General features: G+C 56.7%; 109 protein-coding genes (2 of these 109 running past the window's edge). 60 read left to right on the plus strand and 49 right to left on the minus strand.

Annotated elements, in window-relative coordinates:
- Positions 1–385, minus strand: partial view of a dUTP diphosphatase gene (gene dut, locus RGW60_RS19665; RefSeq protein WP_322206145.1) — the 5' portion only. The gene continues 71 nt to the left of window position 1, outside the view; 385 of the gene's 456 nt are visible here — the first part of the coding sequence; it begins with the start codon at positions 383–385; the stop codon falls past the left edge of the window.
- Between the two features lie 6 nt (positions 386–391).
- A complete protein-coding gene (gene coaBC, locus RGW60_RS19670) occupies positions 392–1,600 on the minus strand; it encodes a bifunctional phosphopantothenoylcysteine decarboxylase/phosphopantothenate--cysteine ligase CoaBC (protein ID WP_322206146.1) in 1,209 nt (402 codons plus the stop codon).
- Between the two features lie 132 nt (positions 1,601–1,732).
- Between coaBC and radC the strand changes: the two genes are divergently transcribed.
- Positions 1,733–2,407, plus strand: a complete 675-nt coding sequence (radC, locus tag RGW60_RS19675) for a RadC family protein (protein WP_322206147.1) — start codon at positions 1,733–1,735, stop codon at positions 2,405–2,407.
- Between the two features lie 55 nt (positions 2,408–2,462).
- Here the strand turns inward: radC and RGW60_RS19680 are convergent, their stop codons facing one another.
- Positions 2,463–4,052 (minus strand): ABC transporter substrate-binding protein, encoded by a 1,590-nt coding sequence (locus RGW60_RS19680; protein ID WP_322206148.1) that lies wholly within the window; start codon positions 4,050–4,052, stop codon positions 2,463–2,465.
- A 361-nt stretch (positions 4,053–4,413) separates the two neighbouring features.
- On the opposite strand from RGW60_RS19680, the gene rpmB reads away from it, so the two are divergent.
- The 4 genes from rpmB to RGW60_RS19700 all read left to right on the plus strand — a co-directional run bounded on the left by rpmB (position 4,414) and on the right by RGW60_RS19700 (position 7,770).
- The gene (gene rpmB, locus RGW60_RS19685; RefSeq protein WP_219063049.1) at positions 4,414–4,650 is read left to right on the plus strand and encodes a 50S ribosomal protein L28; all 237 of its coding nucleotides are present in this window, start codon (positions 4,414–4,416) and stop codon (positions 4,648–4,650) included.
- A gap of 11 nt (positions 4,651–4,661) precedes the next feature.
- Positions 4,662–4,817, plus strand: coding sequence for a 50S ribosomal protein L33 (gene rpmG / locus RGW60_RS19690; protein ID WP_219063048.1), 156 nt, complete (start codon positions 4,662–4,664; stop codon positions 4,815–4,817).
- Between the two features lie 211 nt (positions 4,818–5,028).
- The gene (locus RGW60_RS19695; RefSeq protein ID WP_322206149.1) at positions 5,029–6,522 is read left to right on the plus strand and encodes an aldehyde dehydrogenase; all 1,494 of its coding nucleotides are present in this window, start codon (positions 5,029–5,031) and stop codon (positions 6,520–6,522) included.
- 102 nt (positions 6,523–6,624) lie between these two features.
- The gene (locus RGW60_RS19700; protein WP_322206150.1) at positions 6,625–7,770 is read left to right on the plus strand and encodes an MFS transporter; all 1,146 of its coding nucleotides are present in this window, start codon (positions 6,625–6,627) and stop codon (positions 7,768–7,770) included.
- A 13-nt stretch (positions 7,771–7,783) separates the two neighbouring features.
- Here RGW60_RS19700 and RGW60_RS19705 read toward each other — a convergent pair whose 3' ends face one another.
- Entirely contained in the window at positions 7,784–9,205 is a 1,422-nt protein-coding gene (locus RGW60_RS19705; protein WP_322206151.1) for a PLP-dependent aminotransferase family protein, read from the minus strand.
- Positions 9,206–9,382: 177 nt separating this feature from the next.
- Here RGW60_RS19705 and RGW60_RS19710 point away from each other — a divergent pair, with 177 nt between their 5' ends.
- A complete protein-coding gene (locus RGW60_RS19710; RefSeq protein WP_322206152.1) occupies positions 9,383–9,616 on the plus strand; it encodes a DUF1127 domain-containing protein in 234 nt (77 codons plus the stop codon).
- 7 nt (positions 9,617–9,623) lie between these two features.
- Here the strand turns inward: RGW60_RS19710 and RGW60_RS19715 are convergent, their stop codons facing one another.
- Positions 9,624–10,937 carry an FAD-binding oxidoreductase gene (locus RGW60_RS19715; RefSeq protein WP_322206153.1) on the minus strand — a complete coding sequence of 438 codons (1,314 nt, stop codon included), beginning with the start codon at positions 10,935–10,937 and terminating at the stop codon, positions 9,624–9,626.
- 148 nt (positions 10,938–11,085) lie between these two features.
- On the opposite strand from RGW60_RS19715, the gene RGW60_RS19720 reads away from it, so the two are divergent.
- The gene (locus tag RGW60_RS19720; RefSeq protein ID WP_322206154.1) at positions 11,086–11,439 is read left to right on the plus strand and encodes a YkgJ family cysteine cluster protein; all 354 of its coding nucleotides are present in this window, start codon (positions 11,086–11,088) and stop codon (positions 11,437–11,439) included.
- 48 nt (positions 11,440–11,487) lie between these two features.
- On the opposite strand, the gene dadR is transcribed toward RGW60_RS19720, so the two are convergent.
- Complete coding sequence (gene dadR / locus RGW60_RS19725) at positions 11,488–11,976, minus strand: transcriptional regulator DadR (protein ID WP_322206155.1); 489 nt, start codon at positions 11,974–11,976, stop codon at positions 11,488–11,490.
- Positions 11,977–12,132: 156 nt separating this feature from the next.
- On the opposite strand from dadR, the gene dadA reads away from it, so the two are divergent.
- The 6 genes from dadA to RGW60_RS19755 all read left to right on the plus strand — a co-directional run bounded on the left by dadA (position 12,133) and on the right by RGW60_RS19755 (position 18,305).
- Complete coding sequence (gene dadA, locus RGW60_RS19730) at positions 12,133–13,434, plus strand: D-amino acid dehydrogenase (protein ID WP_322206156.1); 1,302 nt, start codon at positions 12,133–12,135, stop codon at positions 13,432–13,434.
- Positions 13,406–13,759 (plus strand): RidA family protein, encoded by a 354-nt coding sequence (locus RGW60_RS19735; protein ID WP_322206157.1) that lies wholly within the window; start codon positions 13,406–13,408, stop codon positions 13,757–13,759. Before dadA ends, RGW60_RS19735 begins: the two co-directional genes overlap by 29 nt.
- A 63-nt stretch (positions 13,760–13,822) precedes the next feature.
- Positions 13,823–14,896, plus strand: a complete 1,074-nt coding sequence (gene alr / locus RGW60_RS19740) for an alanine racemase (protein WP_322206158.1) — start codon at positions 13,823–13,825, stop codon at positions 14,894–14,896.
- A gap of 161 nt (positions 14,897–15,057) precedes the next feature.
- A complete protein-coding gene (locus RGW60_RS19745; protein ID WP_322206159.1) occupies positions 15,058–15,606 on the plus strand; it encodes a cupin domain-containing protein in 549 nt (182 codons plus the stop codon).
- Between the two features lie 191 nt (positions 15,607–15,797).
- The gene (locus RGW60_RS19750) at positions 15,798–16,232 is read left to right on the plus strand and encodes a c-type cytochrome (protein ID WP_322206160.1); all 435 of its coding nucleotides are present in this window, start codon (positions 15,798–15,800) and stop codon (positions 16,230–16,232) included.
- Between the two features lie 132 nt (positions 16,233–16,364).
- Positions 16,365–18,305, plus strand: a complete 1,941-nt coding sequence (locus RGW60_RS19755) for an acetyl-CoA hydrolase/transferase C-terminal domain-containing protein (RefSeq protein ID WP_322206161.1) — start codon at positions 16,365–16,367, stop codon at positions 18,303–18,305.
- Positions 18,306–18,308: 3 nt separating this feature from the next.
- Here the strand turns inward: RGW60_RS19755 and RGW60_RS19760 are convergent, their stop codons facing one another.
- Together RGW60_RS19760 and rep are read right to left on the minus strand one after the other, a co-directional pair.
- On the minus strand, positions 18,309–18,881 hold the full coding sequence (locus tag RGW60_RS19760) for a xanthine phosphoribosyltransferase (RefSeq protein WP_322206162.1): 573 nt from the start codon (positions 18,879–18,881) through the stop codon (positions 18,309–18,311).
- Between the two features lie 46 nt (positions 18,882–18,927).
- The gene (gene rep / locus RGW60_RS19765; protein WP_322206163.1) at positions 18,928–20,937 is read right to left on the minus strand and encodes a DNA helicase Rep; all 2,010 of its coding nucleotides are present in this window, start codon (positions 20,935–20,937) and stop codon (positions 18,928–18,930) included.
- Between the two features lie 202 nt (positions 20,938–21,139).
- Between rep and RGW60_RS19770 the strand changes: the two genes are divergently transcribed.
- A complete protein-coding gene (locus RGW60_RS19770) occupies positions 21,140–22,822 on the plus strand; it encodes a bifunctional diguanylate cyclase/phosphodiesterase (RefSeq protein WP_322206164.1) in 1,683 nt (560 codons plus the stop codon).
- 24 nt (positions 22,823–22,846) lie between these two features.
- On the opposite strand, the gene RGW60_RS19775 is transcribed toward RGW60_RS19770, so the two are convergent.
- Complete coding sequence (locus RGW60_RS19775; protein WP_322206165.1) at positions 22,847–24,244, minus strand: NorM family multidrug efflux MATE transporter; 1,398 nt, start codon at positions 24,242–24,244, stop codon at positions 22,847–22,849.
- 151 nt (positions 24,245–24,395) lie between these two features.
- Between RGW60_RS19775 and RGW60_RS19780 the strand changes: the two genes are divergently transcribed.
- From RGW60_RS19780 to RGW60_RS19805, 6 genes are all read left to right on the plus strand, one after another.
- A complete protein-coding gene (locus RGW60_RS19780) occupies positions 24,396–25,316 on the plus strand; it encodes a LysR substrate-binding domain-containing protein (RefSeq protein WP_322206166.1) in 921 nt (306 codons plus the stop codon).
- Between the two features lie 192 nt (positions 25,317–25,508).
- Entirely contained in the window at positions 25,509–27,485 is a 1,977-nt protein-coding gene (locus RGW60_RS19785) for a methyl-accepting chemotaxis protein (RefSeq protein ID WP_322206167.1), read from the plus strand.
- 96 nt (positions 27,486–27,581) lie between these two features.
- The gene (locus RGW60_RS19790) at positions 27,582–28,364 is read left to right on the plus strand and encodes an efflux RND transporter periplasmic adaptor subunit (RefSeq protein ID WP_322206168.1); all 783 of its coding nucleotides are present in this window, start codon (positions 27,582–27,584) and stop codon (positions 28,362–28,364) included.
- The gene (locus tag RGW60_RS19795; RefSeq protein ID WP_322206169.1) at positions 28,361–29,680 is read left to right on the plus strand and encodes an efflux RND transporter periplasmic adaptor subunit; all 1,320 of its coding nucleotides are present in this window, start codon (positions 28,361–28,363) and stop codon (positions 29,678–29,680) included. Before RGW60_RS19790 ends, RGW60_RS19795 begins: the two co-directional genes overlap by 4 nt.
- Entirely contained in the window at positions 29,681–31,777 is a 2,097-nt protein-coding gene (locus tag RGW60_RS19800) for an HlyD family efflux transporter periplasmic adaptor subunit (RefSeq protein WP_322206170.1), read from the plus strand.
- Positions 31,778–31,804: 27 nt separating this feature from the next.
- A complete protein-coding gene (locus RGW60_RS19805; RefSeq protein ID WP_322206171.1) occupies positions 31,805–32,311 on the plus strand; it encodes a GNAT family N-acetyltransferase in 507 nt (168 codons plus the stop codon).
- On the opposite strand, the gene RGW60_RS19810 is transcribed toward RGW60_RS19805, so the two are convergent.
- Together RGW60_RS19810 and RGW60_RS19815 are read right to left on the minus strand one after the other, a co-directional pair.
- A complete protein-coding gene (locus RGW60_RS19810) occupies positions 32,304–32,615 on the minus strand; it encodes a hypothetical protein (protein WP_322206172.1) in 312 nt (103 codons plus the stop codon). The two genes, RGW60_RS19805 and RGW60_RS19810, sit on opposite strands and share 8 nt — an antisense overlap.
- A gap of 56 nt (positions 32,616–32,671) precedes the next feature.
- Positions 32,672–33,262 (minus strand): phage tail protein, encoded by a 591-nt coding sequence (locus RGW60_RS19815; protein WP_322206173.1) that lies wholly within the window; start codon positions 33,260–33,262, stop codon positions 32,672–32,674.
- A gap of 217 nt (positions 33,263–33,479) precedes the next feature.
- Between RGW60_RS19815 and RGW60_RS19820 the strand changes: the two genes are divergently transcribed.
- The 3 genes from RGW60_RS19820 to RGW60_RS19830 all read left to right on the plus strand — a co-directional run bounded on the left by RGW60_RS19820 (position 33,480) and on the right by RGW60_RS19830 (position 42,000).
- Positions 33,480–34,316, plus strand: coding sequence for a sulfotransferase (locus RGW60_RS19820; RefSeq protein WP_322206174.1), 837 nt, complete (start codon positions 33,480–33,482; stop codon positions 34,314–34,316).
- Positions 34,317–34,472: 156 nt separating this feature from the next.
- Entirely contained in the window at positions 34,473–40,439 is a 5,967-nt protein-coding gene (locus RGW60_RS19825; protein ID WP_322206977.1) for an Ig-like domain-containing protein, read from the plus strand.
- Positions 40,440–40,485: 46 nt separating this feature from the next.
- Entirely contained in the window at positions 40,486–42,000 is a 1,515-nt protein-coding gene (locus RGW60_RS19830; protein ID WP_322206175.1) for a TolC family protein, read from the plus strand.
- 102 nt (positions 42,001–42,102) lie between these two features.
- Here the strand turns inward: RGW60_RS19830 and RGW60_RS19835 are convergent, their stop codons facing one another.
- Entirely contained in the window at positions 42,103–43,596 is a 1,494-nt protein-coding gene (locus tag RGW60_RS19835) for a YifB family Mg chelatase-like AAA ATPase (RefSeq protein WP_322206176.1), read from the minus strand.
- A 158-nt stretch (positions 43,597–43,754) separates the two neighbouring features.
- Positions 43,755–44,015: an accessory factor UbiK family protein gene (locus RGW60_RS19840; protein ID WP_322206177.1), complete on the minus strand. Its 261-nt coding sequence runs from the start codon at positions 44,013–44,015 to the stop codon at positions 43,755–43,757.
- Between the two features lie 416 nt (positions 44,016–44,431).
- On the opposite strand from RGW60_RS19840, the gene glnK reads away from it, so the two are divergent.
- From glnK to RGW60_RS19860, 4 genes are all read left to right on the plus strand, one after another.
- On the plus strand, positions 44,432–44,770 hold the full coding sequence (gene glnK / locus RGW60_RS19845) for a P-II family nitrogen regulator (protein WP_002555808.1): 339 nt from the start codon (positions 44,432–44,434) through the stop codon (positions 44,768–44,770).
- Between the two features lie 35 nt (positions 44,771–44,805).
- Positions 44,806–46,149 carry an ammonium transporter gene (locus RGW60_RS19850; RefSeq protein WP_322206178.1) on the plus strand — a complete coding sequence of 448 codons (1,344 nt, stop codon included), beginning with the start codon at positions 44,806–44,808 and terminating at the stop codon, positions 46,147–46,149.
- A 178-nt stretch (positions 46,150–46,327) separates the two neighbouring features.
- Complete coding sequence (locus RGW60_RS19855) at positions 46,328–46,759, plus strand: secondary thiamine-phosphate synthase enzyme YjbQ (protein WP_322206179.1); 432 nt, start codon at positions 46,328–46,330, stop codon at positions 46,757–46,759.
- A gap of 93 nt (positions 46,760–46,852) precedes the next feature.
- The gene (locus RGW60_RS19860; protein WP_322206180.1) at positions 46,853–47,179 is read left to right on the plus strand and encodes a hypothetical protein; all 327 of its coding nucleotides are present in this window, start codon (positions 46,853–46,855) and stop codon (positions 47,177–47,179) included.
- Positions 47,180–47,258: 79 nt separating this feature from the next.
- Here the strand turns inward: RGW60_RS19860 and RGW60_RS19865 are convergent, their stop codons facing one another.
- From RGW60_RS19865 to lptM, 6 genes are read right to left on the minus strand one after another with little or no spacing between them, the layout of a single operon-like run.
- Positions 47,259–47,951, minus strand: a complete 693-nt coding sequence (locus tag RGW60_RS19865; protein ID WP_322206181.1) for an HAD family hydrolase — start codon at positions 47,949–47,951, stop codon at positions 47,259–47,261.
- Entirely contained in the window at positions 47,944–48,846 is a 903-nt protein-coding gene (gene xerC, locus RGW60_RS19870) for a tyrosine recombinase XerC (RefSeq protein WP_322206182.1), read from the minus strand. Before xerC ends, RGW60_RS19865 begins: the two co-directional genes overlap by 8 nt.
- A gap of 2 nt (positions 48,847–48,848) precedes the next feature.
- Positions 48,849–49,586, minus strand: a complete 738-nt coding sequence (locus tag RGW60_RS19875) for a DUF484 family protein (RefSeq protein WP_322206183.1) — start codon at positions 49,584–49,586, stop codon at positions 48,849–48,851.
- 13 nt (positions 49,587–49,599) lie between these two features.
- Positions 49,600–50,430, minus strand: coding sequence for a diaminopimelate epimerase (gene dapF / locus RGW60_RS19880; RefSeq protein ID WP_322206184.1), 831 nt, complete (start codon positions 50,428–50,430; stop codon positions 49,600–49,602).
- A gap of 3 nt (positions 50,431–50,433) precedes the next feature.
- Positions 50,434–51,681 (minus strand): diaminopimelate decarboxylase, encoded by a 1,248-nt coding sequence (gene lysA, locus RGW60_RS19885; RefSeq protein ID WP_322206185.1) that lies wholly within the window; start codon positions 51,679–51,681, stop codon positions 50,434–50,436.
- 9 nt (positions 51,682–51,690) lie between these two features.
- On the minus strand, positions 51,691–51,852 hold the full coding sequence (gene lptM, locus RGW60_RS19890) for an LPS translocon maturation chaperone LptM (protein WP_322206186.1): 162 nt from the start codon (positions 51,850–51,852) through the stop codon (positions 51,691–51,693).
- 236 nt (positions 51,853–52,088) lie between these two features.
- Here lptM and cyaY point away from each other — a divergent pair, with 236 nt between their 5' ends.
- Both cyaY and RGW60_RS19900 read left to right on the plus strand, forming a co-directional pair.
- A complete protein-coding gene (gene cyaY / locus RGW60_RS19895; protein WP_322206187.1) occupies positions 52,089–52,421 on the plus strand; it encodes an iron donor protein CyaY in 333 nt (110 codons plus the stop codon).
- Between the two features lie 2 nt (positions 52,422–52,423).
- Entirely contained in the window at positions 52,424–52,657 is a 234-nt protein-coding gene (locus tag RGW60_RS19900; RefSeq protein WP_322206188.1) for a DUF1289 domain-containing protein, read from the plus strand.
- A 103-nt stretch (positions 52,658–52,760) separates the two neighbouring features.
- On the opposite strand, the gene RGW60_RS19905 is transcribed toward RGW60_RS19900, so the two are convergent.
- The 4 genes from RGW60_RS19905 to argH form a co-directional block, all read right to left on the minus strand.
- A complete protein-coding gene (locus tag RGW60_RS19905; RefSeq protein ID WP_322206189.1) occupies positions 52,761–55,610 on the minus strand; it encodes a class I adenylate cyclase in 2,850 nt (949 codons plus the stop codon).
- A 197-nt stretch (positions 55,611–55,807) separates the two neighbouring features.
- Positions 55,808–56,053: a TIGR02647 family protein gene (locus RGW60_RS19910; RefSeq protein WP_322206190.1), complete on the minus strand. Its 246-nt coding sequence runs from the start codon at positions 56,051–56,053 to the stop codon at positions 55,808–55,810.
- Positions 56,054–56,262: 209 nt separating this feature from the next.
- Positions 56,263–56,550: a hypothetical protein gene (locus RGW60_RS19915; RefSeq protein WP_322206191.1), complete on the minus strand. Its 288-nt coding sequence runs from the start codon at positions 56,548–56,550 to the stop codon at positions 56,263–56,265.
- Between the two features lie 119 nt (positions 56,551–56,669).
- On the minus strand, positions 56,670–58,064 hold the full coding sequence (argH, locus tag RGW60_RS19920) for an argininosuccinate lyase (RefSeq protein ID WP_322206192.1): 1,395 nt from the start codon (positions 58,062–58,064) through the stop codon (positions 56,670–56,672).
- Positions 58,065–58,206: 142 nt separating this feature from the next.
- Between argH and RGW60_RS19925 the strand changes: the two genes are divergently transcribed.
- From RGW60_RS19925 to rsd, 8 genes are all read left to right on the plus strand, one after another.
- A complete protein-coding gene (locus tag RGW60_RS19925; RefSeq protein WP_322206193.1) occupies positions 58,207–59,289 on the plus strand; it encodes a sensor histidine kinase in 1,083 nt (360 codons plus the stop codon).
- Complete coding sequence (locus RGW60_RS19930; RefSeq protein ID WP_322206194.1) at positions 59,286–60,032, plus strand: LytTR family DNA-binding domain-containing protein; 747 nt, start codon at positions 59,286–59,288, stop codon at positions 60,030–60,032. The genes RGW60_RS19925 and RGW60_RS19930 overlap by 4 nt, the downstream gene beginning before the upstream one ends.
- A gap of 181 nt (positions 60,033–60,213) precedes the next feature.
- Positions 60,214–61,155 (plus strand): hydroxymethylbilane synthase, encoded by a 942-nt coding sequence (gene hemC / locus RGW60_RS19935; protein ID WP_322206195.1) that lies wholly within the window; start codon positions 60,214–60,216, stop codon positions 61,153–61,155.
- A complete protein-coding gene (locus RGW60_RS19940) occupies positions 61,152–61,919 on the plus strand; it encodes a uroporphyrinogen-III synthase (protein ID WP_322206196.1) in 768 nt (255 codons plus the stop codon). Before hemC ends, RGW60_RS19940 begins: the two co-directional genes overlap by 4 nt.
- A 75-nt stretch (positions 61,920–61,994) precedes the next feature.
- Complete coding sequence (locus RGW60_RS19945) at positions 61,995–63,116, plus strand: uroporphyrinogen-III C-methyltransferase (RefSeq protein WP_322206197.1); 1,122 nt, start codon at positions 61,995–61,997, stop codon at positions 63,114–63,116.
- Positions 63,113–64,351 (plus strand): heme biosynthesis HemY N-terminal domain-containing protein, encoded by a 1,239-nt coding sequence (locus tag RGW60_RS19950; RefSeq protein ID WP_322206198.1) that lies wholly within the window; start codon positions 63,113–63,115, stop codon positions 64,349–64,351. The genes RGW60_RS19945 and RGW60_RS19950 overlap by 4 nt, the downstream gene beginning before the upstream one ends.
- 279 nt (positions 64,352–64,630) lie before the next feature.
- Entirely contained in the window at positions 64,631–65,110 is a 480-nt protein-coding gene (locus RGW60_RS19955; protein WP_322206199.1) for a disulfide bond formation protein B, read from the plus strand.
- Positions 65,111–65,328: 218 nt separating this feature from the next.
- Entirely contained in the window at positions 65,329–65,802 is a 474-nt protein-coding gene (rsd, locus tag RGW60_RS19960; RefSeq protein ID WP_322206200.1) for a sigma D regulator, read from the plus strand.
- A 53-nt stretch (positions 65,803–65,855) separates the two neighbouring features.
- On the opposite strand, the gene RGW60_RS19965 is transcribed toward rsd, so the two are convergent.
- Entirely contained in the window at positions 65,856–66,545 is a 690-nt protein-coding gene (locus tag RGW60_RS19965) for an FKBP-type peptidyl-prolyl cis-trans isomerase (protein ID WP_322206201.1), read from the minus strand.
- A gap of 215 nt (positions 66,546–66,760) precedes the next feature.
- Here RGW60_RS19965 and RGW60_RS19970 point away from each other — a divergent pair, with 215 nt between their 5' ends.
- Positions 66,761–67,660 (plus strand): AlgP family protein, encoded by a 900-nt coding sequence (locus tag RGW60_RS19970; protein ID WP_322206202.1) that lies wholly within the window; start codon positions 66,761–66,763, stop codon positions 67,658–67,660.
- Here RGW60_RS19970 and RGW60_RS19975 read toward each other — a convergent pair.
- On the minus strand, positions 67,657–68,121 hold the full coding sequence (locus tag RGW60_RS19975) for a TIGR02444 family protein (RefSeq protein ID WP_322206203.1): 465 nt from the start codon (positions 68,119–68,121) through the stop codon (positions 67,657–67,659). The two genes, RGW60_RS19970 and RGW60_RS19975, sit on opposite strands and share 4 nt — an antisense overlap.
- 46 nt (positions 68,122–68,167) lie before the next feature.
- On the opposite strand from RGW60_RS19975, the gene RGW60_RS19980 reads away from it, so the two are divergent.
- The 4 genes from RGW60_RS19980 (at position 68,168) to RGW60_RS19995 (ending at position 72,609) form a co-directional block, all read left to right on the plus strand.
- Positions 68,168–70,081, plus strand: coding sequence for an ATP-binding cassette domain-containing protein (locus RGW60_RS19980; protein ID WP_322206205.1), 1,914 nt, complete (start codon positions 68,168–68,170; stop codon positions 70,079–70,081).
- Between the two features lie 28 nt (positions 70,082–70,109).
- Positions 70,110–70,742, plus strand: coding sequence for a LysE family transporter (locus RGW60_RS19985; protein ID WP_322206206.1), 633 nt, complete (start codon positions 70,110–70,112; stop codon positions 70,740–70,742).
- Between the two features lie 299 nt (positions 70,743–71,041).
- Complete coding sequence (locus RGW60_RS19990; RefSeq protein ID WP_322206207.1) at positions 71,042–71,713, plus strand: TetR/AcrR family transcriptional regulator; 672 nt, start codon at positions 71,042–71,044, stop codon at positions 71,711–71,713.
- Between the two features lie 41 nt (positions 71,714–71,754).
- Positions 71,755–72,609, plus strand: coding sequence for a sulfurtransferase (locus tag RGW60_RS19995; RefSeq protein ID WP_322206208.1), 855 nt, complete (start codon positions 71,755–71,757; stop codon positions 72,607–72,609).
- Between the two features lie 39 nt (positions 72,610–72,648).
- Here RGW60_RS19995 and RGW60_RS20000 read toward each other — a convergent pair whose 3' ends face one another.
- From RGW60_RS20000 to RGW60_RS20025, 6 genes are all read right to left on the minus strand, one after another.
- Entirely contained in the window at positions 72,649–72,972 is a 324-nt protein-coding gene (locus tag RGW60_RS20000; RefSeq protein ID WP_322206210.1) for an AzlD domain-containing protein, read from the minus strand.
- A complete protein-coding gene (locus tag RGW60_RS20005) occupies positions 72,969–73,694 on the minus strand; it encodes an AzlC family ABC transporter permease (protein ID WP_322206211.1) in 726 nt (241 codons plus the stop codon). The genes RGW60_RS20000 and RGW60_RS20005 overlap by 4 nt, the downstream gene beginning before the upstream one ends.
- Positions 73,695–73,763: 69 nt before the next feature.
- Entirely contained in the window at positions 73,764–74,810 is a 1,047-nt protein-coding gene (locus tag RGW60_RS20010) for a hydrolase (protein ID WP_322206212.1), read from the minus strand.
- 187 nt (positions 74,811–74,997) lie between these two features.
- Positions 74,998–75,579 carry a 16S rRNA (guanine(966)-N(2))-methyltransferase RsmD gene (rsmD, locus tag RGW60_RS20015; RefSeq protein WP_322206213.1) on the minus strand — a complete coding sequence of 194 codons (582 nt, stop codon included), beginning with the start codon at positions 75,577–75,579 and terminating at the stop codon, positions 74,998–75,000.
- Positions 75,579–77,042: a pitrilysin family protein gene (locus RGW60_RS20020; RefSeq protein WP_322206215.1), complete on the minus strand. Its 1,464-nt coding sequence runs from the start codon at positions 77,040–77,042 to the stop codon at positions 75,579–75,581. The genes rsmD and RGW60_RS20020 overlap by 1 nt, the downstream gene beginning before the upstream one ends.
- Positions 77,035–78,390, minus strand: a complete 1,356-nt coding sequence (locus RGW60_RS20025) for a pitrilysin family protein (protein WP_322206216.1) — start codon at positions 78,388–78,390, stop codon at positions 77,035–77,037. Before RGW60_RS20025 ends, RGW60_RS20020 begins: the two co-directional genes overlap by 8 nt.
- A 299-nt stretch (positions 78,391–78,689) precedes the next feature.
- On the opposite strand from RGW60_RS20025, the gene ftsY reads away from it, so the two are divergent.
- The 4 genes from ftsY to rpoH all read left to right on the plus strand — a co-directional run bounded on the left by ftsY (position 78,690) and on the right by rpoH (position 82,822).
- Positions 78,690–80,162 carry a signal recognition particle-docking protein FtsY gene (ftsY, locus tag RGW60_RS20030; RefSeq protein WP_322206217.1) on the plus strand — a complete coding sequence of 491 codons (1,473 nt, stop codon included), beginning with the start codon at positions 78,690–78,692 and terminating at the stop codon, positions 80,160–80,162.
- Entirely contained in the window at positions 80,159–80,830 is a 672-nt protein-coding gene (gene ftsE, locus RGW60_RS20035) for a cell division ATP-binding protein FtsE (RefSeq protein ID WP_322206218.1), read from the plus strand. Before ftsY ends, ftsE begins: the two co-directional genes overlap by 4 nt.
- Complete coding sequence (gene ftsX / locus RGW60_RS20040; RefSeq protein ID WP_322206219.1) at positions 80,827–81,855, plus strand: permease-like cell division protein FtsX; 1,029 nt, start codon at positions 80,827–80,829, stop codon at positions 81,853–81,855. Before ftsE ends, ftsX begins: the two co-directional genes overlap by 4 nt.
- Before the next feature lie 112 nt (positions 81,856–81,967).
- Positions 81,968–82,822 (plus strand): RNA polymerase sigma factor RpoH, encoded by an 855-nt coding sequence (gene rpoH, locus RGW60_RS20045; protein ID WP_322206220.1) that lies wholly within the window; start codon positions 81,968–81,970, stop codon positions 82,820–82,822.
- A 98-nt stretch (positions 82,823–82,920) separates the two neighbouring features.
- Here rpoH and mtgA read toward each other — a convergent pair whose 3' ends face one another.
- Entirely contained in the window at positions 82,921–83,631 is a 711-nt protein-coding gene (mtgA, locus tag RGW60_RS20050) for a monofunctional biosynthetic peptidoglycan transglycosylase (RefSeq protein WP_322206978.1), read from the minus strand.
- 79 nt (positions 83,632–83,710) lie between these two features.
- On the opposite strand from mtgA, the gene RGW60_RS20055 reads away from it, so the two are divergent.
- The 4 genes from RGW60_RS20055 to trmB all read left to right on the plus strand — a co-directional run bounded on the left by RGW60_RS20055 (position 83,711) and on the right by trmB (position 86,006).
- Positions 83,711–84,088 carry a DUF423 domain-containing protein gene (locus tag RGW60_RS20055; RefSeq protein WP_322206221.1) on the plus strand — a complete coding sequence of 126 codons (378 nt, stop codon included), beginning with the start codon at positions 83,711–83,713 and terminating at the stop codon, positions 84,086–84,088.
- 99 nt (positions 84,089–84,187) lie between these two features.
- The gene (thiS, locus tag RGW60_RS20060; RefSeq protein ID WP_322206979.1) at positions 84,188–84,403 is read left to right on the plus strand and encodes a sulfur carrier protein ThiS; all 216 of its coding nucleotides are present in this window, start codon (positions 84,188–84,190) and stop codon (positions 84,401–84,403) included.
- Positions 84,404–84,478: 75 nt separating this feature from the next.
- Entirely contained in the window at positions 84,479–85,273 is a 795-nt protein-coding gene (locus RGW60_RS20065) for a thiazole synthase (RefSeq protein WP_322206222.1), read from the plus strand.
- Between the two features lie 10 nt (positions 85,274–85,283).
- Complete coding sequence (gene trmB, locus RGW60_RS20070) at positions 85,284–86,006, plus strand: tRNA (guanosine(46)-N7)-methyltransferase TrmB (protein WP_322206223.1); 723 nt, start codon at positions 85,284–85,286, stop codon at positions 86,004–86,006.
- A 38-nt stretch (positions 86,007–86,044) separates the two neighbouring features.
- Here trmB and RGW60_RS20075 read toward each other — a convergent pair whose 3' ends face one another.
- The 9 genes from RGW60_RS20075 to RGW60_RS20115 all read right to left on the minus strand — a co-directional run bounded on the left by RGW60_RS20075 (position 86,045) and on the right by RGW60_RS20115 (position 92,835).
- Entirely contained in the window at positions 86,045–86,368 is a 324-nt protein-coding gene (locus RGW60_RS20075) for a DUF3392 domain-containing protein (protein WP_322206224.1), read from the minus strand.
- 12 nt (positions 86,369–86,380) lie between these two features.
- Positions 86,381–87,595 (minus strand): radical SAM family heme chaperone HemW, encoded by a 1,215-nt coding sequence (gene hemW, locus RGW60_RS20080; protein ID WP_322206225.1) that lies wholly within the window; start codon positions 87,593–87,595, stop codon positions 86,381–86,383.
- Positions 87,592–88,188 (minus strand): RdgB/HAM1 family non-canonical purine NTP pyrophosphatase, encoded by a 597-nt coding sequence (gene rdgB, locus RGW60_RS20085; protein WP_322206226.1) that lies wholly within the window; start codon positions 88,186–88,188, stop codon positions 87,592–87,594. The genes hemW and rdgB overlap by 4 nt, the downstream gene beginning before the upstream one ends.
- Positions 88,185–88,619 carry a DUF4426 domain-containing protein gene (locus tag RGW60_RS20090; protein WP_322206227.1) on the minus strand — a complete coding sequence of 145 codons (435 nt, stop codon included), beginning with the start codon at positions 88,617–88,619 and terminating at the stop codon, positions 88,185–88,187. The genes rdgB and RGW60_RS20090 overlap by 4 nt, the downstream gene beginning before the upstream one ends.
- Positions 88,620–88,740: 121 nt before the next feature.
- Positions 88,741–89,361, minus strand: coding sequence for a methionine biosynthesis protein MetW (metW, locus tag RGW60_RS20095; protein WP_322206229.1), 621 nt, complete (start codon positions 89,359–89,361; stop codon positions 88,741–88,743).
- A 7-nt stretch (positions 89,362–89,368) separates the two neighbouring features.
- On the minus strand, positions 89,369–90,508 hold the full coding sequence (metX, locus tag RGW60_RS20100) for a homoserine O-succinyltransferase MetX (RefSeq protein ID WP_322206230.1): 1,140 nt from the start codon (positions 90,506–90,508) through the stop codon (positions 89,369–89,371).
- Between the two features lie 194 nt (positions 90,509–90,702).
- Positions 90,703–91,293, minus strand: a complete 591-nt coding sequence (locus RGW60_RS20105; RefSeq protein WP_322206231.1) for a YggT family protein — start codon at positions 91,291–91,293, stop codon at positions 90,703–90,705.
- Between the two features lie 10 nt (positions 91,294–91,303).
- Positions 91,304–92,122 (minus strand): pyrroline-5-carboxylate reductase, encoded by an 819-nt coding sequence (gene proC / locus RGW60_RS20110; protein WP_322206232.1) that lies wholly within the window; start codon positions 92,120–92,122, stop codon positions 91,304–91,306.
- Positions 92,123–92,148: 26 nt separating this feature from the next.
- Entirely contained in the window at positions 92,149–92,835 is a 687-nt protein-coding gene (locus RGW60_RS20115) for a YggS family pyridoxal phosphate-dependent enzyme (RefSeq protein WP_322206233.1), read from the minus strand.
- A 55-nt stretch (positions 92,836–92,890) separates the two neighbouring features.
- Here RGW60_RS20115 and RGW60_RS20120 point away from each other — a divergent pair, with 55 nt between their 5' ends.
- On the plus strand, positions 92,891–93,925 hold the full coding sequence (locus RGW60_RS20120; protein ID WP_322206234.1) for a type IV pilus twitching motility protein PilT: 1,035 nt from the start codon (positions 92,891–92,893) through the stop codon (positions 93,923–93,925).
- 93 nt (positions 93,926–94,018) lie between these two features.
- Here the strand turns inward: RGW60_RS20120 and RGW60_RS20125 are convergent, their stop codons facing one another.
- A complete protein-coding gene (locus tag RGW60_RS20125; RefSeq protein ID WP_322206235.1) occupies positions 94,019–94,783 on the minus strand; it encodes a C40 family peptidase in 765 nt (254 codons plus the stop codon).
- Between the two features lie 250 nt (positions 94,784–95,033).
- On the opposite strand from RGW60_RS20125, the gene RGW60_RS20130 reads away from it, so the two are divergent.
- Positions 95,034–95,453, plus strand: a complete 420-nt coding sequence (locus RGW60_RS20130) for a TM2 domain-containing protein (RefSeq protein ID WP_322206237.1) — start codon at positions 95,034–95,036, stop codon at positions 95,451–95,453.
- A gap of 66 nt (positions 95,454–95,519) precedes the next feature.
- Here the strand turns inward: RGW60_RS20130 and RGW60_RS20135 are convergent, their stop codons facing one another.
- From RGW60_RS20135 to gshB, 7 genes are all read right to left on the minus strand, one after another.
- Complete coding sequence (locus tag RGW60_RS20135; protein ID WP_322206238.1) at positions 95,520–96,791, minus strand: dihydroorotase; 1,272 nt, start codon at positions 96,789–96,791, stop codon at positions 95,520–95,522.
- Positions 96,788–97,792 (minus strand): aspartate carbamoyltransferase catalytic subunit, encoded by a 1,005-nt coding sequence (locus RGW60_RS20140; RefSeq protein ID WP_322206239.1) that lies wholly within the window; start codon positions 97,790–97,792, stop codon positions 96,788–96,790. Before RGW60_RS20140 ends, RGW60_RS20135 begins: the two co-directional genes overlap by 4 nt.
- Before the next feature lie 22 nt (positions 97,793–97,814).
- Positions 97,815–98,327, minus strand: coding sequence for a bifunctional pyr operon transcriptional regulator/uracil phosphoribosyltransferase PyrR (gene pyrR / locus RGW60_RS20145; protein WP_322206241.1), 513 nt, complete (start codon positions 98,325–98,327; stop codon positions 97,815–97,817).
- 89 nt (positions 98,328–98,416) lie between these two features.
- Positions 98,417–98,857, minus strand: coding sequence for a Holliday junction resolvase RuvX (gene ruvX, locus RGW60_RS20150; protein ID WP_299829051.1), 441 nt, complete (start codon positions 98,855–98,857; stop codon positions 98,417–98,419).
- On the minus strand, positions 98,857–99,426 hold the full coding sequence (locus tag RGW60_RS20155; protein ID WP_322206242.1) for a YqgE/AlgH family protein: 570 nt from the start codon (positions 99,424–99,426) through the stop codon (positions 98,857–98,859). Before RGW60_RS20155 ends, ruvX begins: the two co-directional genes overlap by 1 nt.
- A 56-nt stretch (positions 99,427–99,482) precedes the next feature.
- Positions 99,483–100,382, minus strand: a complete 900-nt coding sequence (locus tag RGW60_RS20160; protein ID WP_322206243.1) for an energy transducer TonB — start codon at positions 100,380–100,382, stop codon at positions 99,483–99,485.
- A gap of 181 nt (positions 100,383–100,563) precedes the next feature.
- Positions 100,564–101,517: a glutathione synthase gene (gshB, locus tag RGW60_RS20165; protein WP_322206244.1), complete on the minus strand. Its 954-nt coding sequence runs from the start codon at positions 101,515–101,517 to the stop codon at positions 100,564–100,566.
- A gap of 250 nt (positions 101,518–101,767) precedes the next feature.
- Here gshB and pilG point away from each other — a divergent pair, with 250 nt between their 5' ends.
- From pilG to mdcA, 8 genes are all read left to right on the plus strand, one after another.
- Positions 101,768–102,178, plus strand: a complete 411-nt coding sequence (gene pilG / locus RGW60_RS20170) for a twitching motility response regulator PilG (RefSeq protein ID WP_322206245.1) — start codon at positions 101,768–101,770, stop codon at positions 102,176–102,178.
- A gap of 51 nt (positions 102,179–102,229) precedes the next feature.
- Positions 102,230–102,595, plus strand: coding sequence for a twitching motility response regulator PilH (gene pilH, locus RGW60_RS20175; RefSeq protein WP_322206247.1), 366 nt, complete (start codon positions 102,230–102,232; stop codon positions 102,593–102,595).
- Between the two features lie 10 nt (positions 102,596–102,605).
- Entirely contained in the window at positions 102,606–103,145 is a 540-nt protein-coding gene (locus tag RGW60_RS20180) for a chemotaxis protein CheW (RefSeq protein WP_322206248.1), read from the plus strand.
- 71 nt (positions 103,146–103,216) lie between these two features.
- Positions 103,217–105,259 (plus strand): methyl-accepting chemotaxis protein, encoded by a 2,043-nt coding sequence (locus RGW60_RS20185; RefSeq protein WP_322206249.1) that lies wholly within the window; start codon positions 103,217–103,219, stop codon positions 105,257–105,259.
- Positions 105,260–105,414: 155 nt separating this feature from the next.
- Positions 105,415–111,423 (plus strand): Hpt domain-containing protein, encoded by a 6,009-nt coding sequence (locus RGW60_RS20190; RefSeq protein WP_322206250.1) that lies wholly within the window; start codon positions 105,415–105,417, stop codon positions 111,421–111,423.
- On the plus strand, positions 111,416–111,898 hold the full coding sequence (locus tag RGW60_RS20195) for a chemotaxis protein CheW (RefSeq protein WP_322206251.1): 483 nt from the start codon (positions 111,416–111,418) through the stop codon (positions 111,896–111,898). The genes RGW60_RS20190 and RGW60_RS20195 overlap by 8 nt, the downstream gene beginning before the upstream one ends.
- Positions 111,899–112,024: 126 nt before the next feature.
- The gene (locus RGW60_RS20200) at positions 112,025–113,164 is read left to right on the plus strand and encodes a Fic family protein (RefSeq protein ID WP_322206252.1); all 1,140 of its coding nucleotides are present in this window, start codon (positions 112,025–112,027) and stop codon (positions 113,162–113,164) included.
- A 144-nt stretch (positions 113,165–113,308) separates the two neighbouring features.
- On the plus strand, positions 113,309–114,932 hold the 5' portion of the coding sequence (mdcA, locus tag RGW60_RS20205; protein WP_322206253.1) for a malonate decarboxylase subunit alpha. It continues 53 nt past the right edge of the window; the window shows 1,624 of its 1,677 coding nt (coding positions 1–1,624); its start codon is at positions 113,309–113,311; its stop codon lies beyond the right edge, outside the window.

The following is a 114,932-nucleotide window of genomic DNA, read 5'->3' on the forward strand; positions in this document are numbered from 1 at the left end:
AGTGGGCCTGGACTACAGGCACCAAGACTAACTGAGCAAGACGTTCGCCCACGGACATCTTGAAAGCAGTTTGGCCCCGATTCCAGCACGAAACCATGAGCTCCCCTTGGTAGTCGGAGTCGATCAAGCCGACCAGATTGCCCAGCACAATGCCGTGCTTATGACCCAGTCCGGAGCGGGGCAAAATCAGCGCTGCCAAGCCTGGGTCACCGATGTAGATCGACAGGCCAGTGGGGATCAATAAGGTCTGACCTGGTTCTATGACAGTGTCTTCCTTAAGCATTGCGCGCAGATCAAGACCTGCGGAGCCTGTGGTGGCGTACGCGGGAAGAGGGAAATCACTGCCAATGCGTGGGTCGAGGATTTTGGCTTGTAGGGCATGCATACGTAATTAAACCTGGTTCAGACGGTCGGCGATGAAGGTGATCAGCTGGCGGGCAATCTTGCCTTTACTGGTCTGAGCAAAAATAGTTTCGTGCAGCGCACGGTCGATGACGCTGCACGCATTTTCTTCGCTGTTAAAGCCGATGCTGGGGTTGGCAACATCGTTGGCGACGATCAGATCAAGGTTTTTGTCCTTAAGCTTACGGGCGGCGTAGTCGAGCAAATGTTCGGTTTCGGCAGCAAAGCCGACACTGAAGGGGCGGTCCGGGCGGCCCGCAATGGTCGCGAGAATGTCTGGGTTACGAACCATCTGCAACAGTAAGCCGTCGCCGGTGGCGGGGTCTTTCTTGAGTTTATGCGGCGCGACGACTTCTGGCCTGTAATCCGCCACGGCAGCAGAGGCGATAAACAGGTCGCAGGGGATCGCCGCCTCACAGGCAGCGAGCATGTCGCGGGCACTGACCACGTCGATTCGGGTGACGCGATCAGGCGTTTGCAGGTTCACCGGGCCGGTAATCAACGTTACGCGGGCGCCCGCTTCGACTGCCGCTTCAGCTAAGGCAAAACCCATCTTGCCCGAGCTGTGGTTGGTGATGTAACGCACAGGATCGATGTTTTCCTGAGTCGGGCCGGCGGTGATCAAGACATGTTTGCCGGTCAACGATTCGCGGCGGAAACATTCAGCGGCGCACAGCGCGAGGTCATTGGCTTCGAGCATCCGGCCAAAACCGACATCACCACAGGCTTGGCTGCCTGAGGCCGGGCCGAACATACGCATGCCGCGATCTTCGAGTAGCCGGGTATTGGCCTGGGTGGCCGGGTCGCGCCACATTGCTTGATTCATCGCAGGTGCCAACGCAACCGGGGCGTCAGTTGCCAGCACGACAGTGGTCAAAAGGTCATTGGCCAAACCTTGGGCCAAGCGTGCAATAAGGTCCGCCGTGGCGGGCGCAATCAACACCAGATCGGCCCATTTCGCCAGTTCGATATGACCCATGGCAGCTTCAGCGGCCGGGTCTAGCAAGTCCATGTGCACGGGATTGCCGGACAAAGCTTGCATGGTTAGGGGGGTGATAAATTCACTGCCGCCGCGGGTCATGACAACACGCACTTCCGCGCCCTGATCGAGTAACCGACGGACCAGTTCGGCGCTCTTGTAGGCAGCAATGCCGCCGCCGACGCCTAGAACAATGCGTTTCCGATACAGCCGCTGCATAGGCCTGCCTTTTAGTCGAGTGATCGCAACGGCGATGACGCCTCCCCAGGCCAAGTCGCCGCGCAAAAAAGATGGGCTAAGATAGCACAGCGACCGCACCGGAACAGCGGGGCCCACACACATGGAGGTGTTATGAGTATTCGAGATTGGCCCGTGGCGGAACGCCCACGGGAGAAGCTGCTTGAGCTGGGTTCGGCAAGTCTTTCTGATGCTGAGCTGTTGGCCATATTTTTACGCACCGGCGTGACCGGAAAAAGCGCTGTGGACCTTGCCCGACACTTGTTGAAGCAATTCGGGAGCTTGAGAGCGTTACTGGAAGCGGACCTTAAAACCTTCAGCCAGGAGCTGGGATTGGGGCCCGCCAAGTTCGCGCAGTTACAAGCGGTGATAGAAATGTCCCGGCGGCACATGGCTGAGCGCCTGAAGCGTGACCCAAGCCTGCACAATCCTCGGGACGTGCGCGAATACCTGAAGGCGATGGTGAGGCATGAGCCGCACGAGGTCTTCGGGTGTCTGTTTCTCGACGCCAAGCATCGGGTTTTGGCGTTCGAGGTGTTGTTCCACGGCTCTATTAAGTGTGCCGAAGTTCACCCGCGCCAGGTGGTCAAGCGCTCGCTGGCGAACAACGCGGCGGCAGTCATTCTGTGCCATAACCATCCATCAGGCATCACCGATCCCAGTCAGGCAGATCAAAACCTGACCGTACTGTTGAAAAAGGCGTTGGGATTGATCGACGTTCAAGTGCTCGATCATTTCATCATCGGTGACGGTGAGCCGCTGTCCATGGCGGAAGCCGGTTTGATGTGACGCCCTCAGGCCGCGCTGGCTGGCGCGGCCTGAGCTTCAGAGATGGCCCTGAGAATTACTTCAGCGTGACGTGGGCAAAGTCTTGGCGTCCGAACGGACTGACCTGATAACCCTGTACGTTTTTTCGGGTCAGCACCGCAGCAGTAGGGTGCGCCAAGGGTAGCCAAAGTGCTTGTTGTTGGATGTACGCTTGCGCTTGCTGATACAGAGCACTGCGTTGTGCCTGATCGCTACCGGCTTTGCCGTCGCTGATGAGCTTATCCAGGCCCTTATCGCAATAGCGGGCAAAGTTAGTCCCTGAGATCACCGCGGCGCACGAAAATTGTGGGGTCAAGAAGTTGTCTGGGTCGCCGTTATCGCCCGCCCACCCCATGAATAACAGGTCATGCTCGCCCGCTTTCGCGCGACGAATCAGCTCGCCCCACTCAATGACTTTAATCTCGGCTGTAATCCCGACTTTGGCCAAGTCGTTTTGTAATAACTGCGCGCCCAGGCTCGGGTTCGGGTTCAACAAGCTACCCGATGGTCGCGTCCAGATCGTGGTTTTGAAGCCGTCGTTTAACCCGGCTTTGGCCAGCAGTTGGCGAGCTTTGGCAGGGTCGTAGGCATAGCCGGGCAGGTTTTTGGCGTAGCTCCAGGTATTGGCTGGATAAATACCACTGGCGGCTTTTGCGGTGCCTTGAAATACGGCTTTTAGGTAAGTCTCTTTGTCAAACGCCAAATTGAGCGCCTGACGTACTTCCGGTTTATCCAGCGGCGGGTGTTGAGTGTTGATTGCTACGAAAGCGGTCATGAACGCCGCGTTTTCCTCGACTTTCAATTGGGGGTCAGTTCGGGCGGCTTGAATATCAAGCGGCTTGGGCGATAGAGCGATCTGGCATTCGTTCTGACGAATTTTTTGCAGCCGAACGTTGGCATCCGGGGTAATCGCAAAAACCAGCGCATCAACGCCCGGCTTGCCGCCAAAATAGTCCGGGTTGGCTTCGTAACGCACCACAGCGTCTCGCTGGAAGCGCTTGAAGATGAAAGGGCCGGTGCCGATGGGTTCGCTGTTGAGTTTTTCCGGGGTGCCGGCCTTGAGCAGTTGCGCGGTGTACTCGGAAGAGTAGATCGAAGCAAAGCCCATGCTCAATGTCGCCAGGAAGGTCGAGTCCGGGTGGTCGAGGGTAAAGCGGACCGTGTGCTCATCAGGCGCCTCAATGTTTTTGATCAGCGCTGGCAGCTGCATCGATTGGGCATGTGGGAAGCCGCTTTGAGCGATTTTGTGCCAGGGGTTAGCCGGATCAAGCATACGTTGAAAGCTGAACAGCACGTCGTCGGCCGTCAGATCTCGGGTCGGGCTGAAATAATCGGTGTGGTGGAATTTCACGCCGGAGCGTAATTTAAATGTGTAAGTCAGGCCGTCCGCAGAAATGTCCCAATGCTCGGCTAAGCTGGGTACCACCTTGCCGTTCTGTGCGTCGAACTCCACCAAGCGGTTCATCAGTACATCGGCTGATGCGTTGGTGGTGGTCAGCGAGTTGTATTGCACCACGTCAAAGCCTTCAGGGCTGGCTTCGGTGCAAACGCTGAGCTGAGTCGCAGCCTGAGCCCATAACGGGCATAGCAACGGGGCGAGCAGAAGGGGTAAGGTAGCAAGGCGCATGGCTATATTCCTGTCAGATTTTGCCCCATCTGCGGGCGCAGTCTGGTGAGGGAGTTACCCTAGACTATGCGCGGGGGCAGGACAATCCATCTGGTTCGACGAGCGGTAGATTTGCTTCCATCGCCTGTGCCGACTACCGTTTAAGCCCGTAAAAGGGCAAAACGAAGAAGGTATTCTGCATGTACTGTTGTTGCATTGCAGGGTTTCTGATATAAAGCAGCGCTCTTTTCTAGGGGCCCGGTTCCTTCGTTTGTAGGTGTAGCCGGTAAGACCCCTAAAGAAACGCGGCGCCTGGCGCCAACTGAGAGATTAAGCGGCCAACCCATGCCGGGTTGGGCATGTGGTTTTAGAGGGCTGAGGCATGTCGAGAGTATGTCAAGTTACCGGTAAGGGTCCGGTAACCGGGAATAACATTTCCCACGCAAACAACAAAACCCGTCGTCGTTTCCTGCCGAACCTGCAGCATCACCGCTTCTGGGTCGAGTCCGAGAATCGTTTCGTGCGTCTGCGCGTATCTGCCAAAGGCATGCGTATCATCGACAAGCGTGGCATTGATGTCATTCTTCTCGAAATCCGCGCCAATGGCGCTAAGGTCTAAGGGAGAAAGTCATGCGTGAATTGATCCGTTTGGTGTCGAGCGCTAACACAGGCCACTTCTACACCACCGATAAGAACAAGCGCACTACTCCGGATAAAATCGAAATCAAAAAATTCGATCCGGTAGCTCGCAAGCACGTGATCTACAAAGAAGCCAAAATCAAGTAATTGATTTCTACTTCTTTACGAGAAAGCCCGCCTGAGAAGGCGGGCTTTTTTGTGTCTGAATTTTGGGTTTATGTTGAATAAAATGAACAAGAGCTCACCGTTTGCTCCCAAGTGTCAAATATATTGGAAATAACCGGTTGACTTGGTTTAGGGTGGCAACTGCCTTGGCTGATGCCATCCGTATTCAAAAATACAACAGGAGGACACTCGAATGACCACCCTGACTCGTGCTGACTGGGAACAACGCGCTCGCGATCTGAAGATCGAAGGCCGCGCCTACATCAATGGCGAATACACCGCCGCCGTTTCCAGCGCCACTTTCGAATGCGTCAGCCCGGTCGATGGCCGCCTCTTGGCACACGTCGCCAGCTGTGACGCCGCCGATGCCCAGCGTGCCGTTGATAGCGCCCGTGCAACGTTCAACTCCGGCGTGTGGTCGCGATTGGCGCCGGTCAAACGCAAAGTTGCAATGATCCGTTTTGCTGCCCTATTGAATGAGCACGTTGAAGAGCTGGCGTTGCTTGAAACCCTCGATATGGGCAAGCCGATCAATGACGCGCTGAACATCGATATTCCCGCGGCAGCTCAGGCGCTAAGTTGGAGCGGCGAAGCGATCGATAAGATTTATGACGAAGTCGCTGCAACGCCCCACGATCAATTGGGCTTGGTGACACGCGAGCCGATTGGCGTCGTCGCCGCTATCGTGCCGTGGAACTTCCCGTTATTGATGGCCTGCTGGAAACTCGGCCCGGCGCTGTCCAGCGGTAATTCGGTGATCCTCAAACCGTCCGAAAAATCCCCACTGACGGCCATTCGTGTAGCGCAATTGGCCGTTGAAGCCGGTATCCCTGCGGGTGTGCTCAACGTGGTGCCCGGTTATGGCCACACGGTCGGCAAAGCGTTGGCGTTGCACATGGACGTGGATACGTTGGTGTTCACTGGCTCCACCCGAACCGCCAAGCAACTGCTGATCTATTCGGGCGAGTCGAATATGAAGCGCGTATGGCTGGAAGCGGGCGGTAAAAGCCCGAACATCGTCTTCGCCGACGCGCCGGATTTGAAGGCCGCAGCCGAATCAGCGGCTGGCGCCATCGCATTCAACCAGGGCGAAGTCTGCACGGCGGGTTCGCGACTGCTGGTAGAGCGTTCGATCAAAGACCAGTTTTTGCCGTTGGTGATCGAAGCCCTTAAAGCCTGGAAACCGGGTAATCCGCTGGACCCGGAAACCACCGTCGGGGCACTGGTCGATACGCAGCAGATGAATACCGTGCTGTCGTACATCGAGTCCGGTCATGCCGATGGCGCCAAGCTCGTCGCGGGCGGCAAGCGTATTTTGCAGGAAACAGGCGGTACTTACGTCGAACCGACCATTTTTGACGGCGTGAGCAACGCGATGAAAATTGCTCAGGAAGAAATTTTCGGTCCGGTGCTGTCGGTGATTGCCTTCGACACCGCTGAAGAGGCCATCCAGATTGCCAACGACACGCCGTATGGCCTGGCTGCTGGGGTCTGGACCTCCAACCTGTCGAAAGCCCACCTGATCGCCAAGGCACTGCGAGCCGGCAGTGTGTGGGTCAATCAATACGATGGCGGCGACATGACGGCGCCGTTTGGTGGCTTCAAACAATCGGGCAATGGCCGGGATAAATCCCTGCATGCGTTCGACAAGTACACCGAATTGAAGGCGACCTGGATCAAGTTGTAATTCCGAAATCGAGCTGGGCGCTTCGTCAACAAGCTGGCTTCTACAGGTCAATTCTCTGTAGGAGCCAGCTTGTTGGCGAGAACCTCCTGCGGATCTATAAAAATGCGTTGGGGTACTTATTTCGCTGTTTTGGCTTCGGTCCTCAGCGTCGGATTAGCACTGGGCGTGAGCATGCCGCTGGTGTCCATGCGCCTGGAAAGCTGGGGTTACGGCGCGTTTGCCATCGGCGTCATGGCTGCGATGCCCGCTATCGGTGTTTTGGTTGGCGCCAGTGTCGCCAGCCGCCTGGCTGCGCATTTCGGCACGCCGCTGCTGATGCGATTGTGTTTATGGGGCGGAGCGCTCTCTATCGGGTTGCTGGGTTTACTACCGAGCTATGCCGTTTGGGTCGCGTTGCGGCTATTGATCGGCGTCATCCTGACCATCGTTTTTATTCTGGGCGAAAGCTGGATCAACCAATTGGTGGTCGAGCGGTGGCGCGGTCGGTTGGTCGCGCTTTACGGCAGCAGTTACGCCCTGAGCCAACTCGCTGGCCCGTTGCTGTTGGGTGTGGTCGGTACTGAGGCCGATTACGGCTTTTGGGTCGGCGCTGCGTTGCTAGTTGTCTCTCCGCTGTTGCTGCTGGGGCGAACCGGCGCGCCCAGCACCGAAGCGTGCAGCGTCACCTTTAATGATCTGTTTGGTTTCTGCCGAGGCTTGCCAGCGATTGCGTGGGCGATTGCGCTGTTCGCCGCGTTCGAAGCGATGATCCTGACATTGCTGCCGATCTATTGCCTGCAACAGGGCTTTACGCCGGAAACCTCATTGTTCATGGTCAGTACCGTGGTGGTCGGCGATGCTCTATTGCAACTGCCGATTGGTGCATTGGCCGACCGTGTTTCCCGGCGCACGCTATTTTCCGGCTGTGCACTGCTGTTGATGGTATCGAGCCTGGCCATCCCGTTGCTGCTCGACACCGTATTGATTTGGCCAGTATGGGTGCTGTTCGGTGCCAGTGCAGGCGGGCTATTTACCTTGTCGCTGATATTGATTGGCGAGCGTTACCGTGACGATGCACTGGTGCGGGCGAACGCCCATGTTGCCCAGTTGTGGGGCGTTGGTTGCCTGCTAGGGCCTTTGGCTGCGGGTGCGGGCAGCCAGTGGGTCAGTGGACATGCCTTGCCTCTTTTGATGGCTGCCGGTGCGTTCGGTCTGGTGATTGTTTCCCTGCGCCGCGGTGCGTTCGGCGTGCAACCGGTGATGGCTTAGCGGCGACTTGCCGTCACGCGGACTCGCTTAGCAGGTGCGTGATGGTCGCCCCCACTGTTCGTACCGCATTTTCAATCTCAGCCGTGGGTTTGGACGCGTAATTCATCCGCAAACAATTCCGGTACTTGCCTGCCGCCGAGAAGATACTGCCGCCCGCCACCTGAACGCCTTGCCCCAGTAACGCGCGGTTCAAGCGCAAGGTGTCGAAATCTTCCGGCAGCTCGACCCACAGCATAAAACCACCTTGAGGGCGACTGACCCGCGTGCCCTGTGGGAAGTAGCGCATGACCCAATCAGTCATCTGGTCGCGGCCACGCTGATATTGCCCGCGCATCCGTCGTAAGTGCGGTTCGTAATGCCCGTCCTTGAGAAATTCGGCGATGGCCAACTGAGGTTGGCTGGCGGTGCAGCCGGTGCTGATGTACTTCATGTGCAGCACCTGTTCTAAATACCGACCGGGTGCGACCCAGCCAATCCGCACGCCAGGCGCCAGAGTCTTGGAGAAAGAGCTGCACAGCAGGACACGGCCGTCTTCGTCGAAGGATTTTATCGTGCGAGGACGGGGATAGGTGTAAGCCAGGTCGCCATACACATCGTCTTCGATAATTGCGACGTCAAAACGTTGAGCCAGGGTCAGCAAGGCTTTTTTGTGTGCCTCGGGCATGATGTAGCCCAGCGGGTTGTTGCAGTTGGGGGTCAGTTGAATGGCTTTGATTGGCCACTGTTCAAGGGCTAGCTCCAATGCCTCAAGGCTGATGCCAGTCACTGGGTCAGTGGGAATTTCCAGCGCCTTCAATCCGAAGCCTTTGAGCATTTGCATGACTCCATGAAAGCTTGGCGAATCCACTGCCACGATGTCGCCTGGCTGGCAAATGGCTCGGAGGCTAGTGGACAGCGCTTCGCTACAGCCCGTCGTGATGACTAAATCGTTGGTCGTGAGCTGGCAGCCGGAGTCCAGCATCAGTCGTGCCACTTGCTCACGCAGGCTCAGAGTGCCGTAGATAGTGTCGTAATACAGGCTCGCCATGTCTTGACGTCGACTGATAGTGGCCAGCGAGCGCAGCAAGGGTTTAAGCGTCGGGCTGGTGATGTCCGGCATGCCTCGGCCCAATTGGATCACGTCCTTATTTGGCACGACGCGGATCAACTCCAGGACTTGATCCCACTGAGAAATCTCTACCGGACGCTGCGCGGGCCTCCCCACTGCGGGCAGGGCAGGCGCAGATCTCCCCAATGGAACGAAATAACCCGACTTGGGTTTCGGCGTCGCCAAGCCGTTGTCTTCCAGCACGCGATACGCCTGTTGCACGGTGCTCAGGCTGACCCCGTGTTCCACGCTCAAGGCGCGGACTGAGGGCAATCGGTCTCCGGGACGATAAAAGCCGTTTTCAACGCGAGAACCGAGCAGTTCAGCGAGGTTCACATAGAGCGTCATAGCGTACTCCCGACGGATTTTTTTCCATTAGACCAATACAGATAGTGCCAAAATACAGGATTCAGTGGATTATTTGCACTGTGTGTATTGAAAAAAAACCGGATTTTTGGATCTGTAATGGTTTTTCCACCTCCGCCATGATGAAGCCACACGCAAAGGGTGACGCAGGGGATAAAAATGAACGGGATGAGTGATGTACGGCTAATGCTGCGTGGTCAGGAGTTGCAGGCAGGGCAGAAGCCTTCGATCAATATGTGCTGCTCGCCAGCCTCTAGCCGCTGGGGTGTTTTTCGCCATCGCTGGCTAACCCGTAAAGTGCTGCTGGAACTGGACGCGGACCGGCTTCTGGACATCGGCCTCACCCGGGATCAGGCGCGCGCCGAAGGACTCAAGCCGTTCTGGCGAGCCTGATGAATATTTAGCGCAGTTCTTTCAAGCGGTGCCACAGCATGCCCAACGCCAATAGGGGAGAGCGCAATGCTTTCCCTCCTGGAAAGGTCATGTGAGGGACTTGGGCGAACAAATCGAATCCATTACTGTGCTGGCCACTGATCGCTTCTGCGAGAAGACGTCCAGCCAGGTGGGTGGCGTTCAGGCCATGACCGGAATACGCCTGCGCGTAATACACGTTGGGAAGGCTGCGTAGTCGACCGATCTGAGGCAGCCTATTGGCGCCGATACCGATCATGCCGCCCCATTGAAAATCGATTTTAACGTCAGTCATGTGGGGAAAAACCTGCAGCATCTTGGGCCGCATATAGGCTGCGATGTCTTTTGGATCGCGGCCCGAATAATGACAAGCACCACCGAACAGCAGGCGCCGGTCAGCGGAGAGTCGGTAATAGTCGACGGTCACACGCTGGTCGCAAACCGCCATATTCTGCGGCAACAGCATATGGGCTTGCTCGGGGCTAAGCGGCTCGGTCGCTATGATGTAACTGCCTGCTGCCAGCACTTTGCCGCTCAACTCCGGGTTTAGATCATTCAGGTAAGCATTACAGCCCAGCACCAAGGTCTCGGCGCGCACTACGCCGTGGGCGGTATGGACGCAGACCTGTGGACCGTAGTCGATTCGGATCACTGCCGACTGCTCAAAGAGTTGAACACCTAACTCGCGCGCAACGTGTGCTTCACCCAACGCCAGGTTTAGCGGGTGTAAGTGACCCGAGCCCATGTCGATTAATCCGCCGACATACCTATCCGAGCCCACTACTTTGTGCATGTCGTTGGCTTGCAGTACGTGTATTTCGTGGCGATAACCAAGGCGGCGCAATTCTTCCGCATCTTCGATCAAATGAACCAAATCGTGAGGCTTATTGGCGAGATCGCAGTAGCCCCAGGTCAGATCGCAATTGATTTGATAACGCTCCACTCGCTGGCGCACAATCTCCACCGCTTCGAGCCCCATGAGCTTCAGTTGACGCACGCCATGGCTACCCAGGGTCGGGGAGAATTGTTCCAGGCCATGGCCGACGCCGCGAATCAGTTGTCCACCATTGCGCCCGCTGGCACCCCAACCCATCTTGCGCGCTTCCAGCAACGCCACGCTCAGGCCGCGCTCCGCCAATTCAATCGCGGTGTTTAGTCCGGTAAAGCCGCCGCCGATGACGCATACATCCACCTTCAAGTCGCCCTTCAACATTGGATGGTCCGGTTGTGGATGGCTGCTGGTGGCGTAATACGAAGCGGTGTGCTGGTCGCTGACAGTCGGCTGCTGAACGCGGGCGTTCATGTTGTTTTTCCTGTTTGTTGTGTGTGAAAAATTTTACGCAGCATAGACGTCGATGTTAACGACGGGCAAGGTTTGGCTCGGTGGGGCTGTCGGCTCAGGCACCAGTGAGGCAAAATCTCGGCTGGTCTTTCTTTTGGTAATTGCCACAATGAGCTGCAACAGCCAAAAAATCCGCTTTCTGCGGCAGCAGATTCCTTCATTCGAGTGCGTCCCCGGCTGTCACGACTGCTGTGGGCCGGTGACTACGTCAACGGAAGAAATGTCCCGCTTACCGCGCAAGACCGCAACAGAGCAAGAGGCCGCGATGGACGAGCTGAACTGTGTCCATCTGGGGCCGAATGGTTGCACGGTGTATGAAGAACGTCCTTTGATCTGTCGTTTGTTCGGCACCACGCCGACGCTGCCTTGCCCTAATGGCCGCCGTCCAGTGGAAATGATTCATCCCAAGGTGGAGAAGCAGATTCACGAATACATGGCGACAACTCGCCAAGTGTTGGTGTGAGCAAGCGCGCTCCTACATCGTTGGCGGGGCGTCAAGGCTGGCAAAGCCCTACTCAGGAATCGGCAGATTCAGGCTTTCTTTCACTTCTTCCATCACGATGTAGCTCTTGGATTCGCGCACGTGGGGCAATTTGAGCAGGATGTCGCCAAGTAACTTACGGTACGACGCCATCTCAGAAATCCGTGCTTTGACCAAGTAGTCGAAGTCGCCGGACACCAAGTGACATTCCAGCACATGGGGCAGTTTTAGCACGGCGCGGCGGAACTCTTCGAAGGTGTCGCCCGACTTGTAATCCAGGCTGATTTCAACGAAAACCAGCAGGCTGGCTTTGAGGCTTTGGGGATTAAGCCGGGCGTTGTAGCCCATGATGACCCCTTCACGCTCAAGCCTACGGACCCGTTCAGTACACGGCGTGGTCGACAGTCCGACGCGCTCTCCCAGCTCGGTAAATGAAATCCGGCCGTCCCCTTGAAGGATGCGCAGGATGTTGCGATCTATCTTGTCCAGTTCGCGCTTGGACTGATGCTGGGTCCGCATGGGTCACCCCTCTCTACTAATGCCGTTATTGCCGAGAATTACCGCCGAATATAGGTGTTTATATAGTGAAATGCACTGCCCACTGCTTTTTATACTAGGCATATCTTTGCTCATAAGCACAAACGTCAGCGGATATCCGCGATTGAGGGATTTACTATGCGAGTTCTGGTCCTTGGCAGCGGTGTGATCGGTACGACGACGGCCTATTATCTGGCGCGGGCCGGGTTTCAGGTGACGGTTGTCGACCGCCAGCCAGCGGCCGCCATGGAAACCAGTTTCGCGAATGCCGGCCAAGTCTCGCCAGGATATGCCTCTCCGTGGGCTGCGCCGGGCGTGCCGCTCAAGGCCATCAAATGGCTGCTTCAGCGCCACTCGCCACTGGCGATCAAGGCCACTGGTGACATCGATCAATACCTGTGGATGGCGCAGATGCTGCGCAATTGCACCGCCAGCCGGTATGCGGTGAACAAAGAGCGCATGGTGCGTCTTTCCGAGTACAGCCGCGATTGTCTTGACGAACTACGCATCGAAACAGGCATTGCCTACGAAGGACGTAGCCTGGGCACCACTCAGCTGTTCCGCACCCAAGCACAGCTCGACAACGCCGCCAAGGATATCGCCATTTTGGAGCAGTCCGGCGTGCCCTATGAGTTGCTTGACCGCGCCGGCATCGCTCGGGTTGAGCCCGCTTTAGCGGGGGTCACCAATATTCTTGTCGGTGCGTTGCGCCTGCCTAATGACCAGACCGGTGACTGCCAGTTATTTACGACTCGCCTTGCGGAAATGGCGGTCAAGTTGGGCGTTGAATTCCGTTTCGATCAGAACATCGAGCGGCTGGATTTTGCCGGCGACCGAATCAATGGCGTGTGGATTGATGGCAAGCTGGAAACCGCTGACCGCTATGTGCTGGCGCTGGGCAGTTATTCGCCGCAGTTGCTTAAGCCGTTGGGCATTCGCGCCCCGGTGTATCCGCTCAAGGGTTACTCGCTGACCGTGCCGATCACCAACCCGGCCATGGCGCCAACCTCGACTATTCTCGACGAGACCTACAAGGTCGCGATCACCCGTTTCGACAACCGTATTCGGGTGGGCGGCATGGCCGAAATCGCGGGTTTCGATCTGTCGCTCAACCCGCGTCGGCGCGAAACGCTGGAGATGATCGTCGGCGACCTTTATCCTCAGGGCGGTGATTTGGCAGAGGCCAGTTTTTGGACTGGCTTGCGTCCTACCACGCCGGACGGCACACCGATTGTCGGCGCCACACCGTTTCGCAATCTGTTCCTAAATACCGGCCACGGCACACTTGGCTGGACCATGGCCTGCGGCTCGGGTCGTTTGTTAGCCGATTTGATCGCTCTCAAAGCACCCCAGATCAGCGCCGAAGGCCTCGATATTTCTCGCTACGGTAAAACCCAGGAGATCGTAAAACATGGCAATCCTGCGCCAGCTCACCAATGAACGCATGAGTCAGATCGTCGTCCACAACAGCACCGTGTATTTATCCGGGCAAGTGGCTGACGACATGGCCGGCGGAATTGAGCAGCAAACCCGCGAGACACTGGGTAATATTGAACGCCTGCTGGATTTGGCAGGCACCAATACCTCCCGAATTCTCTCGGTGACCATTTACCTGAAAGACATCGACGCGGACTTCGCCGGCATGAACAGCGTTTGGGACAAGTGGTTGCCAAAGGGCGTCGCCCCGACCCGTGCAACTGTTGAGTCGAAGCTGTGCGAGCCAGAGATTTTAGTTGAACTGTCGGTGATTGCTGCGCTGCCATAAGGATTCCCGCAGTACTACGCAATTTCTACAGCCCTCATTCCCTCACCTCAGAATCCCGCCGCCATGCGTCCTGCTCGCGCTTTAATCGATCTTCAAGCCCTGCGTCACAATTATCAGTTGGCACGTGAAACCAGCGGCGCCAAGGCGCTTGCGGTCATCAAGGCTGATGCCTATGGGCATGGTGCGGTGCGTTGTGCGCAGGCGCTTGAGGCCCAAGCCGATGGTTTTGCCGTGGCCTGCATCGAAGAGGCACTGGAGTTGCGTGATGCGGGTATCCGCGCCCCGATTTTGCTACTCGAGGGGTTCTTTGAAGCTAGCGAATTACCCCTGATTGTCGAGCACGATCTCTGGTGCGTGGTTCACTCGTTGTGGCAGATTGAGGCCATTGAGCAAGCGGGCTTAAGCAAACCGTTGACTGCCTGGCTCAAGCTGGATTCAGGCATGCATCGAGTCGGCTTGCGCCCCGCCGACTATAAAGCCGGTTACCAGCGTTTGTTGAGCAGTGGAAAAGTCGCAAGCATTGTTCTGATGACTCATTTTGCTCGAGCTGACGAACTGGACTGTTCTCGAAGCGACGAACAAGTTGCGGTATTCAAAGCGGCCACCCAAGGTCTCGTGGCGCCGATCAGTTTGCGCAATTCGCCAGCTGTGCTGGGTTGGCCAGCCATCCCTAGCGACTGGGTGCGCCCCGGCATTCTGCTGTATGGCGCGACGCCATTCGACCAGCCGCATAGCCTGGCCGCAGTCCTGCAGCCAGTGATGTCACTGGAATCAAAAGTTATCTGTGTACGCGAGTTATCGGCCGGCGAACCGATCGGTTACGGCGGCGGTTTCGTCACTGATCGTTCCATGCGCATCGGCGTAGTCGCCATGGGTTACGCTGATGGTTATCCACGTCAGGCGCCCACCGGTACACCGGTTTTTATCGATGGGCAACTAAGCCGATTACTGGGCCGTGTGTCCATGGACATGTTGTGCGTTGATTTGACCGATTCGCCACATGCAGGGCTTGGCAGTCAGGTGGAGCTGTGGGGCAAAAACGTACTTGCCAGCGACGTTGCCGCTCACGCTGGGACCATTCCCTACCAGATTTTTTGCAACCTGCGCCGAGTGCCAAGGCTCTATTGCGGCGCTTGAACGCAAGGGCTGGTTAGGCGCTGATCACCTTTCGATTATTCCCCGATAAGCGGCACGTGCTTTTCCGAGCAGGTTTGGGGTCGAAGTGTTGTAAATACTGAACGCTATCGCCATCATAACGTTCATTTCGACCGCACCAGCTCAATAGGAGGACTCCAGTATTGGACGTCGGTGAACGACTGCAATCCATTCGCAAGCTCAAAGGTCTGTCCCAGCGTGAACTCGCCAAGCGAGCGGGCGTGACCAACAGCACCATCTCCATGATCGAGAAGAACAGCGTCAGTCCTTCGATCAGCTCCCTGAGAAAGGTGCTGGGCGGTATACCAATGTCCATGGTTGAGTTTTTTTCAGAAGAGTTGGAGCAGGAAAACCCGACGCAGGTGGTTTACAAAGCCAGCGAGCTGATCGACATTTCGGACGGCGCGGTGACCATGAAGCTGGTCGGTAAGGCCCATCCGAGCCGAGCTATCGCTTTTCTCAGCGAGATCTATCCTCCAGGTGCCGATACTGGGGATGAAATGCTCGTGCATGAAGGTGAAGAAACCGGAATCATGCTTGAAGGTCGTCTGGAGCTAGTAGTTGGTACCGAGACGTTCATTCTTGAGGCGGGTGACAGTTATTACTTCGAAAGCACCAAGCCCCATCGCTTTCGCAACCCGTTCGACGAACCGGCGCGACTAATCAGCGCAGCGACGCCAGCGAATTTTTGAATTAAATTACCCGCTTGAACCAGAGGCGCGCTTCTCGGATAGAAGCACATAGCGTCCAGCGCAATGCCTGATGCTCAGTAATTACCCCTGCGACTATAGGGTTGTTTCGCAGTGGCAGGCTAACCGTTATACTTTCGTCCGCCCGCCAGACCGTGGCCGCGGGCGTGACTAGTCACCATGAGGGTGTAAGCGTGAATTTAATTAACAAAATGCTGGCAGTACCTGCGGTCGTATTGGCCCTTTGGGCCGTTAGCGCTCAGGCGACGACCAATACCAATGACGATATTGCCAAGCGTCTAGAGCCAGTAGGCCAAGTCTGCATACAAGGCAAGGAATGCGCAGGTATGAATGTTGCGGCATCCGCTGCCGGTGGTGGTGGCGCTAAATCACCGGATGACATTATTGCTGGCCATTGCAACGCATGCCACGGCACCGGCCTGCTGGGTTCGCCGAAAATCGGTGACGCCGCCGACTGGGGCAAGCGGGCCAAAGAGCAAGGCGGTCTTGAAGGCCTGCTGGCAAAAGCGATCACCGGTATCAACGCAATGCCGCCAAAAGGCACCTGCGCTGACTGCTCTGATGCAGAGCTCAAAGGCGCCATTTCGAAAATGTCTGGTCTGAAGTAATTCAGCGGGATGACAAGAAGCCGGCCTAGGGTCGGTTTTTTTGTGGGTGAATGAAACCGCAGCCTTGTCCTTTGCAGCAAACACCCGGCAAGCTCTGTCCAACCGTAACCAAGGATGTGCCGGGAGGGTCTAATGCCACAGTCATGCTCCATCCAACACGCCGTCGACCAAGTGCTCGAACAGTTGCCTGCGCATATTCACATGGGGCTGCCGTTGGGCTTGGGCAAACCCAATCTTTTCGTTAACGCTCTGTATGCTCGAGTCAGGCAGTTGCCCGAGCGACGGCTGACGATTTACACCGCGCTTTGCCTTGGGCGGCCTGATTTGGGTGATGGGTTGCAGGAACGCTTTCTTGAGCCCTTCGTGGCGCGGGTGTTTGGTGACTATCCCGAGTTGGATTTTCTCGCTGACCTTCACCGTGACAGGCTGCCGCCGAATATCCGCGTCGAACAATTCTTCATGCTGCCGGGCAGCCTGCTCAATAGTCATTCGGCGCAGCAGGATTACGTCAGTAGCAATTACAGCCATGCGGCCCGCGACATCAATGCCAATGGCTTGAACCTGGTGGCGCAACTGGTTGCTCGCGATCCGGCGCGGTCAGGGCGGTTGAGCTTGAGCTGTAATTCGGATGTGACCCTTGATCTGTTGCCGATGATTGCCAAACGTCGTGCTGCCGGTGAGACCATTTTGTTGCTCGGTCACGTACACGCCGATTTGCCGTACATGCCGGGTGACTCGGAACTCGACGTGGATGATTTCGATCTGCTGATCGAGAACGAAGACCACAGCACCTTGTTTTCCACGCCGAACATGCCGGTGGGTTTTCAGGACCATTTCATCGGCTTGCATACCAGCACCTTAGTGCGCGATGGCGGCACGTTGCAGATCGGCATTGGTTCGATGGGCGATGCGTTGACGGCGGCGTTGCTGGCCCGACAAGCCGATAATGGAGCCTATCGGGCGTTGCTCGACGAGTTGGATGCCACGTCGTGGCAGACCTTGATCCAGCGTGAAGGCGGCTTGCAACCTTTTGCTCAGGGTCTGTACGGGTGCAGCGAAATGTTCGTCAACGGTCTGTTGGTGTTGGTCGATGCAGGCATAGTGCGGCGCAGGGTGTATGCCGATGCCGCCGTGCAAAGACAGGCTATCGCGGGGACGCTGGATGAGTCGTTGCGGTCAGACGGCGTCGTGGTTCACGGTGGTTTTTTCCTCGGGCCGAATAGTTTTTATCAGCGCCTGCGTGAGTTCTCGTTGGAGCAGATGGGGCGCTTCAATATGACCGCCATCAGTTACATCAACGAGCTGTACGGCAACGAGGAACTCAAGCGATTGCAGCGACGCGACGCGCGATTCATTAATAGTGCGTTCAAAGTAACGTTGCTGGGGGCGGCCATTGCCGATCAATTGGAAGACGGGCGCGTGGTCAGCGGGGTTGGCGGCCAATATAACTTTGTCGCGCAGGCACATGCGTTGGAGGGCGCCCGCTCGGTATTGATGCTGCGCAGTTGGCGTGAATCCGGTGGTGATGTCAGCTCCAGCATTGTTTGGACGTATGGGCACGCCACTATTCCCCGGCATCTGCGCGATATCGTCGTCACTGAATATGGCATCGCCGACTTGCGGGGCAAGACAGACGTGAAGGTGATTGAAGCGCTGTTGAACATCAGCGATTCACGCTTTCAGACAAAGCTGATCGAGCAAGCGCAGAAGGTCGGTAAATTGCCCGCAGATTTTCAACTTGATCCACGCTTCACCGAAAATACGCCCGAGCGCTTGCAAGCATTGCAGGCTCGGTATGAGCAGCTCTTCACGGAGTACCCACTGGGGTGTGATTTCAATACAGAAGAAAAGGATTTATTGCGTGCGTTGAACTGGCTGAAGAGCAAGTTCAATCTCACTGAGATTTTACAGTTGGGTAAAGCAACCTTCGATGCGCCTGAGCCAAGCGCTTATCCGGCGCATCTTGAGCGAATGCAGCTGGATAATCCACAGGGCTTGAAGCAAGAGCTGTTTCAGCGGCTGGTGTTGGCCGGGTTGCAGGCCACAGCCCAGCCCTTGAACAAAGGGCCCTAAAGCTCACTCCACAAACGTAACCACACCGCCGGCCAGTGATTTAACCCGGGCCAATGACTCGACGCGGTAACCCTGCGCATCCAGTTCCGCCCGGCCACCTTGGAACGATTTCTCGATCACGATACCGACACCCACTACGCTGGCGCCCGCTTGTTTGATGATTGAAATCAGCGCTTGCGAGGCTTTGCCGTTGGCCAAAAAGTCATCAATGATCAGTACCCGATCACTGCTGGTGAGGTGTCTGGGTGAAATGGCGACGGTGCTTTCGACTTGCTTGGTGAATGAGTACACCGTTGCCGACAGCAGGTTTTCCGTCAGGGTCAGGGACTGATGCTTGCGGGCGAAAATCACCGGCACGCCCAATTTCAGGCCTGTCATGATTGCGGGAGCGATGCCCGACGCCTCGATGGTGACGATTTTGGTGATGCCCGAGTCAGCAAATAGCGTGGCGAATTCATTGCCTATCAGCTGCATCAACGCCGGGTCGATCTGGTGGTTAAGGAACGCATCGACTTTCAACACTTGGTCTGAAAGGACAATGCCTTCTTCGCGAATTTTCTGGTGCAGTGCTTCCACGATGATTCCTCAAGCGGCGCAAATGTGCGCAATAAATGAACAAAAATTAGCGTTTGAGCATGGCGCGAATGTCGGCCAGTGCGGTGTTGCCGCGAACGGCTTTTACTTCGACGGGCGTGTCATCGTTGCCTTCCCAGGCGAGGTCGTCTGGCGGTAACTCATCCAGAAAACGGCTGGGCGCGCAGTCGATAATTTCGCCGTACTGCTTGCGCTTGGCTGCAAAGGTAAACGCCAGCGTTTCACGCGCCCGGGTAATTCCGACATACGCCAAACGCCGCTCTTCCTCGACGGTATCGGCTTCGATACTTGAGCGGTGCGGCAGAATTTCTTCTTCCATGCCCATGATGAATACGTAAGGAAACTCCAGACCCTTGGACGCGTGCAACGTCATCATTTGCACGCCCTCGGCGTTGTCCTCTTCTTCCTGCTGACGTTCGAGCATGTCGCGCAAGACCAGCTTGCCAATGGCTTCCTCGATGGTCATCCCGCCTTCTTCGTCTTTTTCCAGCGTGTTCTTCAGCGCTTCGATCAAGAACCAAACGTTCCCCATTCGGTAATCGGCGGCCTTTTCGCTGGAGCTGTTCTGCCGCAGCCAATTTTCGTAGTCGATGTCCATGACCATGCTGCGTAATGCAGCGATGGGATCGTTTTGTGCGCACTGCTGACGCACGCTGTCCATCCAGCGCTTGAAGCGTTGCAGGCGGTCGGTGTAGCGGCTATCCAAATGCACGCCCAGACCAATCTCATCGGTGGCGGCGTACATCGACACTTTGCGTTCAGTGGCGTAATTGCCGAGCTTTTCCAGGGTAGTTGACCCGATTTCCCTGCGCGGCACATTGATCACGCGCAAGAAGGCGTTGTCGTCATCGGGGTTCACCAGCAATCGAAAATAAGCCATCAGGTCTTTCACTTCCTGACGCCCGAAGAAACTGTTGCCGCCCGAAAGACGATAAGGAATCTGGTGATGCTGCAACTTCAGTTCGATCAGCTTGGCTTGATAGTTACCGCGGTAAAGAATGGCGAAATCGCTGTAAGGACGGTCGGTGCGCAGGTGCAGGGTGAGCAGTTCAACGGCGACGCGTTCGGCTTCGGCGTCTTCGTTGCGGCAGCGGATCACCCGAATCTCGTCGCCATGGCCCATGTCGCTCCACAGCTGCTTTTCAAATGCATGAGGGTTGTTCGAGATCAGCACGTTGGCACACCGTAGGATGCGGCTGGTAGAGCGGTAGTTCTGCTCGAGCATGACCACTTTTAGCGACGGATAATCGTCCTTCAGCAACATCAGGTTTTCTGGCCGGGCGCCACGCCAGGCGTAGATGGACTGGTCATCGTCGCCTACCACAGTGAACTGATGCCGGGTGCCGATCAGCAGTTTTACAAGCAGGTATTGACTGGCGTTGGTGTCCTGGTATTCGTCCACCAGCAGGTAGCGGACCTTGTTCTGCCACTTTTCGAGAATGTCGGCGTGTTCCTGAAACAACTTCACCGGTACCAGAATCAGATCGTCAAAATCCACCGCGTTGTAAGCTTTGAGCGTGCGCTGATAGTGGGTGTAAACGATGGCTGCGGTTTGTTCCTTTGGGTTTCTCGCGTTTTCCAGGGCCTGGGCGGGCATGATCAAGTCGTTTTTCCACGAGCCAATCATATTCTTGATTTCGTCGACGCCATCGTCGCCCGAATATTCCTTTTGCATGATGTCGGTCATCAGCGATTTGACGTCGGTCTCGTCGAAAATCGAGAAGCCGGGTTTATAGCCCAACCGTGCATGTTCCTTGCGGATGATGTTCAAGCCCAAATTGTGGAACGTCGACACCGTCAAGCCGCGACCTTCACCGCCTTTTAGCAGCGTGCCGACCCGCTCTTTCATCTCGCGGGCCGCTTTGTTAGTAAAGGTCATGGCGACGATGTACTGCGCCCGAATGCCGCAATTCTGGATCAAATGGGCGATCTTGCGAGTTATCACACTAGTCTTGCCGGAGCCAGCACCGGCGAGCACCAAAAGAGGGCCGCCGACATAGTTCACGGCTTCTTGTTGCCGGGGATTGAGTCGGGACATGATAGAAAATATTGCTCAAGAAATGGCCGGTCATTTTAGCAGGATCAAGCCTTCGTGCCGTCATCGTCCGACACTGTGACGCAGCACTCGATCTAAATTTGCCCGTTTTGATACTTTCGCGCAGGATGCGCTTTGAATTGAGCTCATCTTCGGACTTTTGAGCCGTATCACCCACGAATTTTGGTGAGTCTAGGGAGCTAGTTTGTCGACGCCTGTCCAACCTTTGCATTTGCTGCTGTTGGCCCAAGAGGCACAATGGCCGAAAATATTGCGCGAATGTCTGGTTCCTTTGGGAAGCACGGTGACGCTGGTCTGCGCGCCGAACTGGGAAGACGTCAGCGGTCTATTCGATGACGAACTCAATGCAGTGCTGCTAACTCCACCTCAATTACAACCTGCACCGGGTCGTTGTAAGTTGCCAGTGGTGATGTTGTTCGAGCACGAGCCGACAGAGCCGCCAATCGATGTCAGTGATTGGTTGGTTCTTGAGGCGCTGAATGCGGACACGGTTCGACGGTGTCTGCGGCATGTACGCGAACGCAGTGTGCTGGAAAATACGTTACAGCGTCTGGCCGAGCAGGACCCGCTAACAGGCATCGCCAATCGACAGGGTTTTCAAACCTTATTGACTGCCCGTCTCGCCGAAAATGACGGACGTGGCTTGGCACTCGGGCACCTCGACTTAGACAACTTTCGCCACGCCAATGACGCCCTGGGCCATCAGGCGGGCGACCGATTGATCCTGCAAGTGGTCTCGCGACTTAAAAGTCAGCTGGAAGCCGGCGATCAACTGGCACGACTGGGCAGCGATGAATTCGCTTTGTTGATCGACACCCGCCGTGCGCCGCAACGCGCTGAATGGATGGCCGAACGCATCACTGACGCTATGTCTGAAGCTTATTGGGTTGACGGCGAAAGCCTATTGATCGGTTGCAGCCTAGGGATTGCGCACGCTCGCGCTCAAGCGGGTGCTGATCCGTTGATGTGGCACGCGCACATCGCGATGCAGCAGGCGAAAAGTACTCAGGGTTGTACCTTTCATATCTTCAATGAACGGATCAATCGCAATGCGCGCAGCCTGGCGGATCTGGAAACAGAGCTGCGCCGTGCCTTACGCCGTGATGAGTTGGAGTTGCACTACCAGCCACGTTTATCCCTGGAAGAAGGTCGCATCGTGGGCCTTGAAGCGTTGGTGCGGTGGCGTCACGCCGAGCGCGGATTGCTCGCACCCAGCGAGTTCGTGCCGTTGGCGGAGCAAAGCGGGCTAATCGTACCTCTCGGATATTGGGTCATTTCCCGCGCGCTGCGCGACATGCAAGACCTTCGTGAGCGCGGGTTGCCGCCGCTGCACATGGCAGTCAATTTGTCGTTCCGCCAATTTCAGGATAGCCAGCTGCTATCGACGTTGAGCCGCTTGATTGCCGAACGTGGCGTCGATGCGCGCTGGTTAGAGTTTGAGCTGACCGAAACGGCGGTCATGCGCCGCAGTGATCTGGTCAAGCAGACCATGGATGCGCTGGGCCGCTTGGGGGTGCGCTTCTCGCTGGACGATTTCGGCACCGGCTTCTCGTCATTCGTGCACCTCAATAGCTTGCCGATTGCGTTGCTCAAGGTCGACAAAAGCTTCGTGGGCGGCATGGAGCTGCGCGAAGAGAACCGAAAACTGGTTCACGCCATGATCAACCTCGCGCACAACCTCAACCTTGAAGTGGTGGCCGAAGGAGTTGAAACCGCCGAGCAATTGGAGTTGCTGCGCGGCTTTGGTTGCGATCAGGTTCAGGGATACCTCATCAGCAAACCGTTGCCGCTGGACTCGCTGGTGGAGTATTTAACGTTTGGTCAACGCGAAGACGTCGGACACGCCAAGCATCTATCTAACAACTAGTGTCCGTTGGCTTCACATTCGGGTTTATGCCAAAACCGTCTTGCCCACCGGCGCTTGCCGCAGCAGGCGTGAGGTTTTCCGTTCGAACGCCACGATCAGCGCCAGTGCTGCGCACGCCAACCCCAGCGCCAACCCCCACCAGACCCCGATGGCGCCGCCGTTGGCGTAAAAGCCAAAGGTCCACGCCGCCGGCGCACCGACCAACCAATAACTGGCGAGGCCGATCAGAAAGGTGGTTTTGGCGTCTTTGAAGCCACGAATTGCGCCCATGGCTAATGTTTGGGCACCGTCGAACAATTCGAACCACGCGGCGATAGCCAATAACCTCACGGCGAGTTCGATTACGTCATGGTTAGCTGGAGCGTCGGAATCCAGAAAAAGGCCCACCACAAAGCGCGGTGCCAGCCAGAACAGCAGCCCGAAGCCAAGCATCATCAGCGAGCCGAACGCAATGCCCACACGCCCCGCTAACCGCGCTTGCTGAAGATTTCCCGCGCCATAATGGGAACCGATTCGCATGGTCATCGCGTAAGAAATTCCGACCGGGATCATGAAGGCCATCGACACTGATTGCAGGGCGATCTGGTGCGCGGCCATTTGTGAGCGGCCCATGGCGCCCATGCAAAATGCAGCAAAAGTGAACAGACCGATCTCAACGGCATACGTACCGCCGATGGGTAAGCCAAGACGCCACAGCTCTTTCAAATAGTGAAGAGACGGGCGCATCAAGCCTTGGCGAAGGGGGTAGCGGGCGTAGGCCGGGTGCCGGCGAATATGCAGCGCCAACAGTAACGCCATGCCATTCGCAACCAGCGCCGTCACTAAACCAATACCCATCAGCCCCAAATGCGGCAAACCAAACAGCCCGTGGATCAGAGCATAGTTAAGGCCAAAATTGACCACCACCCCACCGATGCTAATGACCATGACTGAACCCGCACTGCCCAGCGCACTGGTGAACCCACGCAAGACCATAAAGCTCAACAGACCGGGTAGCGCGAACGGTAGGGTGACCATAAATTCACCGGCCGTGTGCACGTTCGCCTCGTTCTGGCCGAGCCTGAGCAGGATCGGCTGGAGGTTCCACAGCAGCGTTGCCGCGATCAATGCCATGCCCCATGCCAGCCATAATCCGTTCTGAGTCAGGCGGGTGACGCCCTCAATATCGCCAGCCCCGTGACGTATTGCGACCAACGTGCCGACGGCGGCAATTACGCCGACACAGAAGAATGCGATCAGGTTATAGCTGGCTACCCCCAGTCCACCGCCCGCCAGCGCGTCTGGCCCCAGATGGCCCATCATTACGGTGTCGGTAAAGACCATCAGCATGTGCGCCATCTGCGACGCGATCAGCGGCCCGGCCAGCCGCAGGATGATCCTGAGCTCGTTTATCCAGGGGGCTTTGTTGGCGACGGGTTGCATGGGGGCTCAGTTTTCGGGGGATCTTTGAGCGACTGATTCTCGACAGTTATGCACGCTGGCACAAAGGGATAAATCCGATGCGTTGCATGAGTAAAACTCATCTGAATCGAGTTCAGGTAGAGTGGTCGGACATCGCAACAGGAAGCGCTGTATGCCGCGTATTTTGCCCCCGCTTTATGCACTTCGTGCCTTTGAGGTCGCTGCCCGACACAGTTCGTTTACGAGGGCGGCTGAAGAATTGTCGATCACCCAAAGCGCGGTGAGCCGTCATATCCGCACTCTTGAAGAGCATTTTGCCTGCCGCTTGTTTCAGCGCAATGGCCGTAACGTGCAATTGACCGAAGCGGCGCGCCTATTATTACCGGGTGTACGTGAAGGTTTTTCCGCATTGGAGCGGGCGTGCAGCACTTTGCGTGCAGAGGATGGCGTGCTACGCATGAAAGCACCCTCCACCTTGACAATGCGCTGGTTGCTGGCGCGCTTGAGCCGTTTTCGTCACCTGCAGGTCGGCAATGAAGTGCAGCTGACCAGTGCCTGGATGGACATCGAGAGTGTCGACTTCACTCAAGAGCCATTCGACTGCGCGGTGTTACTCAGCCGCGGAAACTTTCCACCGGACTGGGAAGCCACCTATCTTTTTCCCGAATTGCTGATTCCCGTTGGCGCCCCGACATTGCTTGAGGATCAACCGTGGGATGTCGACCGTTTAGCCGCCGCAGAGCTGCTGCACCCAACGCCGGACCGTCGGGATTGGCGAAGCTGGCTTGAGCGAATGGACTTGTTGGATAAGGTTTCACTTAAGGGTGGCCAACTCTTCGACACCCTTGAGTTGGGCATGATTGCCGCCGCTCGTGGCTATGGTGTGTCCATGGGCGATTTGCTGATGGTTGCCGAGGACGTCGCGCAGGGTCGTCTCAGTTTGCCGTGGCGCACCGCGGTGGTCAGCGGTGAAAACTATTATCTGGTGTGGCCAAAGACGCGGCCGGGCGCAGAGCGCTTGCGTCGGCTCAGCGACTTTCTTCAGGGTGAAGTGCGGGCAATGGATCTGCCTACGGTAGAAATATTGAATTAAACCGCCGTCATTGCCCTAGGGGGCTGTGCCACTGCGGCTTTGTGACCTAGCGCTGTATTCAAGTATTCTTTGCAGCGGCCGAATCGCTGTATTCAGGGCAATTCGTTAAAAAAAGATCAAGTGCCCTTCATCGAAATTTTGCTGGGTAGCCGTTTGGAATTAAAACGCTGCCGTTGCCAGCCAGGAGCTTCCATGTCCGAACCTCGTGCCCGTATCGCCACGCAGTTGGGCGTCGCCTTGGCGGTAATTTTGGCTGTGGTCATTACCGGTAGTACGGTATTTGCTCTGCGCTCACTGCACAAAGCTAACTTGGTAATTCGTGAAGAGCACATGGCCAGCGAAGCTCGCTTGCTTGCTGATCAGCTGAATACATTTCATAGCAGCCTGCGCGAAAGCACGCTTCGATTGAGCGGGCTTTTTGAGAAACGTTTCGCCGGTGGATTAAGCCTGCACCCAGAAAACTCAGTGGCCGTTGCCGGCATACAAACGCCGGGTTTGGTGTCGGGTGATAGGGTACTGAACAATGACTTCACCGAAGTTGATAACTTCAAGCAAATGACCGCCGGTGTAGCGACCATTTTTGTGCGCAGCGGCGACGATTTTATTCGCATTAGCACGTCGCTGAGCAAGCAGGACGGCACGCGAGCTATTGGCACATTGCTTGACCACAAAAGCTCCGCGTATGAGCGTTTGATGGCGGGCCAGGGTTACGTGGGTCGAGCTTTATTGTTCGACCGCTATTACGTGACGCAGTACACCCCGGTGCGCGACAGCAGCGGCAAGATCATCGCCGCCCTGTTCGTCGGTTTTGACTACACCGACGCGCAAAACACTCAATTTGAAAACCTGAAAAATTTCCGCATTGGAAACACCGGTTCGCTGGCGCTGCTTGATGAGCAAAGTCACTGGCTGGTTGCTCCAGCTGGGGTCAAAGATTTGAATCAGGCGATGAAGAGTTTGGCCGACATTATCAACCATCCTGGTTTGGGCCAGTTTTGGGTGAACAATGATCAGGAGTTTTATACCGTTGCTGCGCCGTTTGCCGGGGGGCCGTGGACGGTGTTTGCAAGCATGCCAGAAGCGGAAATCAACGCCGTGACGTGGAACGTTGGTACGCAGTTGGCCATTGGCAGTCTGCTGGCCATGTTGATCGCAGTCTGTGCGGCCATTTGGTTGTTGCGCCGTAAACTGCAGCCGCTGTCGGACCTCGTTCGCCAGGCTGAGGCCTTGGGTGCAGGTGACCTGAGCGCTCGACTAAACGTATCCAGCCACGACGAAATTGGTCAATTGGCTAGCAGCTTCAACCAAATGGGTGAAGCGTTATCAAACATGGTCTCGCACATTCGCATTGCTGCTCAGGAGGTCAGTGGCCGCGCTCAAGCGCTGTCTGGTTTGTCGGGTGGCGCCTACGAAGGGATGGAGCAGCAGTCCGGCGAGATCACCAGCATGGCAGGTGCGGTTGAAGAGTTTAGCGCCACTTCGTTGAACATCGCCGACAACATGGGTAACACCGAGCGCCTGGCGCAGGAAAACGCCCAACAGACGCGCATTGGCCGAACCTCCATGGACGAGGCTTCGACGGCGCTGCAGCAGATTGCAACGTCGCTGGAAGGCACCGCCACCGTGATCAATACCCTAGGCCAGCGCTCGCAGGAGATTGGTGGCATTGTTGGTGTAATTACCTCGATTGCCGAGCAGACCAATTTGCTGGCGCTCAACGCTGCGATTGAGGCTGCCCGCGCGGGTGAGCAGGGCCGTGGTTTTGCGGTGGTCGCTGATGAGGTACGCAACTTGGCGTCGCGCACCCGTAAAGCCACCGACGAAATCACGGGCATGATCGCCAGCATCCAACTCGAAACCGGCAACGCCATTAGCACCATGCAGCAGGGTAATGCACTGATGCAGGAAGGCCTGTCACGTAACGCCAACGTTGCCGCCGCACTGGCGCGGATTGATGAGCAAAGTCGTTCTGCCGGTGAGCAATTTGCCGCCATCACCACTGCCACTCAAGAACAAAGCAGCACGGCGACCCTGCTCAGTAGCAACTTGCAAAGCATCGCTCTTGCCAACAGTGAGCAACGCCAAGTGGTATCGAACCTTGCAGTTACAGCCAAGGAGCTGGATCAGCTAGCGGCGGAGTTGCGTAAGGAAGTGAATCGGTTTCGGTGAGTTGAAATCATGCATTTTTAGCACCCGGTTTAGATGATGGCTCTTTGATTTTCCCTTCTGTCGTAGAATGCCGCGAATCGTCGAGGAGTTATGGTAATGCAGCGTTTTCGTGGATGGGCTTATGGACTGACCTGTTTCGCGTTCCTGGCTCAGGCTCAAACGCCTTTTCCAGACGATCCGCTTGCGGAACCCGTAAACCCCGAGGTTGCGTCTGCGAGCGCGAGTGAAGCCCGTGGCATGTTGCGAGCCCGTGACCAAGCGATGCTGGCCAGTGAGCTTTCCGGGCGAATCGTCGACTTGCCGTTCAGTGACGGTGAGTCCTTCAATAAAGGCGACACGCTGGCGCGCTTCGATTGCTCGGCCTATCAGGCGCAGCTGAATGCCGCGCAGGCGGCGATCCGCGGTGCCGGCGAAGAGCTGGCTCATAACAAGCAACTGGCCGCACTCAACTCTGTGGGGCATTTCGAAGTCTCTCGTGCCGAAGCCAAGCTGGCGGAAACCCAGGCCCAGGCCCAGGTGTATCAAGTTCAGGTCAAGCGTTGCAGCGTGGTCGCGCCCTATGACGGCCAAGTGGTCCAGCGCAAGGTCCAGCGTTACGAAAGCGTATCCGCCGGCTCGCCGATGCTGGAGATCGTCGATAATCGTACCCTGGAAATTCAGTTGCTGGTGCCTTCGCGTTGGATGGGCAAGCTTAAGCCAGGGCAAACGTTTGAATTTGTTCCCGATGAAACCGGCAAGCGGTTGACCGCTACCATCAAGCGCCTCGGCGCGCGCATCGACGAAGGCAGCCAGACCTTGCTGCTGGTGGCGACGTTGCCCAATGTCACGGGTTTGCTTGCGGGGATGAGTGGCACTGCGCATTTTGCGGAGCTCAAGTGAACGTCCCGGTAGCCGGCATGGTCGAGCGGGTTTTTGCCCAATTTCTTGATCTGGAGCGACAGACTCGGGCGGCCCGTACCGTTGAGCAGTTAGAGTACAGCCTAGTAAATGACGGGCAGGCATTGTTCGGCTTTCGTCATGCCGCTTTGTTAATTGCCGGCAGGGTCCGCGCCGTGACCAGTGTCAGCAGCGTCGAGCCCAACTCTCCATTTGTCGCGTTCGTCGAACAGGCAGTGGCGCTGTTGTTCAAGCGCGAGCTCCTGAATATGGCACGGGTCGTCCCTGCCGACGTCCTGAGTGGCTCATTGCAGGCCGATTGGCAGGCTCTGTCGGCGGCCCATCTGTTTTGGTTGCCTCTGCTTGATCATAAGGGCCAAGTCTTTGGCGGCTTATGGTTGGCGCGGGATACGCTTTGGAGTCCTTCCGCACAGGTATTGCTGTCGCAACTGGGTGACACATACAGCCACGCGTGGCTCGCCTTGCAGCCGCGTCAACATTGGCGGTTGCGTTGGACCGGCCAGCGTCAAGCGGCACTGGTCGGCATAGCGTTGCTGGCACTGTTGATTCCGGTGCGTCAGTCCGTGCTAGCCCCGGCCGAAGTGGTGCCATTGGGTGGGCAGGTGGTGGCCGCGCCGTTGGATGGTGTTATCGCCGAGTTTCTGGTGAAGCCAAATCAGAGCGTCAAGGCGGGGGACCTGCTGCTGCGTTTTGAAAGCACCACGCTCAAGGCCCAGGCCGATGTGGCTGGTCGCGCTTTGGGCGTGGCCGAAGCCGAACTCAAGGCCAACTCCCAGCGTGCTTTTACCGATGCTGAGTCCAACTCCAAGCTGGACTTGTTGGCGGCGCGAGTTGAACAGAAACGGGCCGAGCGCGATTACGCCCGCGAGCTGCTCAAGCGTAGCGAAGTGCGCGCCGAGCGCGACGGCATTGCGGTGTTTGCCGACGCTGAGCGCTGGACTGGCAAACCGGTGCAGACGGGTGAGCGCTTACTGGAAATCGCTGACCCGACCCAGGCCGAGTTACGAATTGAGCTGGCGGTAGGCGACGGCATCGCTCTGGAGTCGGGCGCCGAAGTAGCGCTGTTTCTCGACAGCGATCCACTGCAGCGACACTTGGCCACGCTCGAACGCGAGGCCTACGAGGCGCAACCGACGCCGGGTGGACAATTGGCATATCGCCTGGACGCTAGCTTTAACGACACACCGCCGCGTATCGGTCTGCGCGGCACTGCCAAATTGTTCGGTGACCGTGCACCGCTGGCGCTGTATTTGCTCCGTCGACCACTGGCCGGATTGCGCCAAAGCGTGGGTCTGTAGATGAGCTTGCCCAGCCTGCGGGCCGATTTACAGCTGTCCCAGGCATCGGCCTCGCTGGACGGTTCCCCACGCTGGACCTTGGCCGATCCGGTGCGCGGGCGCTATTTCAAGCTGAGCATCGCGGCCATTCGCCTGCTGCGTCATTGGTCGCTGGGGGATGCCGAGCAGGTGCTGCAAGCGGCCAACCGTGAACCGGGTTTGCCGTTGGGTGCTACCGAACTGGATGAACTGCTGGTATTCCTGCGCGCCCATGATCTGATTGGAGCCCTCGATCCGCAGCAACGCGCCAGCTATGCCTATAAAGCTGCGGCCCAGCGGCGGGGGATGTGGCAGATGTTGTTGCATCAGTATTTGTTTTTTCGCATTCCATTGTGGCGCCCGGATGCGTTCCTCAATTGGGCATGGCCTTGGCTTGAGCGATTCGGCCCCAGACTGCTGCGTTATGGCTCGCCGGCGACGTTGGGCCTAGGGGTGTTTCTGGTCTCGCGAGATTGGCAGCGCTTTATCTCGACCTTCCCGCACCTGTTCAGCCTCGGCGGCGCCCTGTCTTTTGGCACAGCACTGTTTTTCGCCAAACTGTTCCATGAGTTCGGCCATGCGTTCATGGCCAAGCGAGCGGGTTGCCGGGTGCAGAGCATGGGCGTGGCCTTTATGGTCATGCTGCCGATGTTTTATACTGATGTCAGCGATGCCTGGCGGGTCAATGACCGGCGCGCGCGGCTGTTGATCGGTGCTGGTGGGGTAATGGCAGAAATGCTGCTGGCCTGTATCGCCTTGCTCGCTTGGTCGCTATTGCCCGATGGGCCGGCGCGCACGGCAGCGTTCATGCTCGCCAGCGCCACTTGGTTGACGACGTTGGCAGTCAACCTCAATCCGTTCATGCGTTTTGATGGTTATTTTTTGCTCAGCGATTTGTGGGAAGTAGACAACCTGCAAGGGCGTGCCTTCGCCCTGTGCCGTTGGCGCCTGGGCGAAGTCTTGTTCGGTTATGGCCAGCAGGCGCCTGAGCCATGGTCACCAACCATGCAACGGCGCTTGCTGTGGTGGGGTTATCTGTCTTGGTTATGGCGGGCGGCGTTGTTTTTCGGCATTGCGCTGGCGGTGTATCACCTGTTCTTCAAGCTGTTGGGGATTTTCCTGATGCAGGTGGAACTGGTGTGGTTCATCTTTCTGCCCATTTTCAAGGAAGGACGAGAGTGGTGGTCCCGTCGCGAACAGGCTCAATTCTTGCGAGCAGTACTCAGCGCATTGGTGCTGCTAGGGTTGGTGTTGTTGCTGATTGTCCCGTGGCGTAGTGCCGTGGAACTGCCGGTGATGCTAGAAGCAGGGCGGGTTACGGCCTTGCATGCGCCGGTGGCGGCGCGCGTCAAACAAGTGAATGTACAGGACGGTCAGACGGTGGCCCAAGGGATGGTGCTGATCGAGCTGGAATCACCTGACGTGGAATCCCGTCAGACGATCGTGCGTCAGGAAATCGATATCCTGCAATTGCAGATGCGCCGCCAAGCGTCCCACAGCGAGACCGCAGCAGATGTCGGCATCCTTGAACAGCGTCTTGCCGAGTCCGTGGCGGAATATCGCGGGTTGACCGCTCGACGTGAACGGCTGTTGTTGCGTGCACCGCAGGCCGGTCAAGTCCGCGATCTGATGCCGCAACTGACGGTGGGTCGCTGGGTTTCAACCAAGGAACCGCTGGCCCGGGTAGTCGAGAGTGGCGCACGACTGCGCGGCTATTTGGCCGAAGACGACCTGTGGCGTGTTGCCCCCGGTGCCACCGGACGGTTTATCGCCGATGACCCAATGCGCCCTGCGTTGGCGGTAGAGCTGGTGGACGTGGACGCCAATGGCGTGGCGTTTATTGATCAAGAAGCGCTGACCTCCGATCACCACGGGCCGATTGCCGTGCGCCGGGACGAGAACCATCGCCCGGAACCGGTGCAGGCGCAATACGGTGTGCATCTTAAGCTGATCGAAGCGTCGATTGACCCAAGCCAGCCGTTGCGGGGCGTGGTGGTGTTGCAGGGTCTGCGCGAAAGTTTATTGGGTACAGTCTGGCGTCGAATGGCGGCCTTGGGTGTGCGTGAAAGTGGTTTTTGACGATAAGTATGTCGAGCGAGAATGTCCATGTTGAAGAGTCCGGCGTCATCCGATGGTTTGGTCGTGCGACCGTCTCGGGCCACTGACGCGCCGTTTCTGCAGATACTGTACACCTCGGCTCGACCCGAGCTGCAATGGATCGACGCCGAGCCGGAGAAGGTGGAGCAGATCGTCGCCCAGCAGTTCCAGGTGCAGGAACAGGGGGTCGGCGAGAACTTTCCTAATGCGATGCACTACGTGGTGGAGAAGCTTGATACGCCCATCGGGGCGCTAAGCGCCGACTTCGGCCCGAATGAAATCCGCGTGTTGTACTTGGCGTTCATTCCGGCCGCGCGCGGTAAGGGTTTTGGGCGCACGGTACTGCAAGGGGTGCAAAAGGCCGCCGAGCAAGTCCGATGCCCGGTCGCGACGGTGGTGTGGGCCAGCAATCCCCAAGCGCGCCAGCATTACCTGGCACTGGGGTTTCGAGTCGAGGAGTCCAGCCCGGGCGCTGAGCGATTGGTGTGGTACCCCGGCAGCCCCGTCGTCAGTTGAATACGATATTGAAATAGCCCAGCGAGGCGTCCCGTCCCATGGCGGGTTCCCGGGACACAAAGATCTCTTCCATCCGGCCCAACGGCGCCAAGTCAAGCGCGCACAGGCCACTGGCAAAAGTCGTCGGTTCCACGCTGTGCAGCATCACGGTGAACGGGATGCGCGGGCTCTCCGGTAAACGTGATTGTGGTTTAAGGGTCACGGCTTCGATCATTACTATCAGGCTGTTGCCATTCGGCAGGTGCAGGGTGCTCGGTGTGGTCAGCAGGTTAGTGAAGTGCTCGCTGGTAATCTCGTGCAGCATGAGTCGTCTCCGCTCTGTGCATAAAGGCCGGGGCGACAGGCCCCGGCTTAGGGAGCTCAGTTGCGTGTAGGGAAAAGCCCCTCCAGCGCAATGCTGAAATTCACTGCCAGAAAGGGATTCATGGTTGCCATGGGGAGACCTTTGCCAGCAGGGTCAGTGATACCCGTGATGCCCGTAGTTACCCCTGACAGAGTGACCGGTGCATTGCCTTGTTGGTCGGAGTAAATAGCTGCACTGGTCGGGCCACCGCTGATGGACGCGCCCAGATAGGAGTTGGTGGCCGTGGGTACGGTCGCGGGATTGCTGGGGGCATTGGCCAACTTGACCGCAGTAACAGCGTGCAGCGCAGTGGTGCCGTGGCTATGCGTAGGCAGGTTGTCGAGAGTCGCCACAACGCTTTCTGTGCCACTGTGGTCGCCGACGGTGCGTGGGGTCAGGTTCGGGCCGGCGCCTTGGCCGATTGGCAACCGGCTGCGCAGGTCGGGCAGGCTAAAATTGACGGAGCCATTCCCTCCATAGGTCGTGCCGAGCAGTGTAAACAGTGCTTGGAATTGCTGGACCTGCAAGAGGCTTCCATCGCAGAGGGCCCAGCCACGGGGCGCAAAGTTGAAGCCAAACATCTGGATATTGCCGATAAATACGTCCATATATTTCTCTTTTTAGTAGGTCAATAGGCGGTGTCATGACCCCGAAGCAAGGGCTGAATTGCTTCAGACATCAGTCCGAAGTCTTCACCGGCCAACAGAGTAGCCGTCCTCGACTTAATTTTGAGAAAAATGATGTCAAAATAATACTAGTTCGTTACATCTGGTTACTGTTAGGCTTTATTCTACAAAAGGACTATTACCATCAATAGGTGAAGGGATGCACAGCTTCCACTTTATCTCGGGTTTACCGCGCTCAGGTTCAACCTTACTGTCCGCCATTCTTCTGCAAAACCCTCGTTTTCATGCCGGGATGACAAGTCCCGTAGGCTCGCTGTTTACCAGCGTGCTGGACCAGTGCAGCGCCGGCAGTGAGTTCGGTTCGGTCATCAATATCGACATGCGCCGTCGCTTGCTCACGGGATTGTTTGATTCCTATTACGCCGACAAGGCTAATCAACCGGTCATCTTCGATACCAATCGCCAGTGGTGCTCCCGGCTGCCGGCGTTGATGGACCTGTTTCCCCAATCCAAAGTCATCGCCTGTGTGCGCAACGTCGCCTGGGTCATGGACAGCCTTGAGTGTTTGTATCGGGCCAATCCGTTCGAGAACACCAAGCTGTTCAACGACGAAATCGAGCGCAATACCGTGTACAGCCGTTGCGAAACCCTGGCCCAGCGCAACCGGTTGGTCGGGTTTGCCTGGACAGCGCTCAAAGAAGCCTATTACGGCGAGCACGCCGATTCGCTGTTGGTGGTCGATTACGACTTGCTGTCCCAGGCCCCGGAGCGGGTCCTGCGGCTGGTCTACGACTTCGTTGGCGAACCATGGTTTGAGCACGATTTTGACAACTTGGTGTACGACGCGCCGGAGTTCGACCAAGCGTTGGGTGTGGCAGGTCTGCACAAGGTCAAGCCAAAGGTGGCGGCGCAATCGCGACGTACGATTTTGCCGCCTGACCTGTTCGAAAAGTATTCAGAATTGTCTTTCTGGCACGATGGGTCCTCCAGCGCGGCCAACGTCATTCGTATGAAAACCAACTCCGCAATCAGTTGATTGCGTTTTTTTTCTATAAGCCATTCAGCGGGCAAAACGCTTGAGTGCAGGGTGAGCAGCATGTGGTGGAGCAAACAAAAATCGCGGACAGTACCGCGGGCATCCGAGGGCGCAAAAACCTTGGTTTCACCAATGATCATGTCGCTGGAGCCGCGCATGCTGTTCGACGGCGCCGTGGCGGCTACCGTTGTTGATGCCGCTCACCCAGCGACTGTTGCAGCGAAAGCGCCGGCCACCGACGCCACCACTCACCCGCAATCCGATGCCACGCTGACCCCGACACCAGTTGCCGTGCCCGGCCAGGCGGTGGTGTTTGTCGACTCACGAGTCAAGGATTTCGACAGCCTGCTCAAGGGCGTCGCGCCCGGCACCCAAGTGGTCGAATTGCAGGCCGACAAGGACGGTTTGCAGCAGATCGCCGATTATCTGGACACCCACCAAAACATCAGCACCGTGGAAATTATCGCTCACGGTAATTCGGGCGATCTGTGGCTGGGTGGCACGTACCTGTCGGCCGACAACGTCGCCGCGCGCAGCGACGTGTTGGCGCAAATCGGCAAGGACATAAATGTCGGCGGCGACATTCTAATCTACGCCTGCAACACCGCCGAAGGCGCAACCGGCGTCAGCTTTGTCGATTCCCTGGCTCAGTACACCGGGCGTGACATCGCCGCGTCGACTAACCGAACTGGCCTGGGTGGCGACTGGACCCTGGAAATGACCACAGGCAGCATCGAAAGCCAGAACGTACTGTCGACGCAGTCGATGGCGGATTATCAGTACGGCCTAGCGACCTTCACGGTTACCAGTAACTCCGACACGGGTGCTGGCACCCTGCGTCAGGCTCTGCTCAGTTCGGTGGCGGGCGATATCGTGTTGTTCCAAAACAGCATGACGATCGCCCTGAACTCGACGTTGGAGATCACCAAGAACCTGACCATTGATGGCGACGTGAACAGCGACGGTATTGCCGATGTCACCATCAGCGGTCAGAACAAGCTCCGGGTGCTCAAGGTCGATGCCGGGGTCACTGCGACGCTGGATGGCTTGATCATCACCAAAGGAATGCTAGCGGGCACGGGTGGTAACGTTGACCTAAGCGCTCCTTCGCAGTTGGGCGGCGGCATTTACAACATGGGCATCCTGACGCTGGATAACGTCACCGTGACTGGCAACGCTGCTACGGGCGGCGGCGGTGGGGGCGGGGCGGCTAACGGTGGTGGCGGTGGCGGTGGCGGTGGCGCCGCAATGTACACGCAGGGCATGGCGGGGATCGGTGGCCATGGTGGCTCCTCCGGAAACTACGCGGGTAACGCTGGCGGCATAAGCACGGGTGGTAACGGCGGTGCCTACAGTGGTACTTATCTGGGCGGTCGTGGCGGCACCCTTAGCGCAGGGGGCATCGGCGGCCCCACTTCTGTCTCTGGCGGCCCGACAAACGGGCCCTACTCCGACTACAGTACCGGCGGCCACGGCGGCCTTGCCTCAAATGGCACGACGTCCATTGGCGCTGGCGGCGGTGGCTCTGGTTTTGACTCCACCGGCGGGGCGGGTGGTTCGGCGACCGGTGGTATCTACAACGCAAGCAGCGGCACGCTGAAAATTATAGGGACCTCGGTGATTTCCAATAACCTGGGAGCGGGTGGTGGCGGCGGCGGCGGCGGCGGTGCGGGTCCTCAAAGTGTGAGTTCCAACGGTGGCGCAGCCGGTAAGGGCGTAGGCGGCATCTGGAACGAAGGCGTGTTGCTAATCACGTCGGCCAACTACGCGGCGATGAGCGCAAACGCCGGAGGCAATGGTGCCGGTGGGCCGGCATTAACCGGTGCTACCGGCGCCTCCGTGGCTACGGTGGACAATAATATCTACACCGACACCGCTGGAGGCGCCACTCAAAACCTCACCTATGCCGCGACTCCAAGCGCGACCATTGCGATGGCATCATCCACTTTCCGGATCAGCACCAACTCGACGGTGACCATCACCTTCAACGAAGCGGTGACCGGTTTCACCAACGCGGACTTGACCGTGGGCAACGGCACGCTGAGCACCGTGAGCAGCGTCGACGGTGGCACTACCTGGACCGCAACCTTTACTCCCAATGCAGGCGTCACCAGTTCAACCAACCACATTGTCTTGGACAACACCGGCGTGCAGAGCGGCTCGCCGAGCACGACTGGGATTGGTACCAGCACCTCGGCCAGCTATACCATAGACACCGTCAGGCCGACGGCGACCGTCGTGGTCAGCAACAGCGCGTTGAATATTGGGGGCGCCGCCACGGTAAACTTTACGTTCAGCGAAGCGGTGAGTGGCTTTACGGACACCGACGCAACGGCGTCCAACGGTACTCTGAGCAACTTTGTCAGCACGGATAGCAGCCACTGGAGCGCGACGCTTACCCCGGTCCTGGGTGCCACCCGTGCCAGCAACGTGGTGACCCTGAACAACGCCCTCTACAACGATCTCGCGGGTAATTCGGGCACAGGTCTGACGACGTCCAATAACTACGCCGTCGATACCGTACGGCCGACCGCTCTCATTGCGGTGTTCGACAATGCGCAGAACATTGGCAGCACCTCGGAAGTGAGCATCACCTTCAGCGAAGCGGTCACCGGGTTCACCAACGCCGATCTGACGGCGGCCGATGGCACATTGACCTCTGTGAACAGCGCCGACGGCGGTATCACCTGGACCGCGACCTTTACCCCATCCGCGTCGGTTTCACACACCGGCGACGTGATCACCTTGAATAACTCAGGGATTAGTGACACAGCGAGCAATGCGGGTAGCGGCACCACCACCTCGAATACCTATAGTGTCGATACGGTGCGGCCAACGGAGACTATCGTGTTCGGCAATACCACCCTGGGTATCGGCCAGACGTCTGCGGTGACCATCACCTTTAGCGAAGCGGTGACCGGCTTCACCAACGCCGACCTGACCGTAAGCAACGGCACCCTGAGTGCGGTAACCAGCGCCGACAGAGGCGTGACTTGGACCGCGACTTTTACCCCGACGGCGAACATTGTCAGTACCAGCAACCATATCGTTTTAGCCAATACCGACGTGGCTGACCTGGCGGGTAACGCCGGCAGCGGCACGACCACCTCCAACAACGTGGACATCGACGGCGTGCGCCCGACCGCGTCCATTGTGGTCGCCAATAACAGCATAGCGATCGGCCAGACCTCGCTGGTGACCATCACCTTCAGTGAAGCAGTGACCGGCTTCACCAATGCCGACCTGACCATCAGCAACGGTACGTTAAGCTCGGTAAGCTCCAGCGACGGTGGCCTCACCTATGATGCGACGTTTACGCCGAACGCTAACATTACGAATGCTGCCGCTCACATTACGCTGGACAACACCGGTTGCGCTGACACGGCGGGCAACATCGGGACCGGCACCACCCTTTCCAACAGCTACGCCATCGACACCCAGCGTCCGACCGCGACCATCGCGTTGGCCAATACCAGTATTAACGGCGGTGGCACCTCGTTGGTGACCATCACCTTCTCCGAAGCAGTGAGTGGGTTCACCAATGCCGACTTGACCATTGCCAACGGCACGTTGAGCAACGTGACGTCCAGCGACAGCATTACCTGGACCGCGACTTTCACCCCGACGGCAGGTATTGTCGCGGGCACCAACGCGGTGACCCTGGCCAACACTGGTGTAGCCGACTTGGCCGGCAATGCCGGCAGCGGCACTACCAGTTCGAGCAACTTCACCATCGATACCGTGCTGCCAACGGCGACCATTGTGGTGGCAAGCAACGCGCTGAAAATTGGCGATACCTCGGCCGTGACTATCAGTTTCAGCGAAATGGTGAGCGGCTTCACCAATGCCGACCTGACCATCAGCAACGGTACGTTAAGCTCGGTAAGCTCCAGCGACGGTGGCCTCACCTACGATGCGACGTTTACGCCGACCACCAACATCACCAACGCTGCCAGTCATATCACCTTGGATAACACTGGGGTTCAGGCTGCCAGTTCGGGCAACGCCGGCACCGGCACCACCCTTTCCAACAGTTACGCTATCGATACTCAGCGTCCGACTGCGTCGATTGTGGTCGCCAACAACAACCTGGCGATCGGTCAGAACTCGCTGGTAACTATCACCTTCTCCGAAGCGGTGACCAGTTTTACCAACGCCGATTTGACCATTAACAACGGCACCCTGAGCAGCGTCAGCAGCAGCGACGGCGGTGTTACCTGGACCGCGACGCTTACGCCCACGGCTGGCATCACTCAGGGCAGCAACGCCATTACGCTCGCCAACAGTGGCGTTAACGACTTGGTTGGTAACGCCGGTGCGGGCACTACCCAGTCGAACCTGTACGCCATCGACAGTCAGCGCCCGACCGCAATCATTGTGGTGGCCCATCCAAGCTTGATCGCGGGGCAAACTTCGCTGGTGACTATCACCTTTAGCGAGGCGGTGAACGGTTTTGATAACTCGGACTTAAGCGTGCCCAACGGCACCTTGAGCGCGGTGAGCAGCAGCGACGGTGGCACTACTTGGACGGCCACGTTGACGCCGACCACCCGCATCGCCAACACCAGTAATATCATCAGCCTGAACAATACCGGTGTGACCGATCTGGCGGGCAATGCCGGCAACGGCATTACCAGTTCGGGCAACTTCACCGTCGATACCGTGCTGCCGACGTCGACCATCGTGGTCGCGAACAGCGCACTTAACGTCGGTCATACCTCGACAGTGACCATCACCTTCAGTGAAGCTGTCAGTGATTTCAGCAATGCTGACTTGGCCGTCGCCAATGGTTCGTTGAGCAACGTGACCAGCGGCGACGGCGGTATTACCTGGACCGCGACGTTGACGCCAACCAGCGCTGTTACTCACAGCAGCAACGTCATCGCCCTGAACAACAGCATGGTGCACGGTGCTTCGGGCAATGCGGGCAATGGCACCACCGCCTCCAACAATTACGCCATCGACACGGCCCCGCCGACCTCAAGCATTGTGGTGGCCAACAGTTCGTTAGCGATCGGCCAGACCTCTGCCGTGACCATTACCTTCACCGAAGCAGTGACCGGTTTTAATCTTTCGGATATGACGGTTGCCAATGGCGCGCTGTCCAACCTGGCCACTGCCGACAGCGGCAAGACCTGGACCGCGACCTTGACGCCGACCGCCAGCCTGACTAGCGCCAGCAACCTGATCGGGCTCGACAACAGCCGCGTGACGGATTTGGCCGGCAACGTTGGGGCTGGCATCACGCGATCCAACAACTACGTAGTCGACGGCGACCGGCCAACGGCGTCCATCGTCATTGCCAACCCGGCGCTGACCACCGGGCAGACGACACTGGTGACCTTTACCTTCAGCGAAAAAGTCCGCAATTTCGACTTGTCCGAGCTGAGCGTGACCAACGGCACGTTGTCCAACCTGGTCACGGCTGACGGCGGCAAGACTTGGACCGCGACCCTGACGCCAACGGCGAACATCGTCGACCCGAGTAACGTGGTCACCCTCGACACCGGCAAAGTCTCCGACCTATTGGGTAACGCCGGATCTGGTTTTGCTAACTCCAATAACTATGGCGTTACCACAGTCTCGACTAACGGTAATCCGCTGTTCCGAAGCGGTGAGCCATTAGCGGCGCCAAGCCTGCCAAACGTCCCGCTGCAACCAATCATATTTACCTCGCCTACCGGTAATTTGGGGACGCCGCTGACCTTCGCCCCTTTGTTCGAGCAGCGCACGACAGGTGGGGACCTGCCGCCGGTGGGCAGCATTTTCATCAGCAACGGAGCACCAGCCCCAAGCTTTATAGCTGGGGTGTTTGGCGCTGACAGCATCAATAGCAGCAAAGGGGCGGGTTTTCTCGGCTTTGGCGGGGGCGAAGGTGGCGTGTTTGGCAACAGCACGTTGTCGACCCTGTTCAATCATGAGTCGACCACGGGTTTTTCTCACGATGCATTCGACATCCAGCAGACGAAAGATCAAAAGGACACGGGGAAAGGGGCGAGCAGTTTTTTTGGCGCACCGACCCTAGGCCAGCAATTACAACAGATAAAAGATACCGAGCAACGGCAGATCCATGATCTCGCTTGGGCTTTGCAGCAGGTTGGCATCAGCGAAATGCAGGCCTGACACTTAATTAGATCTAGGGTGCGCTAGCGCCAGGGGCAGTACACGGATGAACAGAAGTCAAAAGTTAGTCAGTGCCGGCTTGCTGGCATTGATGGTCAGCGGCTGCGCGGTCACCAGCGATCCGATTGAGCGCAGTGTCAGTGAGCAGCGGGCAAAAACCGATTTGCAAAACATGTACAAGGATCAGGAACCTCTTAGCGGTCCGCTGACCCTGCACCAAGCGATGGCCCGGGCAGTGAAGTACAACCTCGAAGGTCGGCTGAAGATCATGGAGGAAGCGCTGGCCAATCGTCAGCTGGACCTCGCCAGCTTCGACATGCTGCCGCGCATGGCGGTATCGGCCGGATACGCCGGACGTACCAACACCAGTGCGTCCAGCAGCCAGAGTGTCAGTACGGGCACCCAGTCCCTTGAACCGTCCACCTCCCAAGACCGCGACCGCCGCGTAGCCGACCTGACCATGGTGTGGAACGTGCTCGACTTCGGCGTCAGCTACATTAGCGCCAAGCAGCAAGGCGACCAGAGGCTGATCGTCCAAGAACGTCGTCGCAAAGTCATCAATACCATCGTTCAGGACGTGCGCTCGGCCTATTGGCGTGCGGTGGCGGCTGAGCGTCTGCTCAAGCAGATCGACAGCCTGATGGCCCGAGTCGAGCAAGCTCAGGGCAACAGCCAGAGCATGAGCGAACAACGCATCGGTGATCCGATTCAGGCGTTGGGTTACCAGCGTTCGTTGATTGATGCCATGCGCCAATTGGAAGAGCAACGCAAGGCGTTATCCTTGGCCAAAACCGAGTTGGCGACCTTGATCAACCTGCCGTTGGGCTCAGAGTTGACCTTGGCCGCGCCAGAGGATTACCCGCCGCCGGAATTGAAAGTCAATTTCGCCCGTCTTGAGCAGGAAGCGTTGGCCAGCCGTCCGGAATTGCGTGAGCAGGATTATCAGGCTCGCATCAGCACCGCCGAAACCCGCAAGGCCATGCTGCGTATGCTGCCCGGCCTAGAGTTTTCGGCTGGCGGACATTACGACAGTAACTCGTTCCTGGTTGATCAGCGTTGGGCCGATTTAGGGGTCAAGGTCACGTGGAACCTGTTCAACGTAATTTCTGCTCCGGCGGCTATCGATGTGGCCAAGGCGGGTGAGAAAGTCGCTACGGCACGTCGTCAGGCGATGTCGATCGCGGTATTGGCTCAGCTGTATGTAGCTAACGCCAACTACCGGGAATCCCAGCGCCAGTTCAACACCAGCCAGAAACTGGCGACCATCGACCAGCAGATCCTGACCCAAATGCGCAACCGGTATAAGGCTGCGGGCTTGGGCGAACTAGATTTGATCCAGGGTGAACTGGTCACCTTGCAGGCCGACCTGCGTCGCGATTTGGCATACGCTGACTTGCGTAACGCTTACGGGCAGATCTTCGCCAGCGCCGGGCTTGACCCGTTGCCAGCAGAAATCAATTCGACCAGTGTTCAGTCCATTGCCGACGCGTTGGCCAGTCGTGAATCTGAGTGGGCAATGGGTACGATTGCGCAGCCAGTCGGACACGCTCCGACACCGTAGTCGGCTGTTGGATGTATCTGTAGATACTCTGTTGCCGGTCAAGCTTTTACTAAGCGTTTTTCGCTAGAAAGCTGGTTCCTACAGAGGTTCAGTGCCGGAGCTTCAATAACCCGAAGGCCGGTACTGCAACGCTTCGGCCAGATGATGACGGGCAATCCCATCGACTTGCTCCAAATCAGCCAAGGTCCGCGCCACTTTCAGCAGACGGTGCGCAGCCCTGAGTGAAAGGGTCAGGCGCTCGCAGGCGGTTTCCAGCCACGTCTCATCTTCGGTTGATAAGGGGCAATGTTTGCGCAGTCCCGGTAAGTCTAGAAAGGCGTTGGGGCAACCTTGACGTTGTTGTTGTCGGTGGCGGGCCTGTGCGACAAGCGTTGCAGCTGTAGCCGTGTCGTCGCCGGTTTGCGGGCCTGGGTTGAGCGCGGTAGCTTCACGGGCGACGGTCAGGTGCAAGTCGATCCGATCCAGCAGTGGGCCGGACAATTTGTTGCGGTAACGCTGGATTTGCTCCGTCGAGCACCGGCAGCGACCGCTCGGTTCACCGAGATAGCCACAGGGGCAAGGGTTCATTGCGGCGACCAACTGGAAACGCGCCGGAAAACGCACTCTGTCTCGGGCCCGAGCAATGACGATATGGCCGGACTCCAGCGGTTCACGCAGCACCTCCAGCACTTTGCGGTCGAACTCGGGCAACTCATCGAGAAACAACACTCCATGGTGGGCAAGGGTTATTTCCCCCGGCTGAGGCCGACTGCCGCCGCCCACCAGCGCGGCGCCGGAGGCTGAGTGATGCGGTTGTCGAAAAGGTCGAAGCGGCCAACTGGTTAGAGGCGTCTGACTGGCAACCGACTGAATCGCCGCCACTTCCAACGCTTCATGTTCATCCAGCGGCGGCAGCAAGCCGGGCAAGCGGCTGGCGAGAAGTGTCTTACCGGTGCCAGGCGGCCCGCTGAAAAGAAGATTGTGCGCCCCGGCCGCTGCGACCAGGAGCGCACGTTTGGCGGCAGTTTGGCCCTGTACCTCATCTAAGTCCGGATAAGGTTTGCTCTGGTGCAATAGGCCGCTGGATACATAGGGGATGATCGGTGCCTGGCCGTTGAAATGCGCCACCAACTGACGTAGGTCGTTGACGGCGAGGACTCTTAAGCCGGAAGCCAGACACGCCTCTTCAGCGTTCGCGGTAGGCACGATTAACGTATGGCCTGCCGCCCGTGCTGCCAACGCTGCAGGCAACACGCCTTGAATCGGTCGAATGCACCCTGACAAAGCCAACTCACCCAAACATTCCACGCCCTGCAAGGCGAGCGCGGGTAATTGCGCACTGGCAGCCAACAACCCTAATGCAATAGCAAGATCAAAGCGTCCGCCGTCTTTGGGCAAATCAGCGGGTGCGAGATTCAGCGTGATCCGACGTGCTGGAAATTGAAAACCTGAATTTAAGATGGCACTGCGTACTCGGTCCTTACTTTCTCTGACTGCACCTTCGGGCAGCCCCACTAGCGTTAACGCCGGCAAACCGTTGGCTAAGTGACATTCGACGGTAACGGCAGGTGCTTCCACGCCTACTTGGGCACGACTGAGGACGATGGCTAGAGACATGATCATTCCTTGATGTCCGAATAACCGCATCCTGCGGGATTTAGCGAAGAAGCTGGGGAGGAGAATCACTACAGGGTGTGAACTTATGGACTTCGGCAGCTTTTACATGTCCTTTGTTTACGCTGTGACAGCGCAGGCTCGAAGTTCTTCAGGGCGTGTCACTCGGCCGACGGAGCCAATCGTGCTTCCATCTCGGCCACTTTCGATTCCAGCGCTTCTAGACGAGCGCGAGTTCGGGCAAGTACGGCCATCTGGCTATCAAATTCTTCACGGCTGACCAGGTCCAGTTTGCTAAACCCGCTTTGTATTAGGGTTTTGAACTGACTTTCGAATTCTGTACGTGGAACCGGTGTTTCGCCATTGAACAAACGTGAGGCGTGGCCGCTCAAGGCATCGAGGAAGGCTTTGGGTGCGAGCATGGTCAAGTTTCCATAAACAGATGCGCGGCAGTGTATCACGCAGCGTCTATAGTCAATCCAGCCCTGTTGCACTGCACGATTATTGTGCGTACCGACGGGCACGAACGCACTGTTTGTGTGCGTGTTAGAAGAAGTGCTTATCTGGAGGCGCGGAGATTATCCTTAAAAACATTGATATCAGCGGTTTTACACAAGATGGCAAGCTTTCTGCTTAGTGGCTTATAACCCATGCACTGATGCCGTCACTGTGACGATGAGTGCGGAAGGCGAAGCAGGGAAGAGTTTCGTCGGAAGCAGTTTTTTTGGGAGTCGGGCTCGTATGAGACGACCGACGGGTTACAAAGCCAAGCACTGCGCTTAGACTTGAGTCGGGTTTGTTTTCCTGGGGCAAGTCCACCAATTCGGGAGAAAGTTTCATGAAACTAGTCACTGCAATCATTAAGCCGTTCAAGTTGGACGATGTGCGCGAGTCGCTGTCCGAAATCGGCGTGCAGGGCATCACCGTCACTGAAGTGAAAGGCTTCGGTCGGCAGAAGGGTCACACCGAGTTGTATCGCGGTGCGGAATACGTAGTCGACTTCCTGCCTAAAGTAAAAATCGATGTCGCTATAGATGATAAGGATCTGGACCGGGTTATCGAGGCGATAACCAAAGCAGCCAACACCGGCAAGATTGGTGACGGGAAGATCTTCGTGGTTAATCTGGAACAGGCTATTCGCATCCGTACCGGCGAAACCGATACCGACGCAATCTAAGCCGCCAACCCCCATCGCCCCAGGAGTAAAACAATATGACTCTGCGTCAATTCGCAGGGCTAGGAGCCCTGCTGTCCCTTTTAATACCTGGTCTGGCCCTGGCGGCTGACCCGGTGCCCGTTGTCGCTCCAGTGCTCAATTCCGGCGATACGTCGTGGATGTTGACCTCGACGGCGCTGGTGTTGTTCATGACCATCCCCGGTCTGGCGCTGTTCTACGGTGGCATGGTTCGGTCCAAAAACATTCTCGCAATAATGATGCAGTGCTTCGCCATTACCGGTCTGATCAGCATCCTGTGGGTCATTTATGGCTACAGCATCGCGTTCGACACAACGGGCATGGAAGTAAACGTCGTTAATTACTACTCATTTATAGGCAGCTTCGGCAAAGCGTTCCTCGCAGGTATCACGCCAGCAAGCATCACTGGCCCAACCGCGCTGTTCCCTGAGGCCGTGTTTGTTACCTACCAGATGACTTTCGCCATCATCACCCCGGCGTTGATCGTCGGTGCATTTGCTGATCGCATGAAGTTCTCTTCAATGCTGGTCTTCATGACCCTTTGGTTCACCTTCGTGTATGCGCCGATTGCGCACATGGTCTGGAGTGGTCCGGGCGCACTGTTGGGCGATTGGGGTGTTCTCGACTTCGCTGGTGGCACCGTGGTTCACATCAACGCCGGTGTTGCTGGTCTGGTTGCCTGTCTGGTACTGGGCAAGCGTAAAGGCTACCCAGCTACACCGATGGCCCCGCATAACCTCGGTTACACATTGATGGGTGCCGCCATGTTGTGGGTTGGCTGGTTCGGTTTCAACGCCGGCTCCGCTGCTGCGGCCAACGGTACTGCCGGTATGGCAATGCTCGTTACCCAAATTGCTACCGCTGCTGCTGCGCTGGGCTGGATGTTCGCCGAGTGGATGACTCACGGTAAGCCAAGTGCCTTGGGCATCGCTTCGGGTGTGGTTGCCGGTCTGGTTGCCATTACTCCTGCAGCCGGTACTGTCGGCCCGATGGGCTCGTTGGTTATCGGTTTGGCAGCGGGCGTGGTCTGCTTCTTCTGCGCTACTAGCTTGAAACGCAAACTGGGCTACGATGACTCCCTGGACGCCTTCGGTGTACATGGTATCGGCGGTATCCTCGGCGCGATTTTGACCGGTGTGTTCGCAGCACCTGCCATGGGCGGCTTCGGCACTGTGACTGACATCGCGGCACAAGTCTGGATTCAATGCAAAGGCGTAGGGTTCACGATTATCTACACGGCGATTGCGACATTTATCATTCTCAAGGTGGTTGACGCGGTCATGGGCCTGCGTGTCACCGAAGAAGAAGAGGCTGTCGGCCTTGACCTTGCACTTCACAACGAGCGTGGCTACAACTTGTAAGCGAGCACAAAAATAATGCCCGGGTAACCGGGCATTTTTTTGTCTGAGTTTTGTCGATGTAGGTACGGTCGCGAGCGTAGCTCGCTTCTGGACTATGGCTTACAGCTAACGTGGCTTATAACGCGCTTTGTTTTTTTTGCCAGCGCGTTAGAATGCGCGCCGAAGCGTGGAGAATTGTATGTGGCAACAGACGCTGATTACGTTGCGAGCAAGGCCTCGCGGCTTTCATCTCGTGACCGACGAGATACTGGCAGGTTTGCCTGAACTGCGCAGTTGTCGAGTCGGGCTATTGCATTTGTGGCTGCAGCATACCTCGGCCTCGTTGACCGTTAACGAGAATACCGATCCGGCCGTGCGTCGTGACTTCGAACGTTTTTTCAGCCGTCTGGTGCCTCAGGGAATGGACGGATACGAACATCACGACGAAGGACCCGATGATCTGCCTGCGCACTTCAAGGCCAGCTTGCTTGGCTGCCAATTGAGTTTGCCAATTACGGCAGGGCGTTTGGCGTTGGGCACCTGGCAAGGTGTTTATTTGGGTGAGCATCGTGATGTAGGTGGTGCTCGCAGAGTTCTTGTCACCCTGCAAGGTGATGGGGATGACCGCTGATTGTCAGCGGATGTTGAATTTTTTCTGGCGACCCTCGAAAGTTGGTGTAGCTGGGCTATAACTAATCTGCTTTCGCAAGTCATGAGGTAGAACATGAGCGACGACGACAACGATTTGGTAGACGATCTGGAAGACGAAGAAGGCGGTGAGGAACTGGCCGTTGCTGGTGGTGAAGAGGACGGCCCTGAGGTTGACGATAGCCCAGACGGTGCTCCGGCTCTACCTAAGGGCAAAGCCAAGGCTGCTGCTGCAGTTGATGAGCTGCCCAGCGTAGAAGCCAAGAACAAAGAGCGTGATGCCTTGGCTCGCGCAATGGAAGAGTTCCTGGCCAAAGGCGGCACCGTGCAGGAAGTGGAGGCCAATGTGGTCGCCGATCCGCCGAAGAAGCCTGATAACAAGTACGGTAGCCGGCCTATTTAGGCATTGGTTGCAGTTGCCGTTGAGAAAAAGCCCGCTGTCGTTGCGGGCTTTTTCTTGACGGCGATTCTGCCAAGTTAATCTAATGCCAGCGTTTCAACAGCGCCGGTAATTCGTTCAGGCTTTTGATTTCTGCATCAGGATGCTTGTCGGCTTCCCATGGTTTACCCGTTGGGTTAAACCAGATTGCGCGAAAGCCTGCTTGCTGGGCGCCGGCAATATCGTCCCCCGGATGATCGCCGATATGTACGGCAGCGTTGGCATCGACACGTCCGCGCTTTAACGCTTCCAGAAATGGAGCAGGGTCGGGTTTACCGATGCCAATTTCTTCTGCGCTCAGTGCGAAGGCGAAATAATCCGCAAGCCCCAAACGCCTGACGTCGGCGTTGCCATTAGTCAAAACCCCTAGCGTGTAGGTTTTAGCAAGGATTTCCAAGGTTGGCTGAACCTCAGGAAAGATCTCGATCTGATGCCGCGCGTGCAGAAAAACTTCAAAGCTTTTATCGGCGAGACCCTGTGCTTGATCATGGGGATACCCGGCATCTTCCAATGCATGAAACAACACTTGGCGGCGCAGTGCACTGATCCGGTGCTTGAATGACGGGTCAACCTCGACTAACCGTGTGCGGATTGCCCACAGATGCTCAACCGGAACCGCTCCCAGGTTTGGTGCGTGTTCGGCCAACCAGTCTCGCAGCACAGCTTCGGCGCTAACGATCACCGGGGCGGTGTCCCACAAGGTGTCATCAAGATCGAAAGTAACCAGCTTAATCATGGTCAGAGCCCTTTAAGCGTTTGGCCCGGGGATGGGCACTGTCGTAGACCGTTGCCAGGTGCTGGAAGTCCAAATGTGTGTAGATCTGGGTAGTAGTGATGTCGGCGTGTCCGAGCAACTCCTGAACCGCACGTAGATCCTGCGAAGATTCGAGTAGGTGGCTGGCGAACGAATGGCGAAGCATGTGCGGGTGCAGGTTCTGCCCCAATTCGCGTATGCCTGCAGCTTTCACGCGCACTTGAATAGCTCGCGGACCCAAGCGTCGCCCCTGTTGGCTGATAAACACCGCGTCATCCTGCGGATTAGCCAAAGCGCGTAATGGCAGCCAGATTTCCAAGGCTTCGCGAGCTTTTTTACCCACCGGAAGCACCCGGGTTTTGCTCCCTTTTCCAAGAACTTGAATCAGGCCGTCACTCAAGTCCAATTGCTCCAGATTGAGCCCGGTCAGCTCGGATAGGCGAAGACCCGAAGAATAGAACAGCTCCAGGATGGCTTGATCACGATGGGCCAGAAAATCGTCCTCGACCGCGCCGTCGAGTAATTGCAGCGCGCGGTCGGCGTCAAGGGTCTTCGGCAAGCGGCGCTCACCTTTGGGCGGCGACAAGCCATTGGCGGGGTCGTGATTACACAGCCCTTCGCGATTTAAATAGTGATACAAACCGCGAACCGCCGATAGCAAGCGCGCCAAGCTGCGCGATGATTGACCCTGCTGGTGCAAGCGAGCAATCAAGCTGCGCAGGTGCTGAGTGTCCAGCGCTGACCAGTTGTTCACGTCTTGTTTCTCGCAGAAGGCCAGCACTTTATTCAAGTCTCGACGGTAGGCCTCCAGCGTATGCGGTGACACCTGACGCTCGCTGCGCAGGTGCATGCAATAAGCGTTCAGTTGTCTTTCCACAGTTAGTAAACCGGGCGAGGAGGTTGAGCGAAGCGTGGCAATACTCTGCCCAATACTTCAGCGATGTAGCTGAGGAATAAAGTGCCGACCGAGCTTTTGTAATACTGAGGATCGCGGCTGCCGATCGCCAGTACGCCGTGCAGGCCTTGATGGGTCAGGGCTACGACTGCGCTGGAGCCGACTTGGACGCCTTGATCTGCGCCGTATAAAAACGACAGTTCATGCTCACGCAACGCCCCACAAACGATCTTGTCATCTGAAATCAGTCCGCCGATAGATTTCTGTGCTTCGTCCGCGCTAACCCAGCGTCCGACCGTCATAGGCTTTTCGCTGAACAGGATCAGACTGACGAAAGGCACCTGAAACTCTTGGCGTAAGCTGTCCTCAACGGCGATGACCACCTCCTCCAAGCTGGTAGCGTCTATTAACGCCAGCATAAGGCGACGAGTTTTTTCGAACAGCCGATCGTTGTCCCGCGCAACGTCCATCAATTGCGAAAGGCGGTGGCGCATTTCGATGTTGCGATCACGCAGCAGCTTGAGCTGACGCTCAACCAGTGACACCGTATCGCCACGCTGATGCGGGAGGCGCAGGGTTGTCAGCAGTTCTTCGTGGTCCACGAAAAACTCTGGGTGTTGCTGCAAATACGCGGCTATGGCCTGCGCTTCCAAGGCTGGCACTGCACCTTCGGTAGCGGCTTTACTGGGCTTCCCAGCTGAATTCTGAGGCTGATCGGTCATCGAATTTGCTCACTCATAGACGAACCTGTCCTTCGTAAACCCGCACGGCCGGTCCCGTCATTTTCACGGAGTGGCCTGGGCCTTCCCATTCAATGGACAGGCGCCCGCCAGGCAGGTCGATCAGCAGGGGCGAATCCATCCATCCTTGAGTGATGGCCGCCACCGCTGCTGCGCAAGCGCCAGTTCCACAGGCCTGTGTTTCCCCTGCACCGCGTTCCCAGACACGCAATTGCGCGCGTTGGCGATCAACCACGTGCAAGAAGCCGACGTTGACCCGAGCAGGGAAGCGCGGATGATGTTCCAGCTTTGGTCCCAGCACCTGCACGGGGGCGTTATTGATGTCATCAACACGCAACACCGCATGCGGATTGCCCATCGATACTGCGGCAAGCTCAATGTTTTGACCATCGACTTCAACCGCATAGTTCAGCGCCTGCTCGGCTGCCTGAAACGGGATCTGCTCCGGAATCAACCTGGGTGGGCCCATGTCGACGCTGATCTGTCCGTCGCTGCGGATATCGAGCTCAATGATCCCGCCTTTGGTTTCGACGCGAATCTGCCGTTTGGCGGTTAGGCGTTTGTCCAGCACGAAACGGGCAAAACAGCGTGCGCCGTTGCCACATTGCTCGACCTCGGAGCCGTCGGAATTAAAGATTCTGTAGCGAAAGTCCACGTCGGGATTACTTGGCGCTTCGACCAGCAAAAGCTGATCAAATCCGATCCCGGTGTGACGATCACCCCATTGTTTGGCGTGCTTGGGCAAAATATGCGCGTGCTGACTAACAAGGTCCAAAACCATGAAGTCGTTGCCTAGGCCGTGCATCTTGGTAAAACGCAGCAGCATGGGTTACTCCGGCAGCAGGCTTTCGCCAGCAAACAGCTCTGCCACGGTTTCGCGGCGGCGCACTTCAAATGCTTCGCTGCCATCAACCAATACCTCAGCGGTACGGCCACGGGTGTTGTAGTTGGAGCTCATGACAAAACCATAGGCGCCTGCCGAATGCACCGCCAGCAGATCACCTTCAACCAGCGCTAAATCGCGGCCCTTGGCCAGGAAGTCACCGGTTTCGCAGATCGGTCCGACGATGTCGTAGGTTCGCAACTGTGTATCGCGGGGGCGTACGGCAGTTACGTTCATCCAGGCTTGATACAGCGCCGGGCGAATCAAATCGTTCATCGCCGCATCGACAATGGCGAAATCCTTGTGCTCGGTGTGCTTGAGGTATTCCACTTGTGTCAGCAGCACGCCAGCATTGGCTACGATAAAGCGGCCGGGCTCGAATACGAGCGCCAAGTCGCGACCGTCAAGGCGCTCGCGCACGGCAGCAATATATTCGCTGGCCAATGGGGGCTCTTCGTCACGATAGCGAACACCCAATCCGCCGCCGAGATCAACGTGGTGCAAATGTATCCCGCATTCGCCGAGGCGGTCGATCAGTGCCAGCAAGCGATCCAGCGCATCAATAAAAGGTGGCAGGCTGGTCAATTGCGAACCGATGTGACAATCGACACCGATGATTTCAAGGTTTGGCAGTTGCGCTGCACGTAGATAAACGTCTTCGGCCTCAGCGATGGCGATGCCGAATTTGTTTTCTTTGAGGCCGGTGGAGATATAAGGATGCGTGCCAGCATCGACGTCCGGGTTCACGCGCAGCGATATTGGCGCACGAACACCTAATTCGGCGGCAATAACTTGCAGGCGTTCGAGTTCGTCAGTGGATTCAACGTTGAAGCAGTGAACGCCAACTTCCAAGGCTCGACGCATGTCTTGGCGAGTTTTGCCAACGCCGGAAAATACAACTCTGTCAGGGCTACCGCCAGCGGCTAACACACGCTCCAACTCGCCGATGGACACGATGTCGAAACCAGCGCCAAGGCGCGCCAGGACATTGAGTACACCCAGGTTGGAGTTGGCTTTCACCGCGAAGCACACCAAGTGGGGCAAGCCGCTCAATGCGTCGGTGTACGCGGTGTATTGCGCTTCGATGTGCGCGCGGGAGTAAACGTAAGTCGGCGTGCCGAAGCGTTCGGCAATGGCAGACAACGCTACACCCTCCGCGAACAGCTCACCGTCGCGGTAGTTGAAGGCGTCCATGGGTGTTCCCTAGTAAGAAGAGTGCTTGTGCGAACTTGATTGCGACGATTTGGCTTGGTCATCAGGGTTTTGGCTGTCATCAGGCATATACAACGGCCCTTTTTGACCACAGGCAGAGACCAGACAGGCGACCGCGAGGAGCGCAGCAATGGACGAGATCAGGCGCTTCATGGCGAAATCCTTTGTAAAAGCATTAATTGCGTCCGAGTATACCGACCACCCAGCGCCTTGCCTATGTAGGGGACGCCCCGTCCGACGGGGCTCCAAATGAAAGCAAGGGGCTTGGACTGGCATGGTCGCGCTATCGACGTAGCTGCCTGCTCTTGGCGGGTATGTTTTGCATTTGTCTTAAAGCGACCGTATCTTGCGTCGCTGCGCGTTGGTAGACACTTTTTGAGGTTCCTGTAATGAGTTTGACTGAAGCCCGCTTTCACGACCTGGTCGACGCCACCCAGCAAGCGCTGGAGGATGTTTTCGATGAAAGTGATATGGATCTGGACCTGGAAAACTCGGCCGGCGTGCTGACCGTGAAGTTCGAAAACGGCACTCAGCTCATCTTCAGCCGCCAAGAACCGCTGCGCCAGTTGTGGTTGGCTGCGAAAACAGGTGGTTTCCATTTCGACTACGACGAAGAAGAGAAGCGTTGGGCGTGCGATACCAGTGAAGAGCTGCTCAGTGAAATGCTCCATCGTCTTTGCTTGCAGCAAGGTGGTGTTGAGCTGGATTTCGACGAGATTTAATCGTGAGTAACCCCACACCGGTCAAACCGGCTAAACCGCTTTTTAGCAACGTCAGCCCCGCTGTGCCTTCGCCGTGCATCAGTATTTGTCGGCTTGATGAAAACAAAGTCTGCACCGGTTGCTGGCGGCATGTGGAAGACATCCGCGAATGGCGCTCGGCGGACGACAATCGCCGCCGACACATTCGCGCAACTGCCGAGCAGCGCAAGCTGGATGTTGAGCGACGTTTCGAATAATTCGGATTCAGTGCCCTGTCGGGGGTTCAGATCAGGCTATGGGATCGAATTATTGCTGCTCACCGTTGAGTTGGCGAAGCGCCCTGCCCGAAACACAGCGCTCTCAAACCGCGTCCATTGCGCTGTTTAGCGATCTTTCCAGATCGGCCTTGTAGCGCAGAAATAAAATGCTTTGCCCGCGCGTATCACCCAGCAGTCCGGAAAGGTCGAGGTCGGTGATGTAGCAGCGATAGCGTTCGCCTTCGCTGCGCTGTCGCAGGATTTGCTCTGCGACGACGGCGAATAATTGCTTGCCATATTCCAGCTCCGAGAACTCTCGCTGATTGCAGTACAAGGTGACGCTTACTTGCCCCTGGGTGGCTTCTTCGATGATCGCCTGCACCTCATAAAACGGTTTGTCGGCGGGCGTCGCTGGCGCTAAGCGGGGTTCGATGCGTCGGGCGCGACCTGGACCGCTGGGCATTAATTGGTAGTACAACGTTTCCAGCGCTAAAGGTAACAGCGGATTATCCAGCGATAACAACGCGCCGCGTCGAAAGACTAGCGACTGGAAGAAGCGTTGCAACGGCATTAACAGACTCGGCTCGTCAAAGTACGGCAACCGCTGGTGCCATAGGGCGTTATATTCGTCGAGCACATAAACGTCAGCGTGGGATTCGCTGATTCGGTAGAACACTTGAATACATTCGGGCTGGCCATGAGGCAGAATCATCGCCAAGTCATGGTCGTGCAACGCATACGCGTCTAGATGCAATGGGCTGTAACTGGGCAGCTCTTCACTCAAATAATCCAGTAACGCTGGAAAGCTGGGCAGCGGTACATGGTTGACCTGCCCGGGAATTATTTCCAGTACGTGGTATTGCTGCTGGACCTGAATGAGGTAGCGGTGGTTCAACCGTCGAACCAACAATAATTGTGCGGTTTTCACCAGCTCTTCGACCCGAAGAGCGATGGCGGGTGCGCGGTTATGGCAGAAGCAACGCACGCTTATTCGCGGCTGCTGCACACCCTCCGGCAGGTTGCTTAGTACATTGCTTAGGCAGTCTAGCAAGGCGTGGCGCCCGTCATACCGATTGACCAGTATTTCGTTCCAACTGTTAAGCGTGATTTGGTCGAAGGTCAGTACCAAATTCTCGCGAACCCCGGCGTAACTCAGCGAGTCAGTACGCTCGGTGGTCATCAGAATGTTCAGGTCGCGATGATGCTTGAGCGGATCGACGCCGACATTAACCAATAGCAACACCTCGCTCGGCACGCTGGGTCGCAGCAAATGCTCCTCGCTGATGGCGGTAAGGGGCAGGGGAATAGCCTGTTGCAGGCTGCCGATCAGGTTGAACAGCTCCAATTCGGTTAAATCGCTGGTGCCAGGGTGCAGTGCCAGGCGCGTGGTGGGGTCGATCACGTTGTTGCGGTGACACCACGTCAGCAATTCGAGCAATTCCCGGCTGCGCTTGATCGGTGAAAAGTGCTCACACTCGTGCGCGCCAAGGCTGCCGTTGTAGAGCGCCCACTGAGTTTTGCCGGGTTCACGTTTATTCGGCGATTGCACCAGGGTCAGTGTGTCTTCTGCCAAATCCGGCGCGATTCCTGGATTGATGAACTCAACTTTGCCGGCCTTGCGCTCGAACGCTGCATAAAGGCGTCGCCCGAGCATATTCAGGTCACGTTTGTTGATCAGGCTGACGGCTTTTTGCTTGCGGGCAAACTCGGTGAGGAATCGATAGCTGTGGTTCAGCTCGTTGACCAGCGCTCGGCGTTCGGTGGCGACTTGTCTCACTTTCCACTGGCTGCGGCTGTCGAGCAGCGCGAGCTGTCGTACGTCCCACTTCCATTCCTTGGTCAGACGTTCCAGCAGCAAGCGCTGCCAACTGGTGGTGCGCTGCCGTGGCGAGCCGGTGAGCTTTTTATTGACCTTCAGATAAAGGCTGCGCCGCACCAGTTCCAGACGCTCCGGCTCGCCTCGGGCGTTGAGGTACTCCTCAATGCGCCGGTAAACCATCATGTACGGGTCCAACTCATCGAGATTCAGCGCATCGGCAAACACCGCGTGTTTGAAGCGCAAACTCAGGCATTGCACGTGCGGCTGCTCGCTGGCATATACCTCTGTCAGCAGAAGTTTCAGAACCGACTTGTAGGGCGATTCGATGCCCTTGAACAGTTGCCAGAGTCCTGCGCCGATGAACTCGCCGGGCGGGATATGCGCCAGATGACCGAGATCGAGAATTTCATCCGCACGAATGAAACGCTTGGAGATCAGCGTATGGGTGTATTGACCGTAATGCTGTTCTTCATAGGTAGGTACCAACCACCACAGCGGTGTGCGGCCAGCCAGCCAGATAGCAGTGCGGTAAAACTCATCCAGCAGCAAGTAGTGTTGAGTGGTGCCGCAATCCTCTGAGCTCAATTGTGCATCGCGCTCACCCAGCACAAACCGTTTCGGGTCGATGAGGAAAAAATGCGCTTCAGCGCCTTGGCTAAGGGCCCAGCTTTCCAGCGCTTCGCATTTCTGGCGCAATTGGACGATGGCGCCTGAGCTCAGCAGCGAGTCATGGCAGACCCAAACGTCCATATCGCTCTGCTCGGCCTGGGCTAAGGTGCCGAGACTACCCATTAGATACAGACCGTGAATCGGTTGCGGTGGATTACCGTGGCGTTGCTTGTAGGAGAAGGATCGGGTCAATCGTTGCGCTTCAGCCAGCGCCTGAGCGTTAGGGTCATAGCCAGAAACCCCTGCGGGCGTACTGCCGGAAACATAGCCCGGTAATAGGGGATGATTAACGTGAAAGAACAGCGGCAATAGGGTCAATACCGCTTGTTGGCGTGTTGACAGACCTTCTATGGCACGGCCCAGCCGCCCATCGTTGACGGTCAGAAACCGATTGCGAAGTTGGCTGAGAACCTTGCGGTCGATGCCTTCATTCAGGTCGGGGCGGATTTCAAAGGTACGCGTCATCGCAGCTAACCGGCAGACGAGGTTCAAAAGAGTGTTCAAGGCGGCGAGAGCTTGCAGCTAACGAACGGGTACTTTTTAGCTGACTGAATAGTTGACGCCAAAATAATATCGGCAGCCGGTTTAAAAAGTGAAGGCCTGAAAGAATGGCTCGCGAGACCTGTTTGGAAGGTGAATTCCCGCGAGCCCGGCGAGGTTACTCAGGCGGTTTCGGTGACATTGAGGATGGTCAGAAGTGATTGGACGTGCTCGGCAGCTTCTAGACCCAAACTGGTCAGGTAGCCACCATCGAACTGAGTAATCAGTCCCTTATCAAACAAGCGCTGTGCGGCTGCAATCGCTTTGGGAGCTGCTATGTGGTGGACTTTGAGGCCCTCAAGGGTATTGCCCAGATTGAACAGTGCGAGGATTTCCAGTTCGGCAACCAACTCAGGGGTATACGACATAGACACTCCAGACATTTCCAGTGATGCGCCGCTCTGGTGTTGGGGGTCTGTCTTGAGTCAAGGTACAGGAACGAGCTGTCCTGCGCTTATTGAGCTCTTTAGGACCCAGAATGCCGGCGTGGCGCGACAGCCCCGGAGGTGATACGGCAGCGGGGCTTTTGCAGTGTAGACAGGGTGCGCTATTTTTGCAGCAGAACTTTAACCGCAGGTCATTTGGATTCAGGAGGCAGCGTTGGAAGCGCCCGCAGCGCCTGCTCATACCACTCAGTATTGAACGGGCGATCTTCTTCAAGTAGGGCGTCAATCTCTACTGCGAGCACATGGGCCATCAATTGCAGAATCTCTTCGCGCTCATAGCCGACTAATGTGAGCTTGTTGAAAGTCGCTTTGGCAGCCGGTGGAATATCGCTTTCGATCTGGTTTTCGATGGCCTGGATTAAGGTAGACTCGGCGAACTCTTCTTCATCGTCGTCAATTACGTCGTTTTTGTCGGTCATATTAATTTTCCTGAAAAAATAGCCACATGCGGGCAACAACAATGGTCTATAGCCAACTTATTGGCGAAGTGTGCCCGGCATTTCGGCAGATGCACGCCCCCAACAAGTTGGCCCCAGTCCTAGCGAGTGGCTAACAGCGCTTCGCCGCGCACTACTGCGGCTTTGACTTGAACCGGTGCAGTGCCGCCGATGTGGTTACGCGCACCGACCGAACCTTCGAGAGTCAATACGGCGAACACGTCCTGGTCAATGTGATCGCTGAAAGTACGCAGCTCTTGCAGGCTCATCTCGGCCAGATCCTTACCACTTTCCACGCCATACTTCACAGCATGGCCAACGATTTCGTGGCAGTCGCGAAAAGGCAGGCCACGGCGCACTAAGTAATCAGCAAGGTCTGTGGCGGTGGAGAAGCCACGTAAAGCCGCTTCGCGCATAATCGCGTGCTTGGGTTTGATTGCCGGAATCATGTCGGCAAAAGCACGTAACGAATCGCGCAAAGTGTCGGCGGCGTCGAAAAGCGGTTCTTTGTCTTCTTGATTGTCCTTGTTGTAGGCCAAAGGCTGACCTTTCATCAAAGTCAGCAGGCCCATTAACGCACCAAATACTCGACCGCTTTTGCCGCGTACCAGTTCTGGTACATCAGGATTTTTCTTTTGCGGCATGATCGAGCTGCCGGTACAGAAGCGATCTGGTAGGTCAATGAACTGAAACTGGGCGCTGGTCCACAACACCAACTCTTCGGAGAAGCGCGACAAGTGCATCATTGCAATGCTGGCTGCGGAACAAAATTCGATAGCGAAATCACGATCGGAAACACTGTCTAGTGAATTGCCACCCACGGCGTCAAAACCGAGCAGCTTGCAGACCATTTCGCGATCAATGGGGTAGGTCGTGCCCGCCAATGCAGCGCTTCCCAACGGCAAGCGATTGAGGCGCTTGCGACAGTCAACCAGGCGTTCGTAATCGCGGCTGAGCATCTCGAACCACGCCAACATGTGATGACCAAATGTCACTGGTTGGGCGGTTTGCAAGTGCGTGAAGCCAGGCATGATGGTCTCGGCTTCGCGTTTGGCTTGCCCCAGCAGACCCTGTTGCAGGCGAGTGATCTCAGCCAGGATCAGATCGATTTCATCGCGCAGCCACAGACGAATATCGGTCGCGACCTGATCGTTACGACTGCGTCCGGTGTGCAGTTTCTTGCCAGTGACGCCAATGCGATCGGTCAGGCGCGCTTCGATATTCATGTGCACATCTTCAAGGTCGATGCGCCAGTCGAAATTGCCAGCCTGGATTTCGGTCTGGATATTGTTCAGGCCGTCGATGATCGCATCACGCTCTGCGTCAGTGAGAACGCCAATGTGGGCCAGCATCGTTGCATGGGCGATGGAGCCCATGATGTCGTGGCGATAGAGGCGCTGATCAAAAGTCACGGAGGCGGTGAAGCGGGCGACAAACGCGTCGACGGGTTCACTGAAGCGGCCGCCCCAGGACTGATTGGTCTTGTCGGTGCTCATGGATTCGCTCGTTAGCCTGCTGTTTGGTGTTTAAAAATGGGAGTGGCCGAGGTTGAGGCGGCGCTGGCGATAATAGCAGGGTTGCTGTTTTTTTATTCTTGGGTAGCTTGTCGCTAGGGTCGGCGGCGCAGAGACTGATGCGATGCAAAATAGACAGCTGAAAACGGGGGCGGAGTCAGTGCCCGAAAAAGAATTTTTTCTACCTGAGCTGTGCGAGCCCCAGGCATTGTTGGTGTTGGTGGTTCTGGCTGAGCTATTGGTTATGGTTTTGGTGTTGGTCGAGCCCATGATTCCGGCATTTAACTGGGTGCGATTCGCGCTGATTTCACTGTTTGTACAATGGATCGTTTTGCTTTCAGCCGCTTTGATGTGCGGGTTGCGCCCCTGGCTGGCACGCTTGCCACCAAGTGTCGCGGGTTTGCTGTGTTGCGGGTTGGTAGTGGGATTGACCCTGGCGTGCACGGCAGCGACAGAGTATTTCGAACTGGCGGGAACGGCGACGGTCGGACTGAGGGTAGAGCGGTATTTTCGCTATTCGCTGATTGCGCTGATCATGTCGGCATTGATGTTGCGTTACTTTTATCTGCAAAGTCTGTGGCGCAAGCAGCAGCAAGGTGAATTGCGCGCCAGGATCGAATCGCTGCAAGCGCGGATCCGGCCGCACTTTCTCTTTAACACGCTCAACAGTATTGCCAGTTTGGTCGCTAGCGATCCGATTAAGGCCGAACAAGCGGTATTGGACTTATCCGATTTGTTTCGTGCGAGTCTCGCCAAGCCTGGAAATTTTGTTACATGGAGTGACGAACTTGAATTGGCAAAACGTTATCTTTCGATTGAGCAATATCGTCTCGGCGAGCGTCTACAGTTGGACTGGGTAGTGAGTGCAATTCCAGACGACTTGCCCATTCCACAGCTAACCTTGCAGCCATTACTTGAGAATGCCTTGCTCTACGGCATTGCACCGCGTGTTGAAGGCGGCGTAGTCAGGGTCGAAGCAACCTATAAAGAGGGGGAGTTTATATTGTGCGTCAGCAATCCCTATGACGAAGTCGCCAAAACGCAGACTTCCAACGGCACCCATCAGGCACTCGTGAACATTGGTGCGCGAATTACGGCACTTTTTGGCCCGCGCGCCAGTCTGAGCGTGGAACGTCGTGATGGTCGTCACTTCACCTGTCTACGCTATCCTTGTGCGAGACTCACGCAGGAAGCCAAAGCAATATGAATGTCCTGATCGTTGATGACGAACCCCTGGCCCGTGAGCGACTGAGTCGCTTGGTCAGTGAAATCGAGGGTTACAGAGTCCTCGAACCCAGCGCTACGAATGGCGAAGAAGCCTTGGCGCTGATCGATAGCCTTAAACCGGATGTAGTGCTGCTCGATATCCGTATGCCAGGTCTGGACGGTCTTCAGGTGGCCGCCAAATTGTGCGAGCGCGAGACGCCGCCCGCAGTTGTTTTCTGCACCGCTCACGACGAATTTGCCCTAGAGGCTTTTCAGGTAAGCGCTGTGGGGTACTTGGTTAAACCGGTACGAGCGGAGCATTTGCTTGAGGCGTTGAAAAAAGCCGAGCGGCCCAATCGTGTCCAGCTTGCAGCCATGACCCGACCTGCTGCTGAAACGGGTAGCGGTCCGCGTAGCCATATCAGTGCCCGAACCCGTAAGGGGATTGAGCTGATACCACTGGATCAGGTAGTTTTTTTCATTGCTGATCATAAGTACGTGACCCTGCGCCACGAAGGCGGCGAGGTGTTACTGGATGAGCCGCTCAAGGCGTTGGAAGATGAGTTCGGCGACCGGTTTGTACGCATCCACCGCAATGCGCTGGTCGCGCGGGATCGCATTGAGCGCTTGCAACGTACGCCGCTGGGACATTTCCAGCTGTTCCTGCGTGGTCTTAACGGCGACGCGCTGATCGTCAGCCGACGCCACGTAGCGGGTGTGCGGAAAATGATGCAGCAGCTTTAAGTGGCGCGACGTGTCACGTAACCGCGATTTCCCTTCGCGATTGGATACGCTCTGGCAGGGTTTTTACTGCTTCGCAGGAGCAGATATCAATCTGCCTGACGTGCCGCTTCAAGCTGACGCACGCCGGTGGGGCCTTGCAGCTGTTATTATCCGGAGCATCTACTCAAGTACGGATTGATCCATGTTCACTCGCGAAATTCGCATCGCTACCCGAAAAAGTGCGTTGGCCTTATGGCAGGCCGAATATGTCAAAGCCCGCCTTGAAGATTTTCATCCTGGATTGATCGTGACTTTGGTGCCCATGGTCAGCCGTGCTGACAAGTTGCTCGACTCACCCTTGTCCAAGATTGGTGGCAAGGGTTTGTTCGTCAAAGAGCTGGAAACAGCCATGCTTGAGGGTAATGCCGACATCGCGGTGCACTCGATGAAAGACGTTCCGATGGACTTCCCTGAAGGTCTTGGTCTGTTCTGTATCTGCGAGCGCGAAGACGCCCGCGACGCGTTTGTCTCCAACACTTTTGCTAGCCTGGATCAACTGCCTGCGGGCAGCATTGTCGGAACATCGAGCTTGCGTCGTCAGGCGCAACTGCTGTCGCGACGGCCGGATCTGCAGATTCGTTTCCTGCGCGGCAATGTAAACACCCGCTTGGCCAAACTGGATGCGGGTGAGTACGACGCGATTATTCTTGCGGCGGCTGGTTTGATTCGATTGGGCTTTGAAGGGCGTATCACCGCGCCAATCAGCATCGAAGACGGATTACCGTCAGGTGGTCAAGGCGCGGTGGCAATCGAATGCCGCACGGCTGATAGCGAAATTCAAGCCTTGCTCGTGCCTCTCAATCACGCTGATACCTCGGTGCGGGTGACCGCAGAACGAGCTTTGAACAAGCACCTCAATGGGGGCTGCCAAGTGCCCATCGCTTGTTACGCGGTGCTGGAAGGTGAGCAGATCTGGCTACGCGGAATGGTCGGCGATCCAGAAGGCGGCCTTCTTCTAAACGCGGATGCCCGGGGCCCTCGAGCTAACCCTGACGCACTGGGTGTCCAGGTTGCCGAAGCGTTGTTGGCCCAAGGTGCACAAGCTATTTTGCAAAAAGTATACGGCGAGGCGGGCGCAGAGTGACGGCTTGGCGACTGCTGCTGACGCGTCCCGCGCAGGAGTCAGCCGCGCTGGCGACCTTGCTGGGTGACGTTGGCGTCTATAGCAGCAGCCTGCCATTGCTGGACATCGAACCGCTACCAATCACCGGTGCGCAGCGCTCGATGATTTTCGATCTGGACCTTTACTCCGTTGTCATCGTCGTCAGCAAGCCGGCTGCACGCCTGGCTTTGTTGTTGATTGATGAGATCTGGCCGCAGCCGCCCATTCAACGGTGGTTCACGGTCGGCGCTGCGACCGCGCAGATTCTCGAAGAATATGGCCTGGACGTCGCCTATCCCCAAGGCGGTGAAGACAGCGAAGCCTTGCTCGAATTGGCACCCCTGAAAGAAACTTTGGCATCGCCTGGCGCGCGGGTACTAATTCTTCGTGGTGAAGGTGGTAGGGAACTGTTGGCCGAGCGCTTGCGTGGACTGGGCGCAAGTGTCGATTATCTCCCGTTGTACCGCCGCACCTTGCCCAGCTACGCTGCGTCTGAGCTGCCACGCCGTATTGAAGCGGAACGCCTGAACGGTGTGGTGGTCAGCAGTGGACAGGGTTTTGAACACTTGCGCATATTAGCAGGCGATGCCTGGCCGGATGTGGCACGGTTACCTTTATTTGTACCGAGCCCTCGGGTCGCCGAACTGGCGTATGCGGCGGGGGCCCAGACAGTTGTGGATTGTCGTGGCGCTAATGCCACGGCTTTGCTGGCGGCGTTACGGGCACAGCCGGAACCTGCCCTCTAGGCGTAGCGATGATGGCCTCATTCAGAGCAGCGTTGTCTTCGAAGTGATGTGCGCCCTAATGCAAAGGATGAATACGTGAGCGAAACAGTTTTGCCCAAAGAACAACTTGAACCGGTGATTGAGGTGCCTGCGCCAAACCCGAATACTCCTTCGAAGAACCGTGGCAGCGGCCTTGTGATCTTGGCTTTGTTGCTGGGCGTTGCGGGTATCGCGGTTGGCGGTTGGGGGGTGTGGCAGGTGCGTAGCCTCCAAGCAGGTCATCAACAGCAGTTGTCCCAATTACAGGACATTGGCACGCAGACGCAGACGCTCAAGCAGGGTGAGCAGCAATTGTCCGCACGACTGGCGCAAATGCCACCCCCAGCGGAGTTGGAAGACCGCCGGCGTCTGGTGGCTCAACTTCAAAGCGATCAGCAGCGGTTGAGTCAACGCTTGGAGACTGTGCTGGGTGCCAGTCGCCAAGATTGGCGATTGGCCGAGGCCGAGCACTTGCTGCGGTTGGCCAGCCTGCGTTTATCGGCGTTGCAGGATATCAACAGCGCGTTGGCCTTGGTTCAAGGTGCCGATCAGATTCTGCAAGAGCAGGATGATCCAGGTTCGTTCGGCGCCCGCGAGCAATTGGCCAAAAGCCTGGCCGCATTGCGTAGCGTCGAACAGCCGGATCGTACCGGACTGTTCTTGCAACTTGGGGCCTTGCGTAATCAGGTTCTTCAGCTCAACACCTTGGCGCCCGAGTATCAGGACAAAGGTGAATCACTGCTGGGTCTAACTGCTGCCGGCGATGCCACCCAAAGCCGTTGGGCGCAATGGTGGGATCAGATCTCGCATTACATCCGTATTGACTTCAACGCCGACAAAGACATCCGTCCGTTACTGGCTGGGCAGAGTCTGACTCAGGTTCGACTGGCCTTGAGTCTGACGCTGGAACAGGCGCAATGGGCAGCGCTCAATGGCGAGCCCAAGGTCTACGCCCAAGCGCTGGCGGAAGCGCGCAACGTCCTGCAAAACAACTTCAACAAAGACAATCCGCAGAACAAGGTGCTTGATGACCAACTGCAAGCGCTGACAACGCAGCCTGTGGCAGTAATTACACCTGATTTGGCGCGAAGCCTGAGTTCGGTGCAGGCCTACCTTGAGCAACGTCATGTCGCCGCAAATAAGCCTGACGCACAAGCCAAGCAGGAGACCAGCCCATGAAACGTGTGTACCTGATTCTGTTTGCGGTAATCGCCGTCGCGGCATTGATTGGCGTGGCCATTTCCCAACAGTCGGGCTATGTGTTGATTTCGTATCAAAACTTTCGCTACGAATCGAGCCTGTGGGCAACGTTAGGGCTACTGCTGCTTATTTGGCTGGTGGTATTTGTGGTGCGGGTTTTATTGAACCTGGTCACAACTTCCAGTGGGGTGGTCAATCCATGGTCGCGGCGTAACCGCAGTCGTCGAGTGCAGCAGGCGATCGAGCAAGGTCAACTGGACCTCGCCGAAGGCCGTTGGGCTAGCGCGCAAGGTCATCTTCAGCGCGCGGCTGAGGCTGACCGTCAGCCGCTGCTGTACTACCTTGGCGCAGCGCGAGCGGCGAATGAGCTCGGTCGCTACGAAGACAGTGACAGCCTGCTAGAGCGTGCCCTGGAGCGGCAACCGCATGCAGAACTGGCTATCGCGTTAAGTCACGCGCAGTTGCAGTTGGATCGCGGCGATAACGACGGTGCACGGGCCACTCTGGAGGCCATGCATGAACGCCACCCACGCAACCCACAAGTACTGCGCCAATTGCAACGTCTTTATCAGCAGCAACAGGATTGGGCTGCGCTGATTCGGCTGATGCCCGAGCTGCGAAAGGACAAGGTACTGCCTTCGGCGGAACTGCTTGAGCTAGAGCGCCGGGCTTGGGGTGAAAATCTGACGCTCGCGGCGCACCGCGAACTGGAAGGCGAGGCTGGACTCCAGTCGCTCAACAACGCTTGGAAACAACTTTCCTCCGCGCAACGGCAGGAACCGCCTCTGGTTCTGGCCTATGCCGAGCAATTACGTCAATTAGGCGCCGACGGAGAAGCAGAGGAGGTGCTGCGAGGGGCGCTCAAGCGTGATTACAACAGTCATTTGGCGCGTTTCTACGGACTCTTGCGCGGCAATGATCCCGCCCGGCAGTTGCAAATGGCCGAAGGCTGGCTCAAACAACATCCCGCCGATCCAAGCCTGCTGTTGACACTTGGACGTCTGTGCCTTCAAAGCAGTTTATGGGGTAAAGCGCGTGACTATCTGGAAGACAGTTTGCGCTTGCAGCGTAATCCGGAGGCATGCGCGGAATTGGCGCGACTCTTAGCGCAACTGGGCGAAACGGACCGAAGTAACCAACTGTTTCAGGAAGGTCTTGGGTTACTTGACGAGCGTTTGCTGGCGAGGCCGCTTCCCGCGTTAGCGAGGGCGTAACCCTTGAGGGGGGGCGTCGTGAGCGCGGGCTCCTACGTCCTTGCTGGAACAGTTTGACAGCTAGCTTGTAGGACGTTTCCAGTCTGTTGGTAGCCGAACGGGGATATTTTTCATAGCCGGTATAAAGTCCTACAGACCACGTCATTAGGGGCTTACGGCATTGCAGACGTATCCGTACGCTGATGCCTTGAAACGTTCAGATGCTTTCTCTACCGTAGGTGCCCTCGCATTCTGTAACGGATCCGCCATGCAATTGGCTCGCTCGCGTCCCCTGTTTTTTTGGCGTTCATAGCCTGTGCGCTTGTTATCGGCATTGCGCTGTTTCTTGAGTATGAGGCGGGGCTGACACCCTGTGCTTTGTGCATTCTTCAACGCACCTGTGTGGTTACGTTCGGCGTCATTTCGTTGATCGCTTACCTGCATGCGCCTGGCAAGCTTGCTTGGCAGATTTATTCTTCAATGCTGCTGCTTATTGCCTTGGCTGGTGCAATGATTGCGGGGCGACAGGTTTGGTTGCAGACGATACCGGCTCAAGATTCAATGTCATGCTTGCCAGGTTTCGAGTATTTGTTTGAAATAATGTCTATTAGCCAAGCCTTATCGCGCCTTTTCGAGAGTGGGGTAAATTGCGATGAGGTCACTTGGACACTGTTTGAAATGAGTGTTCCTGAATGGAGTCTGCTGGCCTTCGTAGGTTTGATTGTGTTCGCAACCTATCAGTTGTTTCAACGTGAGCCTGCTAGCGTAGACCACGAATAGTCGAATTCCCAAGCCCTTCAAGATTAAACACTTGTATGAACTTTCTCTCCTGCGTACCTTGATGGGGTTGGTGTGCGGGCATAATCTGGTCCGTACGCGTTATTGGAAATATGGCGTTTATGTGGCTTCATCAGACCCGTCTCTAACCCAGAGACGTACTAGAAGTCTGGGGAGGCGGTACACAGCCGCATGACCCTGAAGGGAAGAGAGAAACCATCATGCTGGAAAGTTGCAAGAATGCTCAGGAGCGTTGGGGCGGAGTTCATAAGCTGATTGATCGCTGGCTTGACGACCGCCAACAGCTTGTACGCGACTACGATGCACTCGGCGATACGCCGGAAGCATTGGCTGCAGACCGCGAAGCCCTCCAGGATTTCTGTAGAGTTTTGGTCGACTATGTTTCGGCCGGGCATTTCGAAGTCTACGAACAGTTGACCAGTGAGGCGAAGGCCTTCAACGACGAGCGTGGCCTGGATCTGGCCAAACAAATCTATCCTCGAATCGACGTCATTACAGAGTTTGCGTTAGCATTTAACGACCGCTGTGACAAAGGTGATTGCTCTGACGCGAACCTCGTTGCTGCAGAGTTTAAAAAGCTTGGCAATCTGTTGCACGAACGCTTCGAACTCGAAGACTGCCTGATCGAAGTGCTGCACAACTCCCACAAGACGCCTGACGCTATTGAGGTCTGACGTCTGCGATTGCCCCGGGTGCGCTCCCGGCGCCCCGGTTGTTGCTGGTCCTGTTATTGAGCAACGGCCATCAATTCGATCTCAAATACCAGCGGTGTGTACGGGTCGATAAGATCGCCCGCACCTTCGGCGCCATATGCTTGTGCGGAAGGTATCACTAGCCGCCATTTCGCACCCACCGGCATTCCCTGCAGAGCACTGGTCCATCCAGCTATTACGCTGTCCAGGCGAAACCATTGTGGTTGGGTGTTTTGATCGAAGATGGTTCCGTCAGGCAATCGACCCACGTAACGCACTTGCACCCTATCCGACGCAGTTGGTTTCGGCCCGGTGCCGGGCTTCAGCTCCGTCATCAACACGCCATCCGCCAGTACCTGCACCCCTGGCTTCGCTTTTTCGGCAGATAGAAAACGTTGTTCTGTACTCATTGCCGCTTCGCTTTGCGGCTCAGGCGCAGATGCGGGTGCGGGTGCATCTTCGGACTGCGTTACCGTGGCATCGTGATCCCTGAGAATCTGTTCGATTCGCTCCTCTTTGAGCGCCAGCGTTTTGCCTTGGTAGGCTTGCTGCAGGCCATCGATCAGCGCCTGGATCTGCAAGTCAGGAACTTCCTGGCGCAATCGCTGGCCAAGGCTCGCTCCGAGGCTATACGCAAGATCATGATCGCTCGCAGGAGCGGCAGTTTCGGCGGCTTGAGCAAGTGGTAGCAGTAGAAACAAAGACATTAATAGGTAGCGCGACATAGTCCACTCCAGCCTGGGAAGCGGCAATTATGCCAGCGCAAACGTCACCACGCTGCCTCGTGTGAAAGGGAATTTCATTGAACTGTTATGCGTAGTGCCCTCAATCAGTCGGGCACCCTGCAAACGTTGCCCCGTTGTAGCTGTCAACATGACCTAGCGGCGCTTCATGCAGAGGTCTAGTATGAGCCGCAACCAAGCCAGCCAGGAGGTCAGTCATGTCGGCGAAAAAGAAGCCAGTTAATACGAAGTCAGTACATACACCGTTGCATTTGCTCCAACAGCTTTCAAGCAGCCTGCTCGAACATTTGGAAAATGCCTGCTCGCAGGCAATGACCGACGCTGAAAAAATGCTCGCGAAATTGGAAAAGCAGCGCGGTAAAGCCCAAGAAAAGCTACACAATTCGCGCATCAAGCTACAGGATGCTGCTACCGCAGGAAAAGCCAAGGCACAAGCTAAAGCGAAGCAGGGTGTGTCCGAACTCGAAGAGTTACTCGACGCTCTCAAGTCGCGTCAGACTGAAACGCGCACCTACATCCTTCAGCTCAAGCGCGATGCTCAAGAGAGCCTGAAACTGGCCCAAGGCATCGGTCGTGTCAAAGACGCAGTGGGCAAAACGTTGACTCTGCGTGCAGCCAAGCCTGTGGCAGTTAAAGCTCCCGCGCCGGTTGCCACCGCCAAACCGGTTAAAGCTCCTGCGGCCAAACCCGCGACAAAAGCTGCTGCCGTTAAGCCTGCTGCGAAAACTGCTGCGAAGGCACCAGCGGTGGCAAGTGCTGCAAAACCCCTTGCTGCCAAAGCTGCGGTGGCTAAATCACCTCCTAAAGTAGCGGGTGCCAAAGCTGTCGTTAAACCGGTAGCTAAAGGGGCTGCTGTAAAAGCACCTGCCGTAAAAGCGCCTGCAAAAGCCCCCGTTAAAGTCGTTGCCGCTAAAGCCCCGGTCAAAGCCGCTGCTAAACCAGCCGCTAAACCCGCACCAGTAAAAGCCGCTGCGAAACCTGCTGCCGCCAAGCCAGCGGTTAAATCGGCAACATCGTCAGCGTCTACCGTCTCGACTGCAACCGCACCTGCGGCGTCGACTCCAGCGGTAACGGCAACGCCTGCCAGCGCTTCCTAAGGCTGGTCCACCGCGACGCGCAGCACTTGCAGCGCGTCGCGGTTTTCTTGGGCTGCATCCGCGGCAAGCCCCTCCAGCCACGCGACTAAATCCCCTGTAATTCCCGTTGACCAGTCCTGTGTCAGTGTTTCCAGACGCGACAGCAACGTGCGCTCGGCGCTCAACTCCAATCCCTTTACGTGCTCACGCAAGTCTCGCCATTCGATATCATCGACTGCCGCACGTCGCCAATGCGCGCGCAATGCCCTAAGCGGTTGCACCACCTCGTTGTACCACGGCGTGGCCAATTGTCTGATTTCGCACAAACGCTCAGCCGAGCAAACGACGCCCCGTTGCCCTAACCAGGCGCCACATAAGAGCGTGCAAACATTGGCTCCGCTGGCTTGCAGGCGCAGACAAGCCTGCTCAACGCCCGGTCGGGCATAGAGATTAACGGTGAAACTCCAAAGATCAGAAGGCATAGTCATCTACTTGTTTGGAACGAAGCTGGTAGACTCCGCCGCCATTATGATTCGACTTCAAAACCTGACTTTACAGCGTGGCCCGCAACGTCTGCTAGAAGACGCCGAGTTAACGCTGCACGCCGGTCACAAAGCCGGCCTGATCGGTGCCAATGGCGCCGGAAAATCCAGCCTCTTCGCTTTGATGCGGGGTGAGCTTACTCCCGATTCTGGTGACTGCCTGCTGCCCGCCGATTGGCGCATCGCACACATGCGCCAGGAGATCGAGACTCTTGATCGCCTGGCCGTGGATTATGTCCTCGACGGAGACATACGCCTTCGTCAGGCCCAGAGCGATTTGGCGGCTGCCGAGCTGGCTCAAGATGGCTCCGCTCAAGCACGGTTTCACGCGGAGCTGGACGGTGCCGACGGCTACACGGCCGACGCCCGAGCCCGTAAGTTGCTCGCCGGTCTGGGCTTTACCAACGAACAGATGGATCGACAGGTCGGAGATTTTTCCGGTGGCTGGCGTATGCGTTTGAACCTGGCCCAGGCACTGATGTGTCCCTCGGACCTGTTGTTGCTCGATGAGCCCACCAATCACTTGGACCTTGATGCCATTCTATGGCTTGAAGACTGGCTCAAGAGCTACAGCGGCACTTTGCTGCTGATCTCCCACGATCGCGACTTTCTCGATGCAGTGGTTGATCACATCGCCCATGTCGAACAGAAAAAGATCATCCTCTATCGTGGTGGCTACAGCGCCTTCGAGCGCGCTCGCGCCGAGCGTCTGGCCCAGCAGCAGCAGGCGTACGACAAGCAGCAAGTAGCACGCGCGCACATGGAAAAATTCATTGCGCGCTTTAGGGCTCAGGCCACTAAGGCTCGTCAGGCTCAAAGCCGAATGAAAGCCCTTGAGCGTATGGAGGAGCTGTCAGCCGCACATGTCGATTCACCGTTCGACTTCACCTTTCGTGAGTCCGATAAAATATCCAGCCCGCTGCTGGATATGTCCGATGCTCGCTTGGGTTACGGCGAAAGGGCTGTACTGGAAAAGGTCAAATTGCAGCTCACACCGGGTGCTCGAATCGGCTTGCTCGGCCCTAACGGTGCGGGTAAATCGACCCTGATCAAAAACCTTGCCGGTGAGCTTGAGCCGTTGAGTGGCCGATTGGTCCGTGGCGAGAACCTTATCGTGGGCTATTTCGCTCAGCATCAGTTGGACTCCCTCGATTCCAAAGCCAGCCCGCTTCTGCATTTGCAGCGTATTGCACCGACCGAGCGTGAACAGACCTTACGCGACTTTCTCGGTGGTTTTGACTTCCGTGGCCCGCGTTTGGACGAACCCGTACTGAATTTCTCCGGTGGCGAAAAAGCCCGATTGGCCTTGTCGTTGATTGCCTGGGGCAAGCCGAACCTGCTGTTGCTCGATGAGCCGACCAACCACCTGGACTTGGAAATGCGCCTGGCATTGACTATGGCGCTTCAGGAGTTCAGTGGCGCGGTGTTGGTGGTTTCTCACGATCGACACCTGCTTAAGAGCACCACAGATGACTTCTTGCTGGTGGCCGATGGCTTGGTGCAGACCTTCGACGGCGATCTTGAAGATTACGCTCGCTGGTTGGTGGACTATCGCCTGCGCAACGCACCGGTCAGCAACACGCCGGTCAATCCTGATAAGACCGACAAAAAAGCCCAGCGCCAACAGGCCGCGGCTTTACGTCAACAGCTGGCGCCGCACAAGCGTGAGGCCGATAAGCTCGAACGCGACCTCGGTACACTGCATGAAAAGCTTGCCACGGTAGAAGCGGGGCTGGCCGATAGCACGAATTACGACGCGGCGAACAAAGACAAACTGCGCGACTTGCTGGCCGATCAGGCCAAGTTGAAAATTCGGGAAGCTGAGTTGGAAGAAACCTGGATGGAAGCGCTAGAGCTGCTGGAAAGCATGCAGGCCGAGTTGGAAGCGCTGTCCTCATAGCTGCCTTCATATACTGCTGAGGTGAGAGATGTTACTTGAAACGTGGCTGGCCTTCTTCGCCGCTTGTTGGGTGATCAGCCTGTCTCCGGGTGCCGGCGCTATTGCGTCAATGTCATGCGGTTTGCGCTACGGTTTTTGGCGCGGTTACTGGAACGCCCTCGGCCTGCAAGTTGCTTTGGTACTGCAAATCGCGATTGTTGCCGCTGGGCTGGGCGCAGTTCTCGCAACATCTGCATTGGCGTTCAGTCTGATCAAATGGTTTGGCGTGTTCTATCTGGTCTACCTCGCCGTCAAACAATGGCGTGCCTTGGCGATCGACATGGCCAATGACGATGCGGTCAGTCCGATCGGTCGTCCACTGAGCTTGGTGATGCGCGGATTTCTGGTGAACATCAGTAATCCGAAGGCGCTGGTGTTCATGCTGGCAATCCTGCCGCAGTTCATTGATCCGATTCGGCCTTTGCTAGCCCAATACTTGATTATTTCTGTGACCATGGTTGTTGTGGATCTGACGGTCATGGCGGGATATACCGGTCTGGCATCGCGGGTACTAAGGTTGTTGCGCACACCTAAACAACAGCGCCGCATGAACCGTACCTTCGCTGGGCTGTTCGTAGGCGCTGCTGCCTTTTTAGCAACTATCCACCGCGTCACGATCTGACCCGCAGACCCTCCCAGCGCCGGTACGGCAACGCATATTGCCGCAGACAGCGAGGGATTGGCTCGCTTGCGAACGCCCGTCATTCTCTCGCTGATTTCCAAAGAAAAACGCGGGCGCTTTCATTGCGCTTTCATTGGCAAGCCCAATAGGTGGCTTGGTCCGACTGTAAGTTGAATCGCCGGATCGTTTAACGGCTGCGGTCGAGCGCGCTCCTGCAAGTTCTTCCCAGAATAGGTACGCTCGCAGCGGTTGCGTTAAGATCCTGCTCATTCCATCCCGTCTTCCCGGTCGACCTAAACATGGCTCCCCGCATTAAAACCCGTGAGCGTATCGTGCATATCAGTCTAGAGCTGTTCAATCAGCAGGGTGAGCGAAGCGTCAGCACCAACCATATTGCGGCGCACATGGAGATTTCTCCGGGCAATCTGTATTACCACTTTCCCAATAAGCAGGCGATTATCGCTGAGCTGTTTGCTGCATATGAAACGCTGGTGGACAGTTTTTTGCGCTTGCCTAAAGGCCGTTTGCCTGGTCTTGAAGACAAGCGCTTTTATCTACGAGAGCTGCTCGACGGCATGTGGCGCTATCGTTTTTTGCACCGTGACCTGGAGCATTTTCTGGAAGCCGATCCAGAATTGGCCGCGCGCTACAGGCGGTTTTCCCAGCGCTGCATGGTTCACGGCATGGCGATCTATGGCGGGTTTGTCGAAGCTGGCATTCTGCAGATGGACAAAGTGCAGATTGAATCGCTGACCCTGAACGTCTGGATTATCCTCACCTCGTGGGTGCGCTTTCTATGCACCACAACCGAAAATGCCACGCGGCTCAGTGAAGAAGCCCTGCGGCGAGGCGTTTACCAAGTGTTGATGTTGGAGTTGGGTTATGTCACCCCACACGCACGCGGTGCAGTGAATGCATTGTGCGAAGAATTTTATGTGCCGTTGAACCGGGCGCTGCAAGAAATGAGCTGATGCCTGGGTTTGAATCAACTTTTTCCATAGAGGAGCCTGTCATGTCTATTGCGCAATTGATCAGCTCGGAACAACTGGCTGCCCGTCTGGGGGAACCAGGGTTGGTGATTCTGGATTGCCGCTTCGCCTTGGAAGACCCGGAATATGGCCACAGCAGCTATGCCGAAGGGCATATTGCCGGTGCGCTGTTTGCGGATCTGGAACGTGACTTTAGCGGTCCCGTGACTAAGGGTGTAACCGGCCGGCATCCGTTGCCAAACCCGGTTGATTTGACCCGGCGCTTGCAGGCGTGGGGCGTTAATCAGGACAGCGACATCGTGCTTTACGACGATGCTCCCGGTGCATTCGCCGCGCGGGCCTGGTGGTTGTTGGTGTGGTTGGGCAAGCGCGATGGCTTGTATTTGCTTGATGGCGGATTGAAAGCCTGGCATGCGGCGGGTCAAAAACTCAGTCTGGATGTGCCCGACGTTCAAAAGGGAGCGTTCACCGGGCATGCAGACGAGTCGCTGCTAGTAAGCGCAGAAGCGTTGCAAGCGCGTTTTGGCCAGCCGGAAATGACATTAATCGATGCTCGCGCCGAACCGCGTTTTCGGGGCGAAGTCGAGCCGATCGATCCCGTCGCCGGCCATATTCCCGGCGCAGTGTGTGCCGCATTCAACGAGAACCTTGGGCCGGATGCGCGCTTCTTGCCGGTCGACCAACTCAAGCGGCGTTTCGCGGCAAAACTGGAAGACCGCTCACCCGAGGATTTGGTGGCTTACTGCGGTTCAGGGGTGACGGCATGCCATAACCTCTTCGCACTGAGCTTGGCGGGCTATCCGATGGGCAAGCTGTACGCCGGATCGTGGAGCGAGTGGATAACCGACCCGACCCATAAAATCGCCACGGGTGCTTGATCAGTGCCACTTCACCTTTCTACAGATGTCGGTGTTTTTTTAGATTTGCCCCAGCGCCCAGCGCAGCAGGAAGAACACCAGCAATCCGCCACCAATTGATGCCAGTAAATTACGGCTGAGGGCGGCGATGGCAATGGTGGCTAATCCTGCCAGCAAATATGCGTTGTTCAGGGTCAGTTGCCAATGTTCGCCGTCAGGCAGGAGCATGCCGGGCACAACAATCGCGGTAAGCACGGCGGTTGGCACGTAATGCAGTCCTTGGCGAACCACCGGCGGGAAGCGCAAATTCGGCCAGGCGAACAAGCTGTAACGCATCAAAAAGGTAATCGAGGTCATGCCGAGGATCAGCCACCAATAGCTCACGAATGCACCTCGTTGCTAGACGTGTCGGCTTGCTCGGTGCACCGACGTTCCAGCAGAACGCCTACCGCTATGCCGCAGGAGGCCGCCGCCATCAATCCGAGTTTGTACGGCCAGGCATGTGTGATCAGTGCTACCGCGCCTGCCGCCAGCGCCGCCGCCACTTGCGGTCGGTTGCGCAGCAAGGGCACGACGATGCCGATAAAAGTTGCGAGCATGGCGAACTCCAACCCCCAGCTGGCCATATTCGGAACGGCTTCGCCAAACAAGACGCCCACCAAGGAACTGCCGACCCAGCAGGTGTACAGCGCGCTGGCGACACCGAGCCAATACCAGTGCGCGAGCGTGGAGCGGCCGTGCACCAGGTAATAACGCTGAACCACCGCAAAGGTTTCATCGGTCAGCCAAAACGCCAACACTACGCGCCAGCGCTGGGGTAGCTCATTCACCTGCGGTTGCAGCGTAGCGCTGTACAGGACGTGACGCAGGTTGACGATGAAGGTGGTCAGCAAAATCACCACCGCACTGGCGCCTGCGCCCATAAGGCTGACGACGATGAATTGCGCGGAACCGGCATAGACGAACAGCGACATGCCAACCGCCTGCCACAGCGATAATCCGCCTGCCCCGGCCAGGGTGCCGAAAATAATGCCAAAAGGCGCAATGCCAACCAGCATTGGAGCGCTGTCGCGAAGGCCTCGGGAAAAAAGTTGATAACGGGACATGGGTCGCTCCTTGAGCCCGCAATAGTAGGCGGTCTAGAAAAGCGCGTCTTGAACGATTGTGCGCTTAGATCAATCAGCGACCTGCGAACCCACGCCATGAGCCGTGCTCAACCAGGACGGAATCCGCCGTTCGAGGTAATAGCTGGGGTTTCTCAGCGAACCCTCAACGAACCCGACATGTCCGCCTCGGGCATGAAGCTCGAAGTGTGTGCTCGATGACAGTTCGTTGGGGTCTGGCACGCTGTGAAGAAACACGAAGGGATCATCGGCCGCGTGAATAATCAGCGTGGGCGTGCGGATTTCTCCTAAAAAATAGCGGCTGGAAGCACGGCGGTAATAGTCTTTGGCATCGACAAACCCGTGCAGCGGCGCCGTGACCCGACCATCAAAATCCCAGAACGTACGCATATTCTCCAGCGACCCCAGCGCTGAAAGCTCGGCCAATCCTTCGCTTAGCCCTTCGTGCTGGAAACGCCGCTGTTTGTCTCGGATGTAGGCGACCATCTCGCGCATGAAGTGCGCCTGGTAGACCTTGGAAAAACCTTGGCCGATCCGATCCGCGCTTTGATCCAGACGAAACGGTACTGAAACCGCGACGGCGCCCTGTAACTCGCTGTTTACGCCTTCTTCCCCGAGGTATTTGAGTAAGACGTTGCCACCGAGGGAGTAGCCGACTGCGTACAACAGCGACAATGGTCGCTTGGCACGGATATGAGCGACAACACTGGCAAGATCCTCGCTGGCGCCGGAGTGGTAGCTGCGTGGCAGCAGATTAGGTTCCCCGGAGCAACCGCGCCAGTTCAACGCCACACTGGCCCAGCCTTGCCAGGCCAACACCTGCTGTAAACCCAGTACATATAGCGAATTCGATGACCCGGTCAGGCCGTGCAACACCAGCACCAGCGGGGTATCCGTTTCGTGCGGGCCGTACCAATCGAGGTCAAGAAAGTCACCATCGGCCAACCACATCCGCTCACGTTCACGCTCAATTCGCGCTTTTTTGCGCCACAGCGGCCCCCATAAAGTTTGCAGGTGCGGATTTCCCAAGCCCAAGGCAGGGATAAAGCGTTCGGCGGGCGTTGGCAAAGCAGATCGGATAGGCACGTTATTACTCATGGCGATTCACGGTTACTGCTTAATCGCTACGTTGCCACAACTGTGGAACGGCGTGCGGAGGTTTTTGACCAACTGTAAGAGCCAGTGTATTGAGAGGTATAACGCGGTTTGCCTAACACGAGGTGTCGCCAACAATTTGCTCCTTGAGTATCGCTTTGAAGCGGTGCGCCAGGCACACCGCTGTCAATTACCGCTGCCACAACGCGTAATAAACCTGACCCGCTTTCTTCTCGCGGTGCAAGCGCCAAGTGCCGGGGACGCCAATAGTTGCCGGTGGTATCTCGCTTTCGGTGTAGACCAACGCTTCATCGGCCAACCAGTTGCGCTCTTCCAGCAGCGCGCAGGCTGTCGGCAACAAGCCTTGGTGAAAGGGCGGGTCGAGGAACACTACATCAAATTGCTCGGCAGGCTGGCCTTCCAAATGGCGCAATGCATCGGTATGGACCAACTGCCCAGTCGTGCAGTCGAGGGCGGTTAAATTGTGCCGCAGGCTGGCGATGGCCCCGCCGCTGGAGTCTAGGGCCAAGGCCATGCTCGCGCCACGGGACAGCGCCTCAAGGTACAGCGCCCCGCTGCCTGCGAACAGATCGAGGACACGAGCGCCTTCGATGGTCGGCGCCAGCCAGTTGAACAAGGTTTCACGCACGCGATCTGGCGTAGGGCGCAGACCGGGAGCGTCAGGGAAAGTCAGGCGACGGCTGCGCCATTGGCCGCCGATGATGCGCAGTTGACCCAGGCCGTTGTGGCCCTTAGGTCTTGGATTAGCCATTAATGCTCCGGTACGCCAAGCAGCTGCTTGACGGGGTTATCTGTTGGGGGCGGTAACTCCTTTTGCGCGACGGTCGGACCGGCGGTAACAATTACCATTTTGTCCGCGCTCAGGTGCTTGTTCATCGCCGTTTTGACCTGCTCGACCGTGGTGCTCTGGGCTTTCTGCATGAAGTCTTCAAGGAACGTCAGCGGTAAATCATAGAAACCGATAGCGCCCAATTGGCCAACAATCTCGGCATTGCTCGCCGTGGACAGTGGGAAACTGCCGGCCAATTCGCGCTTGGCGTCGTCCAGTTCTTTCTGGGTCGGACCTGTAGCGAGAAAGTCTCGCACGATGCCCTGAACCAGTTTAAGCGTGTTTTCGCTGAGTTCAGCGCGAGTTTGCAAAGCAATCAAAAACGGACCCTGGGCTTCCATTGGCGTGAAACCTGACGAAACACCATAGGTCAGGCCACGTCTCTCACGCACCTCAGTCATCAGGCGGCTGCCGAAACCTCCGCCGCCCAGTATCGAATTGCCCAATGTCAGCGCGACATAGTCCGGGTCATTACGGTCAATTCCCAGCTGCGCGAGCATCAAGTGGGTTTGTTTGGAGGCGAACTCGATGTGGGTTTCGCCCGCTATTGGTGCCACAGGTTCGGCTATTTTTGGCAATGCAGGGCCTTTAGGCAATGCGGCGGATACCTGAGCCGCTATAGCTTCGGCTTCTGATCGAGACAGGTCGCCTACAAGCGCAATCACCACATTGCCCGTTGAGTAAGCCTTGGCGTGGAACGCTTTGAGTTGCGCAACGGTAATCGGGGTCACGCTTTTAGCCGTACCTTCACTTGGGTGCGCGTAAGGGTGCTCTGCATAAAGACGTTCAAAAAGTTCGTTGCCGGCCAACCTGCCGGGGTTTTGTTTTTGATATTCAAACCCGGCCAGCAATTGGTTTTTGATCCGTACCAACGACTCTTTAGGAAACGTCGGTTTGCCCACTATATCGGCGAACAGCTTTAGCGCAGGCTTGCGTTTATCCAAGGCGCTTAGACTGCGCAACGAAACTACCGCCATGTCGCGATAAGCGCCATTGCCAAAGTTCGCGCCCAAACCGTCAAAGCCTTCAGCGATGGCGCCGACATTTTTTCCTGGCACGCCTTCGTTGAGCATGGCGTTAGTCAAGACAGCAATACCGGGAATGCCCTGATCCTGGCTGCTGCCTGCGGCGAAAATCAGGCGCATGTCGAACATGGGCAGCTCGGGAGCTTCAACAAACATGACCTTGGCGCCCTCAGAGGTTTTCCACGTCTGAATGTTCATCTTGCGGTGGGCTGGCGGCTTGCCGTCGAGTTCTTTCAACGATTGCAGAGTGTAGGCCGGAGCCATTGTGTCGGGCGCAGGGTCATTGGCTTTGGCCGAGAGCGTGATGAACAGACCCAGCACCGTGGCCACAGTCAAATGCATAGCCTTGTGCTCAATCATGTTTTTTCTCCTCAGGCAAAACGTGCGCAACGCTAAGACGTTCGCGGATGAAGTAAGTGCGCGCAGCTTTTTGAATATCGGCTGGGGTGACGTGTTTGATCGCGTCCAGTTCTTGGTCGATGAGTTTCCACGACAAGCCGACGCTTTCAAGTTCGCCAATGGTGCTGGCCTGACTGCTGATCGAGTCCCGCTCGAAGACCAGCGCTGCAACCACCTGGGCTTGGACCCGTTCCAGTTCAGCGGAGGTAGGCGGGGTAGTTTTCAATTCATCCAGCAGGCGCCAGATACCTGCCTCGACATCGGCCAAGGTTTTATTTTTCTGCAGGTTAGGCGTGGCGCTGATCATGAACAGACTATCGCCACGGCTGAAAGCGTCGTAACTCGATGAGGCGCTCGCCACTAATTCCTCGCCACGCTCCAGACGTGAGGGGATACGGGCACTGTAGCCACCGTCGAGCAATGCGGAAATCAGGCGCAAGGCATTGACCAAGCTTTTGTCTTCGGCGGTGGCCATGCTTGGAACATTGAAGCCGTATATAAGGCTTGGCAGTTGAGTCTGTACATGTAGGGTAATGAGCCGTTCACCGGGTTCGGCCAGTTCCAGCGGAATTTTCGAGGGCGGTGTCTCCCGACGGGGGATTGGACCGAAGTAGCGTTGCGCCAAGGCTTTCACTTCATCAGGCTGCACATCGCCAACCACTACCAGCGTGGCGTTGTTCGGTACGTACCAGGATTGATACCAATGGCGCAGTTCGGCGACGTCCATTCGATTGAGGTCGGCCATCCAGCCGATGGTCGGGGTGTGATAACCGCTGGCGGGAAAAGCCATTGCTTTGAAGCGCTCGAAGGCTTTCGAAATGGGCTTATCATCGGTGCGCAGCCGACGCTCCTCTTTGATTACTTCGATTTCGCGGATAAATTGCTCGGGCGGCAATAACAGGCTGGCCATCCGATCTGCTTCCAATTCGAAGGCTACGCCCAGACGATCACGAACCAATACTTGGTAATAGGCGGTGTAGTCGTCACTGGTGAAAGCGTTTTCTTGTGCGCCGAGGTCACGCAGGATCAACGAAGCTTGGCCAGGACCGACGTGCTTACTGCCTTTGAACATCATGTGTTCAAGGGCGTGGGACAAACCGGTCTTGCCGGGAGTTTCATAGCTGGAGCCGACTTTGTACCACACCTGGGAAACCACCACGGGGGCGCGGTGATCTTCGCGAACGATGACTTTAAGGCCATTATCCAAAGTGAATTCGTGGGTAGATTGCGGAACTGCGGCCAGTGCTGAAAAAGGCAGACAAACCGCGCTGAACAGCAGGCCTGCAGCGCGGCGGGAGAAAGCATTCATTCGTGTTTGAACCTGTGAGGCGGCCTGCTTGAACTTAGCGTAGGCGGGCGCGGAGGTGCTAGGATACGGGTCCGTTTGGCTGCCGACCACGGCTAGAGCAGTTCTTGTGTTGTTACTTGTGTTTTAGTAGCTGATTGAGCGCCGACAAATCCGCAGAAATGACGTTTTCAGGCCCGTTTATTCTTTGCTTATCTATAGCTGAGTGTGAACAAGGCGGGTCAAAAGCAGTCTGTTTCGCATTGACAGAACTTCCAGACCCGCCGTTATGGCGCGTCGCTACCTTGAGATAGCCGTCCTCCATGTTTGGTTCCAATGACGACAAGAAGACCTCAGCTCCGGCTGCAGAGAAGAAAGGCCTATTCGGTTGGCTGCGCAAAAAGCCGCAGGAAACCGCTGCCGATCAGCCTCAAGACGAAACTTCAGCAGCGCCCGAGCCGGCCATCGACCAGGCTCAGGTGGCCGTTGATCCGTCATTCGCGTCGCAGTTAGAGCCTGGGACTCTGCTCGATCCTGCGGTACAAGCGCATCCGCCCGAAAGCCTTGCGCCCAAACCCTGGCTGGTGTTGCCGGTTGCAGAAGAGTCCGTTGCTTTGGTTGACGAGCGTGAACCCCACGTAACGCCCGCGATCGCGCCGCAGGATAATTCAACCGTGCAGCCGCTGCCTGGAGTGATCGCTGAACCGCTAGTTGCGGTTGACCCGGTGCCGGTACCCGAGCCGGTCATCGTCTCTGAAGCACCGGTCAAGTCTGAGCCGATTATCGTCGTCGAAGCACTCGCCGTTGCGGCGCCCGTTTCACTTTCCGCACTGGAGGTTGAATCGGCACCCACCGAAGCCAACAAAATAGGATTTTTCGCCCGTCTCAAACAGGGATTGTCGAAAACCAGCGCCAGTCTTGGCGAGGGCATGGCCAGCTTGTTTCTCGGCAAAAAGGCCATTGACGATGACCTGCTCGAAGAAATCGAAACCCGCTTATTGACCGCTGACGTGGGCGTCGAAGCCACGTCCGTGATCATTCAAAGCCTGACCCAAAAAGTCGCGCGCAAGCAGTTGACCGACAGTGACGCCCTTTATAAATCCTTGCAAGACGAGCTGACCGCACTGCTCAAGCCGGTTGAACAGCCGCTGGTAATCACCGGTCAGCAAAAGCCATTTGTGATTTTGGTGGTGGGCGTCAACGGCGCGGGTAAAACCACTACCATTGGCAAGTTGGCGAAGAAACTTCAGCTCGAAGGCAAGAAGGTCATGCTGGCGGCTGGCGACACTTTCCGCGCAGCGGCCGTGGAGCAATTGCAGGTGTGGGGCGAGCGCAACAATATTCCAGTCATCGCCCAGCATACTGGCGCTGACTCGGCTTCGGTTATCTTCGATGCGGTGCAGGCCGCCAAGGCACGGGGTATCGATGTGTTGATCGCCGATACTGCTGGCCGTTTGCATACCAAAGACAACTTGATGGAAGAATTGAAAAAAGTTCGCCGGGTCATGGGCAAGCTTGACATTGAGGCGCCCCATGAGGTTTTGCTTGTGCTGGATGCCGGCACCGGGCAAAACGCGATCAATCAGGCCAAGCAATTCCACCAGACCGTGACCCTGACCGGTTTGGCGCTGACGAAACTCGACGGCACGGCCAAGGGCGGCGTTATTTTTGCGCTGGCCAAGCAATTCGGGTTGCCGATCCGTTATATCGGCGTCGGTGAAGGCATCGACGATTTACGCACTTTTGAAGCCGAACCCTTTGTTCAAGCTCTGTTTGCCGAGCGGGAGCGCACATGATTCGTTTTGAACAAGTCGGAAAACGTTATGCAAATGGTCATGTGGGTCTGCACGAGCTGAGCTTTCGAGTCCGTCGCGGTGAATTCTTATTCGTCACCGGCCACTCGGGGGCGGGTAAAAGTACGTTGTTGCGCCTATTGCTGGCGATGGAGCGGCCCACCACTGGCAAGCTGTTACTTGCAGGCCAGGATCTAGGGAAAATCAGCACCGCTCAGATTCCTTATTTGCGTCGCCAGATAGGGGTGGTCTTTCAGAATCACCAATTGTTGTCTGACCGTACGGTGTTCAATAACATTGCCTTGCCTTTACAAATCCTGGGTTTGTCCAAAGGCGAAGTCACAAAACGCGTCGATTCGGCCTTGGAGCGCGTTGCGCTCTCCGACAAAACCGATCTCTACCCTGGCGACTTATCCACCGGCCAGCAACAGCGCGTCGGTATAGCTCGAGCCATTGTCCACCGCCCAGCCTTACTGCTGGCGGATGAGCCGACCGGTAATCTCGATCCACGACTGGCAGCCGAAATCATGGGCGTGTTCGAAGATATCAACCGTCTCGGCACCAGCGTGTTGATCGCCAGTCACGACTTGGCGCTGATTGCAAGGATGCGTCATCGTATGCTGACCCTGCAACGCGGTCGATTGATCGGTGACGGGGAGGCGGCGGTATGAGTGCTACACGTACCCCAAAAGTATCGGAGCGGGTTTCACCCAAGGCCGCCGAACCGGCGCCGCAGAAAAAGAAAAAGCAGCACGATGACGACGATGGCCCCGATTTCAGCGCACAGTTGAATGCGTGGCTCGAAGCGCATCGCTCAAGCATGGTTGATAGTTTGCGGCGTCTGGGCAAACAGCCAATTGGCAGTTTTTTTACCTGTCTGGTGATGGCCATTGCGCTGAGCTTACCCATGGGATTGTCGCTGCTGCTAAGCAATGTTGAGCGGCTAGGCGGCTCCTGGCAGCGTGCGGCGCAGATCTCACTTTATTTAAAGCTTGATGCTGACGTCAGTGATGGCGAGCAACTGCGTGAACAGATTAAAGGCATGCCCGGCGTTGCCGACGCGGAGTACATCAACAGTGATCAGGCGTTGGCTGAGTTTCAGCAGCAATCAGGATTGGGTGAAGCCCTTAAGGAGCTGCCGCAGAACCCACTTCCGGGTGTGGTGTTAGTCACGCCGCAGGAAGTCGATAAACCAGCGCTCGAAGCGTTGCGCGGTCGCCTTGCGCAACTACCCAAGGTGCAACAGGCTCAGCTCGACCTGGTGTGGGTTGAGCGGTTGGCCGCGATTTTAAAGCTGGGTGATCGTTTTGTTTTCGGCCTAACGGTATTGCTGGTATTGGCGCTGCTTTTGGTAATTGGTAACACAATTCGTTTGCACATCGAAAATCGCCGAACCGAGATCGAAGTTATCAAATTGGTGGGCGGTACAGACAGTTATGTACGTAGACCTTTTTTGTATATGGGCGCGCTGTATGGCTTAGGGGCAGGTTTTCTGTCTTGGGGCGTACTTGCTTATGGGTTGAATTGGTTAAACGATGCTGTAATTGGACTCGCCGGTTTGTACGGAAGTGACTTCTCTCTGGCCGGCGTACCTGCAGCCGATGGTCTGTCTCTCTTGCTTGGAGCCGTGTTGTTAGGGTATATCGGTGCTTGGATTGCGGTAGCCCGTCACTTAAGAGAGCTGGCGCCTCGTTAATTTTTACCTTGTGTTGACACATTCAGCGGTTTCGGGAACTTGTCTACTGGTTCCCCGGTCAATTTCGCAGTGCTGAACTGCACATGTCATGTGAGTCGGAGGTTTTTTTCGTATGACCACTTCTTTACAACCTGTTTATGCATTAGTTCCAGGCGCAAATCTGGAGGCCTACGTGCAGACGGTCAACAGCATTCCATTGCTGACGCCTGAACACGAGCGTGAACTGGCTGAGAGTCTCTATTATGAGCAGGATCTTGGGGCTGCTCGTCAGATGGTCCTCGCCCACCTGCGTTTTGTTGTACACATCGCACGCAGCTATTCTGGATATGGTCTGGCCCAGGCTGACCTGATTCAGGAAGGTAACGTTGGCTTGATGAAGGCCGTCAAACGCTTCAACCCTGAAATGGGTGTGCGTTTGGTGTCGTTTGCCGTGCATTGGATCAAAGCAGAAATTCACGAATTCATCCTGCGCAATTGGCGCATTGTCAAAGTCGCCACAACCAAGGCGCAGCGCAAGTTGTTCTTCAATCTGCGCAGTCAGAAAAAACGTCTGGCTTGGCTGAACAACGAAGAAGTCCATCGTGTGGCGGAGAGCCTCGGTGTAGAGCCCCGCGAAGTGCGTGAGATGGAAAGTCGTTTGACGGGCCATGACATGGCCTTCGACCCGGCTGCTGAAGCGGATGACGACAGTGCTTTTCAGTCGCCTTCCAATTACCTCGAAGACCACCGTTACGACCCGGCCCGCCAGTTGGAAGACTCCGACTGGACCGATACCTCCAACGCCAATTTGCATCAAGCGCTGGAAGTTCTGGACGATCGCAGCCGCGACATTCTTTATCAGCGCTGGTTGGCTGAAGAGAAGGCTACGCTGCACGACTTGGCACAGAAGTACAACGTTTCCGCCGAACGTATTCGTCAGCTGGAAAAAAGCGCTATGAATAAGCTGAAACTGTCGATCGCTGCGTAAACCGCTACTCGACACACAAAAACGCCCCGTTCAGAGATGATCGGGGCGTTTTTTGTGTACGTCGTATCAATATCTGTAGGAGCCCCGGTTTTTGGTATTTAAAACTTGCGGCTATGGTTCAACCCCACCAGATAGTCATCCCCACCCAACTGACGCATCTGCTGGCGAATCCAGCTCGCGCGACGCGACACGTAGCTGCTGGGATGGCTAGCGCTCCATTCGCGGGGGTTGGGCAATACGGCGGCGAGGGCGCTGGCTTGTTGCGTAGACAGCGCAGCTGCGCTCACACCAAAATGATGCCGCGCTGCCGCTTCAGCACCGAACACCCCGTCGTCCCACTCGACGCTATTGAGGTAAACCTCAAGAATCCGTTGCTTGGACCAAAACACTTCGATCAAGCCGGTGAACCACACTTCCAGCCCTTTGCGCAGCCAACTGCGGCCCGACCATAAAAACAGATTTTTCGACACTTGCTGGCTTAACGTACTGGCGCCACGCACCGAGCCACCGAGTTCGTTATGCGCTATAGCCGCTTGAATCGCCTCGACATCGAAGCCCCAATGTTCGGCGAATTTCTGATCCTCTCCCGCAATCACAGCCACTTTGAGGTCGTTGGAGATCTTGTCCCACGGCTGCCAAGTGCGCTGCAACGTGATCGGCTGGGCGTCGGACCAGGATTCTATCTTTCTTTCAACCATGAGCGCGGTGCCAGGCGGAGGCACCCAGCGAAAGATCAATACCAGTACGATACTAGCCGTTGCGAACCAGAACAGGACTTTGACGAGGCGACTAAAGAGGACGCGCAGCATAGAGATGGCTTGGCCGGAGCTGTTGGGCGGGCCATTATACAGACCCTGAGCAAATGACAACCGTTGACTGGAGTTCGACATGTTTCGTGGCTTTTTGATGTTAGCCGCTTTTTTTGGCTTTACCGGTGTTGCCCTCGGCGCGTTCGCGGCACATGGGCTGAAGAACCGGCTCAGCGCCGAGTACTTGGCAATTTTCCATACGGGCGTGCTGTACCAACTTATTCACAGCCTGGCCTTGCTTGCAGTCGCATTAATTGCCATCCAGATTCCCGGCCGCTTGGTGACGTGGGCAGGGATCTCGTTTGCCATCGGCATTCTGCTGTTTTCCGGCAGTCTCTATGCGTTAACGCTGACGGGTGTCAGCAAGCTCGGCATCATCACCCCTTTTGGCGGCTTGGCGTTCTTGGTCGGTTGGGCTTTGCTCGGTCTAACGGCGTGGCGTTTGGGTGGTGTTTAAACCATGCAGTCCTGACTCTCAAGGCCAGCTTGAGACCAATGGCTCGGCTTTGCCTTGGTCATACGTACTGATCGGGCTAGAATGCTTGCCCCTAAAATGATGGCTGCTGCCCGCATGCGCATTCAGTTGAACGGTGAGTCTTTTGAGATGCCCGATGGCGAATCCGTCGCGGCGTTGCTAGTCCTTCTGGACCTGACAGGACGCAGAGTTGCGGTCGAACTCAATATGGATATTGTCCCGCGCAGCCAGCATGTTTCCACGACCCTGCGCGAAGGCGATCAGGTTGAAGTGGTCCACGCTATCGGCGGCGGTTAATCTGCGCCGAGCCACCAGCGGCCGTCTAACCCAGTTTAAAACTTGCACGAACCTCAACCCTGAAGAGGATTTTCGATGAACAACTTTCGCACCGACAAGCCCTTCGTCCTGGCCGGGCGTACATTCCAGTCGCGCCTGTTGGTCGGTACTGGCAAATACCCGGATATGGAGTCCACCCGTCTGGCGATTGAAGCTTCGGGCGCCGAAATTGTGACCGTCGCCGTTCGCCGAACGAATCTTGGGCAGAACCCGGGCGAGCCGAACCTATTGGATATCCTGCCGCCGGATCGTTACACCATCCTGCCCAATACAGCTGGTTGCTATGACGCCGTCGAAGCCGTGCGCACCTGCCGTCTGGCCCGTGAATTGCTCGATGGCAAGAATCTGGTGAAGCTCGAAGTATTGGCCGATCAAAAAACCTTATTCCCCAACGTGATCGAAACCCTCAAGGCCGCAGAGATTCTGGTCAAAGACGGTTTCGACGTCATGGTTTATACCAGCGATGATCCAATCATTGCCCGCCAGTTGGCTGAAATCGGCTGCATCGCGGTCATGCCCCTAGCGGGTCTGATTGGTACCGGCTTGGGTATTTGCAACCCGTACAACCTGCAAATCATCCTCGAAGAAGCCAAAGTACCGGTGCTGGTCGACGCAGGTGTCGGTACGGCATCCGACGCGACCATCGCCATGGAGTTGGGCTGTGAAGCCGTGCTGATGAACTCTGCCATCGCCCACGCGCAAAATCCGGTGATGATGGCTGAAGCCATGAAGCACGCGATTGTCGCCGGTCGCTTGGCGTACCTCGCCGGGCGGATGCCAAAAAAACTTTATGCCAGCGCCTCCTCGCCGCTGGATGGTCTGATCAAGTAAGAGCCCGTTGATGACTGATTCGTTAGAAGCTGCACCGATCCCGGAAGAAGGCGAAGAGCGCCAACACCGCCGCATCAAGAGTTTCGTCATGCGTGCGGGGCGCATGACCGAAGGCCAGCAGCGTGGCCTCGACCAAGGTCGCCCGCTGTTCGTGCTACCGCTGATGGATGCGCCCGTGGATTTCGATCAGGCATTTGGTCGTTCTGCCCCGCGCACGCTGGAGATCGGGTTCGGCATGGGCCATTCGTTGCTGGAAATGGCAGCAGCCTCGCCTGAGCACGACTTTATAGGTGTTGAAGTACATCACCCCGGCGTCGGTGCGCTGCTCAACGGCGTACTCACTCAGGGCCTGACCAACGTGCGGGTTTACGAGTGCGACGCCATTGAGGTGCTCAACCGTTGCATCGCCGATAACAGCCTCGACCGCTTGATGCTGTTTTTCCCGGACCCGTGGCATAAAAGCCGCCATCACAAACGCCGCATCGTGCAGCCCGACTTCGCTGAGCTGGTGCGTAGCAAGCTGAAGGTCGGCGGTATTTTGCACATGGCCACTGATTGGGAGCCGTATGCCGAATACATGCTGGAAGTGATGAACGTCGCGCCGGGTTATCGCAATCAGGCCGAAGACGGTAAATGCGTGCCACGCCCAACCGAACGCCCTATCACCAAGTTTGAACGCCGCGGTGAAAAGCTCGGGCACGGCGTGTGGGATTTGAAGTTCAAAAAGCTTTAATGATCACCCTGTAGGGCGAATCGTTGTAGGCGCCGCACTTAGCGGCGATCTGCAATTACCCCGATCAATACCAACACCACCAACAACACTGGCGCCAAGCTGTAGTTGTTGAACTGGCTCAGGCCACGAATTACCCATGGGGTAGCATAAATCAACGCAGCTCCGCTGCCGATGGTGCACAGCAACGCCATCACCGGTATCCGTAACGCACCAGCCAAGCCGCTGATGCGCCCATCGATCCAGCCTTTTATGTCCGCGCCGAACAACACCAACAGGCAACCGACCAACGCCAACGAAATTTCGGAAAGGTTACTGCGGCTCCAGCGCGAAACGGTGGCCAGCAGGTCGAGTACAAGATCCATGCAAGAAAGTCCTTAGGTCAAAAAATAGTGCAGTAGGTCGTTTAGAAACAATTGGCCTTGCGCGCTTGCGACCAGCCGCGTCGGGTCAGGGTTCATAAGACCACGCTGTTCGGCCTGTTGCCGGGCGCCGGCCAGGGTGCTGAGGCTTAGACCGGTACGTTGGGGAAATAGCTCGGAGGCGACGCCATTTGTCAGGCGCAGCGCGTTCATCAGGAAGTCGAAGGGCATTTCTTCGAGACTGACCAGTTTCTCTCCCGCCTTGAAGGCTTTGTCCGGGTTCAGGTAGTCCTTGGGCAGCCGGGTTTTCCAGGTGCGCACGATACGGCCGTCTGGATGGCTAAGTTTGCCGTGAGCACCCGCGCCTATCCCGATGAAGTCGCCGAAGCTCCAGTAATTCAGGTTATGCCGCGCGGCTTTTTCCGGTTGGGCGTAGGCCGACACTTCGTATTGGGCGTAACCGTGTTCAGCCAGCAGCGCCTGCCCGGCCTCTTGAATGTCCCAGAGAACATCGTCTTCTGGCAGGATCGGTGGTTGATTCCAGAACACCGTGTTGGGCTCAAGCGTCAGTTGGTACCAAGACAGATGAGTAGGTGCCAGTACGATGGCTTGGCGTAAATCGCTTAGCGCGTCGTTTTGCGACTGATCGGGCAAGCCATGCATCAGGTCTAGATTAAAGTTATCAAAACCGGCCTTGCGCGCCATATCGGCGGCGCGAATCGCTTCGTCGCCGTTATGAATACGTCCCAACGCTTTGAGCTTCTCTTCTTGGAAACTCTGAATGCCGATGGACAGTCGATTGATGCCCAAGCCACGATAGGCGCTGAATTTGGCTTGCTCAAACGTGCCGGGATTGGCTTCCAGGGTGATTTCGATTTCGCTGGAGAAACGAACGCGCTGCTCCACGCCTTTGAGGAGGCGGCCCAGGGCGTTAGCACTAAACAGGCTCGGGGTTCCGCCGCCAAAAAAGATCGAACTCAGCTCGCGTCCATGAACCTGTGGCAAGTCTTGGTCAAGGTCCGCCAGCAATGCATCAACGTATTCCTGCTCCGGCAATACCGGGCTGGCCGTGTGCGAGTTGAAGTCGCAATATGGGCATTTGCGCACGCACCAAGGGATATGAACGTAAAGGGCCAAGGGTGGTAGATGCGGCAGGGCGATCCGAGGCGCTTGCGACGAAAATCCGGCTTCGCCCAAAAAAAGCAGCTGTACGGACGGATCCTGAGTCATTGCAAACCCAGGCGCTGACGCAATAGCAACATGGCGCGAGCGCGGTGGCTGAGCTGATTTTTTTCGACGCCGCTGAGTTCGGCGCTGGAACAATCGCGTTCAGGCACCCAAAACAGAGGGTCATAGCCAAAGCCGTGTTCGCCGCTGGCGGCTGTCAAAATTCGCCCATGCCACAGGCCCTCACACAGTATTGGCAACGGGTCGTCGGCGTGGCGAACCAATGCCAGGACGCAAACGAACTGCGCATGGCGCTGGTCTAGGGGCACGTCTTTGAGTGCCTCTAGCAATTTGGCGTTGTTGGCTTCATCGCCTTGGCCATCAGCGTAGCGAGCCGAATAGATCCCCGGCGCGCCACCCAGAAAGTCGACAGCCAGTCCCGAGTCATCGGCCAACGAAGGCAGCCCGGAAATTTTCGCCGCGTTGCGCGCCTTGAGAATCGCGTTTTCGACGAATGACAGACCCGTCTCTTCCGGCTCAATTTCGCTGAATTCACCGATTGAGCGCAGGTGCACGGACCCACCAAGCATGGCCTGGAGCTCTTTGAGTTTGCCAGCGTTGTGGCTAGCCAATACGAGTTGCGTCAAGTTCATCATTCGCCTGGAAAAAGTTCTTGATCGAAGCTGAAGCTGTGGGTGTCTTCACCAGCTTTGACGTTGATAGAAAAGGTCAGCGTTTCCTGCTGTTCAATTGGAAATTGCGCGATGTAATACACTGCATCGTTTTCTGCGAGCTGCTTGAACGTCAGGGTCAGGTTACGCCCAGTCAGGTCTTTCACCGTCCCGGTGATATTCGCGACCACCGTTTTTCCACCCTTAACCGCCGCGATGTTCAGCACGCCTTGATTTTTGCTCCGGATCAAACCGGCTGCGGCGGCCACATCCGGCTGCAAATAACTGGAGGTGATCGCGCTGTAATGTAAGGTCGTATCGCCGAAGACTTCTTTACGTTCAGGTTTGGCGTAATCAGCGGCAATGGCTGGTAAAGCTAGGCATATAGCGCAGATAAACAGGGCTAAGCGGCGCATGAATATTCTCCTTGTTATCGAGGACTCTTTAGGAACCAGCTTGCCGGCTAGAGGGCTGACGGTTGTGTCAGGTCTGGCGCTTTGTCCACAAGCTGGCTCCTGCAGAAAAAGGTTACTCGGGTTATATCGCGATCTGATGGTCTTGCAGACCAGGGCTGCTGACGCGATAAATGCCGATCTCGCCCAATAGATTAGGCCATAGCTTACTGGCCCAGCCGTGACGATGCTGCTGATCGACGGCCAGTCGGTCAATTACTCGTGCGTCGCGGCCACGGCAAAGCGCTTCAAAGTCTTCAAAGGTGCAAAAGTGAATGTTCGGCGTGTTGTACCAAGTGTATGGCAGAAAATCCGAGACCGGCATCCGACCCTTGCTCGCCAGATACCAGCGGCAACGCCAATGACCAAAGTTGGGGAAGGTGATGATGCATTGACGACCTACGCGCAGCATTTCGTCGAGAATTCGGTCTGGGTAACTCACCGCTTGCAGCGCTTGAGTCATGACTACGATGTCGAAACTGTTGCTGGCGAAGTTGCCGAGGCCTTTGTCCAGGTCCTGCTCAATGACGTTGACGCCCTTACCCACGCACAGTGCAATGTTGTCGGCGTCGTTTTCAAGGCCGTAGCCGGTGACTTGTTTGTTATCGCGCAGCCAAGCTAGCAGTTCGCCGTCACCGCAACCGAGGTCAAGCACTCGGCTACCGGCAGGGATCCAGTCTTGGATGATTTCCAGGTCGGCTCTCATGGTTTCCTCAAAGTGCAATTCGGTTCATGTAGCTGGTGAAGGCCTGCAGGTAGCGTGGGATCGGGATCAGGAAGGCGTCGTGGCCTTGGGGTGCGTCGATCTCCAAGTAGCAGACATTCTTTTTGGCGGCCATCAGCGCATCCACCAGTTCCCGAGAACGGGCTGGCGAGAAGCGCCAATCGGTGGTGAAAGAAATTACGCAGAAGTCGGCTTTGGCCCCTGCGAGGGTTACTGCAAGGTTATCGCCGTGGCTCGCTGCCGGATCGAAATAGTCTAGCGCCTTGGTCATCAACAAGTAGGTGTTGGCGTCAAAGCGACCGGAGAACTCTTCTCCCTGATAGCGCAAATAGCTTTCAACCTGAAACTCGACGCTGTGAAAATCGTAGTTAAGCTTTTCGCTTTTCAAGCCCCGGCCGAATTTCTCGCCCATGGAATCATCGGACAAATAAGTGATGTGCCCAACCATTCGCGCCAGCATCAAGCCGCGTTTAGGGATGACGCCATGTTCCTGGAAGTAACCGCCATGAAACTCGGGGTCTGAGAGAATCGCTTGCCGTGCCACTTCGTTGAACGCAATGTTTTGTGCAGATAACTTAGGCGCCGAAGCAATTGCCAGGCAGTGACGAATCCGCTCGGGATAGCTAATGGTCCACTGCAATGCTTGCATGCCGCCCAGGCTGCCGCCGACCACTGCTGCCCATTGCGCAATACCCAGCTTGTCAGCGAGACGTGCCTGGCTGTTGACCCAGTCTTCGACAGTCAGTACTGGGAAGTCGGCGCCGAACGGCTTACCCGTCTTGGGATTAACGCTGCTTGGACCTGTGGAACCGTTACAACCGCCAAGGTTATTCAGGCTGACGACGAAGAACGTGTGCGTGTCGATAGGTTTTCCGGGGCCAATGCAGCTGTCCCACCAGCCTGGCTTGCGCTCATCGACGCTATGGAAACCCGCCGCATGATGGTGACCGGAGAGTGCGTGACACACCAGCACTGCGTTACTGCCTGCAGCATTGAGCTGGCCGTAGGTTTCGTAAATCAAGTCGTATGCAGGCAGCGAGCGACCGCAGGCCAGCGCCAACGGCTCGCTAAAATGCGCCAGTAGCGGCGTGACAAGACCAACCGAATCGGGGGGGAAGACCGTAGGCATCGATCCTGCTCTCGCGTAAATGAGGCGTAAGTCTAAAGACCGCTGCCCCTACCGGCAAGCAAAGCGCCATGCACATTCTTCAATGTGGGGCCAAAGGCGGCGATTGAGGCCGGAACAGCCTTCAGGCGTAAACCGCACCAACCGGTCCTCGGCCGATTACAGCCTTCGGCAGCTCCAGCGCGGTCAATGCAATATCAGATCAGGCGCCACAACACTTCAGGCATCCCTACGTAAGAAGCCAGCGCTGGCATCACGTAGGATTGGATCACTTGAATCGCGATAAAGGCGAATATTGGCGAAATATCCATGCCGCCGAGGTTCGGGACCAGGCGACGGAAGGGCGCCAATACGGGTTCGCTAATTTGGTAGGCCAATTCTGCCGCTGGATTATGGCTGCCGGGTGCGACCCAGGAAACGATCACCATGACGATCATCGCTACCCAAAAGATTTTCAGGAACAGCGACGTAACGCCGATGATCGACCAGATCAACAAGTGTGGGATATCGCCAATAGCACCGTAGGTCATCGCTAGTACCAAGGCCATCAATAGCGCTTGGACAATGATCGCCAGCAAAAGGGATGAAGTGTCCAGCCCGAACACGCTAGGGATAATCCGACGAATAGGCTTGAGTAGCGGCTGCGTAGCACGCACCGCGAACTGGCAGAGCGGGTTGTAGAAGTTGGCTTTGACCAGTTGTAAAACGAAGCGCAACAAGACAATAGCGAGGTAGAGACTGACCAGGGTCTGGATAACGAAAGTCATGGCGCCAGTGAGTGCATTCATACGTAGTTCCTTATTTGCCTAGCTGTTCGGCCATTTCTGCCGAACGATGCGCGGCAGCAGTGAGTGCTGTGTCGACCAAGGCTTCAAAGCCTCCAGCCTGGAATGATTTGATAGCCGCCTCTGTGGTGCCCGCAGGCGAGGTCACACGGCGTCGCAGCTCGGCAGCATCAACATCGCTGCCAGTAACCATCAGCGCGGCACCTAGGGCCGTCTGCTTGGTCAGTTGGACTGCAATGTCCCTGGGTAAGCCAAGTTTTTCGGCTGTCGCCGTCATTGCTTCAATCAACAGGAAAAAATACGCCGGACCGCTTCCTGACACGGCAGTGACGGCATCCAGCTGGCGTTCATCGTTGAGCCATAACGCGATACCGACCGCCGAGAGCAATTGTTCGGCTTGCGCGCGTTGCTCGCTGGTCACTTTGCCGTTAGCGAACAAGCCGCTCACACCCTGGCGCAGGAGCGATGGAGTATTGGGCATGCAGCGCACAATCGGGTGGTCACCCAGCCAGATACTCATACTGGCGCTGGTGATGCCCGCAGCTACCGACACTACCAATTGATGGGGCTTCAAGTTCGGGCGAAGAGCGATACACATCGCTTTCATCATTTGCGGTTTGACCGCTATTAGCACCACGTCCGCGCCTTCGATGGCTTCGGCGTTATCGGCAAAAAGTTCAATGCCGTGCTCGGCAGCGACCTTGGCGCGGGTTTCGGCGCTCGGATCGCTGGCGCGGATTAACGCGGCCTCCACACCTTGGGCGCGCAGTCCGCCGATTAGGCTGGTGGCCATGTTGCCTGCACCGATAAAGGCAATACGAGTCATGCTCATCACTGGCTTCCTGTTAGCAAATAGGGTTATGGCTGCCCGTAGTCACGGGCGCCAAAAAGGGCAGTACCGATGCGAACCCAAGTGGCGCCTTGTCCGATGGCGGCCTCCAGGTCGTGGCTCATGCCCATCGAAAGGGTATCCAGGGGCAGGTTCAGGCTATTTTTCAAGCGGCCCACTGCAGCAAATGCGGCGTTTTGTGCCCCGATGTCGTCGGTGGGTTCAGGGATCGCCATCAGCCCACGCAATTTCAAGCGCGGCAGCGCACTGATCGCCGCGGCCAACTCAGGCAGGTCTTGGGGCGTGCAGCCAGACTTGCTCGCTTCGCCGCTGACATTAATTTGTATACAGATGTTGAGCGGTGGCAGTTCAGCCGGACGTTGCTCGGACAGCCGTTGTGCAATTTTCAAACGATCCACGGAGTGCACCCAAGCGAAGTGCTCAGCAATAGCGCGAGTCTTGTTCGATTGAATGGGGCCGATGAAATGCCAACACAAGGGCAGGTCCGCTAATTCAAGCTGTTTGCTCAGGGCTTCCTGGAGGTAATTTTCGCCAAAATCGCGTAGGCCAGTGGCAAATGCTTCGCGCAGCGCCGCCGCCGGTTTGGTTTTACTTACGGCCAATAGGCCAATTGTGCTCGGATCCCGTTGCGCGACAAGGGCCGCAGCGCGAATTCGCTCATCAACTTGGGAAACGTTGTCTGCTATCGTGGACATTGATTTGCGCCAGCAGGGCTAAAGTCTGCGGCATTCTATGTGATTGGGGAGCTCTATGGATATTACCGAGCTGCTGGCCTTCAGTGCCAAGCAGGGCGCGTCAGATTTGCACTTATCCGCTGGCCTGCCACCGATGATTCGTGTCGACGGTGATGTGCGACGTATAAATTTGCCTGCGCTGGACCAAAAAACAGTCCAGAGCCTGATTTACGACATCATGAACGACAAGCAGCGTAAAGACTTCGAGGAGTTTCTGGAAACGGACTTCTCCTTCGATGTGCCTGGCGTTGCGCGCTTTCGGGTCAACGCCTTCAACCAGAATCGCGGCGCTGGTGCGGTATTTCGGACTATTCCATCCAAGGTCCTGAGCATGGATGATTTAGGCATGGGCGAAGTGTTTCGCAAGATTACCGAAGTCCCTCGCGGGCTGGTATTGGTCACCGGACCGACCGGTTCAGGGAAGTCCACTACGCTTGCGGCGATGATCGATTACCTAAACAGCACCAAGCATCACCATATTCTCACCATCGAAGACCCAATCGAGTTCGTACACGAATCGAAGAAGTGCCTGGTCAACCAGCGTGAAGTGCATCGCGATACATTGGGTTTCGCCGAAGCACTGCGTTCGGCTCTGAGGGAAGATCCGGACGTCATCCTGGTCGGCGAAATGCGTGACCTGGAGACCATTCGACTGGCGTTGACTGCCGCTGAAACGGGGCACTTAGTCTTTGGCACGCTGCACACCACCTCTGCAGCGAAAACCATCGATAGGGTGGTTGATGTGTTTCCGGCGCAAGAAAAGTCCATGGTGCGATCAATGCTGTCTGAGTCGTTGCAGGCTGTAATCTCTCAAACGCTGCTAAAGAAGATCGGCGGTGGGCGGATTGCAGCTCACGAGATCATGATTGGCACGGCGGCCATTCGTAACTTGATTCGCGAAGATAAAGTGGCGCAGATGTATTCGTCGATTCAGACCGGCGGTTCATTGGGCATGCAGACGTTAGACATGTGCTTGAAGGATCTGGTGAACAAAGGGTTGGTGACTCGCGAAAGCGCTCGGGAAAAGGCCAAGACCCCGGACAACTTCTAAAAGCGCCAGATTATACTTTTGGGATTTAAGGGAAAATCGACGCGCCGAAGGGGCCTTCGGCGCGTCCTGCTGCGGCTTGAAGCCGCTAGCCGATCAACGCTGGCTTAGACGCAACGTAGGTTTTGAAGATTGCTTCGGCAACACTCGCTTGGCTAGCACGTAATGGTCGTCCCAGTACGGTTTGCTCAGCGTGTCGATCGTCACGGCCTTGCCCCGGCGTGGCGCATGGATAAAACGATTGTTGCCCAAGTAAATAGCAACGTGATTTACCTGATGGCCTTTGATTTTGAAGAACAGCAAGTCACCGGGTTTCAAATCCTTACGGTCAACCCTCTGTCCATGACCTTCAGCCATGGCGTTGGATGTGCGCGGTAGATCAACGGTGTTTACGTCACGGAAGGCATATTTAACCAACCCACTGCAATCGAAGCCTTTGCTTGGACTACTGCCGCCCCAATGATAAGGAGTTCCGAGGACATTCACCGCGCGGCTCAATACAACGCTGCTCTGCTTGGCGCCCATTTGAGGTGGCGCTATCGAGGCAACAGAGGATTTGCCATGAGCAGAGCGGCGAGAGGCGTGATTCGAGGTTTTGCTATGTTTGGTGGTGGATGCTTGCTTTGATGATTTGGTTTGCTGGGCGTTTTTCTTGTGAGTGGTTTTGCCGTGAGCAACCTTCTCAGACTTGACTGCTTCGCTTGATTCAGGTGTTTTTGAAGCCGTGGTGACGATTGAGGAATGAGATTTTGCAGCGTGGCCGTTGAAGCTCGACGGTAATTGCTGCTCACGGTTGGTGGCGTGGGCGGCCAGCGGCATAAATAGGCAAATGGTTAGCCATGTCTTGAAAATTGGACGCATTCTGCAGGGCTCTTATTGGTCAGCGCGCAACTTTATAACAGCTTTTTTGATGATGCTGACCCCGTTTGTCGAAACTTTTACGCAGGGCTTCATAGGATTGTTGCGGTAGTGTGTCACATGGTTTTGGCCGATAGCCCCTGAAACAAGGACTTACAACGATGGTCTGAGGCCTTTGCTTCTCGTCGGAGCGACGAATTAAAGTCACACAAATTACAGTTATTTTTTTCTATTAGCTTGAAAGAGGTAGTGAATGAACACCTATCGACAAGACCTGCAACCGCGAAATACCCACAGCAAGCTTCTCGGATATCTGTTGTGGATTGTCGGCTTCACCGGATCGCATCGTTTCTATTATGGGAAACCGGTTACTGGCACGATTTGGTTTTTCACCTTCGGCCTGCTGGGTATCGGTTGGTTGATCGACTTGTTTTTGATTCCATCAATGGATCGCGACGCCGATCTACGATTTAACGCCGGTTCGACCGATTACAACGTCGCTTGGGTGCTGCTGACGTTTCTGGGCGTGTTTGGTGTACATCGGATGTATCAGGGGAAATGGATCAGTGGGGTTGTCTATTTTTTGACCGGTGGCTTGTTTCTGTTGGGCGTGCTGTATGACTTCTGGACCCTGAATGAACAGATATCCATGAAGAACGCGCGCGAAGGCTAGGGGCTCTTCAAGTTGGTTCCTGCAGACTATTCGCTGTAGGAACCAACGTTATAGCGATGCGCCCCTTCAAGCGCCGTAGCTAACCCGGCCATCCACCAGCGTGTAACGCACTGCGCCAGGCAGGCAATGTCCAATGAATGGGCAATTCTCACCTTTGGACAGCCAGGTCTCACCCGCTACCGTCGAAGAGGATGGATCGAACAATACGATGTCCGCCGCTCCGCCCACACTCAACTGACCAGCCGGAAGGCGCAACGCTGCTGCCGGGCCTGCGCTAAGGCGTGCGAGCAACGTTGGGAGGTCGAGTAGGCCGTCTTCCACCAACGTCATGGCGAGTGGCAATAGCAATTCTACGCTGCTGATGCCCGGTTCAGTGGCACCGAAAGGTGCCAGCTTGGCGTCGCGCTCGTGGGGTTGGTGATGGCTGGAAATGGCCTGAACCACACCGGTCCTCACCGCTTCACGCAAGCCTTCGCGGTCCGCGCGGGTGCGCAACGGCGGTTGGACGTGATACAGGCTGGAGAAGTCGATCAGCGCTTCGTCGGTGAGTATCAGCTGGTACATCGCCACGTCGGCGGTGACCGGCAGGCCTCGGGCTTGCGCCTGAGCAATCAGCTCTACGCCACGGGCGCTGGTCAATTGGCTGAAGTGTGCGCGGACGCCGCTTTGTTCCACTAATAAAAGATTGCGCGCCAAGGCGACGGTTTCGGCGGTTTCCGGAATGCCCGGCAAACCCAGAAAGCTTGCGGTGGCGCCTTCATGTGCCAGTCCGCCAGCCGCCAAATCATGATCCTGCGAATGAAAAATGACGGTCAGGTCAAACGTCGCGGCGTATTCCATTGCTCGGCATAAGGTCCGGGTGTTCTGGAAGCTGTCCAGACCGTTGCCAAACGCCACGCAACCGGCGTCGCGCAACGCCACCAGTTCAGCCAGTTGCTCGCCTTCCAGGCCCTTGCTAAAGGCGCCAATCGGAAACACTTTGCAGTTGCCGGCTTCCCGGGCGCGGTCGAGGATCAGCTCGGCAACGGCGGAGGTGTCCAGTACCGGTTTGGTCCGTGGTGGGCAGCACAAGCTGGTTACCCCTCCAGCGGCAGCGGCTTGGGTCTCGCTGGCAATCGTGCCTTTGCGGCTATAGCCCGGCTCACGCAGGGCTACGCTGAGGTCGACCAGACCGGGCGCGGCCACCAAGCCCTGCGCATCGATAATCTGGACCGCTGCGAAGTCTGCCGGGGCCGCGCCAATAGCGATGATCTTGCCACCGTGCAGGTGCAGGTCAGTGACTTTGTCGAAACCACTGGTGGGATCAATGACGCGAGCGCCGAGGATGCTGAGCTTCACTGGGCAATCTCCTGCTCGAATTGACGTTGCGCGGTTTGTCCGCTCATGGCCATTGACAGCACGGCCATGCGAATGGCGATGCCGTAAGTGACTTGATTTAGAATGACCGACTGCGCGCCGTCGGCAACCGCTGACTCAATCTCTACCCCACGATTAATCGGGCCTGGGTGCATAACAATTGCATCCGGTTTGGCGCCAGCGAGGCGGGCGGTCGTCAGGCCGAACAGGCGGTAGAATTCGCCTTCGCTCGGCAGCAGGCCACCCTGCATGCGTTCACGTTGTAGGCGCAGCATGATCACCACGTCTACGTCCTTGAGGCCGGTGGCCAAGTCGGTGAAAACCTTGACCCCGTATTGTTCAACGCCCACCGGGAGCAGAGTTTTCGGCGCAATCACTCGGATGTCCGGGCAACCAAGCGCTTTGAGCGCAATCATGTTCGAGCGCGCAACCCGCGAATGCAGAATGTCGCCGACGATGGCCACGGACAAGTTTTCAAAGCCGCCCTTGTGCCGACGAATCGTCAGCATGTCCAGCATGCCCTGGGTCGGGTGCGAGTGACGGCCGTCGCCGCCATTGATAATTGCGACATCGGGGCAAACATGTTCAGCAATAAAGTGTGCTGCGCCCGAATCGCCGTGGCGCACCACAAACATGTCGGCAGCCATAGCCTCGAGGTTGCGCAGCGTATCGAACAGGGTTTCACCCTTGCTCGTCGACGAGGTCGAGACGTTCAGCGTGATCACGTCTGCCGACAGCCGTTGCGCCGCCAATTCGAAGGTGGTGCGGGTGCGGGTCGAGTTCTCGAAGAACACGTTGCACACGGTTTTGCCGCGCAGTAGCGGGACTTTTTTAACCGCACGGGCACCCACTTCAAGAAATGAGTCAGCTGTGTCGAGGATTTCGGTCAGCAACTCACGGGGCAAACCGTCAAGTGAAAGAAAGTGGCGTAACTGGCCCTGATGATTGAGCTGCAGCGGTCGCTTAGCGTCGAAAGGCGTCATCGCAAAAACTCTTTATGAAGGGCTAGAGGGCAGCGGGAAGGTTTTGATATTCAAGCGCGAGCGGCATAGGACCGAGCAATTTGACCCGCTCATCCGAAGCCAGCGACAAGGTCGCCCCTACCACGTCCGGACAAATTGGCAGCTCCCCGGCGTTGAGGTCGAGCAGGCAAACCAAGGTTACGCTGGCCGGGCGCCCATAATCGAACAGCTCGTTGAGCGCGGCGCGAATGGTGCGGCCGCTCATTAGCACGTCATCGATCAACACCAAGTGCTGGCCTTCGATCTCGAACGGCAGCGCCGACGGGCGTACTTGTGGGTGCAAGCCGTTCTGGCTGAAGTCATCGCGATAGAACGAAACGTCTAACGTGCCCAACGGCGATTCGCTACCCAGTTCTCTCAATAACGCCTGAGCCACCCAGATACCGCCGGTGCGAATGCCGATAAAACGCGGTTCACTGATGCTGCGTTGGCTTAGATGGGCCGTGAGATCAATAGCCATTTGGCTGATCAGCGTGGCGGGATTGGGCAGGCTCATGGTTGCTCCTTCTGGGGCCTGAGCGTCGTCGTCGCGAATCGCTTAGGCTCAAACTTGGGTTCGGGTGATTCAATCAAGCGCTGTGGCGATCAAGCGTCGAACAGTGCGCCGTTGGCATCCAGCCAGCCTTGTAGCAGCAGCGCCGCAGCGATGGCGTCTACCGGATTATCGCGATACGTGCCTTTTTGGCCCCCTCGAGCTTGACGCTCACCCTTAGCCTCAAAGGTGGTCAAGCGTTCATCGTGGGTAAACACCGGCAGGTTGTAGCGACCGTTGAGCCTGCGCGAAAACTTTTCGGCACGGGCACTCATGTCGCTCGGCGTGCCGTCCATGTTCAACGGCAAGCCCACTACGATTGCATCGGGCTTCCATTCGCGCACCAGCGCCTCGACTTTGTCCCAATCCGGGATGCCGTTTTGCGCCTTTAAGATGCACAGCTCACGGGCCTGACCGGTGATGGTCTGACCCACTGCCACGCCGATCTGTTTGGTGCCGTAATCGAAACCCAGCAGAAGACGTAATCCAGCCATCAGGCGTGGCCCGCCTGACTGGTCAATAAGCTCAAGTTGACGCCCAGGCGCGCCGCGGCGGCGTTTAGACGTAGCTCCATTGGCATATCGAACAGAATCGCGGGATCGAACGGACAGGTCAGCCAGGCGTTGGCCGAAAGTTCGGCGTCCAATTGCCCGGCATCCCAACCGGCATAACCAAGAGCGATGACGCTTTTTTTCGGGCCGAGGCCGTCCGCGATGGAAAACAACACATCTTGAGACGTCGACAGCGCCAGATCACCCAAGTCCAGCGTGGCTTGGAACACTTGCCCAGGGGGATGAAGCACAAAACCACGGTCGGTCTGTACCGGTCCGCCGGTCAGGATAGGTATGTACTGGCAGCGCGAAGGGGGATCAATTTCCGGGCGCAGCTGCTCAAGCACATCCGCCAGATTCAGGTTCTGCGGACGGTTGATAACAATGCCCATGGCGCCTTCGGCGTTGTGTTCGACAACGTAGGTCAGGGTCTGAACGAAATTCGGATCGGCCATGTGCGGCATGGCGATCAGGAAGTGATGCTTGAGGTAGCTAGCGGAGACGTTTTTCATGAGCCCTAGTGTGGCGCTGGTCGGCAGGCCTGACAACTGGCTAAACGGCTAGGTCGTCAGTTACTGGAAAGCTTGTCGTTGGTGAACTTCCAGGTCCGGATAATCTCCAGTCGGTCGATGTCTGCAAGATCGCCGGTGAACGGCGAAAATGGAGCTGCTAACCGCACAATGCGTTGCGCCGCTTGATCAAGCAACGGTTGGCCAGAAGACTCAAGTACCAGCATTTCGTAAATTGAGCCATCGCGGTTAATCGACACCATCATCCGCAGATTGCCTCGAATCTGTTGACGACGCGCCTCTTCGGGGTAGTTGAGGTTGCCAATACGCTCAATTTTCTTGCGCCAGTCTTCTTTATACCAGGCACCTTTGTCGTGCATGGTCGAGGCGGCGCTGAGGCGATGGATCTTCGGTCGTTTGGCGTACAGCTGTTGTTCGTTGGACAATTCAGCTTCCAGGCTGGAGATCTCGGTTGAGAGCTCTGCACTGTCAAAGGTTGGCGCGGCCTTGGTGACCGGTACCTCTTTGACTTCTTGATGCTTGATGACGGTCTTCTGAGCTTTCTGCGCCTTAGTGGCTACGGCGGTTTTCGGCGCTTCCTGCTGCTCGACAGGTTTAGCCGCGGCGGGCGGCGGCGTCACCTTATTGATTTTGGTGTCCTGAAACGGTGCGATTTCGGTGGTCTTGGGAATCGCTTTATTATCCAGCGTGCCGCTGCCCTGCTGATTGTCCTGAGCAAGGTAATCCGCCTGCTTGGGCGGGGCCTTGCTGACGAACGTGGCGAGGGTGATTTCCAGTGTTCGGCTGATGTCCTGCGGTTTGACGAAGGTAAAGCCCACACCGAGGATCAACGCCACATGAATCAGCGCTGCAATCATCAAGGTAAACCCCAGCCGATCAGCCGGGCGCACGCCGCTGCGGGAGAATTCGGGGGGCATATCGTCAGCCAAAGCGTTCATCGGCAAGTCAGCATCACATTCCGCGTTTCACAGGGCGCGCATGATAGCGCACTGGCTGGTGGGTGAGCCTACAAGCTGTATTTGTGTGGGGCCGAATTCATTCGGGAGGCAGACGAAGTGGTCTGTCTGATACACCGTGTAGCGGCTTTCCCGAATGAATTCGGTCCCACAGTTGGAGGTGTTATTTCGCCTTTAACTTCCCTTCAATCGCATCCATCAACATCGAACCAATATTGGTGCCAAACGCATTGTCGATTTCGCGGATGCAGGTTGGGCTGGTGACGTTGATTTCGGTGAGGTGTTCGCCGATGACGTCGAGGCCTACGAACAACAGGCCTTTTTCGCGCAGGGTGGGGCCGACTTCGGCGGCGATCCAGCGGTCGTGCTCAGTCAGCGGGCGGGCTTCGCCTCGGCCACCGGCTGCGAGGTTGCCACGGGTTTCGCCGGCGGCCGGGATGCGCGCCAGGCAGTACGGCACGGGTTCTCCGTCGATCATCAGGATGCGTTTGTCGCCGTCTTTGATCGCAGGCAGATAACCCTGAGCCATGATTTGCTGGGTGCCGTTGTTGGTCAACGTTTCCAGAATCACCGACAGGTTCGGGTCGCCGACCCGGTGGCGGAAGATTGATGTACCGCCCATGCCGTCCAGCGGTTTCAAAATCACGTCGCCGTGCAAATCAGCGAACCCGCGAAGAATATCCGCACGGCGGCTGACCAATGTCGGCGGCGTGCACTGTGGAAACAGGGTGGCGAAGAGCTTTTCGTTGCAGTCGCGCAGACTTTGCGGACGGTTGACCACCAGCACGCCAGCACGCTCGGCTTGTTCCAGCAGGTAAGTGGCGTAGACGAATTCCATGTCGAACGGCGGATCCTTGCGCATCAGGATCACGTTCAGGTCATCCAGACCGGCGTCGATTTCGGCTTCCAGCTCGAACCAGTGTGCAGGGTCGGCAAACACTTTAAGCGGCTTCATGCGCGCGCGCGCCTGCCCGGCGTTCTGGTACAGGTCTTGCTGTTCCATATAGAACAGTGTCCAACCGCGAGCCTGGGCGGCAAGGAGCATGGCCAGCGAGCTGTCCTTTTTATAGGAAATACGCTCGATGGGGTCCATGACAATTCCGAGACGAACGCTCATGGGCAAAATCCTCTGATGGGTATGGGGCCGCTACGGCCTTAAAATAGGCGTCAGGGTGGCGCTGTGCATGCGCCGGGTCAAGGGGTGTGCTCGCGATAGCGGGCTTTATGGATTGCGTATGGAGAGTGTGCTAAAAAGGCTCGGCACTTGAGCTTGGACCCCACTTATGCGGGGTTTAGCGGCAGATATTGGCTCGCTGACGCTGGGCACATTGCAGTAAATGATTCGCCGCGGCGATGGTAGAGCGCACATGGAACAACACTCCAAAGCTTTGAAAGTGATGGTTATCGACGACTCGAAGACGATCCGCCGAACCGCCGAGACGCTGTTGAAAAACGTCGGTTGTGAAGTTATCACTGCAATTGACGGGTTTGACGCCTTAGCGAAGATCGCGGATAACCACCCCAGAATTATTTTCGTCGACATCATGATGCCGCGTCTGGATGGCTATCAGACTTGCGCTTTGATCAAGAACAACCGGGCGTTCAAGTCAACGCCGGTGATCATGCTGTCTTCTAAGGATGGCTTGTTCGACAAGGCCAAGGGCCGGATCGTCGGTTCCGACCAGTTTCTGACGAAGCCTTTTAGCAAGGAAGAACTGCTGAACGCGATCAAGGCCCACGTGCCTGAATTTGTAGCAGTAGAACAACAAGTATCTTGATGCCCTGTGACCTTGGCCGGTCACGGGCATCCATTGCATTTGGGGAACACCATGGCTCGAGTTCTGATCGTCGACGATTCGCCGACTGAAATGTACAAACTCACCGGCATGCTGGAAAAGCACGGTCACTACGTCCTGAAAGCCGAGAACGGTGCTGATGGCGTTGCTCTGGCGCGCCAGGAAAAGCCTGATGCGGTATTGATGGACATCGTGATGCCCGGCCTCAACGGTTTTCAGGCGACTCGACAGTTGACCAAGGACCCCGACACGGCCTCGATCCCGGTGATCATCATCACCACCAAAGACCAAGAGACCGACAAGGTCTGGGGCACGCGTCAAGGTGCTCGCGATTACCTGACTAAACCGGTAGACGAAGAAACCCTGATTAAAACCCTGAACTCAGTGTTGGCAGGCTGAAGGCGCCGTCATGCCTGCGTCGAAAACTGCCTTTCAGCTGCTGCTTGAAATCGATCAGCGTTGTCGCTCGCTGGCTGCCGGCTTGCCATTGCAGGAGACCCGTCAGCAAGATTGGACCGGGATCGGCTTTCGTATGGGCGAGTACTGTTATGTGGCGCCCATGGGTGAAATTGGCGAGATCCTGCATGAGCCGCGTTATGCCGTATTGCCCGGGGTGAAGCCATGGGTCAAAGGCATTGCCAATTTGCGTGGACGATTACTGCCGATCATGGATTTATGTGCTTTTTTCGGTCAAGACCTGTCGCCGCTGCGTAAACAACGGCGGGTATTAGTGATCGAGCATCAGGAAGTGTTTGCCGGTTTATTGGTAGATGAGGTGCTGGGAATGCAGCACTTCAATCAGCGCAGCCTCATGCCTGAACCGCCGATGGCGTTCGATGCTGGAGTTGCTCCATTTATTCGAGGGCAATTCTTGCGTGAACAGGCCTGGTGGGTTTTTAGCCCGCGTGCACTGGCTCAATCGCCAGGTTTTATGGATATAGCGCTTTAAACGGGAGGGCCTCGCCAGGCTCTTAACTTCAGGGACGCACACATGCAGTTGGTCCAGGCGGGGCCTGATAAATGAGTAAGACAGGTAGGTCATTGGAAGGGATGCGCAGCCGATCGCAGATCGTTGTGCTGTTTGTCGCCCTGATCATTTTCATCATGTTGCTGTTCGCTAACTTCGCCTACCTCAGCACTCAGTCGAATTACGATAAGCAGTACATCGGCCACGCGGGTGAATTACGCGTGTTATCACAACGTATCGCCAAAAACGCAAGCGAAGCGGCGGCGGGCAAGGCCGCGGCGTTCAAGCTACTGGCCGATGCACGTAACGATTTTGATCAGCGTTGGATAGTGTTGAAAAAAGGCGATAAGGCTACCGGCCTGCCCCCGGCACCCCACGAAGTCAAAGACGAAATGCAGTCGGTGCAAAGGGATTGGGAGTCGTTACGCAAAAGCACTGATGTGATCATTTCCAGCGAACAGACAGTACTGTCCCTGCACCAAGTGGCGGCGACTCTGGCCGAAACCATTCCGCAGTTACAGGTCGAGTACGAAAAGGTTGTCGACAGCCTGCTGCAAAATCATGCGCCCGCCACTCAAGTGGTCGTCGCTCAGCGCCAATCATTGCTGGCTGAGCGAATTCTTGGCTCGGTCAATACTGTCTTGTCCGGCGATGACGCAGCGGTTCAAGCCGCCGATGCGTTCGGTCGCGATGCAAGCCTGTTTGGCCGCGTGCTGAATGGCATGCTCGAAGGCAATGCGACGATGAAAATCGCCCAGGTTCAGGACCATGACGCTCGCGCCCGTCTGAGTGAAATCGCCGAGCTGTTTCAGTTTGTGTCCGGATCTGTGGATGAAATACTCGAAACGTCACCCGAGTTGTTTCAAGTCCGAGAGTCGGCCAGCAATATTTTCACCAGCTCACAAACGCTGCTGGAAGAGGCTTCGGTACTGACCAATGGCTTTGAACACCTGGCCAGCGGACGTGCAATGCACAGCATTGTGGGCTATGTGCTGGGCTTGCTGGCGCTGATGTCGATCATTTTGATTGGCATCGTGATGGTGCGGGAAACCAACCGGCAATTACGTGAAACCGCTGAGAAGAATGAGCGTAATCAGACCGCGATCATGCGTCTGCTCGATGAAATCGAAAACCTTGCCGACGGTGACCTGCGCGTTGCGGCCTCGGTAACTGAGGATTTCACAGGTGCCATCGCCGACTCCATCAACTATTCCATCGACCAGTTGCGGGATTTGGTGGGAACCATCAATTTAACCGCTGAGCAAGTGGCGTCTGCCGTCGAGAATACCCAGACCACCGCCATGCAATTGGCCGCTGCATCCGAACATCAAGCGCTGCAAATCGCCGCTGCTTCGACCGCAATCAACAACATGGCACTGTCCATCGACGAAGTGTCAGCCAATGCATCAGAATCTTCAGCCGTGGCTGAGCGTTCGGTGACCATTGCTAATAAAGGCAACGAGGTGGTGCACAACACCATTACCGGTATGGACAATATCCGCGAGCAAATCCAGGACACCTCAAAACGGATCAAGCGCTTGGGCGAGTCCTCTCAGGAGATTGGCGATATCGTTAGCTTGATCGATGACATTGCCGATCAGACTAATATTTTGGCGTTGAACGCGGCCATTCAGGCGTCCATGGCCGGTGATGCCGGGCGCGGTTTTGCGGTGGTAGCGGATGAGGTGCAGCGGCTGGCGGAGCGTTCTTCGTCAGCCACCAAGCAAATTGAAACCTTGGTCCGGGCCATTCAGAACGACACCAACGAAGCGGTGATTTCCATGGAGCAAACCACCAGTGAAGTGGTGCGCGGCGCCCGACTGGCGCAGGATGCCGGAGTGGCCCTCGAAGAAATCGAAGGTGTATCAAAAAACCTCGCGGCGCTGATCGAAAGCATCACCAACGCGGCGCGGCAACAGGCGTCGTCGGCGGGGCAGATTTCCCAGACCATGGCGGTGATTCAACAGACCACCACGCAAACCACATCGGGCACCGCTGCCACTGCGGAGAGCATTGGCAACCTGGCGAAAATGGCCAGCGAAATGCGCCGTTCAGTATCAGGGTTTACCCTGCCGCCGTCGAACGAGGTGGGCTGAATTGAAACTGTAGCCCTAGGGGCGAATTCATTCGCCAATACGGTGCAACAAGCAGACACGATGCTGAATGTATCCACGCCTTCGCGAATGAATTCGCTCCCACGGGGATAGCGGTGAACCCAAGATGAAGCGTTTAAGCAAAGACTGGAGTTGTCATGGTTGATCGGCACGACTATGTGGCCCTGGAGTGGGTCAAAGGCGAAATTGCCGAAACGCTGAAACTGGCCCGCCAGGCTCTGGAAGCGTTTGTTGCTGAGCCTCACGAGCCAGCTATGGTTGAGTGCCTAAGCTACGTGCATCAGGTGCATGGCAGCCTGCAAATGATCGAATTCTACGGTGCAGCCCTGCTCGCCGAAGAAATCGAACAACTGGCGCTGGCGCTGCAGCAAGGTCGCGCCGCGCAACAGACTGAAGCTGTGCAGTTGCTGCTACAAGCGATGACCCAGTTACCCCTTTACCTGGACCGCATCCACTCTGCGCGGCGTGACCTGCCCTTGTTGGTATTGCCACTGCTCAACGACCTGCGCAGCGCTCGGGGCGAAAGCCTATTGTCGGAAACCAGCCTGTTCACCCCGCAGTTGCTCGCGGTCCCCGAACTTGATGCCCAGGCACTGTTCGCTCTCCATACGCCAGATCTAGCGGCGTTGCTGCGCAAATTGCGGCAAATGCTACAAACGGCGTTGGTTGGTTTGCTGCGCGAGCAGGAGGTACAAACCAACCTCGGTTATATGGCCAAAGTGTTCGCCCGCCTTGAGGCGCTGTGTGAAAACGCACCCCTCGGACCGTTGTGGCAAATCGCGTCGGCGCTGGTTGAGACAATGGCGGACGGCCAGTTCACTAACAGCCCGGCGCTGCGCGGGTTGCTTAAAGAGTCCGACAAAGAACTCAAGCGCTTGCTGGAGCAAGGCATCAGCGGGATAAATCAGCCCGCGCCCGATGAGTTGCTCAAGAGCTTACTGTTTTACATCGCTAAATCTGATAGCCATGCGCCGCAGATGCTGCTGCTCAAAGAGCAATACGGACTCGACGAGGCGCTGCCTGATGCGGCAGTGGTTGATGAGGAGCGCGCTCGGTTTGCCGGCCCTGATCGTGACGCCATGCGTTCGGTGGTGGTCGCCTTATGCGAAGAATTGGTGCGGGTCAAAGAACGTCTCGATGGCTTTGTGCGTAGTGATCGCAAGCATGTCGGTGAGCTCACCAGCTTATTGCCGCCATTGCGTCAGATCGCAGATACCCTGGCTGTGCTGGGTTTCGGCCAGCCGCGCAAGGTCATTATTGATCAATTGGCCGTAGTTCAGCGCTTGGCTCAGGGGCAAAGCGAAGCCGATGACTCGGTGCTAATGGATGTGGCCGGTGCGTTGCTGTATGTCGAAGCTACGCTGGCCGGAATGGTCGGTCCGGTGGAACAGACCAGCCCTGAAGAAAGCCATCTGCCCACGACTGACCTGACTCAAATTCATCAGTTGGTGATCAAAGAAGCGCGCATTGGTTTGCAGCAAGCCAAAGACATGATCATCGATTACATCGACGCGTCGTGGGACCGCCAACGCTTGCAACCTTTGCCGGCACTGTTGGTTCAAGTACGCGGGGCGTTGGTGATGATTCCGCTGGCGCGGGCGGCCAGCTTGATCGCTGCTTGCAACGATTACATTCAGTCTGAGTTATTGATGGACAGCGCCCCACCGACCTGGCTCCAGCTCGATGGCTTGGCGGATGCCCTGACCAGCATTGAGTACTACTTGGAGCGCTTAGGTGAGGACCACGAAGCACCTGGCGAACACGTGTTAGACATGGCGCAAGCGAGCCTGACCCAGTTAGGTTATTCGCCAATCCCCAATGCAGCAATGGACGTGCCGCTGCTTGAAGAAATAATCACTCAGGATGAGTTACTGGAAATGAATGCTCGGCAAGCGTTGGTCAGCTCCACACGCACCTTGGCTGAAGTGCTTGCCAGTCCGCTCTCGGCGGTTAACCCGCCGGCGCAGCATGTGCCCACCAGCCTGCTGCCACCCCCAGTCGATGAAGAACGGGTGGATGACGAGTTGCTCTTCGTGTTTCTCGAAGAGACCGACGAAATGTTGGCGGCGCTGCACCTACATTTACCGCAGTGGTTCAAGGACACCAGCAACACTGCCGCGCTTACCGAAGTGCGGCGAGCGTTTCACACCCTCAAAGGCAGCGGGCGCATGGTGCGCGCGCTAATCCTGGCAGAGTTGGCCTGGTCGGTGGAGAACCTGCTAAACCGGGTAGTGGAAAAAAGTGTCCAGCCGGATCGGGACGTTCTGGGGGTGCTCAGTGACGTCTTGATGTTATTGCCAGCAATTATTCGTGAGTTTGCCGACAACGTTCAGCGTCAGCGTGAAGATGTGGACCTCCTGGCAGCGCGTGCCCATGCGATGGCCAAACGGGAACGGGTACCGGAAACTCCCGTCGTTTTGCCCGACCATGAGGACGGTGCTGAAGCGCTGGACCCCCAGTTGTTGGAAATTTTCCGGCAGGAAGCACGTAGCCATCTCGACACGCTCGACTGTTTCCTTCGACGCGCTACCGATACTGAAATACCAGCCATCAGCGATGGCCTGCAACGCGCGCTACACACGTTAAAGGGCAGCGCATACATGGCCGGCGTGGTGCCTGTTGCCGAACTGGCCAGCCCGCTGGACCAGTTAGTCCGTGAGTTTAAAGCCAACATGATCCCGTTTGGGCATGCGGAAATTCAATTGCTGCGCGCTGCCGAACCGCTGTTCAACCAAGGGCTGATGCAGCTCGACAGTGAGCCGCTCGCGGTTATTGCTGGTGCCGAGCACTACATCGCGAATGTCCTTGAACTGCTGCAACAGCGCTTGAAAACTGCGCTCAGCGCACCCAACAGCGGCCTGCGATTGAAGCGAAATCCGCAGCTGATTGCGTCTTTTCTGGCTGAAGGAATGGACATTCTGCTCGACGCTGAGAGCTTATTGCAGCGCTGGCGAGAACACCCTGGCGAGCGTCAGGAGCTCAGCGCGTTACTCGATGAATTAACCACCCTTGGCCACGGAGCACACCTGGCCGATTTACCGCAGGTCGATGCGTTATGCGAAGCGTTGCTCGACCTGTACGGAGCCGTGGAAGAAAGCAGCCTAGCGGTTAGCGAGCTGTTTTTTGAAGAGGCGGCGAGTGGTCATGACGCCTTGATCGATATGCTCGACCAAGTGGCGGCAGGTCAAGAAGTCCACCCCCGTCCTGAGCACATTCAAGCGCTGCGTGACTTGCTCGATCAAGCGCTCGACCCAAGTGCTATGGGTGTGATTAAAAACCATGGCAGCAGTCTCGTGCCAAGCATTACCGAGCTGAATGCGGCCACTGAGCGGCTCACGGCCCAACTGCCCAATGACAGCCTGACGAGTGAGGCTTCTGCGACCCCCAGCGGCATCGACGACGAGATTGTGGAAATCTTCCTCGAAGAAGCCGTGGATATTCTCGACAGTGCCGGAGATGCCTTGCGTCGCTGGTTGGATGATCCTGAAAACCCAATGCCGTTGTCGTCGCTACAGCGCGACTTGCACACCCTGAAGGGTGGGGCGCGCATGGCTGAAATCCGGCCGGTGGGTGATTTGGGTCATGAGCTGGAGACGCTGTATGAAGGGTTGATTGATCGCCGCTTTAGCTATTCGCCAGAAATGGCCAGCCTGCTGCAGCGCAGCCACGACCTGCTTGCCGTTTTGCTGGAGCAATTGCAGGCCAATCAGCCGCTGACATGCCCTGCCCGACTGATCGAATCCATTCGTGCGTTTCGACAGGACAACATCGTCGTGCAAAGCCTGGAGCCCGAGATCAAGTCAGCGAAATCAGCCGTGGAAACCCTTCACGAAAGCGATCCTGAATTGTTGGAGATCTTTCTCGAAGAAGGTTTCGACATCCTTGAAAGCTCTGGTAGCGCGTTAGCTCGCTGGCAAGATGATCCGACCAATACCCTTGAAGTAGAAAACCTGCTGCGGGATTTGCACACGCTCAAGGGCGGTGCGCGGATGGTCGAAATCGCTCCTATTGGCGACCTTGCCCACGAGTTGGAGTTTCTCTATGAGGGATTGGCGGCTGGCTCCTTACACAGCCAGCCGCTGCTGATTAGTTTGCTGCAAAGTGGGCACGACTTTCTCGCCGACATGCTTGATGCAGTACGTGTGAATGAGCCATTGCCCAGCACCACCTTGTTGATCGACAGCATCCACCGGTTCAGCCCTAACGGTGAATTGAGCGAGCGCTCTGCAAGCGTTGAACCAGACGTGGCCATCGAGCCGTTATCGCACGTTGTCCCGCAGATGGACCCCGAAGCCGACCGTACGCCAACGGAAATGGTCAAGATAGCCGCTGAACAGTTGGAAAGCCTGGTCAATCTGGCAGGCGAGACATCGATTTTCCGCGGACGCATCGAGCAGCAAGTCACCGACGTCGAAGTGACTTTGGCCGAAATGGAAACAACCATCGAACGTATGCGTGATCAGCTTCGACGTCTGGACATCGAAACCCAAGGCCGAATCCTCAGCCGCGAACAGGTTCAGGCAGAGCGGTTGGGCTACGAAGAGTTCGATCCGCTGGAAATGGACCGTCATTCGCAATTGCAGCAGTTGTCGCGGGCCTTGTTCGAGTCGGCCTCCGACTTGCTGGACCTCAAAGAAACGCTCCACACCCGCAACCAGGATGCGCAACGGCTGTTGTCCCAGCAAGCTCGGGTTAATACCGAGTTGCAGGAAGGCTTGATGCGTACGCGTATGGTGCCGTTCGAACGCCTATTGCCGCGTTTGCGCCGGATCGTGCGGCAGGTTGCGGGGGAGCTGGATAAACAGGTTAATTTTGACGTCGGCAGTGCCGAAGGCGAGATGGACCGAAGCGTCCTGGAACGTATGGTCGCGCCGCTGGAGCATATGCTCCGTAACGCCATCGATCACGGTCTGGAGAGCGCTGAGGAACGTCGGGCTGCGGGCAAGCCCGAAGAAGGCAGGATCAGTTTGAGCCTGGTCCACGAAGGCGGCGATATCGTTATTGAAATGCGTGATGACGGTGCTGGCGTGGATCTTAATGCGGTGCGAAGCAAGGCTATTAAGCGCGGCTTGATCGATGCAACGGCTGAGCTGAGTGATTATGAGCTGCTGCAATTCATCCTTCAGGCAGGGTTCTCTACTGCGGAAAAAGTCACTCAGATTTCCGGTCGTGGCGTAGGCATGGACGTGGTTCACGCTGAGGTCAAACAGCTCGGCGGCTCAATGATTATTGACTCCAAACCGGGACGGGGCACGCGCTTTCAGATCCGGTTGCCCTTTACGGTGTCGGTCAACCGGGCGCTCATGGTTCAGTGTGGTGAGGAGCAGTACGCCGTACCATTGAACACCGTAGAAGGCATCGTGCGGGTCATGCCTCACGAATTGGAAGCCTGTTATCAATCAGATCCACCACGCTATCAATTTGCCGAACGCAGTTATGAATTGCGTTACCTCGGTGAATTATTGAATAACGGCCTGCCACCAAAGTTGCTCGGGCAGACCCAACCGCTGCCAGTCCTATTGGTGCGTGCGCACGACCATTGGGTCGCGGTGCAAGTCGACGCGCTGGCGGGCTCACGGGAAATCGTGGTCAAAAGCCTGGGCGCACAGTTCGCGGGGTTGCAGGGTATTTCCGGCGCGACAATTCTAGGCGACGGCCGCGTGGTGTTCATTCTGGACTTGCTTGCCCATATTCGTGCATTAAATCTGCGGCTCTTGACCCAGCAAGCGGCGGGCCTTAGCGCACCGAAATACATCGAAGTGGAGCAGGTGCGACCGCTATTGGTCATGGTGGTTGATGATTCTGTAACGGTGCGCAAAGTGACCAGTCGCTTGCTCGAACGCAATGGTATGAACGTTCTCACCGCCAAAGACGGCATCGATGCCATGGCGCTGTTACAAGAAAATACGCCTGACGTACTGCTGCTGGACATCGAGATGCCGCGCATGGACGGCTTTGAAGTCGCCAGTCGAATTCGCGCTGATCAACGCCTCAAAAAACTGCCGATCATCATGATCACCTCACGCTCGGGGCAAAAGCATCGCGACCACGCCATGACCATCGGCGTAAACGATTATCTGAGCAAGCCATATCAGGAGTCGGTGCTGCTGGAGAGCATTGCCCAATGGAGTCAGGTTCATGTCTAGCGTCACCGTTACCTCCCGGAACTTGAGTAGCCATGTCAGCACTTTGACAGGACTGCTGCTGCCATTGAGTGACCGCTGTTTATTGCTGCCCAACATTGCCGTGGCTGAGCTGATCGATTATCAGGACAGCAAGGCCGAACCCGATGCGCCTAACTGGTATCTCGGGCCGATCAGCTGGCGCAATCGTACCTTGCCGCTGCTCAGTTTCGAAGCCGCCTGCGGCGCTCGCACCCGCGTCGGCGGCCGCGCACGCATCGTCGTCCTCAATGCGCTGGGCGGCCGCGACGAGCTGAAATTCATCGCCCTGCTGACCCAAGGCATCCCCCGCTCGTGCAAAGTCGATAGCCAACTCAGTTACGTCGACGTTCAACTGGCCGAGTTGGAACTGGCTGCGGTGCAAGTCGGCGACACCATCGCCAAAATTCCCGATTTGGTGGGGTTGGAAGAGTGGTTGGTTGAGGCTGGGTTGGTTTAGATTCCCGCCGTTCGAACAATGCTTATGTTGCCGCCATACAGCAGTGAGCCGAATAATAGCCTTATTCGGCTCACAAAATGAGCCGAATAAGGCTATTATTCGGCTCATGTACGTAAGGGGAGGCGAATGAGCGTGCTTATTGATTGGATTTGGCAACAACGGGCATGGCCACATTTCACTTGGCAGGCTGAACGTTTGGCTGCGTTGCTGCGCGCCTGCTCTCAAGCACAGGGGCAACTGTTGGGCATGATCGGCGCGGCAGGAGCAGACGCCAGCGCACAGACCGAACTGGATGCATTGCTTCAGAACATCATCACCTCGTCGGCCATCGAAGGGGAGCAACTGAATGCAGGTTCGGTGCGTTCATCCTTGGCTCGGCGTCTTGGGCTGGCGGGAGACCGGCGTGTCAGTCAGCGCAGCGAAGGCTTGGCCGAATTGATGCTTGATGCCACCCAACAACATCAGTCGTCGTTGACCCTTGAGCGACTGCTGCAGTGGCACACACTGCTGTTCCCTATGGAAGACACCTATGCGGCACACAGCATTAGTGTCGGCGCTTTGCGTGGCGACGAACCCATGCAGGTGGTGTCTGGCAGGATGGATCGGCCAACCGTGCATTTCCAGGCCCCACCGCGTGAGGGGCTGGAAACTCAGCTCGCAGATTTTCTCAACTGGTTCGAAAGCAGCAGGACCGACACGAGCATTGATCCTTTCCTGCGAGCAGGCATTGCGCACTTCTGGTTCGTGACCTTACACCCGTTCGACGACGGTAATGGTCGCCTGACCCGCGCTATTACTGACTTGGCGTTGGCTCAGGGCGACAACCAGGCCATCCGTTTTTACGCCATGTCGGCAAACATTCTTGCTGCGCGTCAAGGGTATTACCAGATTTTAGAAAACAGCCAGAAAGCTGCGCTGGATATTACTGCGTGGCTGGAGTGGTTCCTGCAAACGCTGCTGCAAACACTGGAGCAGGCGATAAAGCGCATAGACCGCGTGTTAGCCAAGGCACGTTATTGGCAGCAACACCGCGCCCATGGATTATCGGTCGAGCAGGTCAAAGTGCTTAACCGGTTGCTGGACGGCGACGTGTTGGCAGATAAAAACGGTTTTGAGGCAGGCATCAGCGCCGCTCAATACCAGGCCGTGGCCAAGGTCAGCAAGGCCACCGCCACCCGGCACCTGAGCGACCTAGTGGAAAAAGGTTGCCTGCAGAAACTGCCAGGCGGCGGGCGCAGCACGCGGTATCAGATTGATTGGAGGTAACGCCGCTTACAGGCTGGGTGACATGAACTGCGGCTAAGCGTACTAATCATTACCCTAGCCGTAACGATTACGCTTTTTGCTTGATTGATGCTCAAGGCCATTCGCTTCTAAGGTGCTCCACGACAGCGAATTCGTGGAGCCAGCATGACCATAACAACAACACTCGACCCGCGCTGGTCGCGTCGGCGCAGCGAAAAGCAGCGGCGGCTTGAGCAGGTGCGGTTTCTCGCCGATGGCGTGGTACTGCCGACTGAACACATCGTCGCGGCGCTTGAGGCGCTGATTGCTCCCGGCGACCGTGTGGTTTTAGAAGGTAACAACCAGAAGCAGGCAGATTTTCTCTCCCGCTCGCTGGCCAAAGTCGATCCCGCCAAGCTGCACGATCTGCACATGATCATGCCCAGCGTTGGCCGCTCGGAACACCTGGACCTCTTCGAACTGGGCATCGCCCGCAAGCTCGACTTTTCCTTTGCCGGCACCCAAAGCCTGCGCATCAGCCAGTTGCTGGAAGACGGCCTGCTGGAAATCGGCGCCATCCATACTTATATCGAGCTGTACGCGCGGTTGGTGGTCGACCTGATCCCGAATGTCGTGCTGTCAGCCGGTTTCATGGCCGACCGCGCTGGCAATATCTACACCGGGCCCAGCACCGAAGACACCCCCGCACTGGTGGAACCTGCCGCGTTCAGCGATGGCATCGTGATCTTCCAGGTTAATCAGATCGTCGACGATGTCAGCGATCTACCACGTGTCGACATCCCAGCCTCGTGGGTCGACTTCGTGGTATTGGCCGACCAACCGTTCTACATCGAACCGCTGTTCACCCGCGACCCGCGTCACATCAAACCCGTGCACGTGTTGATGGCGATGATGGCGATCCGTGGCATTTACGAAAAACATAACGTTCAGTCGCTCAACCACGGCATCGGTTTTAACACCGCCGCCATCGAGTTGATTCTGCCCACCTACGGCGAATCCTTGGGGCTCAAAGGCAAGATTTGCCGCAACTGGACGCTCAACCCGCACCCGACCTTGATCCCGGCAATCGAAAGCGGCTGGGTCCAAAGCATCCATTGTTTCGGCACCGAACTGGGCATGGAAAACTACATCGCCGCCCGCCCGGACGTGTTCTTCACCGGTCGGGACGGCTCGCTGCGCTCCAACCGGATGATCTGTCAGCTGGCCGGTCAGTACGCGGTGGATTTGTTTATCGGCGCGACATTGCAGGTCGATGGCGATGGCCATTCCTCAACCGTCACCCGTGGTCGTCTGGCCGGTTTCGGAGGTGCGCCGAACATGGGCCATGATCCTCACGGCCGTCGTCACGCTACCCCCGCGTGGTTAGACATGCGCCAGCAAACCGGTGATGGTCCGGCGGCTTACCTTGAGCGCGGCAAAAAGCTCGTGGTGCAAATGGTCGAGACTTTCCAGGAGGGCGGAAAACCGACCTTCGTCGAAACCCTGGATGCAGTGGACGTCGCGAAAAAAAGCGGCATGGCCCTGGCGCCGATCATGATTTACGGCGATGACGTCACCCACTTGCTCACCGAAGAAGGCATCGCTTACCTGTACAAGGCGCGCTCGCTGGAAGAGCGTCAGGCCATGATCGCGGCCGTCGCCGGTGTCACCGTTATTGGCATGCGGCACAACCCCAAAGACACGGCGCGGATGCGTCGCGAAGGCTTGATTGCCCTGCCGGAAGATTTGGGTATCCGCCGTACCGATGCCAGCCGCGAGCTGCTCGCTGCCAAAAGCGTTGCCGATCTGG

Source organism: Pseudomonas sp. AB6 (assembly GCF_034314105.1).
Lineage (GTDB): Bacteria > Pseudomonadota > Gammaproteobacteria > Pseudomonadales > Pseudomonadaceae > Aquipseudomonas.

Bases quoted from the DNA above. Each gene is read 5' to 3' on its own strand.
- RGW60_RS20020 (WP_322206215.1), bottom strand. From the start codon at position 77,042: ATGATTGAGCACAAGGCTATGCATTTGACTGTGGCCACGGTGCTGGGT.
- RGW60_RS19910 (WP_322206190.1), bottom strand. From the start codon at position 56,053: ATGTCGTATACCCCTGAGTTGGTTGCCGAACTGGAAATCCTCGCACTG.
- RGW60_RS20065 (WP_322206222.1), top strand. From the start codon at position 84,479: ATGAACAACTTTCGCACCGACAAGCCCTTCGTCCTGGCCGGGCGTACA.
- RGW60_RS20160 (WP_322206243.1), bottom strand. From the start codon at position 100,382: ATGAACGCTTTGGCTGACGATATGCCCCCCGAATTCTCCCGCAGCGGC.
- RGW60_RS19785 (WP_322206167.1), top strand. From the start codon at position 25,509: ATGTCCGAACCTCGTGCCCGTATCGCCACGCAGTTGGGCGTCGCCTTG.
- RGW60_RS20140 (WP_322206239.1), bottom strand. From the start codon at position 97,792: ATGACGCCTTTCGACGCTAAGCGACCGCTGCAGCTCAATCATCAGGGC.
- ftsY (WP_322206217.1), top strand. From the start codon at position 78,690: ATGTTTGGTTCCAATGACGACAAGAAGACCTCAGCTCCGGCTGCAGAG.
- glnK (WP_002555808.1), top strand. From the start codon at position 44,432: ATGAAACTAGTCACTGCAATCATTAAGCCGTTCAAGTTGGACGATGTG.
- RGW60_RS20185 (WP_322206249.1), top strand. From the start codon at position 103,217: ATGAGTAAGACAGGTAGGTCATTGGAAGGGATGCGCAGCCGATCGCAG.
- rep (WP_322206163.1), bottom strand. From the start codon at position 20,937: ATGTCCCGACTCAATCCCCGGCAACAAGAAGCCGTGAACTATGTCGGC.
- RGW60_RS20200 (WP_322206252.1), top strand. From the start codon at position 112,025: ATGAGCGTGCTTATTGATTGGATTTGGCAACAACGGGCATGGCCACAT.
- cyaY (WP_322206187.1), top strand. From the start codon at position 52,089: ATGAGTTTGACTGAAGCCCGCTTTCACGACCTGGTCGACGCCACCCAG.
- RGW60_RS19950 (WP_322206198.1), top strand. From the start codon at position 63,113: ATGAAACGTGTGTACCTGATTCTGTTTGCGGTAATCGCCGTCGCGGCA.
- RGW60_RS19715 (WP_322206153.1), bottom strand. From the start codon at position 10,937: ATGAACGCCCGCGTTCAGCAGCCGACTGTCAGCGACCAGCACACCGCT.
- pyrR (WP_322206241.1), bottom strand. From the start codon at position 98,327: ATGAGCCTGCCCAATCCCGCCACGCTGATCAGCCAAATGGCTATTGAT.
- RGW60_RS19780 (WP_322206166.1), top strand. From the start codon at position 24,396: ATGCCGCGTATTTTGCCCCCGCTTTATGCACTTCGTGCCTTTGAGGTC.
- RGW60_RS19995 (WP_322206208.1), top strand. From the start codon at position 71,755: ATGTCTATTGCGCAATTGATCAGCTCGGAACAACTGGCTGCCCGTCTG.
- RGW60_RS19965 (WP_322206201.1), bottom strand. From the start codon at position 66,545: ATGTCGCGCTACCTATTAATGTCTTTGTTTCTACTGCTACCACTTGCT.
- rsmD (WP_322206213.1), bottom strand. From the start codon at position 75,579: ATGGCTAATCCAAGACCTAAGGGCCACAACGGCCTGGGTCAACTGCGC.
- lysA (WP_322206185.1), bottom strand. From the start codon at position 51,681: ATGGACGCCTTCAACTACCGCGACGGTGAGCTGTTCGCGGAGGGTGTA.
- RGW60_RS20120 (WP_322206234.1), top strand. From the start codon at position 92,891: ATGGATATTACCGAGCTGCTGGCCTTCAGTGCCAAGCAGGGCGCGTCA.
- RGW60_RS19700 (WP_322206150.1), top strand. From the start codon at position 6,625: ATGCGTTGGGGTACTTATTTCGCTGTTTTGGCTTCGGTCCTCAGCGTC.
- RGW60_RS20190 (WP_322206250.1), top strand. From the start codon at position 105,415: ATGGTTGATCGGCACGACTATGTGGCCCTGGAGTGGGTCAAAGGCGAA.
- pilG (WP_322206245.1), top strand. From the start codon at position 101,768: ATGGAACAACACTCCAAAGCTTTGAAAGTGATGGTTATCGACGACTCG.
- metW (WP_322206229.1), bottom strand. From the start codon at position 89,361: ATGAGAGCCGACCTGGAAATCATCCAAGACTGGATCCCTGCCGGTAGC.
- RGW60_RS20090 (WP_322206227.1), bottom strand. From the start codon at position 88,619: ATGCGCCGCTTAGCCCTGTTTATCTGCGCTATATGCCTAGCTTTACCA.
- RGW60_RS19875 (WP_322206183.1), bottom strand. From the start codon at position 49,586: ATGACCGATCAGCCTCAGAATTCAGCTGGGAAGCCCAGTAAAGCCGCT.
- RGW60_RS19680 (WP_322206148.1), bottom strand. From the start codon at position 4,052: ATGCGCCTTGCTACCTTACCCCTTCTGCTCGCCCCGTTGCTATGCCCG.
- dadR (WP_322206155.1), bottom strand. From the start codon at position 11,976: ATGCGGACCCAGCATCAGTCCAAGCGCGAACTGGACAAGATAGATCGC.
- RGW60_RS19865 (WP_322206181.1), bottom strand. From the start codon at position 47,951: ATGATTAAGCTGGTTACTTTCGATCTTGATGACACCTTGTGGGACACC.
- RGW60_RS19855 (WP_322206179.1), top strand. From the start codon at position 46,328: ATGTGGCAACAGACGCTGATTACGTTGCGAGCAAGGCCTCGCGGCTTT.
- RGW60_RS19840 (WP_322206177.1), bottom strand. From the start codon at position 44,015: ATGCTCGCACCCAAAGCCTTCCTCGATGCCTTGAGCGGCCACGCCTCA.
- ruvX (WP_299829051.1), bottom strand. From the start codon at position 98,857: ATGGCTGGATTACGTCTTCTGCTGGGTTTCGATTACGGCACCAAACAG.
- RGW60_RS19850 (WP_322206178.1), top strand. From the start codon at position 44,806: ATGACTCTGCGTCAATTCGCAGGGCTAGGAGCCCTGCTGTCCCTTTTA.
- lptM (WP_322206186.1), bottom strand. From the start codon at position 51,852: ATGAAGCGCCTGATCTCGTCCATTGCTGCGCTCCTCGCGGTCGCCTGT.
- mtgA (WP_322206978.1), bottom strand. From the start codon at position 83,631: ATGCTGCGCGTCCTCTTTAGTCGCCTCGTCAAAGTCCTGTTCTGGTTC.
- proC (WP_322206232.1), bottom strand. From the start codon at position 92,122: ATGAGCATGACTCGTATTGCCTTTATCGGTGCAGGCAACATGGCCACC.
- RGW60_RS20115 (WP_322206233.1), bottom strand. From the start codon at position 92,835: ATGTCCACGATAGCAGACAACGTTTCCCAAGTTGATGAGCGAATTCGC.
- metX (WP_322206230.1), bottom strand. From the start codon at position 90,508: ATGCCTACGGTCTTCCCCCCCGATTCGGTTGGTCTTGTCACGCCGCTA.
- RGW60_RS19705 (WP_322206151.1), bottom strand. From the start codon at position 9,205: ATGACGCTCTATGTGAACCTCGCTGAACTGCTCGGTTCTCGCGTTGAA.
- argH (WP_322206192.1), bottom strand. From the start codon at position 58,064: ATGAGCACCGACAAGACCAATCAGTCCTGGGGCGGCCGCTTCAGTGAA.
- RGW60_RS19790 (WP_322206168.1), top strand. From the start codon at position 27,582: ATGCAGCGTTTTCGTGGATGGGCTTATGGACTGACCTGTTTCGCGTTC.
- RGW60_RS19820 (WP_322206174.1), top strand. From the start codon at position 33,480: ATGCACAGCTTCCACTTTATCTCGGGTTTACCGCGCTCAGGTTCAACC.
- coaBC (WP_322206146.1), bottom strand. From the start codon at position 1,600: ATGCAGCGGCTGTATCGGAAACGCATTGTTCTAGGCGTCGGCGGCGGC.
- RGW60_RS20010 (WP_322206212.1), bottom strand. From the start codon at position 74,810: ATGAGTAATAACGTGCCTATCCGATCTGCTTTGCCAACGCCCGCCGAA.
- RGW60_RS19695 (WP_322206149.1), top strand. From the start codon at position 5,029: ATGACCACCCTGACTCGTGCTGACTGGGAACAACGCGCTCGCGATCTG.
- alr (WP_322206158.1), top strand. From the start codon at position 13,823: ATGCGTCCTGCTCGCGCTTTAATCGATCTTCAAGCCCTGCGTCACAAT.
- RGW60_RS19860 (WP_322206180.1), top strand. From the start codon at position 46,853: ATGAGCGACGACGACAACGATTTGGTAGACGATCTGGAAGACGAAGAA.
- RGW60_RS19835 (WP_322206176.1), bottom strand. From the start codon at position 43,596: ATGTCTCTAGCCATCGTCCTCAGTCGTGCCCAAGTAGGCGTGGAAGCA.
- RGW60_RS19930 (WP_322206194.1), top strand. From the start codon at position 59,286: ATGAATGTCCTGATCGTTGATGACGAACCCCTGGCCCGTGAGCGACTG.
- dapF (WP_322206184.1), bottom strand. From the start codon at position 50,430: ATGCTGCTGCGTTTTACCAAGATGCACGGCCTAGGCAACGACTTCATG.
- trmB (WP_322206223.1), top strand. From the start codon at position 85,284: ATGACTGATTCGTTAGAAGCTGCACCGATCCCGGAAGAAGGCGAAGAG.
- RGW60_RS20055 (WP_322206221.1), top strand. From the start codon at position 83,711: ATGTTTCGTGGCTTTTTGATGTTAGCCGCTTTTTTTGGCTTTACCGGT.
- rdgB (WP_322206226.1), bottom strand. From the start codon at position 88,188: ATGATGAACTTGACGCAACTCGTATTGGCTAGCCACAACGCTGGCAAA.
- RGW60_RS20155 (WP_322206242.1), bottom strand. From the start codon at position 99,426: ATGAAAAACGTCTCCGCTAGCTACCTCAAGCATCACTTCCTGATCGCC.
- rpoH (WP_322206220.1), top strand. From the start codon at position 81,968: ATGACCACTTCTTTACAACCTGTTTATGCATTAGTTCCAGGCGCAAAT.
- rpmG (WP_219063048.1), top strand. From the start codon at position 4,662: ATGCGTGAATTGATCCGTTTGGTGTCGAGCGCTAACACAGGCCACTTC.
- RGW60_RS19755 (WP_322206161.1), top strand. From the start codon at position 16,365: ATGCCACAGTCATGCTCCATCCAACACGCCGTCGACCAAGTGCTCGAA.
- RGW60_RS20075 (WP_322206224.1), bottom strand. From the start codon at position 86,368: ATGGATCTTGTACTCGACCTGCTGGCCACCGTTTCGCGCTGGAGCCGC.
- hemC (WP_322206195.1), top strand. From the start codon at position 60,214: ATGTTCACTCGCGAAATTCGCATCGCTACCCGAAAAAGTGCGTTGGCC.
- RGW60_RS19830 (WP_322206175.1), top strand. From the start codon at position 40,486: ATGAACAGAAGTCAAAAGTTAGTCAGTGCCGGCTTGCTGGCATTGATG.
- gshB (WP_322206244.1), bottom strand. From the start codon at position 101,517: ATGAGCGTTCGTCTCGGAATTGTCATGGACCCCATCGAGCGTATTTCC.
- RGW60_RS19825 (WP_322206977.1), top strand. From the start codon at position 34,473: ATGCTGTTCGACGGCGCCGTGGCGGCTACCGTTGTTGATGCCGCTCAC.
- hemW (WP_322206225.1), bottom strand. From the start codon at position 87,595: ATGACTCAGGATCCGTCCGTACAGCTGCTTTTTTTGGGCGAAGCCGGA.
- dadA (WP_322206156.1), top strand. From the start codon at position 12,133: ATGCGAGTTCTGGTCCTTGGCAGCGGTGTGATCGGTACGACGACGGCC.
- RGW60_RS19985 (WP_322206206.1), top strand. From the start codon at position 70,110: ATGTTACTTGAAACGTGGCTGGCCTTCTTCGCCGCTTGTTGGGTGATC.
- ftsE (WP_322206218.1), top strand. From the start codon at position 80,159: ATGATTCGTTTTGAACAAGTCGGAAAACGTTATGCAAATGGTCATGTG.
- RGW60_RS20130 (WP_322206237.1), top strand. From the start codon at position 95,034: ATGAACACCTATCGACAAGACCTGCAACCGCGAAATACCCACAGCAAG.
- RGW60_RS19905 (WP_322206189.1), bottom strand. From the start codon at position 55,610: ATGACGCGTACCTTTGAAATCCGCCCCGACCTGAATGAAGGCATCGAC.
- RGW60_RS19735 (WP_322206157.1), top strand. From the start codon at position 13,406: ATGGCAATCCTGCGCCAGCTCACCAATGAACGCATGAGTCAGATCGTC.
- RGW60_RS19990 (WP_322206207.1), top strand. From the start codon at position 71,042: ATGGCTCCCCGCATTAAAACCCGTGAGCGTATCGTGCATATCAGTCTA.
- RGW60_RS19775 (WP_322206165.1), bottom strand. From the start codon at position 24,244: ATGCAACCCGTCGCCAACAAAGCCCCCTGGATAAACGAGCTCAGGATC.
- thiS (WP_322206979.1), top strand. From the start codon at position 84,188: ATGGCTGCTGCCCGCATGCGCATTCAGTTGAACGGTGAGTCTTTTGAG.
- RGW60_RS19720 (WP_322206154.1), top strand. From the start codon at position 11,086: ATGAGCTGCAACAGCCAAAAAATCCGCTTTCTGCGGCAGCAGATTCCT.
- RGW60_RS20025 (WP_322206216.1), bottom strand. From the start codon at position 78,390: ATGAATGCTTTCTCCCGCCGCGCTGCAGGCCTGCTGTTCAGCGCGGTT.
- RGW60_RS19915 (WP_322206191.1), bottom strand. From the start codon at position 56,550: ATGACCGACAAAAACGACGTAATTGACGACGATGAAGAAGAGTTCGCC.
- RGW60_RS20195 (WP_322206251.1), top strand. From the start codon at position 111,416: ATGTCTAGCGTCACCGTTACCTCCCGGAACTTGAGTAGCCATGTCAGC.
- RGW60_RS19810 (WP_322206172.1), bottom strand. From the start codon at position 32,615: ATGCTGCACGAGATTACCAGCGAGCACTTCACTAACCTGCTGACCACA.
- rsd (WP_322206200.1), top strand. From the start codon at position 65,329: ATGCTGGAAAGTTGCAAGAATGCTCAGGAGCGTTGGGGCGGAGTTCAT.
- RGW60_RS19710 (WP_322206152.1), top strand. From the start codon at position 9,383: ATGAACGGGATGAGTGATGTACGGCTAATGCTGCGTGGTCAGGAGTTG.
- RGW60_RS19805 (WP_322206171.1), top strand. From the start codon at position 31,805: ATGTTGAAGAGTCCGGCGTCATCCGATGGTTTGGTCGTGCGACCGTCT.
- RGW60_RS19970 (WP_322206202.1), top strand. From the start codon at position 66,761: ATGTCGGCGAAAAAGAAGCCAGTTAATACGAAGTCAGTACATACACCG.
- RGW60_RS19975 (WP_322206203.1), bottom strand. From the start codon at position 68,121: ATGCCTTCTGATCTTTGGAGTTTCACCGTTAATCTCTATGCCCGACCG.
- rpmB (WP_219063049.1), top strand. From the start codon at position 4,414: ATGTCGAGAGTATGTCAAGTTACCGGTAAGGGTCCGGTAACCGGGAAT.
- pilH (WP_322206247.1), top strand. From the start codon at position 102,230: ATGGCTCGAGTTCTGATCGTCGACGATTCGCCGACTGAAATGTACAAA.
- RGW60_RS20005 (WP_322206211.1), bottom strand. From the start codon at position 73,694: ATGTCCCGTTATCAACTTTTTTCCCGAGGCCTTCGCGACAGCGCTCCA.
- RGW60_RS19925 (WP_322206193.1), top strand. From the start codon at position 58,207: ATGCAAAATAGACAGCTGAAAACGGGGGCGGAGTCAGTGCCCGAAAAA.
- RGW60_RS20105 (WP_322206231.1), bottom strand. From the start codon at position 91,293: ATGAATGCACTCACTGGCGCCATGACTTTCGTTATCCAGACCCTGGTC.
- RGW60_RS20180 (WP_322206248.1), top strand. From the start codon at position 102,606: ATGCCTGCGTCGAAAACTGCCTTTCAGCTGCTGCTTGAAATCGATCAG.
- ftsX (WP_322206219.1), top strand. From the start codon at position 80,827: ATGAGTGCTACACGTACCCCAAAAGTATCGGAGCGGGTTTCACCCAAG.
- RGW60_RS20125 (WP_322206235.1), bottom strand. From the start codon at position 94,783: ATGCGTCCAATTTTCAAGACATGGCTAACCATTTGCCTATTTATGCCG.
- RGW60_RS19815 (WP_322206173.1), bottom strand. From the start codon at position 33,262: ATGGACGTATTTATCGGCAATATCCAGATGTTTGGCTTCAACTTTGCG.
- radC (WP_322206147.1), top strand. From the start codon at position 1,733: ATGAGTATTCGAGATTGGCCCGTGGCGGAACGCCCACGGGAGAAGCTG.
- RGW60_RS19980 (WP_322206205.1), top strand. From the start codon at position 68,168: ATGATTCGACTTCAAAACCTGACTTTACAGCGTGGCCCGCAACGTCTG.
- RGW60_RS19800 (WP_322206170.1), top strand. From the start codon at position 29,681: ATGAGCTTGCCCAGCCTGCGGGCCGATTTACAGCTGTCCCAGGCATCG.